This is a genomic window from Micromonospora sp. NPDC127501, assembly GCF_040302185.1.
In the GTDB taxonomy this organism is placed as follows: Bacteria; Actinomycetota; Actinomycetes; order Mycobacteriales; family Micromonosporaceae; genus Micromonospora.
In genome coordinates, this window is the sequence record NZ_JBEORJ010000012.1 from 113,472 (window position 1) to 227,162 (window position 113,691).

Below are 113,691 nucleotides of genomic sequence, written 5' to 3' on the forward strand. Positions count from 1 at the left end.
AACCGCGATCCGAAGGAGGTCAGGGCCGGCGGGGATGGCCCTTGAGGTGCCGGCCCAGCTCGCGGGCGATCTCCCGGTTGGCGTCACGCTCGGCCAGCGTCTGCCGCTTGTCGTAGGAGCGCTTGCCCTTGGCGAGAGCCAACTCGACCTTGGCGTAGCCGTTCTCGAAGTACATCGACAGCGGGACCATGGTCACCCCACCCTCGCGGACCTTGTCCAGGATCCGGTCGATCTCGGCGCGGTGCAGCAGCAGCTTGCGGTTGCGCCGTGGGGCGTGGTTGGTCCACGTGCCGTAGGTGTACTCGGCGATGTGCAGGCCGTACAACACGATCTCGCCGTCGCGCTCGTGCGCGAACGCGTCCACCAGCGAGGCCCGCCCCTCGCGCAGCGACTTCACCTCGGTGCCGACCAGCACGATGCCCGCCTCGTACGTGCGCAGCACGGTGTACTCGTGCCGGGCCTTCTTGTTCGAGGCGATCAACCGGCGTTCGGGCTGCTTGGAGGGGCTCACCCCGCGACGATATCCGGCCGCTGCCTCAGCCGGTCGTCCGGCGTTCGGCGAGCAGTCGCCCGGTCAGCTCCCGCACCGACTCGGCGAACTCATCCTGCGACTCACACGGCCAGTGCCCCAAGATCGGTGGGGGAACGCTGTCGCTGGGTGCCGGCACCACGTCCTGCGGGTCGACCAACCGGCGATCCACCATCGCCGCCGGCCCGGTCAGCGTCTCCGCCTCCCCGGGCCGGTGGGAGGCGAAGATCCAGCCGCCGATCGGGTCGGTGTCGCGCCACAGGTTGATCCAGCGCCAGCCGACCCGATCGCCGATCTCCCGCAGCGCCGGCTCGTCGGCGTACGCGGGGAACAGCCGGGAGTACAGCCGGCCCAGCGGTGACCCGTAGGTCAGCAGGGCGACCCGCTCGGTGATCCGGGTGGGCAGTTGCAGGACCGTGGCGGCGAGCAGCACCGAGCCATGGCTGTGCCCGGCCAGCAGCACACCCTGCCCCTGTTCCACCAGGTAGGTGATCCGCTTGGCCAACTCCGGCACGGCCCGCTCGGCGTAACAGGGCGGCGCGAACGGGTGCGCCGCCCGGGGCCAGAAGGTGCCCAGATCCCAGAGCACCCCCACGTACCGACGGAACTGCGCCGTCCGGTAGGCGAAGATGCCGCCCACCACCAGGCCGAGCAGGATCGCGGCGATCACGTAGCTACCCGAACCGATCAGGAAGTTGACCATGCCCTCCGGGACGCCGACGTAGCGCTGCGCCACGTCGCCGGGCGGGAGCTGGAGCAGGCCCAGCACGCTGGTGGCCAGACCGAGCGCCGCCAGGGCGGCGTACACCACGGAGAGCGGTTCCAACCGCTCGGTGAAGCGGGCCCGGGCCACCGCCTGCTCGACCCGCCGCAGCCGGGCCGCCGCCCGCGGCGGCGCGTCCGGGAAATCGGCGGCCACGATCGCCCGCGCGGCCCGCCGGCGCCCGCGCCGGGTCATCCTGGTGACCAGGCCGGCCACCAGCAGCGCGGTCACCACGGCCAGGAAGAACCCGAAGATCGCCCACTTGTACGCCAGGGGAGGGCTGGTCTCCAGACCATCCGCGGTCGTCCCCTCGCGATCGAGCAGGTCCGCCACCCGGTAGACCAACTCGGCGGAGAACGCCACGGCGAGCCCGGCCGAGATCGTGATGAAGACCGGCGCTCCCAGCGCGCGTATCGGTGACCTCCGCTGGCCGCCACCCCGCCGCCAGATCACCAGCGCGGCGAGCACGGCCACCAGCATCTCCTGGCTGACGAACAGCCAGGCCACGATCGCGCCGTAACCGGGCAGCGCACCGTCCTGCGGCCACGGCGCCGGGCTGATGACGATGTGCACGATCACCAACATCGTCACGCCGCAGGCGATGGTGCGCAGCCCGCGAAACACGCCGTCCACCCGGGGCGACGGGTCGGTGCGGTCGATGCTCGGCACCACGGTGACCAGGACCAGGCAGGCCAGCAGTACCGCCCCGGTGGCCGTCAGCAGGATCACCATCACCCGCGAGGAGTGTTGGCTGGCTCGCGCGGCCAACAGGCTTCCGCTCAGCGTGGCGAACGCCGCCGCGACGTGGACCGAGCGCAGCCGACCCACCAACGGCTCGCCGTCCCACTGGCCGACGGCGCTCAACTGGTGTTTCGACGTCGGCGTCGTCGGCGTCCGGAACGCGTCGAACGAATGGCCCGGGCGGGCGCCCAGCCACCAGACGAGCCCGATGGCGGCGACCGGCACGAGCGCCAGCACACCCAGGCGTAGCCCGATCGGACGCCCGCCGAGCCAGGACAGCCAGCTCCGGCCGGCCAGGCAGGACGGGGTGCCCATGCAGCGCCACGCGATCAGGTCCAGCGCCACCCCGACGATGGAGAGCACGTAGAGCACGGTGAGGGTGAGGGCTAGCACCCGGCACAGCGCCATGAAGCCGCGCGTCGAGACGGTGTTCGCCGGGCGCATCCAGAGCGCCACGTTGCAGAGCATGAACGGCAGCAGGAAGACCAGCGACAGCGTCCGCACTGCCGTGCCGGACGGCAGGTCACTCCAGCGGTACGCCTCCAGCGTCACCCCGTCGGTGCCGGTGGAGTCCGGATAGCCGGGGCGCGGCCGGTAGAACCCGCCGCTGCGGTCCCCGGCGACCTGGTGCACGTGCGGCCGGTCCAACACCTGGTCCGCGCCCGCGCCGGAGACACCGTGCACCCGCAGCTCCACGATCCCGCCCGACGTCGTCGGTCCGGTCGGTGTCGCGTCCGCCATGGGCCCCCCGAGGTGTGCGCGGCAACCGGGCGGGTCGTCGATGTCCGGCCACCCGCACGGCTCCCCGGCTTACCCGTCTGCGGGGCGGTCAACCGTGGGCCGGGCCCAGGCGATGGTGCGGTCGACCCTCGACAGGTGATTTCATGGCGCCATGGCGAACCCGGTGATCCTGACCGTCGACGACGACCCCGTGGTGTCCCGGGCGGTGGCCCGGGACATCCGGCGCCGCTACGGCGACCGCTACCGGGTGTTGCGGGCGTCCTCCGGGCCGGAGGCGTTGGACGCGCTGCGCGAGGTCAAGCTGCGCGGCGAACAGGTGGCGCTGCTGCTGGCCGACCACCGGATGCCGGAGATGACCGGTGTCGAGTTCCTGGAAGCGGCCATGGACATCTTCCCGGCGGCTCGCCGGGTGCTGCTCACCGCGTACGCGGACACCGACGCCGCGATCGAGGCCATCAACGTGGTCGACCTGGACCACTACCTGCTCAAGCCCTGGCACCCGCCGGAGGAGAAGCTGTACCCGGTGGTCGACGGGCTGCTGGAGGCGTGGGCGGTCACCCCGGACGCGGCCAGCGCGGAGATCCGGGTCGTCGGGCACCGCTGGTCGGCCCCGTCGTTCAAGGTCCGCGACTTCCTGGCCCGCAACCTGGTGCCGTACCGGTGGCTGTTGTCCGACGATCCGGAGGGCGTCCGGTTGCTCGACGCGGCCGGGGCCACCGAGGCGGACGTACCCCTGGTGGTGACGCCGGAGGGCAAGGCATTGGTCGCCCCGAGCGAGGCCGAGTTGGCCGCGCTGGCCGGGTTGACGGTGGTGCCGGCGTGTGACTTCTACGACCTGGTGGTGATCGGCGGCGGCCCCGCCGGTCTCGGTTCGGCGGTGTACGGCGCGTCGGAGGGGCTGCGCACCGTCCTCGTGGAGCGACGGGCGACCGGCGGTCAGGCCGGGCAGAGCAGCCGCATCGAGAACTACCTGGGCTTCCCGGACGGTGTCTCCGGCGCGCAGTTGACCGACCGGGCCCGGCGGCAGGCGGTCAAGTTCGGCGCGGAACTGCTCAGCGCCCGGGAGGTGGTCGGTCTCAGCGAGGCCGGCGGTGCCCGACTGCTGCGCTTCGGCGACGGCACCGAGATCGCCGCGCACACCGTGGTGCTGGCCACCGGCGTGTCGTACCGGGTGCTCGACGCCCCGGGGCTGGCCGACTTCACCGGGCGGGGGGTGTTCTACGGCGCCGCCGCCACCGAGGCGCCGAGCTGCGTCGAGCAGGACGTCTACATCGTCGGCGGGGCGAACTCCGCCGGCCAGGCGGCGGTCCACTTCTCCCGGTACGCGTCGAGGGTGCACCTGCTCATCCGTGGTGCGGACCTGACCGCCTCGATGTCGCGTTACCTGATCGACCAGTTGGAACGGATCGACCGGATCACCGTGCACCCGCACACCGCCGTGATCGGCGCGGCGGGGGAGGACCACCTGGAACGGCTCACCCTCTGTGACACCCGCACCGGGGAGGCCCGCTCCGTCGACACCTCCTGGCTGTTCATCTTCATCGGCGCGGAGCCCCGCACCGACTGGCTGGACGGGGTGCTGGTCCGCGACGACCGTGGTTTCATCGTGACCGGCCCGGATCTGCTCGCCGGGGGGCGGCGGCCGGCCGGCTGGTCGCTGTCGCGCGACCCGTACCACCTGGAGACCAGCGTGCCGGGTGTGTTCGCCGCCGGGGACGTGCGGGCCGAGTCGGTCAAGCGGGTCGCCTCGGCCGTCGGCGAGGGTGCGATGGCGGTGTCGCTGGTGCACCGCTACCTGGAGGCCCAATGAGCCGGTTCTGCGAGCCCAGTCGCGAGCGAAGGAGTCCCTGTGACCACCGAGTCTGACCGGCTGACACCGGCGCAGTTGCGCACTCTGTTCCTGTTCGAGGCGCTCGACGACGGGCAACTCGACTGGCTGGCCGAGCACGGCCGGGTCGAGCAGCGCGCCGGCGGCACCCTCGTGTACGGCGAGGGTGAGCCCGCGACCTGCTTCTTCGTGCTGGTGCGCGGGGCGGTGGCGTTGAGTCGCCTGGTGCGCGGCGACGACGTCGAGGTCAGCCGGACCGACCAGCGCGGGGTGTACGGCGGGGCCACTCAGGCGTACCTGGGTGACCAGGTCGACCAGATCTACCGCAACAGCCTGCGGGCGGTGACCGACGCGGAGTTCTTCGTGCTGCCGGCGGAGGACTTCGCGTACGCCCTGCGGTCCTGGTTCCCGATGCCCATGCACCTGTTGGAGGGTCTGTTCTTCGGAATGCGGGACAGTCAGGCCATCGTCGGTGAGCGGGAGCGGTTGCTGGCCCTCGGTTCGCTCTCGGCGGGGTTGACCCACGAGCTGAACAATCCGGCCGGGGCGGCGGTGCGGGCCACGTCGGTTCTGCGGGACCGGGTCGCCGGGATGCGGCACAAGCTCGCCATGATCGCCGACGGACGGCTCGACGGAAGCGCCCTGCACGGCCTCGTCGCGTTGCAGGAGGAGGCGGTCGCCCGGGTGGCCACCGCGCCGAAGCTGACCCCGATGGCCACCGCCGACGCCGAGGACACCCTCACCGACTGGTTGGAGGACCATGGCGTCGGCGGCGCCTGGGACCTGGCGCCGATCCTGGTCGGCGGTGGGCTCGACGCGGCCTGGCTGGCACAGGTCAAGGCCGCGGTCGGCGCCGCGGACCTGGAGGCGGCGGTGCGTTGGCTCACCTACACCGTCGACACCGAGCTGCTGATGCGCGAGATCGGCGACGCGGTCACCCGGATCTCCGGGCTCGTGGACGCCGCCAAGCAGTACTCGCAACTGGACCGCGCGCCGCACCGGGTGGTGGACGTGCACGACCTGCTCGACGCCACGCTGGTGATGTTCAAGGGCAAGATCCCCGCCGAGGTCAAGCTGGTCCGCGAGTACGACCGGGACCTCCCACCGGTCCCGGCGTACGCGGCCGAGCTGAACCAGGTGTGGACCAACCTGATCGACAACGCGTTGGGCGCGATGGGGGAGAAGGGTGTGCTGACCGTCCGCACCGGACGGGTCGACGACCAACTGGCGGTGGAGATCACCGACACCGGGCCGGGCATCCCGCCGGAGGTGCGTCCGCGCATCTTCGAGCCGTTCTTCACCACCAAGCCGGTCGGCGCGGGCACCGGCCTGGGGCTGGACATCTCGTACCGGATCGTGGTGCACAAACACCACGGCGACATCCGGGTGGAGACCGAGCCGGGACGCACCACCTTCCGGGTCCTGCTGCCGATCATCGAGGGCGCGCCGGACGTGCCCCACGACCCGCCGACCACCTAGCGGCGGCACGCGGTCCCGGGCACGATCAGGCGGCGCCCGGATCAAGAAAGTCCCCCCGCGCCGCAAGATCGTGCTCGATCCAGGAAGTAGTGGCCTCGGCGGTCGTTGATGCCACTACAACAAGGATCGAGCGCGATCTTGCGCTCGTTGGGAGCTGCTGGGGCAGCGGGGGGTTCGGGCGAGGCGGTGGGGCGCGCGGAGGCCGGTCGGTCAGGCGAGGCGGTGGGTCAGGCGGGGCGGCCGGGGGTGAGGAAGTCGGCGAGGACGCGCGTGTGGGTGTCGAACGCCAACTCGACCGGGTCGATGAGCACCAGCCACTCGGTCGCCTCCTCGGTCGGCGCCGACGGTGGCAGGTCCTCGGCCGCCCGCTCGGGCAGCACTCCGAAGACCATCATCGTGCCGCCCGCCGGTGCGCCGTGCACCGCGAACAGGCGGGCGTCCTCGGCCGACGCGATCAGGCCGGTCTCCTCCCGCAGCTCACGCACGAGTGCGTCGGACCACTCCTCGCCGTACTCGATGAAGCCGCCGGGCAGCGCGAGCAGGCCGCGGGCCGGCTCGATGTCCCGGCGGACCACCACCACACCCAGGCCCTCGGCCGTGCGGACCGGCAGCACCGCGACCGCCACCGGCAGCGGGTTGCGCCAGACGGTCTCGCCGCAGACCGCGCAGACTCGCGGCCATCCGGCGGCCGGCGGGTAGGCGGCGCCGCAGTAGGAGCAGTGCGAGTACGGCGTGCCGGTCATGCCGCAGCACGTTACTCCGATCTCCACCCAGGCTGCCGCGCCGCCGCCTCGCCCCGGCTCAGGCTGCCGGCTCGCCCGTGTAGAAGGCGGTGGTGCGTTCGGCGGCGGCCTTCGCCTCGTCGGCGTCGGTGCCGGCGGCGATGCTCGCTTCGCACCACAGCTGGCTGCTCAACTCAATGGCCCGTCGTCCCTCGGCGGAGGCGGTCCACTCGGCACCCTGCTCGGGGGTGATTCCGCTGCCGTCGCCGGCCAGGTGCGAGGCGAGGCCGAGCAGCCCGAGGTCCCAGCCGACGCCGACCGCGCCCGGCCCGAACTGGGCCCACCGGTCCTGGTCGACGTGCGCGATGTGGTCCAGGTCGAGGCGGGCCCGCTCGTCGCCGACCGGGGTGACCCGCACCTCGATCCAGCTCACCTCGCCGCCCATTTCCCAGGTGGCGGTGAAGCGGTGCGGCGGCTCGCAGCTCTCGACGGTGCCGTGGGCGTTGCCCTGGAGCTGGTACGTGCCGCCCAGCCGCAGGTCGCCGGAGATCGGCAGGAACCAGCGCGGGATGCGCTCGGCGCTGGTGCAGGCGTCCCACAGATCCTCGGCCGTCGCCTGGTAGGTCTGGCTGATCGTGGTGACCCGCGCCTCACCGGCTTCCAGGGTGCGGCTGCCGACCTTCCGCTGGACGGCGTTGATCTGCTCGGTGGCGTCGAACATCAGGTGTTCCTCTCGTCGGGTGGGTCGGCGGGCCCGCGCAGCCGACGCTCGCGTCGGCCCCGGGCCAGCTCGGTGGCGAGTGCCGCCAGGGGTGGGGTCCAGAACCGGCGGAAGTGCTCCAGCCAGCCGTCGACCTCGCGCAGTGGGCGTGGGTCGACCGCGTAGAGCCGCCGGGTGCCCTCCGGCCGCACGGTGGCGAAGCCGTTGTCGCGCAACACCTTGAGGTGCTGGGACACGGCAGGCTGGGAGATGCCGAACTCCTCGCGGATGACCGCGCTGACCGCACCGGCGGTCTGCTCGCCACCGGCGAGCAGTTCCAGGATGCGGCGCCGGACCGGATCGCCCAGCACGTCGAAGGCGTGCACGACGACAGTTGTATCACTGGCGGCTTATTTAAGCCAAGTCTGATACTCCGACGAGCTTGTCCAGCCGGATCGGCAGCTCCCGGACCCGTACGCCGGTCGCGTGGTGCACCGCGTTGGCGACCGCCGCCGCGGCGCCGACGATGCCGATCTCGCCGAGGCCCTTCACGCCGGCCGGGTTCAGCTCGTCGTCCCGCTCGTCCAACCAGTACGCCTCGATGGACTCCACGTCCGCACAGCCGGTGATGTGGTAGGTGGCCAGGTCGTGGTTGACCCAGTCGCCGTACCGCTCGTCGAGCAGGCCCTCCTCGTGCAGCGCCATCGACAGTCCCATCGTCATGCCGCCGATGAGCTGGCTGCGCGCCGTCGTCGGGTTCACCACCCGCCCCGCCGCGAACACCCCGAGCATCCGGTTCAGCCGTACCTCGCCGGTGTCCGCGTCGACCCGTACCTCGACGAAGTGCGCCCCGTACGCGTACCGGGGCAGCGCGGGCTGCCCGCCCACCTCCTCGGTGGTGTCCGCCTCGGCGGTCACCTCGCCGGTCGGCGGCCCGTCGTCGCGCACCTTCTCGCGCAGCGCCTGCGCGGCGCGTATCACCGCCCAGCTCCAGCTGGCGGTCCCCATCGAGCCACCGGCCAGCGCCGCCGTCGGCAGCGCGCTGTCCCCGATGCGGATCTCCACCCGCTCCGGCGGCACTCCGAGCGCGTCGGCGGCCACCTGCCAGATCGCCGTCCGGGCGCCGGTGCCGATGTCGGTGGCGTTGATCTGGACCAGGAAGCTCCCGTCGGGTCGGGCGGTGGCCGTCGCCGAGGAAGGCCGGGCCCGGGCCGGGTAGCTCGAACCGGCCACCCCGGTCCCGATCAGCCAGCGTCCGTCACGTCGGGACCGGGGCGACGGGTCACGGCCGGCCCAGCCGAACCGCTGTGCGCCCTCGCGCAGGCAGGCCACCAGGTTGCGACTGGTGAACGGGCGTCCCTGGTCGGGGTCGACATCGGTGTCGTTGCGGATGCGCAGCTCCACCGGGTCCATGCCGACGGCGGTGGCCAGCTCGTCCACCGCGGACTCCAGGGCGTACGCGCCGGGGCACTCGCCGGGGGCGCGCATCCAGAACGGCGTGGGCACGTCGAGGCGGACCAGCCGGTGTGTGGTGCGGCGGTGGGGTGCGGCGTACATGCTGCGGGTGTAGACGGCGGTCTGCTCGGCGAACTCCCGGATGGTCGAGGTCTGGCTGATCGCGTCGTGGCAGATGGCGGTGAGCCGGCCGTCGGTGTCGGCGGCGAGGCGGACCCGCTGGATGGTGGGGGTGCGGTAGCCGACCGGCCCGAACAGTTGCTGGCGGGTCAGCGCCAGTTTGACGGGGCGGTCCACGTGCCGAGCGGCGAGGGCGGCCAGCACTACCGACGCCTTGGCGTACCCCTTGCTGCCGAAGCCGCCCCCGACGTGCTCGGCGACGACGCGGATCGACTCCGGCGGCAGCTCGAACAGCTCGGCCAGTGTGGCGCGCACCGGCGTCGCGCCCTGGGTGGAGTCGTGCACCAGGAGCCGCCCGTCGTGCCACTGTGCGGTGGTGGCGTGCGGTTCCATCGGGTTGTTGTGGTACGCCGGCGTGCGGTAGGTGACGTCCACCCGCACCGGGGCGGCCGCGTACCCGGCGTCGAAGTCGCCCTCGGCGGTGTCCGTCGGGTAGCTGGGGTTGACCTGGTCCGGCTTGTACAGGCCGGGGTGGTCGTCGGTGAGTACGGTGCTGTGCGGGCCGGTGTCGTAGTCGATGCGGACCAGACGGGCGCCCTCGCGCGCCGCCTCCAGGCTGGTGGCCACCACCACGGCGACGTACTGCCCCCGGTAGTGCACAGTCGGCTCCTGCAACAGCCGCAGCTCCGGCTGCGGGCCGGGCGCCATCCGGGGCGCGTTGCCGTGGTGCACCACGGCCAGCACACCGGGCGAGGCCAGCGCCTCCGTCGTGTCGATCCGGGTGATCCGGCCCCGCACCACCGCCGACGGTACCGCCCAGCCGTAGCTGACGCCGTCCACCGGGTACTCCACCGCGTACCGGGCCGTGCCGGTGACCTTCGCCGGGCCCTCCAGCCGGGGGTACGCCCGCCCGACCGCCCCGGTGCTCACGACGACGCCAGTTCGGTGAGCGCCCGCACGGTGATGGCCCGGGTCAGCGGCAGCTTGAAGCCGTTGTGCCGCAACGGGCGCGCCTCGGCCAGCTCCGCGTCGGCGGCCTGGGCGGCCAACTCGGGGCTGAACGGACGACCGCGCAGCTCGTCCTCGGCCCGGTACGCCCGCCACGGCCGGTGCGCCACCGCCCCGTACGCCAGCCGCACGTCGCGAACCACGTCCCCGTCGAGGTCCAGCACCGCGGCCACCGAGCCGACGGCGAAGGCGAACGAGGCCCGGTCGCGCACCTTGAGGTACGTCGAGCGGCGCGCGGCCGGCAGGGGCGGCAGCCGTACGGCGGTGATCAGCGCGCCCCGGGCCACTGTGGTCTCCCGTTCCGGGTGGGTGCCGGGGGAGCGGTAGAAGTCGGCGATCGGGATGTCGCGGGGGCCGCCGGCCTCGTGCACCTCCACCACCGTGTCGAGGGCGGCCAGCGCGACGGCCAGGTCGGACGGGTGGGTGGCCACGCACTGCTCGGACCAGTCCAGCACCGCCAGGTCGCGGTTCTGTCCGTGCAGAGCGGCGCAACCGCTGCCCGGCTCCCGTTTGTTGCACGCCTTGCCGGTGTCCTGGAAGTAGACGCAGCGGGTGCGCTGCAACAGGTTGCCGCCGGTGGTGGCCATGTTGCGCAGCTGTCCGGAGGCGGCGGCGAGCAGGGCGCGGGCCAGCACCGGGTAGTCGCGGCGTACCACCGGGTGGGCCGCGAGGTCGCTGTTGCGGACTGTCGCGCCGATCCGCAGCCCACCGTCGGGCAGCCCCTCGACGGTGTCGAGGGGAAGCCGGGTCACGTCCACCAGCACGTCGGGGCGTTGCACCCCGAGCTTCATGAGGTCCACCAGGTTGGTTCCCCCGCCCAGGTAGGCGGCCTGCGGTTCGGCCGCCAGCACGGCGACCGCCTCGGCCACGTCGGCGGGCCGGTGGTAGCGGAACGCCTTCACGAGGACGCCGCCGTCTCGCGCACGGCCGCGACGATGTGCGGGTACGCGGCGCAGCGGCACAGGTTGCCGGCCATCCGCTCGCGGATTTCCGCGTCGGTCAGCTCGGCGGGCGTGTTCAGGTCGTCGGTGACAGCGCTGGGCCACCCCCGGGAGACCTCGTCGAGCATGCCGCGGGCGGAGCAGAGCTGCCCGGGGGTGCAGTAGCCGCACTGGAACGCGTCGTGCGCGATGAAGGCGGTCTGCAACGGGGACAGCCCGTCCGGACCGGCCAGCCCTTCGACGGTCACCACCGAGCGGCCGTCCACGGTGACCGCGAAGACCAGGCAGCTCTTCACCCGGCGGCCGTCGAGCAGCACCGTGCAGGAGCCGCACTGGCCGTGGTCGCAGCCCTTCTTCGCCCCGGTCAGGTCGAGGTGCTCGCGCAGCGTGTCGAGCAGGGTGGTGCGGTTGTCCAGGGTCACCTCACGGGACGCGCCGTTGACCTCGACCGTCACCCGGGACGAGTGGCGCTCGTCGATCGTCGTCGCGTTCTCCGGTCCGCCCTGCACCGGCCCAGACTAGCTTTGTCGGTATATCTCAGGGCGAATAACGCAAAGTGCTTCGTACGGGAGGTGACGACGGTGACCGCCGGACTGCTGCTGGCCGCCGGCGCCGGACGGCGCTACGGCCGACCGAAGGCGCTGGTCGAGCTGGACGGCGAGCCGCTGGTGCGGCGCGCGATCCGGCTGCTCGGCGACGGCGGCTGCGCGCCGGTGCACGTGGTGCTCGGCGCGGGCGCCGACGAGGTGCCCGACCTGCCCGGCGCGGTGCCGGTCCGGCACGATCGCTGGTCCGACGGGCTGGGCTCGTCGCTGCTGCGGGGCCTGGCCTCGCTGCCGGCCGCCGTGCCGGCCGCCGTCGTGGTCCTCGTCGACCAGCCGCTGCTGAGCCCGGTCGCGGTGCGCCGGGTGCGCACGGCGTACGCCGACGGCGCGGTCGTCGCGGTCGCCACCTACGCCGGCCGGCCCGGGCACCCGATCCTGCTGACTCGACGTAGCTGGCCGCTGCTGAGCGGGTACGCCCTCGGCGACCGGGGCGCTCGCGACCTGCTGCGCGACCGGCCGGACCTGGTGGTCGAGGTGCCCTGTGACGACGTCGGGTCCCCTGCCGACGTGGACACCCCGGCCGACCTGCTCCGACTCCGCCCGCTCAGCGGCGGGTCAGCCAGCGCGGCAGCCCCTCGCTGGTCACCGCGTGATAGCTGATCATGACGATGACGCCGATCAGGCCCAGCAGTGGGCTGACGAACCAGCCGAGCAGACCGCTGAGCCCGTACAGGATCAGGCCGGTGACCGGGCGCAGCCGCTGCGTACGCACGTAGTCGGGGCTGACCCGACGCTCCAGCAGCGCCGGGTGGCGGTGCAGGTAGCCGAAGAACACCAGCCAGGGGGCCGACATCAGGGCCGCGGCCAGCGCGTACAGGGCGACGGCCGCGCGTTGGTCGTCGGTGTCGCCGTGGGTGAACGCGGACGCCAGCACAGCGGTGGGGAAGGGGATGATCACCGCGCCGAAGAGCACACCGAGGTTGATCCAGCTCAGCGTGAGCGTGGTGCCGCGGATCAGCCGCAGCAGCGCGTGGTGGTTGAGCCAGAGCACCCCGACGTAGACGAAGGACACCACGAAGGCCAGGTAGGAGGCGCCCTCGCCGAGCAGGCCGGTCAGCAACTCGCCCTCGTGGTACTCGGGCACCCGCAGCTCGATGACCAGCAGCGTGATGACGATGGCGAAGACACCGTCGCTGAAGGCCGTCATCCGGTCGGTGGCGGACACCCGCCCCCTGGGGGCGGGCTGCTCGACCTCGTCGGGTGCTGCGGACATTGCCGCAGGCTAGCCACTCGGCAACGCGGTCGGTGGCGGTTTCGTCCGATCGGAACGGGAACGGCCGCCCGGGGCCGAAGCCCCGGGCGGCCGCTCGCACCCGCCGGTGTTCAGGCCACCGGCGTCGCCGTGCCGGTGGTGCGGGCGTTCCGCTGGTGGGCGCGGATCAACTCGGCGTAGCGCAGACCGCTCGCCTTCACCGTCCGGCGCTGGGTGGCGTAGTCGACGTGCACCAGCCCGAAGCGCTTGTCGTAGCCGTACGCCCACTCGAAGTTGTCCAGCAGCGACCAGACGAAGTAGCCGTCCAGGGGAACCCCTCGCGCCACCGCCGACGCGCACGCGGCCAGGTGCTGCTCCAGGTGGTCGGTGCGTTCCTTGTCCTCCACCGTGCCGTCCGCGGTGACCTCGTCCGGCCACGCCGAGCCACTCTCGGTGACGATGATCCGGCCCGGCCGGTACTCCTCGTGCACGTCGACGAGCAGCCGCTCCAGTCCCGCCGGGTACATCTCCCAGCCCATCGCGGTCTCCACCGAGCCGGGCACCGGCACCTGCCGGGCGTACGGGGCCGGGCCGGTCGGGTCGTCGACCACCAACTGACGGAAGTAGTAGTTCACCCCGAGGAAGTCCGTCGGCGTGGCGATCACCGCCAGGTCGTCGCCGCGTACCGGCGGCTCGACCCCGTAGGTGGCGATCATGTCGGCGGGGTAGCCGCGCCCGTGGATCGGGTCCAGCCACCACCTGTTGACGTGCCCGTCGGCCCGGCGGGCCGCCGCGACGTCCTCGGGTCGGTCGGTCGCCGCCTCGATCGGGCTGAGGTTCACCACCAGACCCACAGACGCCGGCCGGGTGGCGTGGGCGCGGATCGCCTGGGTGGCCAGGCCGTGCCCGAGCAGCACGTGGTGCGAGGCGTGCACCGCCCGGGTGAGGTCACGCTCGCCGGGGGCCATGTTGCCCTCCAGGTGCCCGATCCAGCACACGCAGAGCGGCTCGTTGACAGTGCACCAGTCGGCCACCCGGTCACCGAGGCGGGCGGCGACCACCGCCGCGTAGTCGGCGAACGCCTCGGCCGTGGCGCGCTCCGGCCAACCGCCCCGGTCCTGCAGGACCTGCGGCAGGTCCCAGTGGTAGAGCGTGACGAACGGCCGGATCCCGTCGGTGAGCAACGTGTCGACGAGCCGGTCGTAGAAGTCCAGCCCGGCGGTGTTGACCCGCCCGACGCCGTCGGGCATGACCCGGGGCCAGGCCACCGAGAAACGGTACGCGTCCACGCCGAGTCGGCGCAGCAGCGCCAGGTCCTCCGGCCACCGGTGGTAGTGGTCGCACGCCACCGCACCGGTGTCGCCGTTGTCGACCTTGCCGGGGGTCGCCGAGAAGGTGTCCCAGATGGACGGCGCCCGGCCGTCGACGTCGACGGCCCCCTCGATCTGGTACGCCGCCGTGGCGACACCCCAGAGGAAGTCGGGTGGCAGCTTGGACAGGTCGGGCACGGGTCGGTTCTCCTCTGGGGTTGGATGACTCACTTGACCGCGCCGGCGGTGAGGCCGGCGACGAAGTAGCGCTGCAGGGCCAGGAACCCGACGACGACCGGGATGCTGACCACCAGCGAGGCGGCCATGATCTGGTTCCAGTAGACGTTGAACTGGGTGGAGTAACCCTGCAGGCCGACGGCCAGGGTGCGGCTGCCCTCGTCGGTCATCACCGACGCGAAGAGCACCTCACCCCACGCGGTCATGAACGCGTACACGGTGACCGCGACGACGCCGGGCACGGCGGCCGGCAGGATGACCTGGAACAGGGTGCGCAGCGGACCGGCGCCGTCGACCTGCGCCGCCTCGTCCAGACCCCGGGGGATCGAGTCGAAGTAGCCGACCAGCATCCAGATCGAGAACGGCAGCGAGAAGGTCAGGTACGTGATGACCAGGCCGGTACGGCTGGCGTACAGCTCGATGCCGGTGGCGTTGCCCAGGTTGACGTAGATGAGGAACAGCGGCAGCAGGAACAGGATGCCGGGGAACATCTGCGTGGACAGCACCGTCACCGAGAAGACACCCCGACCGCGGAACCGGTACCGGCTCACCGCGAACGCGGCGAAGATGGCCACCGCCACCGAGCAGACCGCCGCGATGCTCGACACCACCAGGCTGTTCACCAGGTACCGGGCCAGCGGCACGGTGCTCCACATGTCGACGAACGGTTGCAGGGTGGGCCGGCTGGGCCACCAGGTGAAGCCGTTCTGCACGTCCTGCAACGGCTTCGCCGCCGAGGTGACCATCACGTAGAGCGGGATGACGACGAAGAGGGTGAGCAGGGTCAGCACGATGCGCCGGCCCCAGCGCTCACCGGCGGTCTCACGCATGGTCGTCCCTCCGACGGTTGGTGATCAGCAGGTACGCGGCCGAGACGACCAGCAGGAACAGCAGCAGCGCCACCGACATCGCCGACCCGGAGCCGAAGTCCCAGGTCTTGAAGGAGCTGCGGTAGATGTGGATGGAGATCAGGTCGGCCTGCTCCGGCGCGGAGCCGCCGAACAGTACGAACGGGGTGTTGAAGTCGTTGAACGTCCACAGGAACAGCACCAGCAGCAGCACCAGGTTGACCGGCCGCAGCATCGGCAGGGTGACCGAGCGCAGCCGGCGCCAGAACCCGGCGCCATCGATGGCGGCGGCCTCGTACAGCTCGCCGGGCACGTTCTGCAACCCGGCCATCAGGCACAGGAACGCGAACGGCCAGTTGCGCCAGACCGACACGACCAGCAGCGACCAGAAGCTGTTGTCGCCGATCAACCAGAACGGCCGTTCGTTCATCAGCCCGAGCTGGTCCACGAGCACGTGGTTGACCAGGCCGGTGTCGCGTTGCAGCAGGAAGCTCCAGGTGATCACGGCGGCATAGACCGGCAGCGCGTACGGGGTGAGGAACAGCGCCCGCAGGATCGCCCGTCCACGGAACGGCCGTTGCAGGACGACCGCCGCCGAGATGCCGAGCAGCCAGGCGAACCCGACCGAGAGCAGGCTGTAGGCCAGGGTGATCCAGAACGAGTGCAGCAGTTCCTTGCCGGCGGCGCTGTTCAGGTCGAGCGTCGCCCGGTAGTTCTCCAGCCCGATGAAGGGCGCGGTGGACCAGTCGCGGATGTGGAACTGGGTCAGCTCCAGCAGGCTCATCCAGACCCCGACGACCATGGGGATCACGTGGATGGCGAGTTCCAGCACGACGGCCGGTGCGAGCAGCAGGTACGGCAGGAGCGAGCGGCGGGGGCCGCGGGGCCGGCGGGCCGGCCCCCGGGCCGGCGACCCGGCCCGGGGTTCGCGCCGGTCGGCGTCCGGCGCGGTGGTGCTGGTTGCCATCGGGGTCCTCTCGGAGGCGGTGGCCGTGGCCGGGCTCAGCGCCCGACCACGGCCACCGGTGACGCCTGGGTCAGCGCATCTTCTGCTGCGCGTCGGTCAGCTTGGCCTTCACCGACTCCTCGGTGACCGGCTTGCCGCTGGCCGCGTCGGCGAACAACTCCTTCATCGCGGTGCCGACCAGCGTCTCGAAGGTGCTCTCATCGGGCACCTGCGGCAGCGGGGCCGCGGTGGTGACCAGGGTCTCCTGGATGGTCTTCTGCTCCGTGGCACTGAACGCCGGGTCGGAGGCGGCGGTCTTGACCGCCGGCAGCGAGCCGTACGTCTTGTTGAGGATCGTCTGCTCCTCGTCGCTGGTCATGAACTTGACGAAGCTCAGCGCACCGTCCTTGTTCTTGGTGTGCTTGAAGACCGCCATGTTGATCCCGGCGACCATGCTGTTGACCTTCTTGCCGCCGGCCGGCGGGCTGGCCAGGAACGGCACCGGGGCCACCCCGTACGCGTCGGCGGGCATGTTCTGCGTCTTCAGGTTCGACCCGGCGGACTGCCACAGCAGCATGGCGGCCTTGCCGTTGGCGAAGTCGGAGACCGACTGGTTCTGCGCGTACTCGGCGTTGCTCGGGTTGGTGATCTTGTCGGCGGCCATGAAGTCGATGTACCGCTTGATCGCCGAGACGTTCTGCGGGGTGTCGAAGGTCGGCTTGCCGGCCGAGTCGAACCACTCGCCGCCGTACTGCTGGCTGAAGGTGAAGGCGTGGTGGGCGTTCTCCGACGGGTTGGCACCCTCGATCGCCAGGCCCCACTTGCCGCCGGTGCTCAGCTTCTTGCCGTACTCGGCGAGCTGTTCCCAGGTGGTCGGCGGTGCGGTGATGCCGGCGTCGGCGAACGACTTCTTGTTGTAGTACAGGCTGTACGCCATGCTGTAGAGCGGCACGGCGGCCGGCGGCTTGCCGGGCGCGCCGGCGGCGGCGAGCGCGGCGGGCACGATCCGGTCCTTGCCGCCGACGGCCTGTAGGGCGGCGTCGTCGAACTCGACCAGCGCGCCGGTGGCCTGCAACGACGCCGACCAGGTGTTGCCGATGTTGACCACGTCCGGGCCCTTGCCGGAGGCGGCGGCGGCCAGCAGGCGGTTGAGCAGATCCGACCAGGGGACCACCTCGACGGTGACCTTGATCCCGGTCTGCTTCTCGAACTTGTCCAACTCCGGCTGGAGGATGGTCTTGTCGGCCTCCAGGCTGGGGCCCTGGTTGCTGGCCCAGTAGGTGAGCGTCTTGGGCGATGCGGCGGAGTCGTCGCCGGAGCCTCCGCAGGCGGTCAGCGAGGCGGCCGCCAGTACGGCGGCGGTGAATATCCCGAGGTGTCGTCTCGACACGGGTCAGCCCTTCCGGTGCGTGGTGGGGGTCCGCCGACCTTCGTCACCGATAGGGGTCGGGCGACGGGGGCCGGCTGCGGACAGGGTTCGGGGGTGCGCCGTCGGGGTCCGTCGGCGTTTCCCGGGAGTTACATCACGGCTTAATTTATGTCGTCATTAAAGTTGCTGGTCGGTGGGTCGTCAAGCACGAGGCGGTTACAGTCGCCTCGAACGGCCGACGGGAACGAGGTGACGAGTGGAGCTGGCGCGAGCCACCAACCGCAGCGTGCGGTTGCGCAACCGGTCCGCCCTGCTGACCAAGCTCTTCCTGGACGGCCCGCTCACCCGGCAGGACCTGGTGCGCAGCACCGGGCTGAGCCAGCCCGCGGTCAGCAACGTGGTGGCCGACATGATCGACGAAGGGCTGGTGGTCGAGGCCGGCGCCGCCGAGTCCGACGGCGGCCGGCCCAGCATGCTGCTGCGGATCGCGCCCCGCTTCGCCTTCCTGATCGGCGTGGACGTCGGCGAGACCCGGGTCCGGGTGGAGCTGTTCGACTTCGCGATGACTCTGCTGGCCAGCGTCGAGTACCCGCTCGACCCGGCCCGCACCGAGCCCGACCTGGTGGCCGGGCACGTGCTGGCCGGCATCGAGGCGGTCACCGGCCAGGCCGGGGTGGCCCCCGGTGACGTGCTCGGCGTCGGCATCGGCGTCTCCGGCGTGGTCGAGCAGGGCACCGAGGCCGTCGTGCACGCCCAGGCTCTCGGCTGGGACCGGGTGCCGCTGGAGCGTCTGATCGGCGCCGGCACCGACCTGCCACTGCACATCGACAACGGCGCGAAGACCCTCGGCCAGGCCGAGATGTGGTTCGGCGCCGGCCGGGGCGCCCGGCACGCCGTCTTCGCGTTGGTCGGCTCCGGGGTGGGCGCGTCGGTGGTGACCAACGGCGCCACCTACCGGGGCGCGTCCAGCAGTGCGGGGGAGTGGGGGCACACCACCCTGGTGTACGGCGGCCGGGTCTGCCGGTGCGGCGCGCGCGGGTGCCTGGAGGCGTACGTGGGGGCGGAGGCGATCATCGACCGCTACCGGGAGGCGCGCCGGGGTCGACCGGTGCCGGGCGAGGACGAGGAGTCCCAGATCGCCGCGCTGGTCGCCGCCGCCGAGACCTCGGCCACCGCCCGACGCGTGCTGGAGGACACCGCCGGCTACCTCGGCGCCGGGGTGGCCAACCTGATCAACCTGTTCAACCCGGAGCGCGTGGTGCTCGGCGGCTGGGCGGCGATGGCCCTCGGTGACCTGCTGCCGGCCGTGCGGGAGGCCGCCGGTCGGCAGGCGCTGCGCCAGCCGTACGAGCAGGCGTCGATCGAGCTGTGCCGGCTCGGGGTGGACGCGGTCGCGCTGGGCGCGGCCACCCTCCCGATCGCCCGCTTCCTCACCGAGGGTGGCGTCCGCCGCTGACGGAGCACGACTCCGCAGGCCGACGGCAAATTACCCAAAAAGAATCCTCGGGATAAATAACGAAGTTATAGATCGATGTCTTGACGCCGCCGCAACCTCGCCGCAACACTCCTACGAGAGCGCTCTCCTCCCCGCGGCACCGCGTCGGCGGCACCATCCACGGCGTCACGGGCGAGTCCGATCCCATCCGTGCGGCAACCCGTAACCCCCTACCGACAGGCGATGTCATGACATCTCGTGCTACATCCGTACGCCCGCGTCGCCGGGCCGTGCGGCACCTGCTCGTCGGGCTCACCGTGGCCCTGGTCGCGGCGCTCACGCCGACCGGAATCACCGCACCCGCGCACGCCGCCCCCGTCCTGCTGTCCCAGGGCCGATCGACCACCGCCTCATCCACCGAGAACGCCGGCACCCCGGCTGCCGCAGCTGTCGACGGCAACACCGGCACCCGTTGGTCCAGCGCGTTCAGCGACGCACAGTGGCTCCAGGTCGACCTGGGCGCCCGCGCCACCATCACCCAGGTCACCCTGATCTGGGAGGCCGCCTACGGCCGGGCCTTCCAGCTGCAGACCTCCGACAACGGGTCCACCTGGACCACGATCTACTCGACCACCACCGGCACCGGAGGGACACAGAACCTCACCGTCTCCGGCGCCGGCCGCTACGTCCGCATGAACGGCACCGCCCGGGGCACCGGCTACGGGTACTCGCTCTGGGAGTTCCAGGTCTACGGCGAGAGCGGCGGCACCAACGAGCCCCCGGTGACGCCCACCGACCCGCGCAACCCGAACCTCGGGCCGAACACGTTCGTCTTCGACCCGAGCACGCCGACGTCGACCATCCAGAGTCGACTGAACACCATCTTCACCCAGCAGGAGACCAACCAGTTCGGCCCGCAGCGCTACGCGGTGCTGTTCAAGCCCGGTACCTACACCGCCGACGTCAACCTCGGCTTCTTCACCCAGGTCGCCGGCCTCGGCATGAGCCCGGACGACGTCAACCTCAACGGCCACGTGCGTGCCGAGGCGTTCTGGTTCGGCGGCAACGCCACCCAGAACTTCTGGCGGGCCGCCGAGAACCTGTCGGTCACCCTGCCCGCCGGGCAGACCGTGGAGCGCTGGGCGGTGTCCCAGGCGGCACCGTACCGGCGGATGCACCTGCGCGGCGCGCAGAACCAGATCCAGCTCTGGAACGGCGGCGACGGCTGGTCCAGCGGTGGCCTGATGGCCGACACCCGCATCGACGGCCTGGTCGTCTCCGGCTCGCAGCAGCAGTGGTACTCCCGCAACAGCGAGTTCGGCAACGGCTGGACCGGCTCGGTGTGGAACATGGTCTTCCAGGGCGTCAACGGCGCACCCGCGCCGAGCTTCCCCAACCCGTCGCACACCGTCATCCCGCAGACCCCGCAGGTACGGGAGAAGCCGTTCCTCTACGTCGACGGCACCGGTGAGTACCGGGTCTTCGTGCCGGCGCTGCGTACCAACTCGACCGGAACCAGCTGGTACAACAAGACCCCGGCCGGCTCGTCCATCTCGCTGTCGCAGTTCTACGTGGTCCAGCCCGGCACCAGCGCCGCCACCATCAACGCGGCCCTCGCCCAGGGGCGGCACCTGCTCTTCACCCCCGGCGTGCACCGCGTCACCGAGCCGATCCAGGTCAACCGGGCCGACACTGTCGTCCTCGGTCTGGGCCTGGCCACCATCCAGGCCGACAACGGCGCGGTGGGCATGCGGGTGGCCGATGTGGACGGTGTGAAGGTGGCCGGCATCATGTTCGAGGCCGGCACGACGAACTCGCCGGTGCTGATGGAGGTCGGGCCGTCCGGCTCGTCCGCGAGTCACGCCACGAACCCGACCTCGTTGCACGACGTGTTCTTCCGCATCGGTGGACCGCACGTCGGCAAGGCCACCAACACGCTGACTGTCAACAGCGACAACGTGATCGGCGACCACATGTGGCTGTGGCGGGCTGACCACGCCGCCAGCGGCGTACCGACCGGGTGGACGCTGAACACCGCCGACACCGGGCTCACCGTCAACGGCGACAACGTCACCATGTACGGCCTCTTCGTCGAGCACTACCAGAAGTACCAGACCATCTGGAACGGCAACGGTGGCCGCACGTACTTCTACCAGAACGAGCTGCCGTACGACCCGCCCAACCAGGCGGCCTGGATGAACGGGTCGACCCGGGGCTACGCCGCGTACAAGGTGGCCGATTCGGTGACCAGCCACCAGGCGTTCGGGCTGGGCAGCTACAGCTACTTCAACGTCAATCCCGCCGTCGTGGAGGAGCGGGCCTTCGAGGTGCCCAACAACCCGAACGTGCGCTTCACCAACATGGTCACTGTCTCGCTCGGCGGCGTCGGCACCATCAACCGGGTGATCAACAACGCCGGTGGCACCGCGAACGCGGCCAACCAGCAGGTGTACCTGACCACCTACCCCTGACCGGGGCGCCCGCGCCGGCCCGGTCCTGTGTGACCGGGCCGGCCGGGTAGCACCCAGGGCCGTTGCCGGCCCGGTCCCGCCGAGACCGGGCCGGCTCGGTCGTGCCGGCTCAGCCGGCCAGCACCTCGGCCGCCGCCCGCTCACCGGCGCGCACCGCGCCCTCCAGGTAGCCACTCCAGCGGGTGGCCGCCTCGGTGCCCCCCCAGTACACCCGCCCCACCGGCGTCCGCAGGTGCGGGCCGTACGTCCGTCGCAAGCATGACTACCGGCCCCGGTCGCGGCGCACAGCGGGGCCGGGTCGGAGGCCGAGAATTTCCCGCCGGCCTGTCGATCTGGGCGGCGGCCGATCGTGTGGAGGATGAGAGGTCGGCGACGGGCCGGCCGCCCGTGAGGAGGAACCATGACGCTCTACCTGCTCAGCATCCACCAGCCGCAGGGTGAGCTGCCGCCGGAGCCGGAGTTCCTGGCCGGGGTGATGCGCCAACTCGGGGAGATGCGCGACGAGCTGGCGACCACCGGATCGTGGGTCTTCGGTCAGGGACTGCACGGCCCGGAGACCGCCACCGTGCTGCGCGCCCGCGACGGCGACGTCCTGGTCACCGACGGCCCGTTCGTCGAGGGCAAGGAGTACCTGGGCGGCATCACCATCATCGACGTGCCGGACCTGGACGCCGCCCTGCACTGGGGTCGCCGTTACGCGCTGGCCACCACCCTGCCGATCGAGGTGCGCCCCTTCCAGGGCGGGGCCGGCGACTGACAGTGCCGGACGTGGAGGCGGTGTTCCGCGCGGAGTACGGCCGCGCGGTCGCCGTCCTGGTTCGCCTCCTCGGCGACATCGACCTCGCCGAGGAGGCCGTCCAGGACGCTTTCGTCGTCGCTGTGGCGCGCTGGCCAACGACCGGCCCGCCGCCCAGTCCGGCCGGCTGGATCATCACCACGGCCCGGAACCGGGCCATCGACCGGCTGCGTCGCGACGCGACCCGGGTCGACCGGCACGCCCAGGCGGCCCTCTTGTTCGCCGCCGACAGTCCCGTCGAGGAGGGACCGGTGCACGACGACCGACTACGGCTGATCTTCACCTGCTGCCATCCGGCGCTCGCCCCGAGCACCCGGGTCGCACTCACCCTGCGGCTACTCGGCGGACTGAGCACCGCCGAGATCGCCCGAGCCTTCCTGGTGCCGGAGCCGACCATGGCGCAGCGGCTGGTCCGCGCCAAGTCGAAGATCCGAAACGCTCGGATCCCGTACCGCGTGCCGCGCGACGCCGACCTGCCCGACCGGTTGCACGCGGTTCTCGCGGTGCTCTATCTGATCTTCAACGAGGGGTACACGGCCAGCACCGGGCGACAGTTGGTCCGCGCCGAGCTGTGCGTCGAGGCGATCCGGCTGACCCGGCTGCTGGTCGAGCTGATGCCGGACGAGCCGGAGGCGCTCGGTCTGCTCGCGTTGATGCTGCTCACCGAGTCCCGCCGCGACGCGCGGACCAACGCCGAGGGTGAGCTGGTGGCGCTGCCGAGCCAGGACCGGGCCCGGTGGGACGCCGGGCTGATCACCGAGGGGCAGGCGCTGGTGCGCCGCTGCCTGCGCCGCGACCGGCCCGGCCCGTACCAGATCCAGGCCGCGATCGCCGCCGTGCACAGCGCCGCGCGGCGCGCCGACGACACCGACTGGGCGCAGATCCTTCAGCTGTACGACCAGCTGACGGTCGTCGCCCCCAGCCCGGTGGTGGCCCTGAACCGGGCCGTCGCGCTCGCCGAACTGTCCGGACCGGCGGTGGCGCTGACCGAGGTGGACCGCCTCGACCTGGTCGGCTACCACGTCTACCACGTGGTCCGCGCCGACCTGCTGGCTCGGCTCGGCCGGGGCGGGGAGGCCGTCGAGGCGTACCGGACGGCTGTCGCCCTGACGGACAACGCGGCCGAACGGGCCTTCCTCACCGCCCGCGCGACGGCCCTGGCGACGCCCTGAGGGCGCGTTTGCCGCAGGGGCGGCCGGGAACCCGAGGCACCGCCGCAGCAGGGGATGGGGAGGGGCCATGGCGTACCGACCGACCGCCGTCGACACCGTGCCCGACCTGTCCACCCTCACGCTCGGGGTGGAGGAGGAGTACCTGCTGCTCGACCCGGGCAGCGGCCGGAACCTGCCGGTCGCCGACCAGGTACTCGCCGCGCTGCGCGGCACCGCCCGGGACCAGAGCCGCCAGGAGTTCCGGCACAGCATGGTGGAGATGGTCACCCCGGTCTGCGCCGATCTCACCGAACTGCGCGCGCACCTGGTGGCGTTGCGCCGCTCCGCCGCGGAGGCCGCCACGGCGGCCGGGGCCCGGCTGGTGGCGGTCGGCGCCACCCCGGTGGCCGAACCGCACCGGACGGTCCCCGACGAACCGCGCTACCACGCGATGTCGCGCCGGTACGGGCCGGTGGCCCACGACCCGGCGGTGTGCGGCTGCCACGTGCACGTCGGACTGCCCGACCGGGAACTGGCCGTGCAGGTCTGCAACCACCTGCGGGTGTGGCTGCCGGTCGTGCAGGCGATCACCACCAACTCGCCGCTGCACGACGGGTACGACACCGGGCACGCCAGCTGGCGCTCGATGCAGTTGGAACGTTGGCCCAGCATCGGACCGACGCCGTACTTCGACTCCGCGGCCGACTACGACCGCACGGTCGACCAGCTGATCGCCGCCGGCATCATGCTCGACGCGGCGATGGTCTACTGGTACGCCCGGCCGTCGTCGACGTACCCGACGGTGGAGGTGCGGGTCGGTGACGTCTGCACCGAGGTGGACGACGCGGTGCTGGTCGCCGCGCTGGTCCGGTCCCTCGTGGCCACCCTCGCCGACGACGTACGCGCCGGGGTGAGCGCCCCGGACGTCCGGGACTGCCTGGTCGCCGCGGCGCACTGGCGGGCCGCCCACGACGGTCTCGACGGCGAGCTGATCGACCTGCGTGCCGGTGGCACCCGGCCCGCCTGGGCGCTCGTCGACGAGCTGATGGCGGTGATCGCCCCGGCCCTGCTGCGCCACGGCGACCTCGGGTACGTGTTGGCGCAGCTCGCCCGGCTGCGCCGCGACGGCACCGGCGCGATGCGGCAGCGGCAGGTGCTGGAACGCGCCGGGGACCTGCACGCGGTCCTCGACGACCTGATCGCCCGCACGGCCGCCGGCTGACCGGGCGTCGCATCGGACCGGGGGCTCAACGGATGTCGTGGGTCTGGAGCCACAGCTCCAGCAGGCCGAGCTGCCATAGTTTGTTGCTGCCGGCCGCGGCCTCCGCCCGGTCCGGCTCGGAGAGCAGGTGGGCCACGTACTCCGGGCGGAACAGCCCTCGCTCGCGCGCGGCCGGCGCCTGCAACGCCTCGGCCACCAGCTCGCGCACCGGGCCGTCCACCTTGCGCAGCGCCGGCACCGGGAAGTAGCCCTTGGGTCGGTCGATCACCTCGGCGGGCAGCACCTCACGGGCGACCTCCTTGAGCACGCCCTTACCGCCCTGGGCGACCTTGTGCTCCGGCGGGCAGTGCGCGGCCAGGGTGACCAGGTCCTGGTCGAGGAAGGGCGTCCGCACCTCCAGACCCCACGCCATGCTCATGCTGTCCACCCGCTTGACCGGGTCGTCGGGAAGCATCAGGTGGGTGTCCAGGCGCAGCACGGCGTCCAGCGCGGTCTGCGCCCCGGGCGCGGCGAGGTGCCCGGTGAGCAGGTCCCGGCTGGCGTCGTGCTCCAGCGCGTAGGCCGGGCCGACGATGCGGCGCAGCTCGTCGTGGCCGCGGTCGAAGAACGCGGCGGCGAACGTCTCGGCGGCACCGTGCCGGGGCGCTTCGACCAGCGGCTGGTGGTAGCCGTAGCCGGCGAACACCTCGTCGGCGCCCTGACCCGACTGGGCCACCTTCACGTGTTGCGCCACCTGCTCGGAGAGCAGGTGGAAGGCGACCACGTCGTGGCTGCCCATCGGCTCGGTCATCGCCAGCACGGCCCGTCGGACGGCGGGCACCAGGTCGTCGTCGGCCAGTCGGATCCGATGGTGGTCGGTGTCGTACGCGCGGGCCACCAGGTCCGAGTAGTGGAACTCGTCGCCGGACTCGCCGTCGCGGCTGTCGAAGCCGATGCTGAACGTACGCAGGTGTTGCTGGCCGGCCTCGGCGAGCAGCGCCACGATGAGGCTGGAGTCCAGTCCGCCGGAGAGCAGCACCCCCACCGGCACGTCGGCGACCAGTCGTCGGCGTACCGCCGCGCGCAGCGCGTCGCCGATCGCGGCCCGCCAGTCGGCGGCGTCCATCCCCGCGTCGGCGGGCTCCCGCACGTAGTCGGGTCGCCAGTAGACCTCCTCGCGGCTGCGCCCGTCCGCCTCGACCACCCGCAGGGTGGCCGGCGGTAGCTTGCGCACGCCGCGCAGCACGGTGCGCGGCGCGGGCACGATGGAGTGCCAGGACAGGTAGTGGTGCAGCGCCACCGGGTCGATGCCGGTGTCGACGTCGCCGGCCCGCAGCAACGCGGGTAGGGTCGAGGCGAACCGCAGCCGTCCCGGTGTCTCGGCGAGGTAGAGCGGTTTGATGCCGAGCCGGTCGCGGGCCAGGATCAGCCGCCGCCGCACCCGGTCGACCAGCCCGATCGCGAACATGCCGACCAGGTGGTCGACGAAACGTTCACCCCAGTGGGCGTACGCCACCAGGATCACTTCAGTGTCGCTGGTGGAGTGGAAGGCGTACCCGGCGCGGCGCAACTCCTCGCGCAGCTCAGGGTAGTTGTAGATGCAGCCGTTGAAGACCAGTGCCAGGCCCAGGTCGTCGCGGACCATCGGCTGCCCGCCGGCGTCGGACAGGTCGATGATGGTCAGCCGGCGGTGTCCGAGGGTCACCCAGCCGTCGGCGAACAGACCCTCGTCGTCCGGGCCGCGTGAGCGCATCGCCTCGGTCATCCGGGTGACCGCCGCCGCGTCGGGCGAGCGCCCGTCGAATCGCGCCTCCCCGCTGATCCCGCACATCAGCCGGGCCTCCCGTCACCTCGCCCCCGACCGGTGCCGGCCGGTCCCGCCGACCGGACGGGGGCGCTGGCTACCCGTGCGCGCGGCGGGCAAACCCGTCAACCGCGCAGGGTGCGCAGGATGCGGGCCAGCTCGGCGCGGTCGGTGTCGTTGAGGTGGCCGAAAAACCGGTCGGCCTCGGCCCGGCGCGCGGCCCGGATGGCGGTGCTGACGCGCTCGCCCTCGTCGGTGAGCGCGACCAGGGTCGCCCGACGGTCGGCCGGGTCGGGTCGGCGCTCGACCAGCCCACGGGTCTGGAGGTCGTCGACGACCTCGGTCGCCGAGCGGGGCGCGATGCGCAGGTGCTCGGCGAGGGTGCCGGGGCGTACCTCGCCGTGCCGGGCCAGTACGCCGAGGGCCCGGGACTGGCTGGGGGTGACGTCCCAGGGCGCCAGTGAGTCCCGGGTCTGCCGGCGCAGACGGGACGCCACCGCCCAGAACGTCTCCGCCAGGCTCTCGTCGTCGGCGCTGTCGACGGTGTGCTCGGTCACCGGAATACGGTAGCAGGATATGTGGTTGCTCCCTCATGATGAGGTAACCTCAGCAATATCGCCGACGAAGGGTAGAGCCCCCTTGGAACCCACCCCGATGGGCCGCGACCGCGGCCACCGCACCCTCAGCGCCGAAGAGAAGACGCAGGCCCGACAGGTGTCCCTGCGCCGCATCGGCCGCCTGTTCACCCCCCACCGGCCCGCGCTGGCCGCCGTCACGGCGATCATCGTGGTCTCCTCGATCATCGCGATGGCCACCCCGTTCCTGCTGCGTGCCGTGATCGACCAGGCCCTGCCGCAGGGCGACGTGACGCTGCTGGTCTGGCTGGTCCTCGGCATGGTCGCCGTCGCGGCGGTCACCTCCGCCCTCGGCGTCGTGCAGACCTGGATCTCCACCCAGGTCGGCCAGCGGGTCATGCACCGGCTGCGCACCGACGTCTTCAGCCACCTCCAGCGCCAGTCGCTCGGCTTCTTCACCCGCACCCGCACCGGCGAGGTGCAGTCCCGGATCACCAACGACATCGGCGGCATGCAGTCGGTGGTCACCTCCACTGCCACCGCCGTCGCCGCCAACCTCACCACCGTGGTCGCCACCGCCGTCGCCATGGTCGCGCTCTCCTGGCAGCTCTCCCTGGTCTCGCTCGTGGTGCTGCCGCCAGCCATCTGGCTGACCCGTCGGGTCGCCCGGATGCGCCGCGAGATCACCGCCCAACGGCAACGCGAACTCGCCGACCTCAACGTCACAGTCGAGGAGGGGCTCTCGATCAGCGGCGTGCAACTGGCCAAGACCCTCGGCACCGGCCCCGCGCTGGTCGACCGGTTCACCGCCTCGTCGGCTCGCCTGGTCGACCTGGAACTGCGCAGCGAGTTGGCCGGTCGCTGGCGGATGGCCTCGATGAGCATCATCTTCGCCGCCGTACCGGCGGTCATCTACCTCGCCGCGGGCCTGCCTGGCACCGCGGGCACGCTGAGCATCGGCACCCTGGTGGCGTTCACCGCCCTGCAGGGCGGCCTGTTCCGACCGCTGATGGGTCTGCTCAACGTGGGCGTCTCGCTCACCGCGTCGCTGGCGCTCTTCGCCCGGATCTTCGAATACCTGGACCTGCCCGTCGACGTGGCCGACCCCACCGATCCGGTCCGCCTCGACCCCGCCCGGGTACGCGGCCACCTGCGCCTGGAGGACGTCACCTTCGGCTACCCGGGCAGCGACACCGCCGCCCTCGCCGGGATCACCCTGGACGTGCCCGCCGGCACCAGCCTCGCCCTGGTCGGTGAGACCGGCTCCGGCAAGAGCACCCTCGCCGGACTGGTCAGCCGACTGCACGACCCGACCGCCGGCCGGGTCACCATCGACGGCGTCGACCTGCGCGACCTGCGACTGGCCGACCTGGCCGCGATAGTCGGCGTGGTCAGCCAGGAGACGTACCTGCTGCACACCACCGTCCGGGAGAACCTGCGCTACGCCCGGCCGGCGGCCACCGACGCCGAGATCGAGGACGCCGCCCGCGCCGCCCAGATCCACGACCTGATCGTCGGGCTGCCCGACGGGTACGACACAGTGGTCGGCTCACGCGGGCACCGGTTCTCCGGCGGTGAGAAGCAGCGCCTCGCCATCGCCCGGACCCTGCTGCGTGACCCGCGCATCCTGGTCCTCGACGAGGCCACCAGCGCTCTGGACACCGAGACCGAACGCGCCGTGCAGCGGGCCTTCGACGTGCTCGCCCAGGGGCGCACCACGATCACCATCGCGCACCGGCTCTCCACGGTCCGCGACGCCGACCAGATCGCGGTGCTCGACCACGGTCGGATCGTCGAGGCCGGCACCCACGCCAGCCTGCTGGACCGCAACGGCCGCTACGCCACGCTGGCGGGCTGAAGGCCGGATCACAACCGTCTCGAAACAGTCTCGGAACTGTCTCGTTATGGTGCGGTCAGGTGGCGGTAGACGGTGGCCCGCGAAACACCCAGCGCGGCGGCGATGGCGTCCACGGAGTGGGTGCCCGCCGCGTGCATGCGGCGGGCCGCCTCGACCTGCTCCCGGCCCAGCGCTGGCGGCCGTCCCGGCCGCCGACGTCGGCTCGTCGCCCCGCCGGCCGCGCCCGCTGGCGTCGCGGGGGTCGCGCTGCGCGGGTTCGCGTCCGCGTGCGGCCCGGCGGCGGCGTCCGTGTGGGGCCCGGCCGGGGCGGCGTACGTGTGTGGCCCGCCTTCGGCGCCTGCGTGTGGCCCGCCTGCGGCGTCTGCGTGGGGCCCGGCCGAGGCGTCCGTGCGCGACCCGACCGCGGACCCCACGGCTGGGTCGGCCGCGGTGTCCGCGGGATGCGGGGCCAGCAGTCGGCGTGCGCCGTCGAGCATGTCGGCGCGCAGCACCTCGTCGGGCACATCGGTGAAGAAGACGACCGGATCGCTGCACGCGCCCACCGCCTGGACCGCGAGGACCCGCTCGCGGCGCCCCGCGTTCGGCCCGGCGATGAGGTCGTTGGCCCGCATCGCGACCTCCATCAGGCGGTGGTACGTGTCGCCCCGACCGATCAGCGCGATGTCGTGGAAGAGCATGCCGAGCGGCCGGCGGTGGGCGAGCATGACGTCCAGCCAGCCCTCCAGCACCGTCCACCGGGCCCGCTCGGTGGGCTGTGTCTGAGCCGAGTCGAGCAGCGCCTCCAGATCCGCCACCAACGGCTCGACCAGGGCTGCGAGCAGATGCTCCTTGGCCGGAAAGTGGTACAGGATCGCGGTCTTGGTGAGCCGCAGCCGCTCGCCGATCTGGCGCAGCGAGGTGCGCTGGTAGCCGTGTTCGGCGAACAGGTCGAGCGCGGCGCGCAGGATCCGGGTGCGGGTGTCGTCCGCGGGATCGGCGGTCATGCCGGCCAGCCTAGCGACGCCCTGACCGGTGGGCACGATCACCGTTGATTCCACTGACCGTCGGTCAGTACAGTGGTGACGGTCGACGCAGCCAACGGCAGGAGGGGCCATGCCCGTCATCTCGATCGACAACCTGGTCAAGACGTTCGGCGCCATCCGGGCACTCGACGGGCTGGACCTGCACGTCGAGCAGGGGGAGGTGCACGGCTTCCTCGGGCCCAACGGCTCCGGAAAGTCCACCACCATCCGGATCCTGCTCGGGCTGCTCCGCCGCGACTCCGGCGACGCCCAGGTGCTCGGCGCCGACCCGTGGCGCGACGCAGTCCGCCTGCACCGCCGGCTGGCGTACGTGCCGGGCGACGTCAGCCTCTGGCCCAACCTCACCGGCGGGGAAGCCATCGACCTGCTCGGTCAACTGCGCGGCGGCCTCGACCGGCGTCGCCGCGACGAGCTGCTGCACCGCTTCGACCTGGACCCGACCCGCCGTTGCCGCACCTACTCCAAGGGCAACCGGCAAAAGGTCGCCATCGTCGCCGCCTTCTCCTCCCCGGTGGAGCTGTACGTGCTCGACGAGCCGACCTCCGGCCTCGACCCCCTCATGGAGGCGGTGTTCCAGGACGAGGTCCGGCGGGTCAAGCAGGCCGGCGCCACAGTGCTGCTCTCCAGCCACGTGCTCGCCGAGGTCGAGGCGCTCTGCGACCGGGTCAGCATCATCCGCGAGGGCCGCACCGTCGAATCCGGCACCCTCACCGAGCTGCGCCACCTCACCCGTACGGCGGTGACCGTCGAGACCGCCCGCCCGGTCACCGGCCTGGACGCCCTGCCCGGCGTGCACGACGTGCACGAGGTCGACGGCCGTACCCACCTGGAGGTCGAGCCCGCCCACCTCGACGAGCTGCTCGGCCAACTCATCCGCTTCGGCGTCCGCGCGCTGACCAGCACGCCACCCACCCTGGAGCAGCTCTTCCTACGCCACTACGGCGACGACCCCGCCGCCGCTGCATCTGGCGCTCCCGCCGCTGCTGCATCTGGCGCTCCCGCCGCTGCTGCACCGGGCGCTCCCGCCGCCGCTTCGGGCGCTTCCGCCGCCGGTTCCTCGGACGCCGACGCGCAGATCGACGCCCCGCAGGGCGGTGCCCGGTGAGCGCCCTCACCGGCACGACCCGCCTGGCCCGGCTCGTGCTGCGCCGCGACCGGATCCGCCTCGCCATCTGGATCCTCGGCACACCCCTGCTCGGCTACGCCCTCGCCGGCAGCGTCGCCGGCATCTACCCGGACCAGGAGGCCCGGCTGGGCTACGCCACCACCTCGGCATCCAGCCTGGTCGCCCGCGCCTTCAACGGGCCCATCCACGGCACCGACCTCGGTGCCGTGGTCGTCGCCGAGACGTACGTGACGCTGGCTCTGATCGTCGCGCTGCTGAGCACCTTCGCGGTGACCCGGCACACCCGCCAGAACGAGGAGACCGGCCGGGCCGAACTGCTCGGCGCCAACGTGGTCGGCCGGTACGCGCCGCTCACCGCCGCGCTGTTCGTCATCGTCGCGGCGAACACAGTGGCCGCCGCGCTGCTCGCGGTCGCGCTGGCCGGCGCCGGTCTGCCGCTCGCCGGCTCCGTCGCGGCAGCGGCCGCGATCGGTGGCGTCGGGGTCGCCTTCACCGCGATCGCCGCGGTCACCGCCCAGCTCTCCGTCACCTCGCGCGGCGCCAACGCGCTCGCCGCCGCCACCGTCGGGCTCGCCTTCGTGCTGCGCGCCGCCGGAGACGTCCTCGGCGAACAGAGCGCCGACGGCACCCGCGTGCGCAGCGCCTGGCCGTCGTGGATCTCCCCGCTCGGCTGGGGCAACCAGGTACGAGCCTTCGACGGCGAACGCTGGTGGGTGCTCGCCCTGCCCGTCGCGCTGCTGCTCGCCGGGGTGGCGCTGGCGTACGCCCTCGCCGAGCGACGCGACCAGGGCGCCGGGCTGATCGCCCCCCGACGCGGCCCCTCGACCGGCGCGCCACGGCTGCTCAGCCCCACCGGGCTGGCCTGGCGGATGCAGCGCGGCACGCTGCTCGGCTGGGCGGTCGGGGTGGCCGTGCTCGGCTTCTCCATGGGCATCGCCGGCGACGAGTTCAACGACATGATCGACGCGAATCCGGCCGCCGCCGAAGCGATCAACGCGATGGGTGGCGGAGCCGACCTGATCAACGCGTACCTGGCCGCGATGCTCGGCCTCTTCGCCCTGACCATCGGCGCGTACGTCGTGCAGGCCCTGCTCCGCGTACGCGGCGACGAAGCCGACGGGGTGCTGGAGGCCGCCCTCGCCACGGCGGTCAGCCGTACCCGCTGGCTCGGCACCCAGGTGCTCGCCGCGACACTCGGCGCGGTCACCCTGCTGCTCGTCGCCGGCGTGACCACCGGCCTCGGCTACGGCATCGTCACCGGAGACCCGCTCGGCCAGGCCGTCGAGCTGGGCGGTGCCGCACTGCTGCGCCTGCCCGCCCTGCTCGTGATCGCCGGGGTGGTGACCGCGATCTTCGGGCTGCTGCCCCGCTGGTCGGTGGTGCTGTCCTGGACGGCGCTGCTGGTCTTCCTGCTGCTCGGGCAGCTCGGCGCGGTGCTGGAGCTGCCGCAGGCCGCGCTCAACGTCTCGCCGTACACCCATGTGCCGGCCGTGCCCGCTGTCGACCCGGCGGCGCTTCCCCTGTTGGTGCTGGCGGCGGTGGCCGCGCTGCTCCTCACGGCGGGCGTGGCCGCCTTCCGCATGCGCGACGTCCCATCGTGACGTGTTCCCTTGATCGTTCGCAGCTGAGCCACTCGACGCGCCGACGCCAGCCCCGCTGAACTGTCACCAATCGGTGGCGCTAGCAAAGACCTGGGCGCGGCTGGTTGTTGTCCACAGAGGGGTGTGTGACGTAGTTGCGATCGCTTGGGGTGGGACGTCACGGTTCGTGGTGTGAACTCGGTGCTTCGGGAGTTGGTGGAGCGTGGTGGTGGGCTGCTGACGCTTGGGGCGGCCGGGTAGGTCGTCGCTGCGACCTGAGCTGATCATGGCCCTATGATCGTCCGCTGCGGCACCGGGCTGGCCCCGGACGACCAGCGCGGATGAAGGGGTTGGCTGATGGCGAAGCACGACAGGGAATCAATGGCAAATCGCTTCGACGCGGCCTGGAAGGCGCTCGAATCGGAACTGAAGCATCGTTGGAGGGAGCGGACCGGAGGCGGCTCCAGGCAGCAGCAGACGGCATTCGGCATGCTGACCTGGGCTCGGGACCAGAAGCTGCTCACCACCGATCAGGAGCGGTTCCTGGACCGCTGCCGCAGCGTCCGCAACGCCTACGCGCACGTGTCGTTCGAGGGCTACTCGGGGCCGATCGCGTCCCCACCACGAGAGATCGTCGAGCGTCTGGAGAAGATCCTGGGCGGCCTGCAGCATCCGCGGACGGTCGGGGATATCGCCACCAAGGCCAGCACCTGTCTCTCGACCACGCCACTGCGCGAGGCGCTGCAGACGATGCACCGGGGCGACTTCTCCCAGCTGCCCTACCGGGATGAGCGGCGCGGCTGGCTCCTCGTGACCAGGGAACAGGTCGGCCGATGGGCAGAGGCCAAGGCTGAAGCCGACGGAATGGTGCTGCTCGATCTGAGCGCAGCGGTGTCGGAACTCGCGGATCACCCAGAGGTCGGTCCGGTGCGGCCGACTCAACTCGATCCCTCGGCCACCCTCGCGAGCGCCGTGGCCGCGCTCGAGTCGGCTCTGCACCGGCCGGACGACGCCGACGGCGGTTACCCGCTGGTACTGGTGACGGATAAGGCCAACAGGGCACCGGTGCAGGTGCTCGCCGTGGACGATCTTCCGCGGGCGTATCGCGAACTTGGTCGCTGACCCATTACGAGCCTGACCGATGGGGAGCGCCGGGCGACGGCCCCCTGGTCACCTGGCCCTAGGATCTCTGGCATGCAGGAGGGCCGGTGGACGACGATCACCCCGTCGCAGTTCGCGCAAGAGTGGGAGGCGCTGGCCCACGTCCAGGCTCTGCTACCGGACACCGAGCCCTACCGCGCCTGGTCGAACTTCACCTCACCGCCCAGACCAGGCACCCCTACGAGGTTGACCTGCTGGTCGCGTCCCCGGGCGGGCTCTGCCTCATTGAGATCAAGAGCCTGAACGGCCGGCTGATCTCCAGCGGCTCCAACTGGAGCGGAGGACCCGGCCCTGCTGCCCAAACTGGACGGTGCGGTGGTGCGGGTGGGCGACAACAAGTGGATCGCCCTATCGGACGCCTGGGTGGTCAACGCCCACCGCAGCGTACTGGCCTGAGCAACCGAGTCGGCCTCGCCGGCCGGGCCGGTAGGTGAAGTGGCCGGCCGACCGGTCAGTTTCTGATGGCCGTCTCCCGCCTGCCCAATCCGATCCGGTCTCGTAGACGGGACCGCATCGTCCATACCCGACGGTAACTCATCCGAAGTCCTTGATGTCGCTTCGTGAGACTCCGTACGGTGAGCCTCCACCCGCCGCAAAGTGAGCGTGGCTCGACCGTCAGCGCGGATGCGGCATGGATCGGCAGAAGATTCAGTCTCAGCCCCTCGGCCACCACGGGTGGCCCGTGTGCGATGGGAGTTCGTCAATGGAATGTGTCCTGCCGCTGATCTATTTCGTCGGCCTCTTCATCGGCATGATCTTCGTGCGAGCCAGGGCGGGTCTCGGGCAGGGCCGGATCAAGGTCATTGGTGACGGCGGAGTCGGTCTGGAATGGTTCGTCGGGTCCCTGCTGACTCTGATGTTCTGGCCGGTCAGCCTGGTTGTCTGGCTTGCCCGGGGCCGCCCGGAGCCACCGATTGTCTTCAACGACAAGGCGAGGGAGCGGCGTCGGCGCGCCGCCGGGATGTGAGAGGACCCGGGTATGTCGAATCACCGCGGCCATCCGGGCAAACTGCCGCCTGGCACTGCCGCCATGCTGGCGGACTTCGCCCGCTACGAGTGGTACGGCGAGCGCAGCGGCATCGGGTCCGAACAGGCGTGGGGGTTGCTGTTGAAGCTGCTGCCGCTGAGCCAGTCCGACCCGGCCGGTCTGACTGCCGCGCTCGCCCAGGAGGTGACCCCGCTGGGTGGCTGGTCGGCGTACGGGGCGAGCCGGGCGGTGGCCGAGCTGCTCGGCCTCGGCTTCGAGGGTGACGACGCAAAGGTCGTGCTGGACGGTGGAATCCGTTTCCTGCGCCAGAACGGCGTCCCGCCGCTGCGGGTGCGTGGTTACGAGTGGAACCGGTGGGTCGACACCGGCGGCGATGTCAACAACTGGCTTCCGACGATCCCGCCGCCGCCGCCGGAGCGGTCCGGGCTGCGTGAGCTGGCACCGGGCGAGGTTCGCCACGTCGCCACGCTGACCGCCGACCGCGATTCGAACACCGTCCACGTGTGTCGGGACGACTCAGGGGCTTACCTCGCTCTGATCGACGCGCGGTACAGCGACGAGGAGCCGACCCGCTCCCGCAGCCAGTGGAAGCACGCCGCCTCGCTCTACGAGGTCTTCATCAATGTCGGCCTGGCGCTGCAGTCACCGCCCCACTGGGCGAGCGCAGAGCTGGAGCAGTACATCCCGCTTCCCCGACCGAGTATCTGACGACGGAGGAACCATGACTAGCTATGACCCGAACTGCGACAACTGCATGAAGTGCGGAACCTGCCGGGGCACCGGTGTCGTGCGGCGTACGCGCATGGACCGCGGCAACGCTTACTACGTCGACGAAACCTGCCCGACCTGCCGCGGAGTCGGGGGCAAGCCCGCCGCCGGCAACCACAACCACCGCTGACGGTATAGGACTGTGGATCAGCAGGCAGAGGTGCGAATCGCTGGATCGCTCCCGCTTGCGGTGGCGATGGACGCGTTGCGGGCCGAGCGGACCGTGTTCCACTCGGAGGCGGACTTTCAGCACGCCTTCGCCTGGGCGGTGCACTGCCTGGACAACGAGATGCAGGTGCGGCTCGAAGTCCGGCAGGAGGAGAGGGCGTACCTGGATCTGCTCTGCGATGGCCCGAATGGCCGGACGGCGATCGAGTTCAAGTACTTCACCGCGCTCTGGGACGGCGTTGACCCTCGCACCGGCGAAGAGTTCCGGCTGCGCCACCACGGCGCCCCGGACCTGGCCCGGCTGGGATTCGTGGTCGACGTCGCCCGGCTGGAACGATTCTGCCATCCCGGCCCCGCCCCGATGAACGGTCTGGCCGTTCTGCTCACCAACGACCGTGGGATGTGGAGCCCACCGGCCGGCTCTCGGCCGACGCGGGACGGCGAGTTCCGCCTGCACGAGGGACGCAGGCTTCGCGGCAGGCTTCGCTGGGGAACCGAGGGCAGCTACTTCGCGGCGAATCAGCGCGACCTGCTCGGTGACTACCCGCTGATCTGGCGGGACTTCGCCCGCCTGGACGGCCGCAACGGCGAGTTCCGCTGGCTGGCGGTGCAGGTCGACCAGGTGCAGCCCACGGCGGCGGAGGTGGTAGGTGCGTGATGCCGCATCGGAACGGGTTCACGGCCTCCTGCCGCGCCATTGCGTTTCCCGCGGGGCTGATCTCACCAAACGCGGTTCTGGAGTTTACGACGGACGATCTCGCCCATGCCCTGTTCACCACGGGTAGGGCGCCAGGCGACGAGGTGCGCCACGGGTAGGCATCCATGTGGGAGTTCGTCCACCGCATCTCGCCCATCCCTGCCACCGCCTCTCCCGACGGGACGCTGGTCGGGCCCGACTGGACGGATGCCATCTCCTCAACGACTGGCGCTCCTGACCCTGACTTGATCGGTTGGCCTGCCCCGACCCGGCGTCGCACTCCGCTCGGTCAGCGGGTTGGCGCGGGGTGGAGGCCGGGAGCTGAACGAAGATCCGGACGTCTGGCTGTCGCGTTGCCTGCTGCAGGACGCGATCGCCGTGCTTGAACTCGACCGGGTGCTGGACGCATCGCCGGAGGAGTTGGACGGGTATCGCCTCGGGCTGAGGACTGCCCGGCAGAACCGGCTGGAACTCATCTCCCGGTGTACCGAGCGCCGGGTGGCCCGCATGGACGTGGCCGCGGGCAGAGTCAACGCCAAGGTGCTGCTGAATCCGATGGACTCCCGGCTGTGGTGAAGTCGAGCAACCATGTCTCGATCGCCATCGTCGAGTTCCACGGGCGGCTCGGGACCGAGGGCGCTCGCCAGTCATCGGAGGCGAGACGATGGACGGACGCGGCCAAGGAGGCGAGGGACAAGACGCTCGAGACGGGAGCAGGCGGCGTTGGTGCCGCCAGGCGCCTCGGCGACGAGACCCTCGGCCGGGCCAAATGGGCGACGGCAAGCTCTCCAGCCGGATCGCCGAGCGAACGCTCCGCCGGCGCGGGAACAACGAGGAACGCGACGAGAAAGACTGAGTGAGCGTGACAGAGGCCGGCTCATCTTGCCGGCCTGCCCGCACTAGCCGACCGGAGCAGGATACAACCGGCTCGTAGATCGATTGACGAAACGGATGCTATTGGCCGACCGCTCACGAATACTGAGCAGGTTTGCCCAGCTCCGAAGGCCCCTGACCTGGCCAGCTCGGACAGATCAGGGGCATCTATGGCTCGGCGGTTACTCAGGAACAAGTTCCCCATTGACAGTTGTGGCCCGAGGGCTTCCGCCTGAGCCCTTCAGCCTCCTTGCACCACGCGCACTTCGGTTTGCCTGCCTTGACGCATGCACAGCCCACGTTTGCCTCCTGTCTCACTTCGCGGGCGCTTCACCCGCGCCAGTTCTTCTCGAACACCAGCCGCCACGCCTGCTTCGTGTCGGCGGTCGAATCGTTCCAGGCTGGTATCTCGCCGCCGGCGGCTGCGGTCAGAAAACTCCCTGGCTGCCGCAGTGCGTCGTGCCATTTCGCCACCTGCCTCGTCAAGCCGTGGTGGCACAGGGGATGCCACGCCCACAGCCAGTCGATCATGTCGTCAGCCTGCTGCAATCGCCTGTCCGGCGAGGCGACGCCGAAGCGGCTCACGAACTCCTCGAACGCCCCCGGATCCCGGAGTTGCGCCGTGAAGGCACCGGCCTGCGAGCCGACGGTGAACGCCGTGCGCTCTGCCAGCCTGGCACGGTTCACCGGGGTGTCCGGAACGCCACCGCGCGACAGCAGACCGAGGCAGTAATCCGGGTACAGCGGCGGGATCGTGCGTGGGCGATGCTTGAGCACCTGGCCGTTGACCAAATCGGTCAGCGCATCGGCGGCGGTCACATCATCGACGTGGATCCGCACGCCCATCCGGTCCAGCTCGAACGCCCCGCCACCCGGCGTCACCTCGGTGTACGCGCCGGGAACCTCCGCAATATCGGTCGCCCGCACGAGGGTGCGGCCGCCCCTGCGCATCACCAGCACGCGTCGGTCGGTCAGCACGACGGTGTCGTCGTGCGAGCGCTCGTCCAAGGCGATTCCTAGCACCTGCTCATCCGGCAGCAAAGCACCTCGGATCCCGGTCTGTCCTTTTGCCACCGCCTGCCGTGAGCGACTCCCTCGAGTGAACAAGACGTTCGAGAAGCGCGTGTCGAGTGGCTCGTCGAGATGGAAGAATCGCACGTCTCTCCTCAACTGTCGTGAATTTGCCCTCGCGAGAACGTGTGGCCCTGCCCGGCCCGCGGCGGATGTCATCCCACCGCGCCGTTTTCAGCAGACCTTCTCGAACACGCTCTCAGCGGAGACGGCGCCCAGGGGTGCGAGTGATGGATGGTCGTTCAGAGGGCGGCGAGCCCTTATCTGCCGTCACAGAATACTGATCGACAATAGGCACCCTACCGTCCCTTCGGGTGACATCCTTCGGCTGGATGCGTGGAGCTCCTCAATGGTTGGGCCAGAGGCTGGCGAACTGGTGCCGACCGATGACAACCCCCGGTGTCTCCTCAGCAGCCCAGCTTCGCCTGCCTGCCCTCGACGCGTCACGCTTCAGTACCGGTCGGCTCCGGTGAGAAGTTGCTCAAGGCGGTCGGCGGTCGAGGTCACGAGCGCCAGTGGCCGTTCGAACTCGTTGATGTTCAGGTTGAGCAGCGGCACGGCGTGGCGGAACGTCACCATGTCGCCCAGGACGGACATCCCACCGCAGACCGTGTTTCCAATCTCGCGCAGTGCCTGCACCACGTTGACCGAGTGCAGCTCCCCGAAGGACGACTCGATCTGCACCCACTCCTCGGACCCGTCCGCCAGGGTGACATGCCAGAGCAGCACTACCTGCGAACGGAGGTTCCCGGTCTCGAAGACGAGCTTGATCAGGTCCTGCTGCTCATCGGAAATCTTGTAGTTCGACCGTACGTAGGATTTGAGGTCGGCCCAAGTCGCCATGTTGACCCTCCTATGCCGTTTCTTGGTCGGAGAAGGCGCTCATGCGTCAGAAGTAATTGCTCGGTCGCGCTGGCCTTCTGCCCATCATCCGGGGCAAAAGTGAGTGCACTCTACTCACAGGGAAACCGCAACCCCTGATCCGCGCGCTATGCAAGATCTGTCAATTCGACGATGACTTTCGGACGAAATTGCGTTGGAGCTTCGGGTGGCTCAATCGGCCGCTCGGTTGCCGTCGTCCGGACATTGCGGCCGTCCATCCCCATTGTGGCCGGAGTGGCCGCGGTCGCGGGGCCGACCCGAGGTCAGCCGTTCGTAGAACGCGCGGCAGCGATTCTTCCAGTCCAATTCCGCCTCGCTCGTCAGGCAGCGCGTGAGCAGGGAACACACACCGTCGACCACCTCGGGATCGGTGATGTGCTGCTCGTACGTCTCGAGGGTTTCGGCCAGCCGACGGCGGGCACCGGACTCGACGAGTTCGAGCGTAGCCATCGCGCGGACGGCGGCGGGCAGATCGATGTCGACCAGCGCCGGGATGAGGCGTCTGGCGACGCCGACGTCAGCGGCCCGGTTTGCCACCGAGATGCAGTGCGCGAAGAACTCCGGATCGGCGGGCCGGGGTACGTAGAGCTGCGGTAGCAGCTCGATCGCGAGTCGCTGTACGCCCTGCTCCATGCTGGACATCAGCGCGATGATGATCTCCTCGTCTGCGGCACGGTGCGCGGCGAGCACGCGAATCGCCTGCTTACGGGCGATCTTGTTCTCGAACTCGTCGACCGCGATTTCAGCGCCGACCAGTAGTTCCGACCGGCTGAGCCGAGTGGGCTCATTGAACAGCCGGGCCACCGCAGCCCGCTTGTTGCGCTCCTCCATCTGGCGTAGGGCCAGTTCCGTCAGTCTGGACAGCTGACTCTTGAAGCGGTCCTTGAAGCCTCCGTACGAGAACGGGATGATGGTCAGCCGTCGCTCTGACTCCACCTCGCTGAGGATGTCGACAAGCTTCTGCTTGTCGGGGTCGAGGATTCCGGCGGCCTCTCTGGTGAGAGTCTTGTACACCTGGTAGGTCCGATCGAGGCAGAAGACCAGGGTCGGCTTCCCGATGGCCAGCGCCTCCCGCAGCTCCGTCCTCCAAGTGATCTCCCCGTACGCCTCGACGATGACGAACACGCACACATGTGCGTGCTGCACTGTGTCGCGCGAGTTGGTCTCCCAGCTCGCCTGCGCATGGTTGACGTGCAAGATGTCCCCGGACAGGTAGTGCCAGACCTCCGCGTCAAAGCCGTTGGCGACGTGGATGAAGTCCTCGCGGTAGCGCTCTGTGTCGTGGGCGCCGCACAACATGATCCGTAGCATCAGTCCACCGCCCGGTACCAGAGCGACCGGATGTCGACGTGTGGTTCATCGTCCGGCGGGCCGACGAGGAACAGCGCGTGTACGGGCGGGTCGCAGTCGAGTTGGACTGGTACGGACACCTCGTCGCGGCTCTTGCCGGTCATCAGCCGCAGGCCGGGTCGGGGGAGGGCCAGTGTCAACCGGGCACTCCAGGGACCCCAGGCCAGTCGTATCTGATGTGTCCGGCCGACGGTTGCCGGCGTCGGCCGCAGGTGTATCGCCACCAGGCCGCTGTACCCGGCTGGCCAAGTGTGCACGTGAAGCCCACTGACCTCGTCGGTGCGCCACGGATCCCAGTGGCCCCGACTGCCGGACAGGACAGCGGCTTCGATCCAGCCCCGGGCCGAGTAGACACGGTCGAGCACCGAAGCCAGGTGTAGCGGGATCGGTGCGCCGTTCTCGTAACGGCTGAGGCTGGACTTGCTCACGTGGGCCGCCTCCGCCATATCCCGGAGGCTCCGCCGTCCCCGGAACCGCTTCAATGCGGCACCGATCTCGTGGTCTGAGGCGAGGAGTCGATCGTCCATGAAGTCGCTGTCCCATCTTTGTCCCGTGCCGGTGACGTGGCTGTCGCTAACGGGCGAGGCTGACCACATCGGTTCCGGGTGGTGCCGACCGCCCATCCTGGGCCGGTGGACCGATATCGACTAGTCATGAGATGGAGAAGCTGATGCCCCGATCGCCGGAGAACAAGGAAAGCCCCAACGCGAGTGAGACCAAGCCCCGCAAGGAGGTGTCGGACCGCACCAAGTCAGCCCTGGGCAGCGCGGCCATCAAGGGCGCGCAGGGCTCGAAGTAAACGGCGGTACCGGTGGCGTGTCCCAGCACGCCGGGACAGGCCACCGGTGCTCAACCGGCCGTACCATGTCCTTCACAGAAAGGCACTGATCTTGGGGCTGTTCTCCTCGACGACACCGCTCACCTCGAAGTACGCGGACGCCCTGAGCCCGTACTTTGAACCGGACGAGGTCGGCAAGCGGGCGTACCGGACCGGATGCGAGAAGCTCGCCGCGGGGCAGGGCGCCATCGATGCGAGCTTGCGCAGTGGGGAGGATCTGCTGACCATCGTTCCCGGCTTCCTCAATGGCGGGTTCGAACGGTTGGCGGTGCTCACATCGCAACGGGTCATGGAATTCAAGCGGAAGCTCGAACGCGAGATCGCCGTCTCGGAGGTCGCCGAGGTGGAGCGAATGGTTCACGTGAGCGGAACGTTCATGGTGCTCATCATCAGCAAGAAGGCGCTTCCCTACGCGCCGATGAGGAACTCGAACAGCGCCGCGGGGATGAAGTTCCACGAGAACTCCCTTCTGCTCTACATGTCCACACCGGACTTGGCGCAGCACTTCGCGTCGCTTCTGGACGGAGCTCGAGGACGCTGAGGTGGCTGGCCGATGGCCTGCCCATCGGCCAGCGCAGCGGCGGTAGTGGCAGCGCGGGTCGCGCAGAGTGACCGGATCACGAGAGGCGACCGTCGGCTTGTGGCTGATCGGCGGCGTGGGAATGCAAAGTCTTGTCAACTTCATGACGCCCTGTCAATGGCATGTACCGGACAGTGCCTCTGCCGATCGTTCATTGCCCCGGACGGTTCGTGTGAAGGTATACGCCTGTTCGTACCAGACCCCGCAGCGGTGCGGACCCGCTCCACACCCAGGGCGGATACGATCAGCACCTACCTCGGTACGGTATGCAGCATGTCTTCGCCCACCCCTGCGCCGTTGCTCTGGGACTACATCGACATCCCGGAGCGCACGAGCACGAGCGATTTCGTGCTCTAGCTCGCCGACAGTGTCGCCGACGTCGATTCCACCCTCCGCACCTCGCCGCAGTGCGTCTCGGCCTCGATCGCTCTGACCGGCCGGGCGAAGACGAGACTTTCCGATCTGCGGGATGACGCGACGTCTGTCATCCATCCCGGAGGCACGGTGGTTGCCAGGGAAATGACGGTGCGCTGCGGTGGTGGACCTGGGCTGGCTTCCGTGCCAATGCCACGTTGATCGCCACGCTCAGCGAGCTCGCCGACCCGACCCAACGATATGACGACGCGTCGATCCGGCTGCGGGCGGACCTGGACCGTCGGACGGTACGGGCGGCAATGAGAGATGCGGTGGAGCAGGATCTGTCTACCGGACGTCACCGACAAGGAACTTGCCGGTCTCAAATTCAGCGCTGCCCCTGCCGGAGCGCCTCGCTGTCGCTACTCTTGCCGCCCGATTGGCGAATGTCCCCGCGGCACGGGCGGTGCTCGTCGAACCCGCCCGAGTGACGTATCTCCCCGCTACCTGACCCCGGAACGCCGCAAGAGCCCCCCGCACCGAACCACCCACCATAAAGTGATCATGAAGGGGGTGAATCAGGGGCCGAGCGAGTCTGTTGGGGTGGGATGGAGGGAGAGGGAGTCGGGTCGGCGGGGTGGTCGCGGTGGTGGCTGAGGAGTTCGTTGATCCAGCGTGCGGCGTCCTGCTGGGCGGTGAGCATGTGGTCGCGGGCGCCGGTGATGTCCTGCTCAGCTGTCTCATCGACGTGTTCGTTCAGGATCGCCGTCCACCGACGGCTCAGCTCCTCGGCGTACCGGGCCTTTCGGATCTGCTCGTCGAACTGGTATTCCAGCTTGACCAGGCGGTCGACGTGCGGCTGGAGCGCGGGCAGGATCCGCTCGTCGAGTCGTACGGCGGCGTCGGGGCGGCAGGTGAGCGTGACGTCGCCCCGTTGGTAGTGCCACACGGGATCCTCGGCGAGCGCCCGCTGCAACGCGACCTCCAGGTCTCCGGCCCGGTGCGGGGGCAGGTCCCGGGCCGCGTCGGCGGCCAGCCGGGTCAACCGCTGGATCGCGTTCGGTTGGAAGTACTGCACGTACCAGCTCAGCACCTCGGACCGCAGGCTCGCCGGTGACGACCAGGCGAACGTGGCGCGGAGGTAGAACGAGTACACGTATCCGCGTGCCGGGACCGCGATCAGCCGGGGTGCGTCGCGTTGTTCGACGAGTGGACCGGACGGCGACGGCGCGGCAGCGGAGCCGACGGGCGCCTCGTCCTGGAGCGCGGCGACCAGCCGATCCCAGCTACGCGCCCACCACCGCCAGCCGCGTACACCGGCGTCGCGGGCGACGGTCAACCCTCGTACGCCGCGGTGCCGCCACTGGTCCGCGGGCCTCGGCCTCCCGTCGGGGGCGTCCGTCATGGCACCCCTCCACGGTCACGGATCCGCGCTTCACGCTAACAACCGGTGACCGATTTGCCCGCCGCCACGCCGTTACCGAGCAGACGGCATGTCGACGCAAACCAGACTGATGATCATCCGGGGTTAACCGAGCATTGTGGAGCAGTTGGGGTACCGAGGGGTGTTCTCGTCGACCGGCAGCGGTGAGACTGGGTTCGGTCCGACAGTCACGCGGATCGATGGATCGGATGGTCTGGAGGCAGCCTGTGTCCACCCTCGTGTCCCCGCCGGTCACGCTCGGCGCGATCCGCCGGCGTACCACCACCCTCGCCCTGCTCCTCGCCATGGTCGCCGCCGCGCTGGTCGGCCCGTCCGTGGTCTCCCCTCGGTTGACCGACCCGGCCTCGGCGGCGGTCTACAGCTCCTGCACCATGAGCCGCTGCGCGGACGCCCGCACCGCCCGTTCGGGCTGGTCCGCCAAGGGGTTCCCGACCAGTCGAGGCTGGTACTCCTGGAGCGGCGGGAAGTCCAACTTCGCCGGCGGCCAGTTCTACAACTACGAGGGTCAACTGCCCACCAACGCCACCTACTACGAGTACGACGTCTACCCGCGCACCCAGGGCGCCGCCCGGGACGCGTACCGGATCGTGGTGAACCGCAGCACCGGGGTCACCTGGTTCTCGCCCAACCACTACACCGACTTCTACCGACTCTGACCGACCTGGGGGCCGGCCGGCCTCGGTCGGCCGGCCCCGCTGCGCGTCGTCCCGGTCGGATGTCGCCCCGTCGGATGTCGTACCGGTCAGATCAGGAGGAACGTGATGGTCGACGAGCACGCGGGTCGGCTGCCCGATTGGCTGATCGTCTGCCACGACGGCGGCCTCGACGTGCCCGGCGCGGTGGTGTTGGCCGGAGCGACGACGCGAACCAGGGCCGGGCTCTTCGCCGCGCTCGCCGACGCGCTGGCCCTGCCGGCGTACCTGGGGGAGACCTGGGACGCCCTCTCCGACGTGCTCCGGGACCGGCTCGACGCCGGTCCGCTCACCCTGCTGATCACCGACGCCGGCCAGTTGCTCGTCGACGAGCCGTCCGATCAGCACGGTCTGCTGCTCGCCGTGCTCGGCGACCTCGCCACCAGCGCCCCGCACCCGCTGCGTGTCGTCCTTAACGAGACCCCGCCGTCCTGACCGGTGGGTAGAGCCCCTCCGTCGCGGCGGGGACGGCATCTCACCGCGGGTGACGGCCGCCGGGGGGCGGTTTCTTCGATGAGCGACATACCTCAGAGGTATGAATATGACTCTGAGGTATGTCGCACGTGACACGCCTCCCGCGCCGGGCGGCGCCTCCCTCCCGGACGCGAGGTTGGTGGCCCGGCGGTACGGGTCGGGTCGGCGACACCCGCACCGCCGGGTCATCCAGGTCAGTGCGTCGCGGGCGGGATGCTCTGCTCGTACTGGAAGACGTTGTGCGGATCGTACTTGGCCTTGATCTTGCGCAGCCGGGGGAAGTTGTGCCCCCAGTAGGCCTTCTCCCACTCGGCCATGCCGATGTTCGGCACGTTGACGTAGGCGCCGTCCACGTAGGGCCGCAGGGCCTGGCTGAACTCGGCGATCCAGGTCTGGGCGATCGGGGTGACGGCGTCGTCGCTGTCGGGTTCGCCGCGGGTGCCCCAGCCGACGCCGGGTTCGGAGTAGAACAGCGCGTCGCGGTGCGGGAAGGCCGTGCCACCGAACGGCTCCTGCCGTTGTGCCCCCCGGCCGAAGGCCTGGGTGAAGAAGTTGCTGTCGGGTGAGGGTGCCTTCTCCATGAACGCCTGGATCACGCTGACCGCCTTCTCCGGGAACGGCTCGCGGGTGAACTGGGAGAAGAACTTCCACTTCGCCGGCTCCTCCTCGTTCGGGATCTGGAAGCCGGCGTAGACGTCGCCCCAGCCGCCGATCTGCACGGTGACAGTGGGGCTGCCAATCGACAGGATCGGCGCCAGCAGCTCCCTGGCCTCCGCCTCGGACCCCTCTGCGAGGACCGCGAACAGCAGGATCTCGTCCGGGTGGACCTCCACCTGTGTGCCGAGGCGCGGGTCGGTGAAGGGTGCGACGCGCTGCCAGGCGTCGAAGACCTCGTGCAGGTCGCCGAGACCGGGCCAGGTCACCTGCAGGTAGGCGACGCTGGTGAGCGGAGCGACCTTGTAGGTCAGGGAGGTGACGATCCCGAAGTTGCCGTTGCCCGCTCCGCGCAGCGCCCAGAGCAGGTCCGAGTAGTTCCACGGGTCCACCTCGAGCACCTTCGCCCCGTCGGCGCCCGCCGCCACGACGATCTCCGCGCCGATCAGGTTGTCGCAGGCCATCCCGAGGTAGCGGGTGAGGAAGCCGAAGCCGCCGCCGAGGGTGGCCCCGGAGAGGCCCACTGTCCCCTCGGTGCCGGTCGTCGCCGCGAGGTCGTGCTCCCCGAGGGCGGTCACGGCCTCCGACTGGTTGAGCCCCGCGCCGACCTTCGCCGTGCGGGTGGCGGTGTCGATATGGACGTCCTTCAGCTCGCTGACGTCGATCACGATGCCGTTGTCGACGTTCGACCAGCCTTCCAGGTTGTGCCGGCCACTGCGTACCCGCAGCGCGACGTTGTGCTGCCGCGCCCAGGTGAGCGCGTTGACCACGTCCTGGGTCTCCTGAGCGAAGACGATGACCAGCGGATAGTGCACGAACAGCTCGTCCCAGCCGAGGCTGGCCTCCGCGTAGTCGGGGCTCTGCGGGCGGACGATCCGGCCGGTCAGCTGTGCCGGCGGAAACCCGTGTCGGAGGGCCACCTGGGACCGTCGGCCGCGACGGCCGAGCTGCCGGCGATCACGCTCGGGATGGCGACCGCTCCGGCGCCGACGGCCGTCGCCCTGAGCAGATCACGACGGGAAAGGTCGCGCATGGTCCGAATCCTCTCGATTGGTGACACGCCCGAAAAGCGAACCGAGAGGGGCATTTCCTTTCATCTGGCGCGAAACCAACCGTAATGCCCGAGGCTTCCTGGCAGATCTGAGAACTTGTCACGGAACCCGGTCGGGTGATCCGGGGACGGGGTCAGTTCGGGGCGGGCTGGTCCAGGATGGCGCTGAACCGCTCCTCGGCAAGGTCCAGCTGGCCGAAGATGTGCCGCTTCACCGCGGGCGACAACGGGGTGTCCGGCCGGCCGATCAGGTCCCGGAACAGCGGCACCAGCGGCCGGTACTTCCGGGCCGACGAGATCACCTTCGGCCCGACGGTGTGGATCACGCCCACCCCGTTGTCGGTGAAGTCCGACACCTTGATCACCCGAGCCCAGGGCTCCCGGTCCAGACTGACCGCCAGATGCTCCCGGTACTGCGCGTTGCGGTCCCGCTCGGGGTCGTACACCGGATTGGTGACCGCGGCGACCAGGGTGGCCACCCGTGGCCCGAACCGCGCGGCGAGCGCGGCCAGCGCGGCCCCGGTCGGGTCGGTGCCCGGGTCGCCGTCGGCAAGCTCGACCGGGTGGTCCTCCACCGCGTCGTGCAGCAGACCGGCGACGACCACGTCCACGTCCCGCACCTGGTAGTGGTGCATCAGCCTGATCGCCACCCGCAGCAGGTGGTTCAGGTACGGCTCGCGGACGCGTCGATCGTCGCGGTGCAGTTCGGCGGCGAGGTCGAGCGCGGCGGTCAACCGCGCCCGGGCGGCGTCGTCGAACTGCTGGACCTCCAACCGGAAACGTTCCAGCAGGCCCGGTTCGCCGTGGATCTCGGTGATCGCGTGCATCGGCATGCTGCCCAGGTGCGGCGGGAAGTCCATGCGTCACTTATAGCCGATCTTCACCACATCGATGAGCCCGTACGTCGCCGACCCGACCGCGAGTCGCGGGTGCACCGAGCCGTCAGATCGGCAGCCGGTCGGCGCCGGCGAGCGAACCCACCAGGAGGGGGACCAGCGGCGCCGGCAGCACGGGGTCGCGGCGCAGGGTGGGCGTCCAGCCCGCGTCCGCGGCCAGGTCGGGGTCATGGGTCGCGTTGTACGCCGCCAGCAGGTCGACCGGTCGGGCCGCGCCGCCGCCCTGGCGGACCCAGGAGCCTCGCTCGGTCAACGCGGTGCCGCCCCAGTCGTAGAGCAGGTCCGCCGGGTCGACCGCCGCGTCCACTGTGAAGAAGTTGTTCTGCGCGTAGATCGCCGACTGGACACCGACGCCGAGCGCGTACTGGAAGTCGTCCCCACCGAGTCGGTAGTGGTTGTTGTAGACGTCGACCTGACCGAAACGCACCCGGGGCAGCCGTTGCAGCACGTCGTCGAAGAGGTTGTGGTGCAGGGTGACCCTCAGTCGGCCCACGTCCGGGCCGACGGTGTTGGACGAGCCGATCAACAGCAGCTTGTCCCGTCCGGTGAAGCGGTTCCACGAGGCGGTGACCAGGCTGGCGGTGTGTGTGACGTCCAGCGACCCGTCGTGCACCTGGTACGGCCGACCGAAGTACACCGGCTGGGCGCTGTCCGGGTTGTCGCCGTCGGTGAAGGTGTTGTGGTCGACCCAGACGTTCTCGCTGCGGCGTACCGAGATCTGGTCGTACTGGCTGTTCCAGTTGCCCGCCTCGCCGTCGGTCGGCGACCAGGCGGGGAAGCAGTCCCGGGCGTCGACGAGGGTCAGATTGCGGACGATGACGTTCGACGCCCGGTCGATCATGAGGGTGAGGCCGGTCAGTCGAGCGCCGCGCAGCCCGACGATCGTGGTGTTCCGCCCGACGTTGATCTGGGTCTGCCGGGTCTGGTTGGCCACCGAGCGCACCCGAGCCTCCTCCAGCGGCCCGCTCGGTGGCACCCGTCCCCACACCGCCGGGTCGTACGCGGCCAGGTAGGCGTCCAACCGGTAGGCCGGATCGGCCAGGTCGGCGCAGCTCAGCGGCGTGCCGCCGGGTCCTTCGAAGCCATCGATGACGCCGTCGACGTAGATGAGCTTCGGGGTGGCGTCGGCGGCGTTCCCGGCGTTGTCCCCACCCAGCGCGGCGACCAGCTCCGCCCGGTCGTGGACCACCCGGGTCCGCTCGGGGGTGGCCACCGAGCCGCCGGTGGTGCCGGGGCCGTCGGCCGCCCAACCGTCCTGCTCGGGCAGCGTCTGCCGACCGAGGTGGTCGGCCAACCAGGAGAGCCGGTCGGCGGACGGGACGTCCGGACGGGCAGCGGCGGCGGCCGGGGCGGCGCCGAGAAGAAGGGCGACCACTGTGGCGCCGCCGAGGATCCTGCGCATCGACTCACTCCATTCGTTGGTGGTGGAGGTCCGTCCCAGGTGGTGTCTGTCGCTATCCGGCCAGCTCGGCGCGGTAGGCGGCGGACGCCCACGGCACCCCCAGTTCGCTCGGCAGCGCCCCCCGCTCGGCCGACCGGCGCAACACGTCGACGACGCCCCGCAGGTGGCGCACCCGCTCCCCGCCCTCGCCGAGGGTGGTCACCAGCTCGCCGTCGAGCAGCCGGGGCTCCGGCGCGGGTCGCAACGCGTCCAGCAGCGCGGTGAACGGCGCGGTACGGGCCAGCGGCGCGATCAGTGGCACGCCCGCCGGGTCGACCCGGTGGGCGAGCAGGTTCTCCAACAGCCCCAGCCGCCCCGGCACCCGGCGGGTCACCACGTCCCCGGGCAGGCGCAACCGGTCGGTCGGGTACTCCAGCACCGCCTGCCCCGTCGTACCGGTCACCACCACCTCGCCCGCCACGAACTCCTCGGCGGCCAGGGTCACCGCCACCAGCACCGGTGGCCCGGCGCGGAACCGGACCCGCAGCACGGCGGTGTCCTCCACCTCGATCGGCCGGACCCGGTAGCGCTCCACCTCGATCGCGACCGGCCACGGCGTCGCCCCGGCGAGCGCCTCGGCGATCGCCAGGCACTGCATCACCGCGTGCGCGAGCGGGTTGGCGAGCGCGCCGTCCAGCACCGGTCGGCCGTCCACGCTCCGTCGACCGGCCCAGGGGGAGCGGGCGTAGTAGGCGTCCGGCCGTTGCCAGGCGGCGATGGTGGAGATGCCGGTGACCGTGCCCAGCCGGCCGGCGGCCAGCGCGTCGGTCAGCGCGGTGAGGGCCGCCGAGCCGAGCGCCTGGAAGCCGACCTGAGCCACCCGGCCGGCAGCGGTGAGGGCCCAGGTCAGCTCCTCGTGCTCCGCCAACGACAGCACCGGCGGCTTCTCCAGCAGCAGGTCCGCGCCGGTGGCCAGGGCGTCGCGGGCGATCGCCAGGTGGGTGTGCGGCGGCGTGCAGATCACCACCACCTCCGGGCGGGTGGCGGCGAGCATCGCCCGGTGGTCGGTGAACACCGCCACCCCGGGCGGCACCGGGGCGGCCGGGTCGTCCTCCACCGGCCGGACGTCGACCAGGGCGACCAACCGCAGCCGACCGGCGGCGTGCAGGGGTGCGATCACCCGCCGGTGCCAGCGACCGTGCCCGTTCGCCCCGATCACCGCCACCCGGGGCGGCGGGGTTGTCCCGCTCACCGCCGACCGGTCCGGGTCGACCCGGTCACCGGGCACCGACCAGGGTGGCCTCGACGCCGTGCCGCTGCAACGCGGTGAGCCAGGCGATCACGTCGGCGCGGACCTCGTCGTCCTCGGCCACCTCCACCGGGATGACGTCGCGCAGCGCGAAGACCGCGTCGACAGCGCCCGCCGGGGTCTGCGCGCCGGCGTCCAGCGCGGCCCGGATCGGCCCGGCCAGCGGGTCCTGGAGCGGCAACGGCCGGCCGTCGTCGGCGTACCCCAGCGCGAAGCGCAACCAGGACGCCACGACCAGCGCGCCCCAGCGCGCGGACCGCCCGGTCGCGCGCAGGTCGGCGATGGTGTGCAGGACGCGCTGCGGCAGCTTCTGGGAGCCGTCGATCGCCACCTGGAGGGTGCGGTGGTGGATCGCCGGGTTACCGAAGCGGGCGAGGGCCTGCTCGCCGTAGTCGACCACCCGCACCCCGTCCGGTGGGGTGAAGCTGGCCGCCACGTCCTCGGCGATCAGCCGGCGCAGCACCTCACGCAGGTGCGGGATCTCCAGCGCGTCGGCGATCGTCTCCCGACCGGCCAGGGCTCCGAGGTACGCGATGGCGGAGTGCACCCCGTTGAGGGCGCGCAGCTTCAACCGCTCCCACGGCCCGGCGTCGTCGGTGAGCACCGCACCGGCGAACTCCCAGCCGGGCCGACCGCCGGGGAAGTCGTCCTCGATCACCCACTGCGCGTACGGCTCGGCGGCCACCGCGGCCAGGTCGGTCACGCCGAGCGCCCGCCGGGCCGCCTCGATGGTCTCCGGGGTGCTGGCCGGCACGATCCGGTCCACCATGGTGCCCGGGCAGGTGACGTTGCCGGCCACCCACTCGACCAGCCCGGTGGGCACCGCGTCGGCCCGGCTGACCGCCTGGTCGAGCATGCCGCGCAGTCGTCGACCGTTGGCCGGCAGGTTGTCGCAGCTCACCAGGGCCACCGGCCCGGCGTCCGCGGCGGCCCGGGCGGCCAGCCCGCGCAGCAGCAGCCCCGGCACCGTGGTCGGCGGTCCGCCGCCGGCCAGGTCCGCGGCGAGCGCCGAGTCCGGGGACAGTCGGCCGGTCACCGGGTCGAGTTGGTACGCCTTCTCGGTGACGGTCAGGGTCACCACGCGGACCGCCGGGTCGGCGAGCAGCGCCACCACGGCGTCCGGGTCGCTGGGCGCGTGCCGGACACCGCTCAGGGCGCCCACCACCCGGGTGGAGCTGCCGGCCGCGGAGAGGGCGCTGACGCTGAAGAGGTTGTCCTGCGCGGCGATCGCCTCGACCACGGCGGTGCTGCGCGGGGCTACGGCCACGATTCCCCAGTCACCGCCGGCCGCGCCGACCGCCGCCTCGGTGAAGACGGCCTGGTGGGCCCGGTGGAACGCGCCCAACCCCAGGTGTACGACGCCGGTCGGCACGGTGCCCGGCCGGATCAGCGGGCGGGCCTCGGCGGGCAGCCGGCGCAGCATGCCCAGGCCGAGCCGGGAGCCGACGGTCACCGCCATGCCGGACCGTCCGGGAAGCGGAACTCGGCGATCGACGCGGGCTTCATGGTGGCGCTGTAACCGGGCCGTTCGGGTAGCAGGTAGCGGCCACCGCGGGTCCGCACCGGATCGACGAAGTGTTCGTGCAGATGGTCGACGTACTCGATCATTCGACCGTCCAGACCGGTGCCCACCCGCAGGTAGTCGAAGATCGCCAGGTGCTGGACGTACTCGCAGAGGCCCACGCCGCCGGCGTGCGGGCAGACCGGCACGTCGAACTTCGCCGCCAGCAGCAGCTCGGCCAGGACCTCGTTGACGCCGCCGACCCGGCAGGCGTCGACCTGCATCACCCCGATCGCCTCGGCCTGAAGCAGCTGTTTGAAGATCACTCGGTTGGCGGCCACCTCCCCGGTGGCCACCCGGCAGCGGCCGGCGGTCAACTCGGTCACCGCGCGGGCGATCCGGGCGTGCCCGAGGATGTCGTCGGCGTGAGTGGGCTCCTCGATCCAGTACGGGTCCACCTCGGCCAGCGCCGCCATCGCGGCGATCGCCTCGTCGACGTCCCAGACCTGGTTGGCGTCCATCATCAACAGCGCGTCCGGGCCGATCTCCTCCCGGATGATCCGGGCCCGCCGCAGATCGTCGGCGAGCGGGCCGCCGACCTTCATCTTCATCGCCCGCCACCCGTCGGCGTACGCCTGTCGGGTCAGCGCCCGCACCTTGTCGTCGGGGTAGCCGAGCCACCCGACCGAGGTGGTGTACGACGGGAAGCCGTCACGGTCGAGGGTGGCCAACCGGTCAGCCAGCCCGTCGCGCCCCTTGTCGAGGATGGCGGCCGCCTCGTCCGGAGTGAGCGCGTCGGTGATGTGCCGGAAGTCGACGCTGGCCACGAGATCGTCGGTGGGCAGGTCGGCGAGGAAGCGCCACATCGGCTTGCCGGCCAGTGTGGCCCGCAGGTCCCACACCGCGTTGACCAGCGCGCCGGTCGCCATGTGGATGACGCCCTTCTCCGGGCCCAGCCAGCGCAGCTGCACGTCGGCGCTGAGCGAGCGCCAGAACGCGACCGGTTCGGCCGTGATCTCCTCGATGGTGCGCCCCTGGACGTGGTGGGCCAGGGCGCGCACCGCCGCGCAGGTGATCTCGTTGCCCCGGCCGTTGGTGAAGGTGAACCCGGCGCCGGTCGGGCCGGCGTCGGTGCCCAGCTCCACGTACGTCGCCGAGTAGTCACCCCGGTTGATCGCGTCGGAGCCGTCGCCCCGGGCGGCGGTGGGGAACCGCACGTCGTGCACCTCGACGGAGGTGATGGTGACGGTCATTGAGCCTGTCCTCCGAAGTTGAAGACCCGCTTGGGCAGCCGGTACGCCAGGTCGACGATGGTCTCGGCGGCCTCGTCCATCGGCAGCCGGTGCTCGGCGACGAGCCGGGCCAGGAAGCCGGCGTCCACCCTGCGGGCCACGTCGTGGCGTACCGGGATGGAGCAGAACGCCCGAGTGTCGTCGACGAAACCGGTGGTGTTGTAGAAGCCGGCGCTCTCGGTCACCGCCTCCCGGAAGCGGCGCAGCACCTCCGGGGAGTCCAGGAACCACCAGGGCGCGCCGAGCAGCAGTGCGGCGTACCCGCCCGCGAGGGGTGCCAGCTCGCGGGTGAAGGTGTCCTCGTCGAGGGTGTAGAGCACCAGTCGCAGCCGGGGGTCGTTGCCGTAGCGCTCCAGCAGCGGGGCGAGCGCGTGCACGTACTCGGTGGCCTGCGGGATGTCGCCGCCGACGTCGCGGCCGTGCCGGGCGTGCAACCACCGGTTGTGGTTGCGCACCGCGCCGGGGTGCAGCTGCATGACCAGGCCGTCGTCGAGCGACATCCGGGCGAACTCCACGAGCATGTGCGCCCGGAACGCCTCCGCGTCGGCGGCGTCGGCCTCGCCGCGCCGGCCCCGGTCGTAGAGCCGCTCGGCCTCGGCCGGGGTCAGGTCCAGGGTGCGCGCGGTGGGGTGGCCGTGGTCGGAGGAGGTGGCGCCGGCGGCGATGAACGCGGCGCGTCGGGCCCGCAGCGCGGCCAGATAGCCGGCGTACGTGCCGGTGTCCTCACCGGCCCGGTCGCCGAGACGGTCCACGTTGGTCGACCAGCCCTCGAACTCCATGTCCACCACGTCGTCCGGGCGGAACGTGGTGACCACCCGGCCGCCCGGCCCACCCCACCCGTCGGCGGCGAGCTTGGCGTGCTGCGCGAGGTCGTCCAGCGGCGACTCGGTGGTGGCGAGGACCTCGATGTTGAAGCGCTCGAACAGCGCCCGGGGCCGGAAGTCCGGCTCGGCGAGCCGGGCCGCGATCTCGTCGTAGAGGGCGTCGGCGGTGCTCGGGCGAAGCGGCGTGTGCACCCCGAACACGGTGCGGAAGGTCTGCTCCAGCCAGAGTCGCGACGGGGTGCCCCGGAACAGGTGCCAGTGCGCGGCGAAGCGTCGCCAGATCACCCGCCCGTCGGTCTCCACCGGGCTGCCGTCGCGGGTGGGCACCCCCAGGTCCGCCGGGGGTACGCCCTGACTGAGCAGCATCCGGGTCAGGTAGTGGTCGGGCACGATGAGCAGCTGCGCCGGGTCCGGGAAGGGTCGGTCCTCGGCGAGCAGGGCCGGGTCGACGTGCCCGTGCGGCGAGATGATGGGTTGCTCCGCCGCCAGGGCGTACAGCTCCCGGGCCAGCGCGCGCTGGCCCGGCTCGGGCGGCAGGAGCAGGTCGGTGTGGTCGAACGTGGGCACGGAGTGGGGCTCCTCGTCTCCTGTGTCAGCGGGGGGTGAGCAGGTCGGCGACGCGGACGGGTTGGCCGGTCTCGAAGGACCGGTTGGCGGCCAGACCGGTGAGCAGGGCCAACGCGCCGTCGTCGGCGGTCGCGGCGCGGCCCAACGGGTCGGGTTGACCGCCGAGGAGGACCCCTGTCATCCGGGCGTCCGCGCCGCCGTGCCCGTGCCGACTGCGACCCTCCACCGGGATCTGCCGGGGCGGGGCCCAGAACGGGCGCAGGGTAAGCGTCGCGTCACCGCCCTCGGCCGGCGCCTCGGCACCGTGCAGGGCGGCGCCCTTGACCGCGCCGGCGGTGCCCCGGTCGACGAAGTCGTTCTCGGCCACGTCCAGCTCCAGTCGGCCCCGGCTGCCGTTGACCATCACCCGGTAGCCCTCCCAGGGCGCGTACGCGGTGAGGTGGTAGGTCATGGTGGCGCCGGTGGAGTAGCGGGCCAGCACCGCCATGTCGTCCTCGATGCTCACCCCGGGCGCGAAGACGTTGCGGTCGCGCTGGTAGCCGTCCTCGGCTTCGGCGTCGAGGTACAGCTCGCGCAACCGGGGGTGCGCGTCCAGCCGCAGCGCGAACGGGTCGTCGGCGGCGGCGGGGGAGCCGTGCGCCCGGTCGTAGTCGCGGGCGTAGCCGTGCCGGCGACCGTCCTCGCCGTAGAAGAAGAGTCGGCCGGCCGCGTACACCTCGACGGGCGTGGCGGCCAGCCACCAGTTGACCAGGTCGAAGTGGTGGCTGGCCTTGTGCACCATCAGCCCGCCGGAGGTGGCCTTGTCGCGGTGCCAGCGGCGAAAGTAGTCGGCGCCGTGGCGGACGTCGAGCAACCACTCGAAGTGCACCGAGCCGATCTCGCCGACCGCGCCCTCGGCGAGCAGCCGGCGAACCTGTTCGTGCAGCGGGTTGTAGCGGTAGTTGAAGGCGACGGTCACCCGCCCACCGGTCTCGGTGACCGTGTCCAGGATCCGCCGGCAGCGGGCCACGTCCACTGTCATCGGTTTCTCGGTGACGACCTCCCGGCCGGCGCGCAGCGCGGCGACCACGTACTCGTCGTGGGTCACGTCCACACTCGTGACCAGGACCACGTCGACGCGCTCCTTGTCGAGCATGACCGCGAAGTCACCGGCCGGGTACGTGGGCACCGGGCGGTGACCCAGCTCGCCCAGCCAGCGGTTGTGTGCGTCCATCCGGGCCTGGTTGACGTCGGCGAAGGCGACCAGCTCGGTGGTGTCGGCGTGGTCGAGCACCAGCGCCCGGACGAACATCTCGGCCCGCGCGCCGGTGCCCACGACGGCGTACCGGACTCGCCCGGCGGCTCTCGGTGACATGCGGTCGCCTCCCGTGGTGCTGCAAAGGTTTGCAATGAAGTAATCACGATCGATCCGTTCGCGTCAACGACGACGGCGGGATCGGCGTTATTTGTCAATGTTTGGGGGGTGGATGGTGACCAAGGGGAGCGTGGATGCAACGAAGCCGTAATCATTGACCGTTGACACTGGCGCAACCGTTTGCATTAATGGGCGACACCTGCGTGACCGCCACCACATCGGACGAAGGGGCCGCCGTGCCAGTCACCATCCGGGACGTCGCCCGGGCGTCCGGTGTGCACATCTCCACCGTGTCCCGCACCTTCTCCGCGCCACACCTGGTCAACCCGGAGACCCGGGTCCGGGTGCTGGCCTGCGCGGAGGACCTGGGCTATCGGCCGAACCGCGCCGCCCGGGCCCTGATCACCGGGCGGACCCACAACATCGGGCTGATCATCGCGGACATCGCGAACCCGTTCTTTCCGCCGCTGATCAAGGCGGCGGAGAGTCAGGCCCGGCACCGCGACTACCACGTCTTCGTGGCCGACACCAACGAGGACCCGACCGCCGAGGAAGAACTGGTCCACGCGCTGGCCAAGCAGGTGGACGGGGTGCTGCTGTGCAGCCCTCGGATGAGCAACAGCCTGATCGAGCAGCTCAGCCGCGAGGTGCCACTGGTCGTGGTGAACCGCCAGGTGACCGGCCTGCCCTGCGTGCTGATGGACGTCGGGCAGGGCGCCCGCTCGGCGATCGAGCACCTGGTCGGCCTGGGACACCGCAGCATCGCGCTGCTCGGCGGCCCGCGCAGCTCGTGGACCAACCGGGAGATGCGCCGTGCCGCCGGCGCGGCCGCCCGAGCCGGTGGCGCGGAGCTGACCATGCTCGGCCCCAACGCGCCCACCGAGGTCGGCGGCTCCGCCGTCGCCGAGCAGGTGCGACGCAGTGGCGTGTCGGCAGTGCTCGCCTACAACGACCTGATGGCGATCGGCCTGATCGAAGGGCTGGACGCGCTCGGGGTCCGGGTGCCGCAGGAGGTGAGCGTCGTCGGGGTCGACGACATCACCCTGAGCCGGCTGACCCGCCCCAAACTGACGACGGTGGCCACACCCACCGGGGCCGCCGGCCGGACGGCCGTCGACATGCTGCTGCAACAGGACATCGAGTCACCGCGCGGTGCGCGGGGGTCCGGTGCCGGCACGGCGCTCGGCGTCCGTCGTACCACCGCACAGGTAATGCTCCAGACCGACCTGGTCATCCGCGACTCGACCGGCCCGGGCCCGTACGCCCGACCGGCACGTCCCCTGGCCGCACCACGTGGCCCGGGCCCGCATTGCCCTGCGGACCCGGGCATCCCGACTGCGGCCACCGGTGACGCCGTCGCCTCCTAATGCCGAGGAGTGAGCGCACATGCACCCCGCAACGCCCCCCACCACTGACGCGCCCGTCGGGCGCGCCCACCGTACCCCGCTGCCCCGGCGGCGCCTGCTGCGTGGCCTGCTCGCCGTGACGGTCGCCGCACCACTGATGTTCGGTGCTGCCGCCTGCGGAGACGACAGCGGCGGCGCCGCCGACCCGAACGCGCCGGTGAAGCTCTCCGTCTTCTGGTGGGGCGGCGACGCCCGGGCCAAGCTGACCGAGGACGCCCTGGCTCTCTACACCAGGAAGCACCCGAACGTGACCTTCGAGAAGACCTGGCAGGCCAACCAGGGCTACTTCGACAAGCTGGCCACGCTCACCGCCGGCGGCAATCCGCCGGACCTGTTCCAGATCGACGACAACTACCTCGCCGAGTACGCGGCCCGTAACACCACGCTCGACCTGACCTCGTACCAGAAGTCCGGGAAGCTGGACACCTCCAAGTTCCCTGAGAGCCTCTGGCAGTACGGCGTGGTCGACGGCAAGCTCGCCGGTCTGGCCGCCGGGGAGAACACCCAGGGCCTGGTCTACAACAAGAGCCTGTTGACCAAGCACAACCTGCCCGAGCCGACCACCGGGATGACCTGGGAGGAGCACATCGCCTGGGCCGAGCAGGTCACCGCCAAGACCAAGGTGCCCGGCACCCAGGACCCGAGCGCCGACTACAAGGCGTTCTGGGTCTGGCTGCGCCAACAGGGCAAGGACCTCTACAAGGGCAAGGAGCTGGGCTTCACCGCCGAGGACGTGACCAAGTGGTTCGACCTGTGGAAGGGCGCCCGGGACCGCAAGGCCACCCCGAGCGCCGACGTCATCCACGAGGGCAACTCCAGCGACGTCACCAAGCAGCTGGTGGTCACCGGCAAGTCGGCGACCTCCTGGGTCTGGGCCAACCAGATGCCGGACCTGAAGAAGAACACCAAGGACGAGCTGGGCGTGATCGCGTACCCCGGTGATCCGAGCGCGCAGTGGGCCCGTGCCTCGATGTACTGGTCGGTGTTCAAGGGCAGCAAGAACAAGGACGTCGCGGTCGACGTGATCAACTTCCTGAACAACGACCAGGAGGCGGTCAAGCTGCTCGGCACCGACCGCGGTCTGCCGTCCAACCTGGACCTGCGCCGCGTGGTCAGCGACGACACCACCGACCCGGCCATGAAGCAGTCCATCGCCGTCGAGGCGGAGCTGACCCAGAAGTTCGGCAAGTCACCGCAGGTGCCGATCAAGGGCCACAGCAAGGTGAAGTCCGAGCTGATCAAGGCCGCCGAGAACGCGCAGTACGGCCGGGCCACCCCCGCCGAGGCCGCCGCCCAGTTCATCGAGGCGTGCAAGTCCGCCATCGCCTGACGCCGTCAAGGCGAGGAGAGGAGCTGTTCGTGGCGTTGACCACGGCACCCGACCCGACCCGACGCGGCCCCGGATCCGACCGGGCCCACGCTGACAGGCGTGGGCCCGGACGCTTCCGGCACAGCGAAGGTCTGGCGGGGTACGTCTTCCTGTCGCCGTGGCTCATCGGCCTGATGGGTGTCACGGCAATCCCCATGCTGCTGTCGCTCTACCTGAGCTTCACCAACTACGACATCCTCACCCCGTTCTCCGAGGTGGAGTGGGTGGGGCTGGCCAACTACGAACGCATGTTCACCGCCGACCCGTCGTACTGGCACGCGGTGCGGGTCACACTGACCTTCGCGCTGATCGCCGTACCGCTGAAGCTGGCCGCGGCGCTCGGCGTGGCGCTGCTGCTCAACCGCGCCTGGCGCGGCGTCGGGCTGTTCCGCGGGTTGTTCTATCTGCCGTCGCTGCTCGGCGGCAGCGTCGCGCTGGCCATCGTCTGGGTGAACATGTTCAACCGCGACGGCGCGTTCAACTCGCTGCTGAGCCTCTTCGGCATCACCGGCAAACCGTGGGTGAACGACCCCGACTGGGCCCTCGAAACACTGATGGTGCTGGCCATCTGGCAGTTCGGCGCACCGATGGTGATCTTCCTGGCCGGGCTCAAGCAGGTGCCCACCGAGCTGTACGAGGCCGCGTCGGTCGACGGGGCCGGCCGGTTCCGTCAGTTCCGCAACGTCACCCTGCCGATGCTCTCCCCGGTCATCTTCTTCAACCTGGTACTGGAGACCATCAACGGCTTCCAGGGCTTCACCGCCGCGTTCGTGCTCAGCAACGGCACCGGCGGCCCGGTCGACTCCACCCTGATGTACACGCTGAACCTCTACATCACCGGCTTCACCGACCTCAACATGGGCTACGCCTCGGCGATGGCCTGGGTGTTCCTGCTCGCCATCGCGGTCATCACCGCGATCTTCTTCAGCACCGGACGGTTCTGGGTGCACTACTCCGACGGGGAGGACCGGTGATGGTGACGGTGACCCCGACGACCGCAGCGCCGCCGACCGCGCGCCGACGACCCGGCGGACGGCCCGTGCTGCGGCTGGTGATCCTGGTGGCGATCGTCGTCGTCGTGCTCTACCCGCTGATCTGGATGGTGGGCACCTCGCTGAAGTCCCAGGAGGAGATCGTCAACAACGTCGGGCTGCTGCCCGAGCGTTTCACCCCGGGCAACTACACCACCGGGTGGTCCAACTTCGACGTCAGCTTCGGCCGGTTCTTCCTCAACAGCGCCATGGTCAGCCTGCTCACCGTCATCGGCAACGGGCTCTCCTGCCTGCTGGCCGCGTACGCCTTCGCCCGGCTGCGGTTCCGGCTGCGCGGCATGTGGTTCGCCGTCATGATCGGCACACTGCTGCTGCCCCAGCACGTGCTGATCGTTCCGCAGTACATCCTGTTCCGCACGCTCGGGCTGGTCGGCGGTGACTGGCCCTACCTGCCGCTGCTCATCCCGCAGTTCCTGGCCACCGAGGCGTTCTTCGTCTTCCTCATGGTGCAGTTCATGCGGGGCGTCCCCCGGGAGCTGGACGAGGCGGCCCGCATCGACGGCGCCGGCCCGTTCGGCATCTTCCGGCACATCATCCTGCCGTTGAGCCGCCCGGCGCTGGTCACCACGGCGATCTTCTCGTTCATCTGGACCTGGAACGACTTCTTCCGCCAACTGGTCTTCCTGTCCCAACTGGAGGACTACACCGTTCCGGTCGCGCTGACCCTGTTCATCGACTCGACCAGCCAGAGCGCGGTCGGCCCGATGTTCGCCATGTCGGTGCTGTCGCTGCTGCCGGTCTTCCTGTTCTTCGTCGCGTTCCAGCGGATGCTCGTCGAGGGGATCAACACCAGTGGTATCAAGGGCTGAACCCGCCGACACCGGCGGGCGGCGGGACTGGCGCGACGTCGCCCGCGACGCCGCCGACCTGGCACTGCTGGGCATCCTGTTGACCCTCGCGGCGATGCCCCTGCTCACCGCCGCCGCGGCCGCGGGCACGGCCAGCGCGGCGGTGCACGACTGGACGCGTACCGGCAGTTGGCCGTCGGCGCGCACGACACTGCGCCGGTTCGGCCGTGCGGTGCTGCCCGGTGTGCCGGTCAGCCTGCTCGCGCTCGCCGGCGCCGCGCTGCTCGTCGCCGACCTGGCGGCGCTGGCCACCGGCCGGGTGCCGGGCGGCCCGGCTGCGCTGCTCGTGACGGCGCTGATCGCGGCCGGCCTGGCCGGCTACGCCGGGCTGGTCGTCGTCGAGGTGGGCGGCAACGAGGGCGGGCAGTGGCGGGCCTCGGCCCGTGCCGCCGCCCGCGCCTGCCTCGACGCGCCCACCCGTTGGGCGGCGCTCACCGGGGTCGTCGCGCTGGCCGGGCTGCTCACCGTCCTGGTCACCCCGGTCGCGGTGCCGATCCTCGCCGGCTACACAGTGGCCGCCCTGCACGCCGTCACCGTCCGCCGGCCGGCCCCGGTCGCCGTCGCCGGCCGCCGGGAGATGCCGTGAGCGGGGAGCCGGTGCGGCTGACGGCCGGGGCCACGGAGGTGGCCGAGTACGTGCTCGACCCGGCGCTGGACGCGCGACACGGGCCCCGACCGTACCTGCACCCGGTACGCACGCTCGGCGGAACTGTGGTCACCGACGCGCTTCCCGCCGACCACGTGTGGCACCTCGGCGCGTCCCTCGCGGTGCAGGACGTCGACGGCAGCAACCTCTGGGGCGGGCGTACGTACGTCCGCGACGTCGGCTACACCTGGCGGGACGACCACGGCGTCATCGCGCACACCGGCGAGGTCGAACGGTCCCCGGGCCGGTACGCGCACGATCTCCAGTGGCGCGACCGGGCCGGCGGAGTGCTGCTGACCGAGCGAAGGTGGCTCGCCGCGTCGGTGGTCGCGCCGGACGCCTGGCGGCTCGATGTGGAGTCCGTTCTCGTCGCCCCGGACGACCGGGAGATCCGGCTGGGCAGCCCGGCCACCAACGGCCGCCCGGGCGGGGCCGGCTACGGCGGGTTCTTCTGGCGGGCCGCCGCCGACGGCGAACCGGCCGTGTTCACCGCCGACGCGGCCGGAGAGGAGACGGTCAACGGCAGCGCGGCGCCGTGGCTCGCGCTGACCGGCGTCGGGTCGGGCGGCGGGGCGTACACCCTGGTCTTCGCGGGCCTCGGCCACCACGACCGGTGGTTCGTGCGGACCGGGATGTATCCGGGGGTCTGTGTGGCGTTCGCGTTCGACCGCCCGGCGGTGGTGCCGGTCGGTGGGAGCCGGCACGGCCGGTACCTGGTGTGGGTGGCCGACGGGACCCTCGACCGGGATGGTGTCGCCGCCCTGGTCGCGACGGTGCCGTGAAGCCACGTGGGCCCGGTGGTCAGCCGGATCGGTCGGTCAGCTCACGGATGGCCACCTGGTACGCGGCCTGGGTGTGGTACGGCCAGTGCCCTTCGATCGGTGGCGGTACGGTGTCCGCCGGGTCGATGGTCAGGCTGCGGGGGTCACGCAGTCGGATGTCGACACCGCCAGGCGGGGTGGCGCCGGGCGGTGGGCCGTCCGGGCCGGCAGGGAAGATCGGCCCGCCGATCGGGTCGGTGTCGCGCCACAGGTTGCGCCACCGCCACCCGATCCGCCCGCCCACGTCGCGCAGCGTCCGTGGCCCGAGGTACGCCGGGTAGAGCCGCGCGTAGGTGCGTTGCAGCGGTGAGCCGTAGGTCAACAGCGAGACCCGGGCCAGCACCGACGGCGGTAGTTGCAGAATGGTGGCCACGGCGAGCACCGAGCCGTGGCTGTGCCCGGAGATGACCACCGGTCCCCGCGCGGTCAACCCGGTGACCCGTTTGGCCAGCTCCGGGACGGCGCGGGCCGCGTAGCAGGGCGGCGCGAACGGGTGGACCGTGCGGGGCCAGAACGTGCCAAGGTCCCACAGCACCGCCACCACCCGCCGGGTCTGGGCCGACCGGTACGCGCGGAAACCGAGGATCATGAGGCAGATCACCAGCAGGCTGATCACCCAGACACCGGCGTCGGTGACGTAGGCGGCGAGCGCGGCGGCCGCGCCACCGTGCCCGCCGAGGCGGTCCGCGAGCTGGGTGGGACCGATCCCGATCACGTCGAAGGCGACGGTGACCAGACCGAGCGACGCGATCGCCAGGAACGCGATCAGCACCGGGCCCAGCTCCTCGGTGATCCGGGACCGGGCGATGGTCTCCCGGACCAGGCGCAGCCGGTGCGCGTCCTGCGCCGGCACGTCGGGGTAGTCCCGTTCGATGATCCGCGCCGCCAGTCTCCGTCGCCGCCGGCGGGTCAGCAGGAGGGTGGCCGAGGTCACCGCCGCGCCGATCAGCAGCGCGGCGAGCCCGGCGAGCGCCGCCCACCAGTAGGCCACCGGCGGTTCCAGCGGGCCGACGATCGGCGGGTTGGGCCGGATCGGATCGGGGATGTCGCCGTGGTCGAGGACGTCCGCGACGCGGTAGACCAGTGTCGCGGTGAAGGCGGCGCCGACGCTCACCGCCGCCGCCGCCATGATCGGGGTGCCGAGCCCGCGCAGGAAGGGACGCTCGTCGCCGCGGGCGGCGCGCTGGCGGGTGTACGTGACGACGGTGAGCACGACGAGCAGGACGCCCTGCGTGGCGACCACCCCGGCGGCGGCGCCCTCGTACCCGGGCAGCTTGCCCAAGCCGGCCGGTGCCGGGTCCGCGAGTGTGGCGGTGCCGAGGCAGCACACGGTCACCACGACGGTGACCGCCCAGAGGGGGCGCAGGAACCGTCGGGCCGCCGCCGGGCTGGCCGGCACGGGCAGGGCGAGCAGGACCACCTCGACCACGAGCAGCCCGACGGCGATCCCGAACAGGAGGCCGTGACCGGGCGCGCCCACCCCACCCGGTGAGATGCCGGCGAGCAGTGCGACGTTCAGCGTCCCGACGCCGAGCACCACGTGCAGCTGGCGCAGCCAACCGGTGGTCTGCTCGTCCTGCCAGAAGTCGGCGTCGGTGAGGCTGGCGGTCCGGTCGCCGGGCCGGTGTTGCGCCGACGACGGGCCGAACCCCTCGAAGGCCCGTGCCGACCGGGTGCCGATGGCCCAGACGACCCGCAGCGCCAGCAGCGGAACGATCGACAGCAGGGCCAGCCGGGGCCCGGTCGGGAGGGTGTGCAGCCAGGCCAGGTAGGGGCGGCTGGCCCGGCACCCGGGGTACGGCACGCACTGCCAGCCGACCAGGTCCAGGGTGACGCCCACCGCCGCCAGCATGAACGTGGCCGTCAGGGTGCCGGCGAGCAACCGGCACAGCGCGCCGAGCAGCCCCCACCGGTCGCGCCCCGGTGGCCGGAGCCAGATCGCCAGGTTGCTCAGCATGAAGGGCAGTAGCAGCAACATCGAGGCCGTCCGGACCGCCGCGCCGGCGGTCAACGAACCCCAGCGGTACGCCTCGACGGCAACGTCGTCGGTGGCGCCGCCGGCGGTGCCGCTGCCCGGCCGGGGCCGGAAGAAGCCGGCGTGCGTGTCTCCGGCGACCCGGACCACCATCGGGTGGTCGAGGATGCGTTCGGCGGTGACTCCGGAGATGCCGTGTACTCGCAGCTCGACGGCGTCGCGCCCCGGCGTCCTGTCCACGCCGTCAGGGTCACAGACAATCCACCCGGGCGCTGCCGATCCCGCAAACGTCAACGGGCGGGGAGGGCTGCGGTGACGCGGACGGCCTTGACGATCGCCGGGATGGAGCCGATCAACAGCACCAGCCCCCAGATGATCGCGATGATCGCGAACACCAGCGCCGCCACGTCGTCGACGATGCTGACCAGGATCACCGGCACCAGGTTGTGCAGGAACTCCAGCACGACAGTGCACAGCAGGGTGGTGAGGATCAGCAGGACGAGGCCCTTGTTCTGCAGGAAGCGCGGCTGGGCCAGCACCAGCATCCCGGCCCACACCAGCTTGAGCAGCAGCACCAACCCGAGCAGCACCGCCGCCTCGCCGACCGGAAAGAACCCCCACAGCGCCAGGTACGCCAGGGTGCCGAACGGGACGGCCAGGAACAGCGACACCATGATGGACAGCTCGACGAACGCGACGACCAGCGCGACCAGCGCGACGATGATCAGGATGATCGAGAAGATCAGGCTGGCGACGCCCTGCACCCGACCCTGGACACGCTCGGGCAGCAGCAGGCCCAGGCAGAACAGCCCGGTGCTCCAGACCGCCACCGCGTCGATCAACGCCAGGTAGCCGGTGCCCCGGCCGGACGGTTCGCTGACACCGGACACGTCGTCGATCTCCACGTCCAGTGCGCCGGCGCTGTCCGCGAGGGCCGCACCGGCGTCGGCGCCGCCGAGCAGCATCCCGGCACCGAGTTCCACCCCGATCGCCAGGACGATGGCGAGCATGGCCAGCAGCAGGAACGGCTTGCGGAGATCACCCACGGCGGTACCTTCCTCTCAGTCCAGGTCGGGTCAGGAGGTGGCCACGGCGACCGTGCAACCGCCCAGGCCGGGACAGACCAGGCCCACCTCGGTGGCCTGATCGACGGCGATCTTCGCCACCGCACCGGTGCCGTCCGCCGCCGGCTCGACCTCGTCGCGGATGGTGAGGTCGGCGTCGCCGGGTGCCGGGGCGACGACAGTGAACCGCGCCGCGCTGCGCAGCACCAGGGTGCGCAGCCCGCCCGGGTCCGCGACCCGCACCACGCAGCTGCCGGTGAACTCCAACCGGCCCACCGCGTCGGCGCAGTCGGCGCTGACCGTCGCCGGATCCACAGCGGAACGCTCGCCGCCCAGCGCGCCCAACCGGTCGACGAACCCGTGCCGGGCCCCCGGATCACCCCGGTCGTCACGGCCCGCGCCGACCGCGACCACGAACAGCGCCACCAGCAGGACGGCGAGCAACCCCAGCAGCGCCTTCTGCCGACCACTCATCGCGCCACGGCCTGCGCCACGATCTCGGTGAACCGGATCTCGTCGACGCCCGCGAAGTAGCGGTTCGTGCCCTGCGTCTTGCCGACCACCAGCAGCGTGACCTGGTGCGGGCCCTTGGTGAGCCGGACCGTGCCGACGTCCAGGAACTCCGTCTTCCGCACCGTCGGCGTGAAGCCGAGGAACGTGCCGCCGACCTGGTTGCCGTCGATGGCGAAGACGGTGTTGGCGTAGTCGAAGGAGGTGGTGCGCACCGCGGCGAAACGCCAGGTGCCGTCGGCCGGGATCTGCACCGTCACGGTGACCTTGTCGCCGATGGCCAGCCCCTGGAAGAACAACTGCTTGTCGCCGGACCAGGTCACCCCGCAACAGTTGGGTTGGGCCTCCACCTTCGCCCCGCTCTTCTTCGGGGAGTCCACCACCGCGCCCGGCACCAGGCTCTCCGCCTCGACGGTGACCACCCGCGGCTCGCCCGGTGCCGGCTCGCCGTCGCGGGTCAGCAACACCACCCCCACGGCGACCACCACCAGCACCAACGCCGCGGCGGCGGCGATCCACAACCACGGGGTACGCCGTGGCGGCGCGACCGCCCGCACCTCGTACGTGACCCGGCCGCTGGAGCGGGAGCTCTCCTCCGGCGCGGTGTTCGCCGAGTACGCGAACCCGGTCATGTCGTAGCGGCGGGCCGGGGTGCCGGCCGGCACGGCGAGCTTGACCAGGAACGACACCGAGCCCTGGCCGGGTACCACCCGTTGGGGTTCGGCGACGGTGAACCACGCCCGCTGGGAGCCGTCACCGGGTGCCACGTCGAACACCACGGTGTCTGGCGCGTTGCCCGGGTTGGAGACGGTGAAGGTCAGCTCGCCGCTGTTGCGCGGGTCGAGGGTGAACTGCTCGGCGGCGGCGACGACCGCCCACTCGGTGGTCATGACGACTCCTCTTCCAGGACGATCTCGACAGTGGCCGAGGCGGGTTTCTCCGCCTCGACGATGCGGGTGATCACGGCGAGCTGACCGGCGGCGGCGACCGGCACCCGCACCACGACGTGGAAGGCCCGCTCGGCGGGCTCGTCGATGACGAAGCCCGACATCCCGGTGGCCAGTTCCAGGGCTCGGCGCATTCCGTAGGGGGTGCCGCGCCAGCGGGCCAGCAGGGCGGCGTTGGCCACCAGGTCACGCAGCCGACCCACCGGCAGCGGCAGCGGGGTGTCCGGCCGGGGCGAGGCCACCACGTGGTCCATGGCCACCCAGCGGGTCAACCGCACGACCAGCCCGTCCGGTGCCCGGTACGGGTCGAACAGCGCGTCCACCTCGGCGAGGATCGCCTCGTCCGGGGCGTGCAGCCCCTCCATCACGTCCAGCAGCGCCCAGAGCACGCTGCGCGGCACGCAGGCCCGCTGGTAGGCGGCGGGCAGCAGCCGTTCAATCGCCGAGCGTCGCATCCTGGCGCACCACCTCGATGTCGTGCTCGCCGGAGCAGAGCAGCCAGGTATCGGGAACGGTCACCACGTCGGCGGTGGCCTGGTTGGCGCTGGGCGTCCAGGTGACGGCGTCGGCGCTGCGGTGCACGCCGCGTTCGCCGCCGGCCAGGATCAACCGCTCCGCCGCGCTGGTGCCGCCGGCTGTCGCGCCGGCGGCCGTCGGGCCGCTCACCGCGATGGCGTCGACCGGCACGAACCGGGTCCGGTCCCGCAACGGCAACCCGCAGTTCACCGACACCGCCTGCCACTGCGGCTGGGCGGCCAGGGTGTCCAGCCGCAGCACCCCGCCGCTCTGCGTGGCCGCCACCGCCTGCTGACCGGTGAACGCGAGGTCCCGGCAGGTGCCGCCGAGCCACCCGGCCTGCATCGACTGCCACTTCACGTCGGACTCGAACAGCCGGGTGCGGTGGCAGCCCTGGCCGGGCTTCTTCGGATCCGGTTCGCCGGCGCCGCTCCACAGCAGGGTTGCCGGGCCGTCGTACTGCACGGCGAGGACCCGGTTGTCCACGTTGGCCAGACCGACGTGGCTGAAGCTGCCGGGTCGGCCGCCGCTGGTCGACAGGTACACCCCGAAGCTGGCCTGCGCGGCCACCGCCACCCCCGGCGCGCCCCGCTCGGAGACGAACGTGCGGACCGCGTAGAAGCCCCGGTCGGCGTCCGACGGGTCGACCAGGATCTGCAACGGCACCGCCCCGGGCAGCAGCGACACCTCGTACAGGCCGGTGTCGGTGGCCACCAGCAGCGCGCCCGCGCCGTCGCGGTCCAGCCAGGCCACGTCGGAGATCCGCGAGTCCAGGTCGGTGAGCAGTGACCACGTCTCGCCCAGGTCGGTGCTCAGGTGCACCCGGGAGCCGCCCGAGGCGCGCAGCGTCACCACGGCCACCGAGCCGGGACGCGCCACGATGCCCGGTCGTACCGGCGCGGGCGCGGGCGCCACCCGCAGCACCGTCTCGTCGTCGAAGCGACCGGCCGGTTCCCAACCCGCGCCGCCGTTGCTGGAGCGGAACAACACCGAGCCTCGCCCGGCATACCAGGTGCGCGGCTGGTACTGGTCCACGGCGAGGGCGCGGACCTCGGCGTCGGGGGCCTCGTCGACCACGAACCGCACCGACTCGACGTAACGCACCCCCGGCTCGGCGTGCTCCAGCAGCCGGTACACGTTGGACGCTCGCAGTGGCTCCCCGAACGGCCAGCCGGTCGGGTTGAGCGCCGTGGGCAGCGGACTCAACGTCTGGTGCAGCCGGTCGTGGATGCGCCGTCGGACCGCGTCCACGTCCTCCTCGCGGCGGACCACCACCCGGGCCCGCACGGACACCGCCTTGAACCGCGCCCAGGTGGCCCGGGAGCGGATGCCGACCATCCGGCGCTCCTCCAGGTCCGCCTCGACCCGGTGGCGCGCCTCGGGCACCTCGTGCTCGCGCAGCACCGCAACCGGCAGCCGACCGCCCGGTCGGGCCGCCTCCGGCACGTACGGCACCAGCACCACCTCGACCTCGCCCGGCCGGGCGAAGCTGTACACCGCCGCGCGGGTGAACGCCCGCGCCCGCGCCACCGCACCGGAGCTGGTCGCGAGGACCTCGAAGTCGCGGGCGGTGACCGCCCGCTGCTGGGCGAAGAACTCGTACGGGCCGCGCAGCAGCACCGACTCCAGCGCCTCCATCTCCCGGCCTCCCGCCGCCGGGGCGGGGTTGTCCACGCGTACCCCGGGTAGTGGATCGCGCAGGCTGGTCAGCGTGCCCGCCGCCACGTTGCCGGTGGGTCCGCCACCGGCGCGGTACCAGAGCCGGATCTGCCGTCCGGCCGGCGGCACCGCCGCGACGGTCACCGGCGGTACGGTGCTCGTCGGCGCGGCCGCGTCGTCCGTGGCCTCGCCGTGCGGGGTCCCCCCGGCGGGGGGCCGCAGGTCGAGGGCCGGGGCGAAGATGACAGTGCCGGAGCAGCGGTCGACCAGGTACGCCTTGGCCTGCGGACCGAGCCCGGCGAAGCTGTCCACCGGCTGCCAGATCTCGAACGTGCGACCGTCGTGCTCGCGGGCCGCCGCGCCCAGTTCGACAGTGCCGGCCGGCACCTCCACCCCGAGCAGCAGGTCCAGCGCCTCGGCGGTGTGTGTCAGCGGCGCGTGCGCCGCGCGCAGCACCTGCCCCGGCTGGCCGGTGCCCACCCCGAGCAACTCCGCCTCGACCGGTTCGCAGTGGTGCATCCGTACCGTCACCGACGTCTCGTCAGCGGGCAACAGCGTCGGCTCGGTGGTGACGAACACGACCGGCCGAGGGTCCGCGCCCCGGGCCGCGGCGACCCGCAGCCCGGCCGGGATCCGGACCGCGCCGCGGTCGGTGCCGGTACGGGTGAACCGGACGTCCGCCCAGGCCGCGGTCGGCGCGTGCCGGGTGACCCCGAGCAGGTTCAGAAACGAGACGTACGCCTTCTCCGGCAACTGGTTCAACCGGTAGATCATCACCTCGGTGAGGTGTGCGAACGTCTCCACCAGCGCCATGCCGGGGTCGTGCGCGGACAGGTCGGTCCACGCCGGGCAGGACTGGCGGATCCGTTCCCGGGCCTCGGTGACCAGGTCGAGGAAGCCGCGATCGTCCAGGTGCGGCACGGGCAGCGTCATGACCCTCCTCCCTGGGCGGGCTCGTCGACCGGGAGCAGGTCCACGGAGAAGACCAGTTGCCCGGGGGTCAGGCTGGCCCGCACCCGGTAGTCCAACCGGATCACCAACCGCCACGCGTCGTCCGGGTCCGGCCCGGCGTCCACGTCGATCACCTCGACCCGGGGCTCCCAACGGGCGATGGCCTGCCGGACGTAGTGGATGGCCAGACCAGCCGTGGTGTCGTCGTTGGGCGCGAAGACCAACCGGTGCAGCCGGGAGCCGTACCCGGGTCGCATCAGCCGCTCGCCCGGCGTGGTCGACAGGAGCAGGAACAGCGCCTGCCGTACGCTCTCGTCGCCCTCGGTCATCGCCAGGCCGCCGGCGGCGGTGAGGGCCAACCCGCCGGTGCGGCCGGCGTCGAAGCCGGCGCCGACGAAGCGGAAGGCCCTCATCGGTCCGCCCCCAGGAACTGCTGGCGGGCGTCGCGCACCGTGTGCCTGACCAGCCCCGGCGGTGTGCCGTTGGTGAACCCCTCCAGGTGCGACAGCACCACCCGGTGCCCGTCGACGCGGACCCAGTCGCTGTAGCCGACCCGGACGGTCAGCGTCGTCGTGCACGGCTTGATGGTCGGGCCGTAGTTCGGGCAGGCGACGATGGTGCGTCCCTCCGGGTCGTCGTCGACGAGCACGGGCACACCGGTGACGGTCACCCACTGCCGCGAGGGTCGGTTCTCGACCCGGCCGTCGTGATCGCAGGTGATCACGGAGTCACGGTGGATCCAGCGCATCAGCCGCCTCCTTCGTGGTGGGCGCGGGCGAGCGAACGGGCCTGCTCCGCCGCGGTGGTCGGGTCCTCGGTCGAGTCGGCGTGCAGGAAGTCCACGCTGCGGGCACGCACCACCATGGCCCGGCCGGGTGCGGAGATCACCAGGTCGGACGCCGCGTGCAGGGTGACCAGGTCGGGGGTCAGCTCCAGGAAGCTGCCGCCCTCGGTGCCCAGCCGTAGGCTGCGCCGCACGTCGTCGACGACGATCGACTGCCCGCCGGCGGTGCGCATCGTCCAGCGGCGGGCCTTTCCGTCGTCGATGCCCGCGTCGTACGGCTCGACGGCGCCGAACAGCGAACCGAGCACGATGCCCGAGGCCGGCTCGCCGCCGGGCAGCACCACCAGCACGGTGTCACCCGGATCGGGCAGCGCCACCAGACCCTTGCCCGGCCCGGCCCCGGGGCAGAGCACGGCGAGCCAGCCGGCGTCCAGGTCCCCGTACGCCGGCAGGGTCAACCGGACCCGGCCCAGCCCGTCCGGGTCGGCGACGTCGGTGACGCTGCCGAGGGTGACCACCGCCCCGCCGGTCGGGGTCACCGGGGTGGCCGGTGGCACCGTGGAGAAACGGGTCAGGTGCCCGTTGCCGTCCACGGTGTGCACCACCTCGGTCAGCACGTACGTTCCGGCGATCGGGTCGGGCACCCCGCCGAGGTCGACGCGGCGGCCCGGCCGTAGCGCCGGATCGCCCTCGGCCACCCCCTCGGCGGTGGCCAGCGCCGCCGCCCGGGTGTCCAGCCGGGCCTGGGCCAGCGCCGCCAACTCGTCGTCGCTGCGGCCGGGCTGGTCCACGGCGGTGCGAACGCCGTCGGCACCCACGTCGGCCGGGTCCGGGCGGTCGTCGGCGGATCGGCCGCAGCGCGCCTCGTCGACCTGCTGGCTGATCACCTCGGCCCGCTGCGGGTGCCAGCCCAGGGCCGCGCTGGCACCGCTGGCCTGGTCGGTGTTGGTGGACAGCCGCAGGGTGTGCACCCCCGCGCCGAGCGTCAACGCGACCGGCTCCCCGTAGCCGGCGAGGGTGACCAGCCGGACGCCGTCACCGTCGGCGGCCAGGTGCAGCCCGGCCCGGCCGGCCACCTCGCGCAGCAGCTCCAGATCGCTGTGCCGGTGCTGGAGCAGCCGCTCCAACCGGGGGCCGTCGACCTCGGCGGTCACCGTCAGCCCCACCGCGCCGCACATCTCCCGGGCCAGCTCGACGGCGGTCACCGAGGTGAAGACCCGCAACCCCTGCCGCTTGCGCAGCCGGTGCAGCGGGTCGTACGCCCGCAGCCGCAACACGGCCGCCCCGTCGGCGGCGTACTCCACCTCCACGCAGGTGACCTCACCGGTGAACAGGGCGTCCGCGTGGTCGGCGAGCCGTACCTCCAGGGCCGTGCCGGGGCGTACCGCCGGATCGAACGCCCCGGTCCCGGCGGTGGTGGCGAGCACCAACTCGGCCTGGGTGGGCTGGTTGAGCCGGGCCGCCACCCGCAGTGAGCGGACCCGCTGACGAGCCGCGCCGACCAGCTCGACACCGTCGAGCAGGACGATCAACGCCCGGGGCGCGAGGCTGGTCATGGCGTACCCCCGGGACTGCCGGACGCGCTCGGAGCCGCGGCGGTCGGGCCGGTGGCCGCGTCCCACGGCGCGCCGGCGACCGAGGCGCCCAGGCACGACGCTCCGGCGGCCACCGCACCCGCCACCGTCCGCGCCAACCCGCTCACCGAACCGGTGCCGGCGCTCGGTGGGACGGCGAGGGTGGTGCCGGCCGGCACGGCGAGGGGATCGGTGATCCGGTTGTGTTCGGCCAGCAGCCGCCAGCGCAGCGGCGAGCCCAGCGCGTCGTTGGCCAGCAGGTCGAAACGCACACCGGAGCGACCCGGTTCGGCAGCGCCGTCACCGGCGGCGATCACCGCGCTGCCCGGCGCGGCGGTCGGGGTGCTCGCGGCGGCCAACTCCTCGGCGAAGCCGGCCTCGGCCTGATCGGCCGTCTCGGCGGCTCGGACCAGCTTCAGCCGCAGCCAGGACCGCCGCGGCGACCCGGTGCCGGTGAACGCGTCGAACCGTTCCGCGACCGCGATGATCACACCCGGCACGTTCCAGGTCTTGCCCCAGACCAACCGGACCAACGGCGGTCGCAGCCAACCATGCTCGGCCGTGGAATTCTCCGCCAGCATCCACAGCGGACGGGTGAGCACCCGGACGTCGGCCGGACGCAGTTGCGCCTCCACGAAGTCGACGTCGAAGAGCAGGTCCAACACCAGCTCGGTACGGCCCCCGCCGGTGAAGACCAGCGGATCGTCGGCCAGACCGGACCCGGTGAGCTGCCCACCGCCGGCACCCCGCTGCCGTACGCCGGCGAGCCGGGTCACCTGGACGGTTTCCGGGTTGAGCAGGCAGTCCACCCGAACGCCTGAGGAGTCGATGAGGAAGGCGACGCGTTCCATCAGTCACCCGCCTGTTCCCGGTCGAGTCGGATCAGCTGGGCGGTGTCCACCGCCGCGCCGGCGACGGACCACAGTGCGGTGTCGTCGGGCAGTGCCGGCCACGGGTCGACGCTCCGCACCGCCGCGCTGGGCGGCGGCCCGTCGATGCCCGTCGCCCGTCCGCCGTCGCCCGTTCCCGTCCCGCCGTCGCCCGTTCCCGTCCCGGCATCGCGCAGCGCGGCCGGGTGCCCGTGTGGTGCCGGTTCGCCGGGCAGGGCCAGCCAGGGTCCACCGTCCACGAGACGATCCAGGTCGTCGCGCGCAGAGGCCGACGGGTTCCCGGCGCTCGTCGCCGTCGAGCCGGTCCAGGATGCGTCGATCCCGCCCGGGTTCGGCCGGTTCGGAAGGCGGTGCACGACCACCGCGTCCACCGGTGGCGTCCGGCTCGCGCTCGGTGCATCTCCACGCAGGTGCCCGCTCTGGTCCTCCCTGGGCGAGGGTTGACCGTCCGAGTCGCCCCGGAACCCGTCGCGATCACCCGAGAGCCGATCGGCCGTGGGTCGTACGGGGGACGAGCCGGTGGAACGGCCGTGGTCGACCTCGCCGGACCACCGTGCGTCCAGGGGCGGGTGTGCGGTGGTTCGGGTTGCTTCGGCCTCCGCCCGGCGCGGGCGGCCGCTCGGCGAACTGCCCGGCCCGAAGACCATGGAACGGACCGGCTGCCGGGGTCCATCCGCCCGGGGCGACCCGCTCGCGTCGAGGGCCGTGGTGTCGGAGGCCGTGGTGTCGAGGGCTGTGGTGTCGCCCCGGGCCGCCCGGCGTACCGGCGGCACCGCCGCGCCCGGTCCCGCCGGCCAGGTCGAACCGGTTGGCGGGGTCGAGGGGTCCGGCCAGGTGGATCCGGCCGGCCGGGTTGTGCCGTCCGAGCTCGACGAAGGTGTCCGGTCGCCGGATGGGCCGGCAGCACCGTCGCCCGTACCGTCGGGGTCAAAGGCCCGTGACGAACGGCCGGACCTGCCGGTTCGGCCCTCGGCCCGCGACCTCGTCGGCCTCTTGTCTCCGTTCGCACCGGGACCGCCCACGTCCCCCTCGTTGCCGATCCTGCCGGTCCTGCCGAGCCCGCCGATCCTGCCGGACCCGCCGGACCTGGAGTTCGCGACCGGGGGCGCACTGTCGGCGTCGACCCGACCGGTCGATTCGCCCTGCCCGCCGCTGCGGGCCCCGGCCTGGGCGTTGCCGGCCGGGGACGGGTCGAGGTCCAGGTCGTGCAGCAGGCCGGGCGCGTGGGCGGCGACCAGGTCCAGCCAGTGCCGCGGCGGTTCCCCGAAACGGCGTGGTGTCGCCGCGGGTGTCTGCGACGGCGGCGGAGGGTGGCCGGCGGGCTCGACGCGCCCGGCGAGGCGCTGCACCGCCCCGGCCGCCAAGCGCAGCCGGCCGGCCAGCCAGCTACGCGGGCGTCGGCGCGGTGGCACCGCCGGTCTCCAGCTCCAGGCCCTCGTAGCGCAGGGTCAGCGAGGCGATGGCGATCTCGTGGCTGAGGGTGTTGAGGTGTGCCCCCCGCCACCGGGTCGGCCAGGCGTCGATCAGATTCCAGCGCAGCACCTCGGCCGTACCGACCGAGTCGAGAAGCACCACCGAGACGTTGCGCCGGTTGAGGGTGCCCTGGGCGGTGGCGTTCACCCAGTCCCACAACTCGCGGGAGGCGGTGAGGCCGAAGTGCAGCGTGACCGGCTCGTACTCGGCCTGACCGGGCACCATCCGCATCCGACCCAGGCCGTGCTCCCGGTACGGCTGCCCGGGGATGTTCACCTCCAACCCGGTCATCTCCGTGAAGTGGCCGTTGGTGACGCCGTTGATGAGCAGTCGGAAGTTGTACGCCCGGTACGGGTCGACCGGGGCCCCGGGTTGCGGGGTGGCGGTGGTGGGCATGTCAGCCTCCGATCGTCTCGGTCTCGGTGCCGCCGGCCCACTGGCTCAGCTTGAACACCACGAATTCGGCGGGCTTGACGACCGCGATGCCGATGTGGGCGATCACCATGCCCGCGTCGCGGACGTCCGGCGGGTTGGTCTCCTCGTCGCACTTGACGAAGAACGCCTCCTCCGGGCTGCGCCCCAGCAGCGCGCCGTCGCGCCACACCCGGGTGAGGAACGCCCCGATGTCGCGTCGGATCGAACGCCAGAGGGTGAAGTCGTTGGGCTCGAACACCATCCACCGGGTGCCGTTGGCGATGGCCTGCTCGATGGCGATGCTGAGGCGTCGGACGTTGAGGTAGCGCCACTCGCTGGCCTCGGCGGCGAGCGTACGGGCGCCCCAGACGCGGATGCCCTCGCCGGCGAAGTAGCGGATCACGTTGACGCCCTTGGGGTTCAGCACGTCGTGTTCCGGTCGGGTGACCAGGTAGCCCAGGTCGACGGCGCCGCGCACCGGCTCGTTGGCCGGTGCCTTGTGCACCCCCCGCAGGGCGTCGGTGCGAGCCCAGATGCCGGCCAGGTGCCCGCTCGGCGGGGTGAGTTCCAACTCCCCGCTGATCGGGTCGCGCACCCGTAGCCAGGGGTAGTAGAACGCGCCGAACTCGGACTGTCGCGGCCGGTAGGCGGCCCCCTCGTGGCCGCCGGAGCCGCCCGGCTGGGCCGGACCGCCGCCGGGACCGCCGGCCGCGCCACCGCCGGTACCCTCGGCGGGCTTGGGGGGTTTGCCGGAGGACGGCGTGGCGACCCGGGTCAACGCGGAGATGTCGTCGATGTCCGGCGCCGGGTCGCAGATCGCGACCATGGTGCGGGTGCGCTCGGCCATGCTGAGCAGCGCCTCGTGGGACACCACGTCGTGGAAACCTGGCGCGGCGATGATGGAGATCTCGTCGACGGCCTCCAGCAGTTGCAGACCGCCACGCCGCTGCCCGGAGCCGGTGATCGCGCCGCCCTCGCCGACGTTCACCACCCAGCAGCGGGCACCCCCGTTGTCGAGGAAGCCGAAGACCGCCCGGGCCAACGGGGTGCTCTCCACCCGCTCCCCACCGGCGAAGAGCCGCAGGAACTCCGTCCAGTTGTTGACCGGCACCGCCTTGCCCAGGTGGGCGGAGCGGTCCGGGGCGACGCCGACGAAGGCGGCGATGCTGGTGCTCGCCGGCCCGATCGGTCGGGCGCCGCTGGGGACCTCCTCGACATAGATGCCGGGGGAGAAGTAACTGGGCATCGGTCCTCCTGTGCCTGTGGGTGTCAGTGGGTCGGTGGCGCGCAGACGATGACGATGTCGTCCTCGGCGGGGTCGACGTCGGCGGTGAGGACGAGCCCGCGTCCGGTCAGCCGCAGCCGGACCGGGCCCGGGTGCTCGGGGTCGTGCGGGACGCCGACGATCAGGAACCGACCCTCGGTGTCGGTGCGGGTGGCGGACCCGGTGCCGGGCAGCTCGACCCGCATCGCGGCCAGTGGCTGCTCCTGGGGGCCGACCACCCGCCCACTGAGGCTGCGTACGTCGAGTTGCCGCAACCGCAGCGGTTGCAGCACCGGCGGCGCGGCTGGAGTCGGATGGTCCACCTGCGCCGCAACGTCGATCAGCAGCGCCGGTCGGGGCGCCGTACCGAACGCCGCCCACAGTGGTGGATCACCGGCCTCCAGTACGACCGGGTAGCTGCCGTCGCTGGTCGCGGCGGTGAGCACCCGGTCCAGCCGGGGCAACCCGGCCGGACCGGTGACGCAGAGCAGGTGGCGGACCGTGAACCGGTACGGTTCGCGGACCGCGCCGCTGGAGCGGGTCTGCCGGGCCGGGCGCAGCTCCATCGGCCAGAGGGTGAGCCCTTCGGCGTCGTCGTCGCACGCGCGGGGCGGGCCGACCGGGACCGGTTCCCCCGCCGCGCTGGTCACCCAGGCGACCAGCTCGGCGGTGGCGGTCTCGATCGGTCCGCGCCCGTGGGTGGTCATCGCGGCGGCGTCCCCTGGATCCGGTACGCGATGGCCTCGTTCCACACGTGCGGGTAGACGCCGATCTCGAAGTACCGGGTGAAGCGGTTGATCGGCGCGTTGGTGTGGTCGTGGTAGAGCAGCCACACCGGCGCGATGGTGAACAGGACGTAGTTGGCAAGGACGAGGGGGATGTAGAGCGGCCCGAGCAGGCGACCCTGGAAGATGTGCACGTCCTCGTGCCGCTGGATGCCGGGGCTGGAGCCGGCGCAGACGGTGCCGATGGTGGTGGCGTAGCGAGGCGAGACCCCCTCCACCACACATACCCGACCGCTGTTCAGTGACGTTGGCCGGTCCAGTGAGTGCCCGAAGACCAGGTGCACGGTCAGGTAGATGGCGCCGACAACGGTGTTGAGCAGGCTCCAGGTGTGGTCGACGACGAAGAGGAAGATGCCGCGGGCGTCCGAGGCGTACACCCCGGCGGAGGCGACCGACCAGCCGAAGACCGCGCCGACCACCAGGCCCACGACGGCGCCGATCAGCAGCCCGATCGAGCCACCGGCGAGGAAGCCGAGCAGGGCGGCGAAGCCGACCTGGATGGCTGCGCTGAGAATTCCGAAGACCATGACGACACCCCTCAGACCCAGGAACGGAAGACTCGGGGCTCGCGACCGCTCGCGACCTGGGTCGGCGTCGCCTGTCGGTTGCCGGGCGGGAACTGGTTGACGCCGAGCGCGGCGGAGAAGATGACCAGCGCGTTGAAGAACGCGATGACCCACTTCTCGCCGCCGGCGTCGTCGGCGAACGCCGCTGTCACGTAGGACAGCAGCAGCGCGATGGCGATGGCGATCCACTTGCGGAGCTTGTCGCCGCTCGGGCCGATCAGCCCGCCGATGACGTTGGTGGCCAGCAGGGTGGCGGCGCTCGCGCCGGCGATGGTCCCCAGGGCTGCCCAGGTGAAGAGATCGTTCATGACGATCCCCCTTCTGCGATGGTGCGACCGGGATGTGGTGGTGGTGAGGTCCGGTGCCCCTGCGGGGAGCACCGGGGCCGGTCGCCATCGTTTCGGGGGCGGCCGGGGCCTGGCGTGGCCGGCTGAGCCGGCCACCGGATGGATCAGCCGGGCCCCGGGGCGCCGGCGGGCGGGCCCGGCGGCGGGGTCGGACCGGGCGCAGCCGGCGCCGCGGGGTGACGGCGGCGAACCAGGAGTACGCCCACCGCGGCGAGCAGCAGCAGGAGGAGGACACCGCCGACGACCAGCAGCCAGGGGAATCCGCCGTCGTCCTCCTCGCCGGCGGCAACCGGGGAGGTGGACGCTCGCGGTGGCGCCTCGGCCACGGCCCGCAGCTCGGCTGGCTTCTCCTGGTTGGGATCGACCTTCCAACTGACCGAACGGCCGTTGACGGTGCCATTGCTGTCGATCACCCGGCCGGGAAATGTCACCGAGATCTCGAACGACATGAGCTTGAGGAACGCCTGTTGGTTCTGCGGATTCTGTTCCGCAACCTTTCCGCCATATTTCTTGGGATCGAGCGGCAGCGTGAAGCGGTACAGATCGCCGTCCCTGACCAGCTTTACGCTCTCGGTGTCGAAACCGGCCAGCGGCGCCTTGCGGTAACTGATCTGGGAGCCGTAGAAAGTGTCGTCCTGGTAGAGGGTCTCCTCGCCCGCCGGTAGGGCGGGGATGTTCTGCCGCAACTCCGCGAAGGCGACCGGGAGGTTCTTGTTGCGGCCGCTCAGCACGGACTTCTGGGCCGTCAGCAGGAGCTGCCCGTCGACCGTGTCGTCGGCGTTGACAGTCAACCCCATGTTGAGTTGCATGCAGCCGCTCAGCGCGGCGAGAAGAAGGAGGCACACCGCGACGCGGAGTGCCCTACCGCGGTTGACTCTCCTGTTCATGGGCTCAGTGTGTGTGATCGCTTTCACCATCAGCAGTCAGCGATCGGTCACAACGAAGTCGCCGATTGTACCGGCGCGCTGTCGCCTTTGATTGGTCCCCACGGCGACCCGAATGACTATTCTGGAGCTTTGGGGTCATGACGGTTCCTCGCCGGCCGTAGTCTGGTCGGATGAGAATTGTCGCGTGCGTCCTGCTGGTAGATCCCGACGGGCAGCTGCTGTTGCAACTGCGCGACGGCGACGCGACGCACCACCCGAACGTGTGGGGGCTGCCCGGCGGCCACGGCGAGCCGGGGGAGACGCCGGAGCAGACCGCCGAGCGGGAGTTGTTGGAGGAGACCGGCCTGCGGGCCGACGGGCCACTGCACCCGGTCGCCGTGCAGACGCTGCCCGAGCTGGCCCGGGTGAAGCACTACTTCCTCGGCAGCACCAGGGCCCGGCAGGATGACGTGGTGCTCGGCGAGGGCGCGGCGATGCTCTTCGTCCCCGGTGCCGAGGTGCTCGACGGTCGTCCCTGGACGCCGGGCACCGTGGAGGTGTTGACCGAGTTCCTCGCCTCGGCGGAGTACGCCGCCCTGGCCACCGGCCGGATCACCGGGCCGGCTCAGCCCGCCGGCGGACGCCAGTCCGCGTAGCGGGCCATGCTGCGCAGGGCGACCCGGCCCGGGGTGAGCCGCAACGCGATGGTCCGCATCGCGAAGGCAATCGGGTTGTGCAGCTGCTGTCCGAACCGCCCGGCGACGTAGGAGGCGCGGGCAACGGACTGACTGCGTGGTCGACGCTGCTCGTCGTACGCCGCCAGAGCGGCGGGCACTCCCTCGGCGCCGCCGGCGCAGACCGCACCGAGCACCACCGCGTCCTCGATCGCCTGCCCGGCGCCCTGCCCGAGGTTGGGTGTCATCGGATGAGCGGCATCGCCGAGCAGCGCCACCCGGCCCCGCACGTACGAGGGCAGCGGCTCGGCCAGGTAATGGATGTCGTTGCGCAGCACGACCTCGGGTGGGGTTGCCGCGAGAAGCGCCGGGATGGGGTCGTGCCAGTCGCCGAAGCGTTCCCGCACGGCCGCCAGCTCGTCGGGGGCGTGGCCGCCGGGCGGGGCGTTCAGCGCGCCGTACCAGTAGAGCTGGCCGTCGCCGATCGGCACCATGCCGAACTCGGCCCCCGGCCCCCAGGTGATCGCGGCCGGGAGCGGGTCGGGAAACGCGATGGCTGCCCGCCACGTCGTCGAACCGGCGTACACCGGGTCGGGGTGGTGCGGCCAGAGCTGGGCGCGGACCCGGCTGCGCAGGCCGTCGGCGCCGACCACCAGATCGGCGCTGAGGGTGTGCGAGCCGTCCGGCCCCTGATAGCGCACCTCGGCGCGGTCCGGGCCCGACTCGACGTGCTGCACTGTGGCGTTGGTGTGCAGGGACGAGGCCGGCAGGGCCTCGCGCAGGGTGCGGTGCAGCGTGGCCCGGTGCACGCCGAGCGCCGTGGTGCCCAGCTGCTTGATCATCTCCGAGGCGTCCACCCGGGACAACCACCGTCCGTGCCGGTCGCGGATTCCGCCGGGCGCTTCGCCGTGTCCACCCCGGCGCAGGGCCGGGCCGACGCCGAGGGCGTCCAGCGCGCGCACCGCGTTGATCATCAGGCTCAGGCCGGCTCCGACCTCGCGCATTTCGGGGGCGCGCTCCAGCACGGTGACCCGCCAGCCGTGCCGGTGCAGGGCGAGCGCCGCGCTCAACCCGCCGATGCCGGCGCCCACCACCACCGCGTGTGAGTCGACCATGTCGATCCTCCTTCTACATCTGTAGAAGAGTGATACTACCTGCGGACCACCGGAAGGGAGGAGTGCCATGACGGCGCGGGCGAACCGGATCGCGACGCTGACCGACGCGGCCATCGAACTGATCGCCGACGGTGGCATGCGAGCCCTGACCCACCGGGCGGTCGACGGCCGCGCCGGAATGCCGCCGGGCACCACCTCCGCGTACCTGCGGACCCGTCAGGCGCTGATCGAGGCGGTCGTCGGACGGCTCGCCGAGCGGGACCGGGCCGACCTGGCCGCGTACGACCTGCCGACCGGCCCGCCACCCCCGACCCCGGCCCCCCGGCTCGACAGCGGCGACCTCGACGCGCTCGCCGCCGGCGTCGCCGAGGTGCTCGACCGCTGGTTGAGCACCGGACGAAGCCGGAGCCTCGCCCGCTACGCCTGCCTGCTGGAGGCGGTGCACCGGCCCGAGCTGCGCGGCATCCTGGAACACGGCACCGGCCTACGGGTGCAGGCCCGGGACCTGCTGACCCGGGCCGGGGCCAACGACCCCGACCGGCAGGGCGACCAGTTCGTGGCGTTCGTGGACGGGCTGCTCTTCGACCGACTGGCCGGCGCGGGCGCGCTCAGCGCGCCACAGCCCGGTACGGTCGCCAGCCGGGCCGACCTGAGCGCCGCCGTCCGTACGCTGCTGCGCGCCCTCACCGGAAGCTGACCCGACCCCGCCGGTCGCCGAGCGGGTCGCCGGGCCTGGTGTGCGCGAGCCCGGCAGCGCGCGTACCCGACGGTGTGCGGGCCTGACGGTGTGCGGGCCTGGTGGTCCGTGGGCCTGACGGTGTGCGGGCCTGACGGCGCGCTGGCACTCGGGCGGTCGCGGGCAACCCGGTGATCAGCTCCGACGCGTGATGGGAGACGATCGCCTCGGGATGCCGTGGGCTGCCGACATGTGCCGTGGGCGGGCCCTTTGGAGCTGAATCGTTTACGACATCGAGCCTGATTCGTTTACGGCATCAGCTCCAAAGGGGGAGCGGACGGCGTGCTGCGGTGAGCCGGCGGCGTGATGTCGAACTTTGGCGGTGTGCCGTCGTGAGCTGGTGGTGTCTGTCGTGACCTGACAATGCCGTGCCGTGTCGGGTCGGGGTGGTCGGCCGGGGCGGCGGGCCGGCCGGCGTGGGTGGGAGAGGTTGGGCGATGGTGCGGTTCAGCGGCCTGCGGACGGCCGGCGGGCGGTTGCGGCACGGCTGGCGGCCGGTGCTGGAGGCGACCGTCGCGGCGACCGTGGCCTGGCTGCTGGCTACCCGGTTGCTCGGACACCCGCAGCCGTTCTTCGCGCCGGCCGCCGCGCTGATCGTCCTCGGGCAGGCCCGGGGGCAGCGCATCCGCCGGGCCGTCGAGGTGATCCTCGGGGTCGCCGCCGGGGTGCTCGTCGCGGACCTGGTGGTGCAGGCGCTCGGCCCGGGCAGCACCTGGACGGTGTTCACCGTCATCCTGCTCACCGTGCTCCTCGCGGTGGCCTTCGGCGCCACCGGCGTGACGCTGGTGCAGGCGGCGGTCTCCGCGCTCTACCTGGTGGTGGTCGCACCGCCGGACGGCTCGTTGGTGCCGTTCCGCTTCGTCGACGCGCTGGTCGGCGGCGCGGTCGCCCTCGCGGCCAGCCTGTTGGTCGACGCCCGGCGTCCGCTGGCACCGCTGGTCGCCGAGGTACGGCGGACCTTCGACGAGTTGGCCGGGCTGCTCGGCGGGATCGCCGAGGCGCTGGACGACCGCGACGAGCCGGCGGCGGTCGCCGCGCTGAGGCAGGCGCGGGGGATGGACGCCCGGGTGGACGGGCTGCGCGACGGTGTGCTGGCCGCCGGTGAGGCGCTGCGGCTCAACGTCCGTCGACGTCGGCACATCGGTCGGCTGCGCTCGGTGGACGAGTCGATCCGGCAGATCGACTACGCGGTCCGCAACGTCCGGGTGCTGGCCCGTGCGGGCGTGACCCTCAGCCGGCTGCACACCCCGGCCCCGCCCGAGCTGGGCGCCGCCCTGCGGTCACTGGCCGAGGCGGTCCGTCAGGCCGGTGCCGCCCTCGCCGCGGACCTGAACGGGCAGGAGGACACCGCCGACCGACACGCCACCCGGGCCGACGAGTCGGCGTTGGCCGCGGTGCACGCCGCTGGGCAGCTCTTCGGTCCCACGCAGACCCTCCCCCTCGCGATGATCATCGGTCAGGTCCGGGCAACGGCCATCGACCTGCTGCGCGGCGTCAACCCGGAGGACGACGTGGCCGTCCTCGCCCGCGTCGACGACGCCCTCGGCCTCCCGCCGGTCTGACGTCCGTACTGCTCAACGCTGGTTCCCTGCCCGTGGAGGATGGGCGGTGAGCCAGGCGACGGCGGAATCGCGGATCGGGGCGGGGATGTCGTGGCCGCCGGGGAACTCCTGGTAGGTCACGTCGTAGCCGAGATCGTGCAGGCGGGGGACGAGACGGCGGCTGCACACGTCGATGGGCAGCACCCGGTCGTCGACGCCGTGCGAGATGAAGATCCGTGGCCGGCCGTGGGTGACCGGTGGCGCGGCGAAACCGGGGGAGAAGGCCAGCACCGCGTCGACCAGATCCCCGTTCGCCAGGCCCAGCGACAACGCGTACGAGGCGCCGTCGGAGAAGCCGCCGACCGTCACGTCGGCCACCGGGTAGGTGTCGAAGACGGTCGCCAGCAGCCCGTCGATGCGCCCCACGTCCGCCCCGAAGCCGCCGGCGATCAGGTCCCAACTGGCCGCCGACGAGTCCGGGGCGACCAGCAGCAGATGCTGCGCGTCCGCGACCGGCAACAGCAGGTCCAGCCCCTGTCGCGCCGAACCGCCCGCACCGTGCAGGAGCAGCACCAACCGGTACGCCGAACCGTCGGTCGCGAGCTCCGGGGCGTACCCCAGGGCCAGCCGGTCACCGTCGGGGCCGGTCATCGGCACCAGCCCGGTGCGGCCCGACGCCACCGGCGGGTGGCGGCGGGCGGTCAACCGGCCGTCCCGGGGGCTCGGCGCCGGGTCCCAGTGCGACGGCGCGGAGTCGGACACGGGTCGGCGCTCCTCACGGTGGACGAAAGGTCCGACGCGGTTACCCGGCCCGTACGGGGTTAACCGTCAGCGCGCTCGACCGAGCGTCGACTCAGGCGCTGGCCCTCGCCACCAGGGCGGACGGGAAGAGGGTCACCGGGGCCGCCGGGCGCCCGTCCAGCAGGGCGGTGGCCGCGGCGACGGCGATCCGCCCCACCGGATGACTCGCCGTGGTCAGCGCCGGGGCGGTCATCCCGGCCAACGGAATGTCGTCGAAACCGGCCACCGCGACGTCCGCGGGCACCCGCGCACCGGCGTCCCGCAGGCCCGCGATCACCCCGAGCGCGGTGTCGTCGCTGATCGCGTAGATCGCGTCGATGTCCGGCCAGCGGCGCAGGGCCTCGCCGGCCGCCGTCCGGCCGCGCGCCGCCCTGAAGTCCCCGGGGAGTATCCGCTCCGGCAGACCGGCCTCGGCCATCAGTCGGCGGTACGTCTGCACCGGGCGTTGCGCGCAGGGCAGCCACCGGGGGCCGGTCACCATGGCGATCCGGCGGCGACCCGAGGCGTACAGGTGGCGCAGCACCGCTTCGGAGCCGGCGGCGTTGTCGACGTCGAACGACGGCACGGTCGCCGAGCCGACGCCGATCGAGACCACCCGACCGCGCAGCGACCGGGGCACCGAGGCCAGCAGGTCCTCGGTGGTGTTGACCAGGATCACCCCGCACACGCTGCGATCCCCGTCGAGTTGGTCGAGGCTGCGGGGGTCGCCGAACGGCAGCCAGTACAGCGCCACCCCGACACCGGCGGGCGTGCACACCCGGGCGGCCGCGCCGACCACCTGGTGCACGTACGGGTCGTCCAGCACCGCGGCGCTGGTGCCCAGAACGGCCACGACGAGGCGTACGCCGCCCCCGCCGCTGACCAGCGCCCGGGCGGCCGGGTTGGGCACGTAGCCGAGCTGGTCGACGGCTGCCGTGACCTGTTTCCGGGCGGCCGGCGAGGCGAACCCCGTGCCGGCGATCACCCGCGACGCCGTGGACCGGGACACCCCGGCGACCCGGGCCACGTCCTCGAGAGTGGCCGGTCGCTGTGCCGCTGTCGTCATCGTCGCCTCCTGCGGCGGCCCGTCCGGTCGGACCAACGCCTGCTCACATCATGCCCTGGCCGGAGCAGCAGCGGTAAGGGGCGGTTCCCGGTTGTGGTGGTAGCGCTCTCAGGTGTGCGATCGTGCCAGGAGATCACCCCGAGAAAGAGGACCTACCCTCGTGAGCGCCCCCACCAGTCAACCCGTAGCCCGGGACACCGCATCGCCGACCCTGCGGACGGTGCGGCTCGCCCGCAACGGCGTCGCCGTCACGTTCACCCTCAACGGGCTCGCCGTCGGCAGCTGGTTCTCCCGCGTCCCGGCGGTCCGGGAGGCGCTGGACCTTTCCGCCGGCCGACTCGGGCTGCTGCTGCTGGCGATGAGCGTCGGCGCGCTGCTGGCCATGCCCACCTCCGGCCTGCTCGCCCAGCGATTCGGTGCGGCCCGCACCGTCACGATGGCCACCGTGCTGGTCGCGGTCGGCCTGACCGTGGCGGGGCTGGGCGCCACGATGACCGGGTCGTTCGCCATCGTCGCCCTGGGACTGGTCGGCCTCGGCTACGGCTCCGGCGCCTGCGACGTGGCGATGAACGTCGAGGGCGCGGCGGTGGAACGGCGGCTGGGCCGTACGATCATGCCCCGGTTCCACGCCGGGTGGAGCCTCGGTTCGGTGGCCGGAGCGGCGCTCGGCGCCGGGGCGGCCCGGTTCGACGTGTCGGTCGGCGCGCATCTCGTCGCGGTGGCGGTGGTCGTGTTGACCGGCACCGCGCTCGCCGCCCGGACGTTCCTTCCCGTGGGCAGCGACCACACCGGCGACCCGGCGGACGCCACCCCGGCGGCCCGTCGCCGGGCGCAACTCGCCGCCTGGCGGGAGCCGCGCACCCTGCTGATCGGGCTGTTCGTGCTGGTGGCGGCGTTCACCGAGGGTGCCGCCAACGACTGGCTGGCCGTCGCGTTCATCGATGGGCGGGATTTGAGCGAGGCCGCCGGCGCGGCGGTCTTCGCGGTCTTCGTGGTGGGTATGACAGTCGGACGCACCGTCGGCACCATCGCGCTGGACCGGTGGGGTCGGGTACCGGTGCTCAGCGGCACCATCGGCCTCGCCGTGGTCGGCGCCGGCCTGGCCGTGCTGGCGGGCTCCGGGCCGGTGGCCGTCATCGGCGTCGCGCTGTGGGGCCTGGGCGCGTCGCTGGGCTTCCCGGTCGGGATGAGCGCGGCGGCCGACGACGAGGCGCACGCGGCGGTGCGGGTGAGCGTGGTCGCGGTGATCGGCTACACCGCGTTCCTCGGTGGCCCGCCGTTGCTGGGGCTGGTCGGCGACGAGGTCGGCACCCTACGCGCGCTGCTGGCGGTGCCGTTGCTGCTGCTGCCGACCCTGCTGCTGGTGCCGGTGCTGCGCCCCCAGCGCTCCGCTGAAACTGCTCCGTCGGTAGTTAAAAACTAACCCACTTCGCCGCCGGGCGGTATCGGGTGCGCGGCCGACTGCGCCGCGCACCCGCACTGGTTACGGTCGCCCGATGCCAACCGATGAGATCACCGCCGCCGCGGCGGGCACCTGGACCCTGGGCGACCGCACCGTGCACCGGATGGGCTTCGGCTCCATGCGGATCACCGCGAACCCCGACCCCGACCGGGCCGTCGCCCTGCTGCGCCGCGCCGTGGAGCTGGGCGTCAACCACATCGACACTGCCGCGTTCTACGTCTCGCCCGGTGGCACCCTGCGCGTCGGCACCGGCCCGGCCCGCTACGCCACCGAGCTGATCCGCGCGGCGCTCGCCCCGTACCCGGAGGACCTGGTGATCGCCACCAAGGTCGGTTTCGGGTACGACCCGGAGGCGGGCTTCACCGAGGCGTTCACCCCGGCGCAGTTGCGGGCCCAGGTGGAGGAGAACCTTCGCCGGCTCGGCCGCGACCAGCTCGACGTGGTGAACCTGCGCCTCGGCCGGGGGCCGGGTGCGGTGCCGGTGGCCGACCGGTTCGGCGCGCTCGCCGAGTTGCGGACCGCCGGGCTGATCCGGCACCTCGGGCTCTCCAACGTCCGGGCGGAACAGCTGGACGAGGTGGCGGGCATCGCTCCGGTGGTCTGCGTGCAGAACAACTACGGGGTGGACGCCTACCGGGAGCAGGACGCGCTCGTCCGGCTCTGCGGTGAGCGGGGCATCGCCTACGTGCCGTTCTTCGCGCTGGCCGGCACCAAGCGGGAGGCGGGCGCGAGCACCGCGCAGGGCGAGGCCGTGGAGGCGGTCGCCCGCGCCCACGGCGTCACCCCGCAGCAGGTACGCCTCGCCTGGACCCTGCATCAGGGCCCCCACGTGCTCGCCATCCCCGGCACCTCGGACCCGGAGCACCTGGCGCAGAACATCGCCGCCGGAGCCCTGCGCCTGACCCCGGAAGACCTGACCCGCCTCCAGTGATCGTCCACCCCGTCGCCGCTCAGGCCCGCACGACGTGCACCACGATCTCCTGACCGTCGCCCACCGTGCCGGAGAACCCCTCCGACAACGCGTCCACAACCGTCAACTGGAGCGCGAGGGTCTCGTGCGCGATGAGCTTCTGGTGTGTGGAGATCGCCGCCGCGACGTCCGCGGGGGCGGCGATCGACACCGTGATCCGGTCGGCGACCTCGAAGTCGGCGTCGCGGCGGGCCTGCTGGATGGTGCGTACGACGTCGCGTGCGACGCCCTCGGCTGCCAGTTCGGGGGTGATCTCGGTGTCCAACGCGATCGTCGCGCCGCGCTGGGACTCCACGACCCAACCGGTGCGCGGCACCTCCGTGATCAGGATGTCGTCCAGACCCACCTCGACCTGCGCACCGTCGACCGACAGTGGGTACGTCCCGTTCGCCCGGACGCCGTCGACCAGGTCTCGGGGGGCCACGGCGGCGATCGCCTTCGCGACGTGCTGGGTGCGGTTGCCGAACCGGCGGCCCAGGGTCCGGAAGTTCGCTTTGACCTGCACGTCGATGACCCCGCTCTGGGGATCGAGCGGCTGGAGGACCTTCACGTTCAACTCGTCGCCGATGTCGTCCAGCAACGCCTGCGGGAAAACGGTGCCGGCCGGCAGCCCCACGAGTGCCCGGCTCAGCGGCTGACGGATCCGCAGACTGCTCGCCTTGCGCGCGGATCGTCCCGCCTCAGCCAACGCCCGCGCCGTGGCCACCTGTGCCGACAACTCCGTGCTGATCAGCGCGGTGTCGGGTGTGGGCCAGGTCGCCAGGTGCACCGACTCCGGAGCCGACCCGGCACCGCGGCGGACAACCTGCTGCCACACCTCCTCCGTGACGAAGGGAATGAACGGTGCCAGTAGCCGCGTGAGGATGTCGAGGCACTCGTACAGGGTGGTGAGGGCGTCGGGGTCGCCCTCCCAGAAACGCTGCCGCGACCGCCGTACGTACCAGTTCGACAGGTCGTCGATGAAGTCGGCGAGCAGTCGGCCGGCGCGCGCCGTGTCGTAGTTCTGCATCCGTTCGTCGACGGCGGCCGCGAGGGCGTGGACCTCGCCGACGATCCACCGGTCCAACACCGGTCGCTGGGCGACCGGCTGCGCCAGATGCGGCGCCCACGTCGAGTTCGCCGCGTAGAGGGAGAAGAACGCCGCGGTGTTCCAGTAGGTCATCAACACCTTGCGGACGATCTCGTCGAGCGGGCCGGGCCCGATCCGGCGCGGCGACCAGGGCGAGCCGGAGCACGCCATGAACCAGCGCACCGCGTCGGCGCCGTGCGTGTCCATCAACGGGATCGGCAGCAGGATGTTGCCCAGGTGTTTGCTCATCTTGCGGCCGTCCTCGGCCAGGATGTGCCCGAGGCAGACGACGTTCTCGTACGGGGACCGGTCGAAGACCAGTGTGCCCACCGCCATCAGCGTGTAGAACCACCCCCGCGTCTGATCGATCGCCTCGCAGATGAACTGGGCCGGGTAGGTGCGCTCGAAGATCTCCTTGCTGCCCGGCACGTGGGGGTAGCCCAACGACGCGAACGGCATCGCCCCGGAGTCGTACCAGGCGTCGATCACCTCGGGGACGCGGGTGGCGATCTGGCCGCAGTCCGGGCAGGCGAAGGTGATCTCGTCGACGTACGGGCGGTGCGGATCCAGCTCGGACAGGTCGGCGCCGGCCAGTTCCCCGAGCTCCGTACGGGAACCAACCGCCGTCACGTGGTTGTCCGGGCATCGCCACAGCGGCAGCGGGGTTCCCCAGTACCGGGCGCGGGACACCGCCCAGTCGATGTTGTTCTTCAGCCAGTCGCCGTAGCGGCCGTGTTTGATGTGCTCCGGGAACCAGTTGGTGTTCTCGTTCTCCCGCGTCAGCTCGTCGCGGACCTCGGTCGTCCGGATGTACCAGGACGGCTGGGCGTAGTACATCAGCGGCGTGTGGCACCGCCAGCAGTGCGGGTAGGGGTGCTCGAACGGTTCGTGGCGGAACAACCGACCAGACTTCTTCAGGCGGTCGATGAGCAAGGCGTCGGCGTCCTTGAAGAACACCCCACCGACCAGGTCGATGCCGTCGTTGAACCGCCCGTTCGGAGCGACCGGGTTCACCAGCGGCAACCCGTACGCGCGGCAGACGGCGAGGTCGTCCGCGCCGAAGGCCGGCGCCTGGTGCACCAGGCCGGTGCCGTCCTCGGTCGTGACGTACTCCGCGAGGACCACCCGGTGCGCGTCCGGGATGTCCACCAGGTCGAACGGTCGCTCGTACCGCAAACCCTCCAGGGCCGACCCGGGTACGGTCGCCAGGATCTCCGCCTCGTCGCCGAGGACCCGCTGGGTCAGCGGTTCGGCGACGACGAACGTGCCCTCCCCGGTGCGGGCGAGGGCGTACGTCACGGTGGGATGGACGGCGACGGCGGTGTTGGACACCAGGGTCCACGGGGTGGTGGTCCAGACCAGCAGGTCGACGCCGCTGTGGCCGGCTACGTCCCCGCGCAACGGAAACCGCACGTACACGGAGGGGTCGGTAACGGTCTCGTACCCCTGGGCCACCTCGTGGTCGGACAGTGTCGTGCCGTCGCGGGTGCAGTACGGCGCGACCCGGAAGTCCTCCACCAGTCGCCCGCCGTCGTGGATCTGCTTCAGTGACCACCAGACGCTGTCCACGTACTCCGGGGACATGGTCTGGTACGGATGCTCCAGGTCGATCCAGTAACCCATGCGTTCGCTGAGCTGGACGAACTCGTCCACGTGCCGCAGCACCGAGGTGCGGCACAGGGCGTTGAACTCCGCGACGCCCATCTTCTCGATGTCGGGCTTGCCGCTGAGCCCCAGTTCCTTCTCCACCGCGAGCTCAACGGGCAGGCCGTGGCAGTCCCACCCGGCACGGCGCGGCACCGAGAAGCCCCGCATCGTCCGGTACCGGGGAAAGAGGTCCTTGAAGACCCTCGCCTCGATGTGGTGGGTGCCCGGTGTGCCGTTGGCGGTCGGCGGCCCCTCGTAGAACACCCACGGCGGACCGTCGGCCGTCTGCTCCAGACTCCGGTCGAACACGTTGTTGGCCTGCCACCACTCGATGACCGCACGGTCCATCCCACCAAGGTCGATCTTGGTGGGCAGTGGCACGAATGGTGACTTCAACGGACCGTCCGGCACCGACGTTCTCCCTACACTCCACGTCCGCTCGCGCGGGCATCAGCTCACTGCCCACGCGGGGACGAAGTGCCGGGCGTATGGCCAGGACTCCGCGGTACCACCCCGCTTGCGCCTCGATGGTGCAGGCGCCGCTCAATTTCGCGACGTGACGTGCCGCTACGTCCGGTTCTACTGGGGCGGCGGAGCTGCCCGTTCTTCCGGAGGCTCCCCGGTGATGGCCGGATCGGTGCCGATGCCGCCCAGCATAGCTGTCCGCGCGCGCAGCCAGTGGCCGGAGCGTCAGGCGTGCAGCCAGATGCGGAGTGGGCCGGTGGTGGTGAAGCCGGCGGAGAGCGCCGGCGTGAGGTCCGGGGTGGTTTCGTAGCCGACCAGCGGTGCGTTGGGCAGGGTGGCGCACACCGCGCGCCAGATGTCCCGGGAGTTGTCGGTGCGGGTGAACAGGTTGGAGACGCCGTACGGGCCGTCGCCGCTGAGCACCGCCCCACCGATGATCACACCCCGGTCGTCGCGGCGGGCGAGAACCCGTACCCGGGGGTCGGCCAGGAGCGCGGGGCGGAACAGCTCCGCACCGCCGTGGGCCGCCGCCCAGGCCGCCAGCTCGTCGGGTGTGGTGACCGGGGCCAGCGGTGTGTCGACAGGTGGTGCCGACGGCGGCCGGCGGATCCACTGGGCGTCGAAGAGCACCCGGAACCCGTACCCGGACAGGTCGAGGTCGGCGAAGCTGTCCTTCACCGACGCGCCGGGCCCCGTGTCGATCCGGGCCAGCAGGGCCTCGGCGTCGACGCCCGGCCGCAGGGTGACCGCGTCCGGGTACCAGGTTGGCGAACGGTGCGGGACCGACCAGGCGTCGGCGTCGGTACGGCCGGCCAACCCGTGGCTGCCGCAGACGATGTCGCACCATTCGGCGTTGTTGCGGGCCGCGGTCCGCACGTCCTCCAGCACGCCAGGCAGCCTAGCCAGCCGGGGCACTGGCTCAGGGGGCGTAGACCAGGTCCATCGTGTCGGTGTGCCCGGACCAGCGCAGGTCGAGGCGCCAGCAACCGGCCTGCGGCAGGTCGATGATCGACGGACCGGGGCCACCGGCGACCTCCCGGATCACCCGGGTGTCGGTGCCGTCCAGCCTCGCGGTGATCACCAGGGTTGCCGGTGCGGCCGGGTCGGGCGAGGTCGTGGCGGCGCGAGCCACCCAGAGGATCTTGTTGTTCGACCCGTCCGTTCGGACCTGCCGCAGGGGATGGGCGAACAGCACCGCCACGATGTCACCCTTCGCGCCGAAGACGTGCGGAACCCGCGCGTCCCCGCTGAACCCGGCGTCCGCCCAGTCGGGCAGGGACCCCGTCTCGACCCGCGCCGCGCAGGTGGTCGCGGTGCTCGCCGTGGTTGCCGCACCCGCCGTGGGTGCCGCGCCGCTGGTGGTGGTCGTGCACCCCGCCAGCAGGACCACCGAGGATGCCAGCATCAACCTGCCCCAGGAACCCATCTCGCCCCTTCCGGTACGCGCCGAGAACTCGTCGCACCTTTCCGACACCGCCCAGGCCCGCCGGGTTCCTGGTCCTGTGACCGGGAACGTCTACCGGGTTGGCGGCGACGCCGGAGGGGACAGACCCTCACGGGCGCATGTGAGGATGCCTACGTGGAACAGACACCGAGTCGGCGGGCAGCCTCGGACGTAACGAGGCTTGTGTGACGACCTGGCAGGGCCGAGACGGCTCGTAGACCGGGCTGACCGGCCAGGAACCAGTGCTGCCCGGCCGGCGTGGGTCAGGAATGGTCGCCGTTGGCGAGCGGTGCGCGGAGTTCCGGACGGCGCCGGGCGGCTGTTCACGCGTTCGTCCGACAAATTCGCTGTCCGTGGTCGCAGCGTAGTGGTACACAGCCGAGGTGCAGAACATCTTGGCTTTCCCCGAGGTCCTGCGGTTGATCGAAGACCGCTCAGCCGCGGTCCGCGCCGCGATCGCGTCCGCCCCCGACCTTGATGTCCAGGTCCCCACCTGTCCGGACTGGACGCTGCGCGACCTGGCGCAGCACCTCGGCGACGGCCGCCGCCGCCAGGCCGCCATCATCGCGGCGGGCCCGGGTGCTGAGCCCCCGGCGAGGACGGACCCGAAGGGCGCCCCGACAGCGCCCCGCGACCGCGAAGCCCTGGACGCCTGGCTGGCCGAGTCGACCGAGCTCATGCTCGACGCGATGCGCGCGGCCGGCCCGAACCGCGGCTGCTGGACCTGGTGGGGTCGCTCGCAGGCCCCGCAGACCAGCGGAGCCGTGGCCCGACACCAGATCCAGGAGTTGGCCGTCCACACCTACGACGCCCAACTCACCCAGGGGGCCGCACAGCCGCTGCCGACGGACGTCGCGGTCGAAGGCGTCGACGAGTTCCTGACGACCGTCGCGGCGACGACCGTCCCCTGGCCGTTCAACCCGGCGACCATCGACCTGCACACGACCGAGGGCCGCTCCTGGCGCCTGACCCTCGACGCCGACGGGGTCCGCTGCGACGACCTCGCCGCCGACGCGCAGCCGGGCGACATGGCGATGCGAGGCACAGCGAGCGACATGGTGCTCTACTTCTACGAGCGCGTCCCGCTCGACGACCTGGAGACCACCGGCGACATCCAGCCGATGGAGCAACTCGCAGACTGGGACCCGAACGCGTACTAGCCCAGTGAGCGCGCGATCTCGATCGCCTCGGCCCTGGTGAGGGTGCCCTCAAGCCGGTAGCTCACGTCGTTGTCCTGCCAGATCAGGGTCGAGCCGGCAAGTCGGGCGGTCTCCCGGCGGATCCCGCCTGCCCGGTCCACGTAGGACAACACGTGCGGGCCGTCGACCCAGACGGCGAAGTCGCCGTTGACCTGGACCCAGTTCGCGCCCGGCGGAGTCACCTCCTTGTGGAAGGCCAGGTCGAGGTGACCGTCGAACGCGTCGACGCGCAGCGCGCCCCCGTCGTAGAGCAGCGTCGCCACCCGGTACCGGCCCGTGGCGTCCGGGTCGGCGACCAGCACCTGCTCGGGCGTGCCCAGCATCGCCGGTAGGCGGATCGGAAACCGCACCGCCCGTTGGGCCTCGTCCAGGGCGACGGCCCGCTGCCCGGGCAACGGCGACGCGGTGCCGCCGGGCGGCGTCGGGGCGGGTGAGGTGGCGATGCTGACCCCGGCGAAGCGCAGCAGCCCCGTGACGACGTCGGCGATCGCGGCCCGCGTCGGCGGCAACACCGCCACCAGCAGGCCGACGAGCGCGACCACGGCGAGCGATCGCCACCGGCGCCGCCGGGGCGCGGGCGTGCCGAGTCGTACGCGGACGCGGGCGGTCACGTCGGGCGGATCGGGGGTGTCCAGCCAGGCGGACAGGTCGCGCAGTTCCCGTTCGAGGTCACCCATGCCGGACCTCCTCACGGTCGAGCAGGCCACGAAGCTTCGCCAGCGCCCGGGACGTCCGCGACTTCACCGTGCCCCGGGGCCAGCCCAGAGCCGCCACCGTCTCCTCCTCGGTGAGATCGAGGAAGAACCGGCAGACGATCACCTCGCGGTCCCGTACCGGCAGTTGTCGCAGGGCCCGCACCAGCGACGCTCGGCGCTCCCCGGCGAGGACCGCGCCGACCGCGTCGTCCTCGGCGACCTCGGACGTCGGGTCCGCTGCCGCCGCCCGTAGGACGAGCCCGTCGCGCCGGCCACGCGAGCGGTGCAGGTTACGGGTCTCGTTCGCGACGATCGCGAGCAGCCACGACCGGAAGGACGCGTCGCCCCGGTAACGGGACAGCTTCCGGTACGCCTTCACAAACGCCTCCTGGATGACGTCCTCGGAGTCCGAGCCCGCGCCGAGCAGCACCGCGGTCCGGTACGCGGACGCGGTGTGCCGGGTGACCAGGAGGTCGTACGCCTCCAGGTCGCCTGCCCGAGCGCGGGTGACGAGCGCCTCGTCGTCCAGGGGAGCCTCCGTTCGGATCACACTCATGACACCGCCCACCCGCTGCGGGTTCCACAGGGATTTCCCGACGCAGGTCAGCTCTCTCCCATCCGGCGTGCAGCGTATTGCCAGGAACCGGTGCTGCACTGGAGGGACGTCGAGGAGAGGGGCGGGCATGAGCTGGTTCAACCGCCGGTCACGGGGTGCCGAGGCGACCCCGACGAAGCTGGACCGGGAGGCGACCCGCGACGACCTCGCGGCGCTGGAGGCGTTCGTCGCCACCCGTCGCGGGGTGGAGTTCTACCTGGAACCGGAGACCACCGCGACCGACACCACGGTGGTGGCGATCGCCCACGACGGCGAGTGGATCCGCCGCCGTACCGGAACGCCCCGCGCGGCCGGGGCCATCGCCCGCAAGCACGCGGTGCCGCTGTACGAGGCGGCGCGCACCGGCTACCCGGAACGGATGCGGACCTGGAGCCGGGCCCACCCGGAACGCCACGCCCGCTGATCGGGGCGTCGACCGGTGTCGGTCGTCGCGCGTGGCGTGTTCGGTCCCGGGCATGTGTCGTTCGGCGCCTTTGGAGCTGAATCGTTGGCGATATCGCCGTACGGCCGGACCTGAAGCCGATGCGCGGACCGGGAGCCGAGGCGGCTGAATCGTCTACGACATCAGCTCCAAAGGGGCCGCGTGAACACTCCGCCCCCTGCCACGGGCCAGTCCGCAGGGCCGATCAACCAGTTCGCCCAGCCCGCCATTGCGGCGAGATGCATCCCCCGCGCGCCGATATTTCCGCAGGTCAATGTGGTGAGCGTGGTCGGGTGGGGGTGGGGTCCGCGTTGACCGGCGGCGCGGCGGTGTGGCAGCATTCGCGGCCTGACGGCAGTGAAGGAAGTCGGTGCGAATCCGACGCGGTCCCGCCACTGTCACCGGGGAGCGATCCCCCCTCGTGAGTCACGGCCGTGTGTCTGCGGTTGGAAGGCCGGGGGAGAGCGTCGATCCGGAAGCCAGGATACTTCGGCCGTCGGGACGTACCCCAGGGCGTGGACACCCGAGGAGGACCCGATGACGCACGGCGTCTCATTCATCGACGATTATCGTCGTATAGCGCTCCAGGCAGTGCATTCCAAGGACACCGGCCACCGGCACCGCTGAGCTGATCGCCCGGCGCTGACCGGCCCCGACGCCTGCATCGGTGCCCGGTTCGCTCGGGCCGTCGTACCGGCTGACGCCGTACCCACCCGCATCGCCCCGGTCGCCCCCGTGAGGGCCCAGGGCGTCATTTTCCGGAGCCTGCCGTGCGCATCCTGCTGCTGTCCACCGCCGACACCGACCTGCTGGCCGCCCGCGCCAGCGGCGCCGACTACCGGTTGGCCAACCCCGCCCGGGTCGCCGTCGAGGAGGTGCCCGCCCTGCTCGACGGGGTCGCCCTCGTCGTCGTACGCCTGCTCGGCGGTCGGCAGGCGTGGCCGGACGGCCTCGCCGCGGTGCTCGCCACCGGCGTGCCGACGGTCGTGCTCGGCGGCGAGGCGCTGCCCGACGCGGAGCTGATGGCCATCTCCACCGTGCCGTCCGGGGTCGTCACCCAGGCGCTGGCGTACCTGGTGGAAGGCGGCCCGGACAACCTCGGACAGTTGGCCCGGTTCCTCTGCGACACGGTGCTGCTCACCGGCGAGGGGTTCGCCGCACCCGCGCCCACCCCGGCGTACGGCGTGCACGGCGAACACCCCGCCGACCCGGACCGGCCCACAGTGGGAATCGTCTTCTACCGGGCGCACGCCCTCGCCGGCAACACCGACTTCGTCGACGTGCTCGCGGACGCGGTCCACAAAGCCGGAGCCAACCCGCTACCGATCTTCTGCGGCTCGCTGCGGGGGCTGACCGCGGGCGCCGGCCCGCTCGGGCTCTTCGCCCGCTGTGACGCGCTGCTGGTCACGGTGCTCGCGGCCGGCGGCGCGGTCGCCGCGGACGCCTCCGGTGGCGGCGACGAGGACGCCTGGGACGTCGGTGCCCTGGCCGCCCTGGACGTGCCGGTCATCCAGGCGCTCTGCCTCACCAGCACCCGCGCGCAGTGGGCCGACAGCGACGCCGGCCTGTCCCCACTGGACGCCGCCATGCAGGTGGCCATCCCCGAGTTCGACGGCCGGATCGTCACCGTGCCGTTCTCGTTCAAGCAGATCGACGCCGACGGGCTCTCGGTCTACGCCGCCGATCCCGAGCGGGCCGCCCGGGTCGCCGGGATCGCGGTGCGCCACGCCCGACTGCGGTACGTGCCGCACGCCGACAAGCGGGTCGCCGTCGTGCTCAGCTCGTACCCCACCAAGCACTCCCGGGTCGGCAACGCCGTCGGGTTGGACACCCCGGCCTCGGCGGTCCGGCTGTTCGCCGCGCTGACCGAGGCCGGCTACGACCTGGGTGACACGCCACCGCCCGACGACGGCGACGCGCTGATCCACGCGCTGATCGCCGCCGGTGGTCACGACGTGGAGTGGCTCACCCCGGACCAGTTGGCCGCCGCCGAGGCCCGGATTCCGGGACCGACGTACCGGCGCTGGTTCGACGAGGTCCCGGCCGAGCTGCGCGAGCGGATGCGGGAGCACTGGGGTGAGCCGCCGGGCGAGCTGTACACCGAGGGCGGCGACATCGTGCTCGCCGGGCTGCGCTTCGGCAACGTGGTGCTGCTGATCCAGCCGCCCCGCGGCTTCGGGGAGAACCCGATCGCCATCTACCACGACCCGGACCTGCCGCCCAGCCACCACTACCTGGCCGCGTACCGCTGGTTGACCGCGCCGGTCGCGGACGGCGGTTTCGGCGCGGACGCCGTGGTGCACCTCGGTAAGCACGGCACCCTGGAGTGGCTGCCCGGCAAGGGCCTCGGCCTGGCCGCCGACTGCGCACCCGACGCGGTCCTCGGCGACCTGCCGCTGGTGTACCCGTTCATCGTCAACGACCCCGGCGAGGGCACCCAGGCCAAGCGGCGGGCGCACGCCGTGGTCGTCGACCATCTGGTCCCGCCGATGGCCCGCGCCGAGACCTACGGCGACCTGGCCAAGCTGGAACAACTGCTCGACGAGTACGCGACAGTGCAGGCCCTCGACCCGGCCAAGGTGCCGACCGTGCGGGCCCAGATCTGGGACCTGGTGCGCGCCGCCGAGCTGCACCACGACCTGCACGCCGAGGCGATGCCCGACGCGGACGACTTCGACGACTTCGTGCTGCACCTCGACGGGTACCTGTGCGAGGTCAAGGACGTGCAGATCCGCGACGGGCTGCACATCCTCGCCGACGCGCCCACCGGCGAGCCCCGGGTCAACCTGGTCCTCGCGGTACTGCGCGCCCCGCAGATCTGGGGCGGCGCCCGGGCCCTGCCCGGCCTGCGACAGGCCCTGGCCGTCGCGTACTCCCTCGACGAGCAGGAGTTGCTCGCGTCGCCGGGACAGCGACTGGCGCTGCCTGCCGCGCTGACCGACGTGGTGGACGGGCCGGCCGGCACCGCCGCCGACGCGATCGACCTCATCGAGGCCCTCGCGCGGCGGCTGGTCGTGGGCATGGAGACCCTGGACTGGGCGGTGGACACGGTTGACGCCGTGGTGACGGAGGTGACCGGTCGGTCGATGCCGGACGTCGCCGCGGTGCTGCACTTCGCCGCCACCGAGCTGGTGCCCCGACTGGACCGCACCACGGACGAGCTGACCAACACCCTCGGGGCGCTGGACGGGAGGTTCGTGCCGCCCGGCCCTTCCGGCTCACCCACCCGGGGCCTGGTCAACGTGCTGCCCACCGGCCGCAACTTCTACTCCGTCGACCCGAAGGCCATCCCCAGCCGCAACGCCTGGGACGTCGGGGTGGCCCTCGCCGACTCGCTGCTGGCCCGGCACCTCGCCGACACCGGGACGTACCCCCGCTCGGTGGGGTTGACAGTGTGGGGCACCAGCGCGATGCGAACCCAGGGCGACGACATCGCCGAGGTGCTCGCGCTGCTGGGCTGCCGGCCGGTCTGGGACGACCGGTCCCGGCGGGTCACCGGCGTCGAGGTGGTGCCGACCGCCGAGCTGGGCCGCCCGCGTGTCGACGTCACAGTGCGCATCTCCGGGTTCTTCCGCGACGCGTTTCCGCACGTGGTGGCGCTGCTCGACGACGCCGTCCGGCGGGTCGCCGCCCTGGACGAGCCGGACGAGGAGAACTACCTGCGGGCGCACGTCGCCGTCGACCTCGCCGAGCACGGCGACGAGCGGCGGGCCACCGCCCGGATCTTCGGCTCCAAGCCCGGCGCCTACGGCGCTGGGCTGCTGCCCCTGATCGACGCCCGGACCTGGCGCAGCGACGCCGACCTGGCCGAGGTGTACGCGGTGTGGGGCGGCTACGCGTACGGCCGGGGCCTGGACGGGCGGGAGGCGCGCGCCGACATGGAGCGCTCGTTCGCCCGGATCGCGGTGGCGGTGAAGAACCAGGACACCCGCGAGCACGACATCGTCGACTCCGACGACTACTTCCAGTACCACGGCGGGATGGTGGCGATGGTCCGCCACCTCACCGGCACGTCACCGCAGGCGTACGTGGGTGACTCGGCGATGCCGCACGACGTGCGCACCCGCACGCTGGGCGAGGAGACCCGGCGGGTGTTCCGGGCCCGGGTGGTCAACCCGAAGTGGATCGCCGCGATGCGCCGGCACGGCTACAAGGGCGCGTTCGAGCTGGCGGCCACCGTGGACTACCTGTTCGGCTACGACGCCACCGCCGGTGTGGTCGACGACTGGATGTACGAGCACCTGGCCGCCGCGTACCTCTTCGACGAGACGACCCGGGAGTTCCTGGAGCAGTCCAACCCGTGGGCGTTGCGCGGCATCACCGAGCGGCTGTTGGAGGCCGCCGACCGGGGGCTGTGGGCCAAGCCGGAGCCGGCCACCCTCGACCGGCTGCGCGACACGTACCTGGCCAGCGAGGGCGACCTGGAGGACCGGGCATGACCGTGACCACGACCTATCCGTTCAGTGCGGTGCTCGGCATGGCCGACATGCGGCTGGCGTTGCTGCTCAACGCGGTCTCCCCGGCGATCGGCGGGGTGCTGGTCCGGGGTGAGAAGGGGACCGCCAAGTCCACCGCCGTGCGGGCCCTCGCCGCGCTGCTGCCCCCGGTGCGTCGGGTGGCCGGCTGCCGGTTCGGCTGTGACCCGGCCGAGCCCGACCCGGCCTGCCCGGACGGCCCGCACCCGGCCGACGCCGCCGCCGAGACCCGTCCGGCCCGCCTCGTCGAGCTGCCGGTGGGCGCCGCCGAGGACCGGGTGGTCGGCGCACTGGATCTGGAGAAGGCGATCGGCGAGGGCGTACGCGCCTTCGAGCCGGGCCTGCTCGCCGCCGCGCACCGGGGTGTGCTCTACGTCGACGAGGTCAACCTGCTGCACGACCACCTCGTCGACCTGCTGCTCGACGCGGCGGCGATGGGCCGCAGCCACGTCGAGCGGGAGGGCGTCTCGGTCAGCCACGCGGCCCGGTTCCTGCTGGTCGGCACGATGAACCCGGAGGAGGGGGAGCTGCGCCCACAGCTGCTCGACCGGTTCGGACTCACCGTGGAGGTGGGCGCCAGCCGGGACCCGGAGATCCGGGTCGAGGTGGTCCGCCGCCGGCTGGCCGCCGACGCGGACCCGGTCGGCTTCGCCGCCCGCTGGGCCGACGCCGACGCGGAGATCGCCGGCCAGGTGGCCGCCGCCCGCCGCCGACTTCCCGGGGTACGACTGCCGGACGCCGCGTTGCGGCAGATCGCCGAGGTGTGTGCGGCGTTCGACGTGGACGGGATGCGGGCCGACATCGTCACCGCCCGGACCGCCCTCGCCCACGCCGCCTGGCACGGCCGGGACCGGGTCACCATCGACGACGTCCGGGTGGCCGCCCGGCTGGCCCTGCCGCACCGCCGCCGCCGCGACCCGTTCGACACCCCCGGGCTGGACGAGAAGCGCCTCGACGAGGCGTTGCAGCGCGCCCAGGACGCCCACCCCGACGACCCGGACGACGCCGGCCCGGACGACCGTGGCCCGGACGGCGGCCCGCGGGGCGGTGGCCCGGCCGGTGGCGGCGGCGGCCCGAACGGGGGCGGCCCGAGCGGGGGCGGCCCGGCCGGTGGCGGCCCGAGTGGCGACGGTCCGCAGGGCGGCGACGACGGTGGCGACGGCGCCGACCACTGTGGACCCGGGTCGGCCGGGCACTCGGCGGCGCGGAACGACGCCGGCCCGGACGGGCGCACCGACGGCCCGGACGGCACCGACGGCTGGCCGCAGAGCCAGCCGGGCGACCGGGGCGACGACGACGGCCAGAACTCGCGCCCGCGCGGTGGCCGTCAGTCGGCAACCGGTGCCGACGACCCGACCGGCGGCGGGGAGTCCCAGCCGGTGGCCGTACCCCGGGGTGGACTGAAGGCGCGGGTGCTCACCGCGCCCGGCCTGGGTGACGGGGTGCCGGGCCGACGGTCGCGGGCCCGCACCGGGCGGGGCCGCACCACCGGCGCCCGGGTGCCGGCGGGTCGGGTCGGCGCACTGCACCTGCCGGCGACGATCCGCGCCGCCGCGCCGCACCAGGCGGCCCGTGGCCGGCTCACCGGTCCGCTGCGGCTGCGCAGGGACGACCTGCGCGAGGCGGTCCGTGAGGGGCGCGAGGGCAATCTGGTGCTGTTCGTGGTGGACGCGAGCGGCTCCATGGGTGCCCGGCAGCGGATGACCACAGTGAAGGACGCGGTGCTCGCCCTGCTCACCGACGCGTACCAGCGGCGGGACAAGGTCGCGGTGATCGCGTTCCGGGGTGCCGGCGCCCGGACCCTGCTGCCGGCGACCTCGTCGGTGCTGGCCGCCTCGACCCGGCTGGCCGAGCTGCCCACGGGCGGGCGTACGCCGCTGGCCGAGGGGCTGCTCGCCGCCGCGGAGCTGTTGCGGGTGGAGCGCCTGCGCGACCCGAAGCGCCGCCCACTGGTCCTCATCGTCACCGACGGCCGGGCCACCGCCGGCACCCGCCCGCTGGACCGGGCGGCAGCAGCCGCGAAGGTCCTGGCCGCCACCGGGGCGCCGTGCGTGGTCGTCGACTGCGAATCCGGCCCGGTCCGCCTGCACCTGGCCACCCGCCTGGCCACCCAGCTGAAGGCCCCCCGAACCCCCCTGGAAGCCCTCACCCACCCCCGCGATCTTGCACTTCCTGTCGCGGCATAACGGACCACACGCACATATGACCAACACAAACTGCAAGATCGCGGAAGAGGCGGGCGCAGGAGTGCCCGCGGGACGGGGGACGGGCTGATGCCGCAGGGACAACCGAGTTCGGTGCCCGCTGACGGGTTGACGACCCGGCAGCGGCGGCACCGGCCGCTGCTGATCGTCCACACCGGACAGATGAAGGGAAAGTCGACGGCGGCCTTCGGGTTGGCGTTGCGGGCCTGGACGGCCGGTCTGCCGGTCGGGGTGTTCCAGTTCGTCAAGAGCGCCAAGTGGCGGGTGGGGGAGGAGAACGCCTTCCGGGCGCTCGGCGAGGTGCACGAGCGCACCGGCCAGGGCGCGCCGGTGGCCTGGCACAAGATGGGCGAGGGCTGGTCCTGGATCCAGCGCGGCGGCGACGCCGACCACGCCGCCGACGCCCTGGAGGGCTGGCGGCAGATCCAGCGTGACCTGGCCGCTGAGCGCTACGGGCTGTACGTGCTGGACGAGTTCACCTACCCGATGAAGTGGGGCTGGGTGGACGTCGACGAGGTGGTCGCCACCCTGGCCGATCGCCCCGGCTTCCAACACGTCGTGATCACCGGTCGGGACGCCGACCCGCGCCTGGTCGCCGCCGCCGACCTGGTCGCCGAGCTGACCAAGGTCAAGCACCCGATGGACGCCGGCCAGAAGGGTCAGAAGGGCATCGAGTGGTGAGCGCGCACCAGTCGCTGCCCCGGGTGGTGGTCGCCGCGCCGGCCAGCGGACACGGCAAGACCACGGTGGCCACCGGGCTGCTCGCCGCACTGCGCCGACGGGGCCTCACGGTCAGCCCGCACAAGGTCGGCCCCGACTACATCGACCCCGGCTACCACGCCCTCGCCGCCGGGCGGCCCGGGCGCAACCTCGACCCGTTCCTGGTCGGGGCCGACCGGATCGCCGCCCTGCTGCGACACGGCGCGAGCGTCCCCACCCCCGCCGACATCGCCGTGGTGGAGGGCGTCATGGGCCTGCACGACGGTGCGGTGGGCCGCCGCGACTACGCCTCCACCGCGCACGTCGCCCGGCTGATCGAGGCACCCGTGCTGCTGGTGCTGGACACCACCGCGCAGGGCCGGTCGGCCGCCGCGCTCACCCTCGGCATGGCCGCGTTCGACCCGGCGGTACGGATCGGCGGGGTGATCCTCAACCGGGTCGGCTCACCGCGACACGAGACGCTGCTGCGCGACGCCCTCGCCGAGGTGGGCGTACCGGTGCTCGGGGCGGTCACCCGCGCCGCCGAGGTGGCCGCGCCGGCCCGGCACCTCGGACTGGTGCCGGTCGCCGAGCGGGCACCCGAATCAGTCGCGATCGTCACCGCGCTCGCCGAGCTGGTCGAGGCCACAGTGGACCTCGATGCCGTGCTCGCCCTGGCCCGGACCGCCCCGCCGCTGACCACCCCGGCGTGGGACCCGGTCGCCGCCGTCGGCGGGCCGGCCGGCGTCGAGCGACCACGGGTCGCCCTCGCCGGTGGTCCGGCCTTCACCTTCTCGTACGCGGAGACCGCCGAACTGCTCACCGCGGCCGGCGCGGACGTCGTCACCGTCGACCCGCTACGCGACCCGGCGCTGCCCACCGGCACCCGGGCGGTGGTGATCGGCGGCGGCTTCCCCGAGGCGTACGCCCAGACGCTGGCCGACAACAGCGGGCTCCGCGCCGAACTGGCCGACTTCGACGGGCCGATCGTGGCCGAGTGCGCAGGGCTGCTCTACCTCGGGCGGTCCCTGGACGGCGTACCGATGTGCGGCCGACTGGACCTGACCGCCCGGATGACCGACCGGCTCACCCTCGGCTACCGGGAGGCCCTCGCCGTCACCGACTCCCCGGTGGCGCGCGCCGGCGAGCCGGTACGCGGCCACGAGTTCCACCGCACCACCACCGACCCGGGGCACGGCGACGCGTCGGCGTGGCGCTGGAACGACACCGAGCACGGCTTCGTCGCCGGTCGGGTGCACGCGTCCTACCTGCACACCCACTGGGCCGGCCACCCGGACGCGGCCCGTCGACTGGTCGAGGCGTGCCGATGAGCACCGACGCCACGCTCACCGGGGTCGGCGTCGGCCCGGGCGACCCGGAACTGCTCACCGTCAAGGCGGTGCGGCTGCTGCGCGAGGCCGACCTGGTCTTCGTACCCGTGATGGCGGACCGGGCCACGCCCGCCGCGACCGCCGGTGCGACGCCGCCGGGTGCGGACACCGGGCGGGCCGAGGCGACAGTCCGCTCCCACGTCGCGGCGGAGCGGCTGCGCCGGCTGCCGTTCGCGCTGGACGACCGGGGTGGGGTCACCGCGCGCCGGGCGGCCGCCTGGGACGACGCCGCCCAGGTGGTGGTCGAGGCGATCGACGCGGGTGCGCGGTCCGTCGCGTTCGCCACCATCGGCGACCCCAACGTCTACTCCACCTTCGGCTACCTGGCCCAGAGCGTCCGCGCCCTACGCCCGGCCGTGCGGGTGGCGACAGTGCCCGGCGTCACCGCCATGCAGGAGCTGGCGGCGCGCAGCGGGACCCCGCTCTGCGAGGGACGCGAGCCGCTCACCCTGCTGCCGGCCACCGCCGGCCTGGCGCTCTTCGCCGACGCCCTCGCCGGGCCGGGCACCGTGGTCGCCTACAAGGGCTGGCGGCGGCACCCGGAGCTGCTCGCCGAGCTGCGCCGGCAGGGCCGCCTCGCCGACGCGGTGCTCGGACGCAGCCTGGGGCTGCCCGGTGAACGGATCGGGCCGGTCGACGACACCGAGCACGACCTGCCGTACCTGTCGACGCTGCTGGTTCCGGCCCGCCGCGAGCACCGAGGAGGAAAGCTGTGACCAGCGACGGCACCGTGTGGTTCGTCGGAGCCGGCCCCGGGGCGGCGGACCTGCTGACCCTGCGGGCCGCCCGGGTGATCGCCGAGGCGGACATCGTGATCTGGGCGGCCAGCCTGGTGCACGCCGACGTGCTCGACCACGCCCGCCCCGGCGCGGAGATCGTCGACTCGTCGCAGCTGCCCATCGAGGGTGTGCTGCCGCTCTACCAGCGTGCCGCCGAACAGGGGCTGAGAGTCGCCCGGATCCACTCCGGAGACCCGGCGCTGTGGGGCGCGGTGCAGGAGCAGCTGGAGCTGTGTCGGGAGCTCGGCCTGGCCGTCGAGATCGTGCCCGGGGTGTCGTCGTTCACCGCCGTCGCGGCGATCGTCGGGCGCGAGCTGACAGTGCCCGAGGTGGCCCAGTCGGTCATCCTCACCCGCCTCGAAGGCGGCAAGACCCCGATGCCGCCCGGCGAACGGCTCCGCGACTTCGCCCGGCACGGCACCACCATGGCGCTGTTCCTCTCCGCCGCCCGCTCCGGGCAGGTGCAGGCCGAGCTGCTGGCCGGCGGCTACCCGGAGGACACCCCGGCCGTGGTGGCGTACCAGGCGACCTGGCCCGACGAACTGGTGGTGCGCTGCACGGTCGGCACCCTCGAAGCGACGGTCAAGCAGCACAAGCTGTGGAAGCACACCCTCTTCCTGGTCGGGCCGGCCCTCGCCGCCGAGGGCACCCGCTCGCACCTCTACCACCCCGGGCACTTCCACACCTTCCGCCGGGCCGAGCCGGCCGCCCGCGCCGAGCTGCGCCGCCAGACCGGCGTCCGCACCGGGGGGACAGCCACACCGGGGCACACACCATGACGTACGCCGAGCCGCCGCTGCGCGAGCCGGACCTGCCGCGCACCGCGAAGGTCCGGCCCACCGCGCTGCGCACCGGCTGGACCACCGGCGCGTGCGCGACGGCGGCGGCGAAGGCCGCGGTCACCGCGCTGGTCACCGGCACCACCCAGCAGGAGGTGGAGATCGGGCTGCCCGCCGGACGTCGGGTGCGCTTCCCGGTGGAGCGCTGCGAGGTGACCGGCACCCCACCGGTCCGGGCCGAAGCGGTGGTGGTCAAGGACGCCGGGGACGATCCGGACGTCACCCACGGCGCCGAGCTGACCGCAACAGTGAACTGGACCGACGTACCCGGCCTGCGGCTGGCCGGTGGTGCCGGCGTCGGCACCGTCACCAAACCCGGCCTCGGGCTCGCGGTCGGCGGCCCGGCGATCAACGACACCCCCCGCCGGATGATCGGCGAGGCGGTGGCCGAGGTGGTCGACCTCGGCGAGGTCGGGGTCCGGGTGGTGATCAGCGTGCCCCGGGGCGAGATCATGGCCCGCAAGACCACCAACCGTCGGCTCGGCATCCTCGGCGGTATCTCGATCCTGGGCACCACCGGGATCGTCCGTCCCTTCTCCACCGCGTCGTGGCGCGCCAGCGTCGTGCAGGCCGTGCACGTGATGGCCGCCCAGGGCGAGCCGACAGTGGTGCTCTGCACCGGAGGGCGTACCGAGCGGGCCGCCCGCACGCTCCTGCCCGACCTGCCCGAGGTCTGCTTCGTCGAGGTCGGCGACTTCACCGGGGCCGCCGTGACCGCCGCCGTCGGTGACGCGATGACCGGGGTGGTCTTCGTCGGCATGGCCGGCAAGCTCGCCAAACTCGCGGCCGGCATCCTGATGACCCACTACACCCGCTCCAAGGTGGACCTCTCCCTGCTCGGCGCGGTAACCGCCGAGGCCGGAGGCGACCCGTCGCTCGTCGCCGCCGTGACCGAGGCGAACACCGGGCGGCACGCGTACGAGCTGTGGGAGGCCGCCGGGCTGCTCGGCCCGGCCGGGGACCTGCTCTGCCAGCGGGTCCGCCAGGTGTTGCGGCGTTTCGCCGGTCCGACGGTCACCGTGGACGTGGCGATGGTCGACTTCGCCGGAGCGCACGTCGTCGCCTCGTCCGGCCGGTGGCCCCGATGACGCGGACGGCGTCGGCGGCGCCAGCGACCGCCGTGACAGTGGTCGGCCTGGACGCGGCGGGCGCACCGCCGCACCCCGCACTCGCACCGGTGCTGGCCACCGCCGGACTGGTGGTCGGGGCCGCCCGGCACCTGGCCGCGGTGCCCGTACCGGCCGGCGCTGACACCATCAGCCTCGGACCGCTCGCCCCCGCCCTGCGCCGCCTCGCCGAGGCCGTCGACGCCGGGGTGCCGGCCGTGGTGCTGGCCAGCGGCGATCCCGGCCTGTTCGGCATCGTCCGGCGGCTGCGCGCGTCCGGGCTGCCGCTGCGGGTGGTGCCGGCGGTGTCCAGTGTGGCCGCCGCGTTCGCGCGCGCCGGACTGCCCTGGGACGGCGCCGCCGTGGTCACCGCGCACGGGCGTGATCCCCGAGCCGCAGTGAACGCCTGCCGGGCGCTGCCACTGGTCGCGGTGCTCACCGCGCCCGGCGCCGGCGCGGCCGAGTTGGGCGCCGGCCTGATCGGCTGGTCCCGCCGCCTGCTGGTCGCCGAGCACCTGGGCACCGCCGCCGAACGGATCCGCGCGGTGACCCCCGAACAGGCCGCCGCCGAGACCTGGGCCGACCCGCACGTCCTGCTCAGCCTCGCCGACGCCGTGCCCGCCGACGCCGTGCCCGCCAACGCCGTGCCCGCCGATGCTGCGCCCGAGAGGGGCGCGGCCGGCGGAATGCGCGCCGACAACCAGCCCGCCGCCGCGCCGGCCGGAGGCTGGGCGCTGCCGGAGGCCCGGTACGCCCACCGCGACTCCATGATCACGAAGTCGGAGGTGCGCGCCCTCGTCGTCGCCCGGCTGCGCCCCCGACTGGGCCGGCTGATCTGGGACGTCGGGGCGGGCAGCGGCTCGGTCGGCATCGAGTGCGCGCTGCTCGGCGCGGCCGTGCTCGCCGTCGAACAGGACCCCGAGGCCGGTGCCACCGTCCAGGCCAACGCCGCCGCCCACGCCGTGCACCTCCGGCTGGTCACCGGACGTGCCCCGGCGGCACTGGCCGACCTCCCCGAACCCGACGCGGTCTTCATCGGCGGTGGCGGCGTCGACGTCCTCACCGCCGTGGTGGCCCGCCGGCCCGAGCGGGTGGTGCTCACCCTGGCCGCACTGGACCGGGTCGCACCGGCCGTGGGTCTGCTGCGCGCCGCCGGCTACACGGTCGAGGGCAGCCAGCTCTCCGCCGCCCGCCTCGCCGACCTGCCCGGCGGGTCGATCCGCCTCGCGGCCACCAACCCGGTGGTCGTCCTCACCGGGGAGCGCCAGTGACCGACCAGAACCCGCCCGCCCGGATCGGCCTGGTGGCGGCCACCGCCGCCGGCCGCCGGCACGCCGACACAGTGACCGCCGCCTGGCCGCACGCCCGGCTGGTCGAGGCGGAGACCGTCGCCGACGCGCTGCGGACCGCCTGGGCCGGCTGTGACGCGGTCATCGCGTTCCTGGCCACCGGGGCGGTGGTGCGGATCGTCGCGCCGCTGCTCGACGACAAGCGCACCGACCCGGCGGTGGTGGTCGTCGACGAGGCGGCCCGGCACGCCGTGGCGCTGCTCGGTGGGCACGCCGGTGGGGGCAACGCGCTCGCCGAGCAGGTCGCCGCCCTGCTGGACGCTCAACCGGTGATCACCACCGCCACCGACGCTGTCGACCTGCCGGGGCTGGACACCCTCGGCTGGCCGGTCCAGGGCGCGGTCGCCGCAGTGTCCCGGGCCATCCTGGACGGCGAGCCGGTCCGGCTGATCGCCGACGCCGACTGGCCGCTGCCCGCCCTGCCCCCGAATGTGCGCGCCGCCGACGAGGACCCGACCGACGACGGGTACCGGCTGCTGATCACCGACCGGGTCGTGTCACCCGACGAGCGGACCGCCGTGCTGCGGCCGCCGTCGTTGGTCGCCGGGGTGGGCGCGAGTCGAGGCGTACCCGCCGCCGAGGTGGCGGAACTGCTGCACCGGGTGCTGGCCGAGGCCGGCCTCGACCCGGCGAGCCTGCGCTGCGTGGCCACCGCCGACATCAAGGCCGACGAGGCGGGCATCCGCAGCACCGTCGACGCGCTCGGCGTACGCCTGGTGACCTGGCCGGCGACGCGGCTGGCGGCGGTCGACGTGCCGCACCCCAGCGAGGTGGTCCGCGCCGCTGTCGGCACGCCGAGCGTGGCGGAGGCCGCGGCCCTGCTCGGCCCGGACGGCCGGTCCGACGACGCGACGCTGCTGGTGGGCAAGACCGCGACGGCGATGGCCACCGTGGCGGTGGCCCGGCACGCGCCACGCGGCCGGCTCGCCGTCGTCGGCCTCGGGCCGGGCGCCGCCGACCTGCGCACCCCCCGCGCGGTGGCCGAGCTACGTCGCGCCGCCGTGGTGGTCGGCCTCGACCAGTACCTGGAGCAGGTCCGCGACGTGCTCCGCCCCGGCACCCGGGTGCTCTCCAGCGGGCTGGGCGCGGAGGAGGCGCGGGCGCGCGCCGCCGTCGCCGAGGCCGCCGCCGGCCGGGCGGTCGCGCTGATCGGCTCCGGCGACGCCGGGGTGTACGCGATGGCCAGCCCCGCCCTGGAGTACGCCGACGAGCGCATCGACGTGGTGGGCGTGCCCGGTGTCACCGCCGCGCTCGCTGCCGGGGCGCTGCTCGGCGCGCCGCTCGGCCACGACCACGCCTACCTGAGCCTGTCCGATCTGCACACCCCGTGGGAGGTCATCGAGCGGCGGGTGACCGCCGCCGCCGAGGGTGACTTCGTGACGCTGTTCTACAACCCGCGCAGCCGGGCCCGCGACTGGCAGCTCGGCAAGGCGCTCGGCATCCTCGCCGCGCACCGGTCACCGGACACCCCGGTGGGCGTGGTGCGCAACGCCAGCCGCCCCGGCGAACGGGTGCACCTCGCCACAGTGGCCACGCTCGACCCGGCCATCGTCGACATGTACAGCGTCGTGGTCGTCGGCAGCAGCGACACGCGGCTGGTCGCCGGCCGGATGGTCACACCCCGGGGGTACCGGTGGCGTTCGTGACGATCGACGCCTGCCAGGGCTGCGGCGCCTGCCTGCTCACCTGCCCCACGCACGCGATCCGACCGGTCGCCGGTGGCCTCACGGTCCGCGCCGACCGGTGCACCGGCTGCCTGGAGTGCCTGGAGATCTGTCCGGTCGACGCGATCCGCGTCGTCGAGCCCGACCCCTGTGAAGGAGCCCGATGAGCCGGGTGGTGCACCCCATCGAGGCCGAGTCGTACCGCATCCTGCGCGAGCGCGTCGACCTGTCGCACCTGCCGCCGCTGAGCCGCGCGGTGACCGAGCGGGTGGTGCACGCCAGCGCCGACCTCGCGTACGTCGACGAGCTGGTCTGCGACGAGGCCGCCCTGGAATCGGGGCTGGCGGCGCTGCGCGCCGGCGCGCCCGTGGTCACCGACGTGGCGATGGTCGCCGCCGGCATCACCCGGGCCGGCCTGGAGCTGGTCTGCCCGGTCGCCGAGCCGGCCGCCGCCGCGCTGGGCCGCTCGGCCGGGATCACCCGCTCGGCGGCGGCCGTCCGGATCGCCCTGGAGCGGGTCGGGACCGGAGCGATCTGGGTGGTCGGCTGCGCGCCCACCGCGCTCGTCGAACTGCTCAGCCTGGACGCCGCACCGGCGCTCGTCGTCGGCCTGCCGGTCGGCTTCGTGGGCGCCGCCGAGTCGAAGGCGGCGCTGCGGGCCAGCGGCCTGCCCGCCGTGTCCAACGTGGGGGAGAAGGGTGGCTCGGCGGTCGCCGCCGCCGCCCTCAACGCCCTGCTCTACGTCGAGGAGAAGTCATGACCGGGTTGGTCATCGTCGGACACGGTACGCGCAGCGCGGCCGGGGTCGAGCAGTTCGCCGCTCTCGTCGAGCGGGTCCGCGGTCGCGGTGACATCGGCGACGTCGAGGGCGGCTTCATCGAGCTGTCCCGCCCACCACTGACCGACGCCGTCGGCGCGCTCGTCGCCCGGGGGCACCGGGCCCTCGTCGCGCTGCCGCTGGTGCTCACCGGCGCCGGTCACGGCAAGGGCGACATCCCCGCCGCGATGGCCCGGGAGCAGCAGCGTCACCCCGGGCTGAGCTACCGCTACGGCCGCCCGCTCGGCCCCCACCCGCTGCTGCACGACGCCCTCGAACAGCGCATCGACGCCGCACTGGCTGGTGCCGACCGGGCCGGCACGTGGGTGGCGTTGATCGGGCGGGGGTCCACCGACCCGGACGCCAACGCGGAGGTCGCCAAGGTCGCCCGGCTGCTCTGGGAGGGACGCGGCTACGCGGGCGTGGAGCCGGGGTTCATCTCCCTGGCGTCTCCGTCGGTGCCGGCCGTGCTGGAGCGCCTGCGCCGCCTCGGCGCACGGCGGATCGTGGTGGCGCCGTACTTCCTGTTCGCCGGGGTGCTGCCGGACCGGATCGTCGCCCAGTCGGCGGAGTTCGCCGCCGCCCACCCCGACCTGGACGTCCGGGTCGCCGAGGTGATCGGCGACTGTGACGCCCTCGCCGACCTTGTCGGAGAGCGGTACGCCGAGGCGCTGGGCGGGGACATCCGGATGAACTGCGACACCTGCGCCTACCGGGTGTTGATGCCCGGCTTCGCGGACAAGGTGGGTCGCCCGCAACGCCCGCACGACCACCCGGACGACCCGGTCGGCCACCACCACCACGACGGGCACGACCACCACCACGGGCACGCACACCACGACCACGACCACGGCTCGGTCGCGGTGGTCGGTGGCGGGCCGGGGCCCGACGACCTGATCACGGTACGTGGCAAGGCGCTGCTCGACGCGGCGGACGTCGTGGTGGTCGACCGACTCGCCCCGCAGGGGCTGCTCGCCGGGCTGCGCCCCGACGTGCTGGTGGTCGACGCCGCGAAGGTGCCCCGTGGCCCGTCGATGGCCCAGGAGGCGATCAACGAGGCGCTGGTGTCGCATGCCCGCGCCGGTCGTCGGGTGGTCCGGCTCAAGGGTGGTGACCCGTACGTCTTCGGGCGCGGCCACGAGGAGGTGCAGGCCTGCGTGGCGGCCGGCGTGCCGGTGACGGTGGTCCCCGGGGTGAGCAGCGCGATCGCCGCGCCGGCCCTCGCCGGCGTGCCGGTGACCCACCGGGGCGTGGCGCACGACGTCACCGTGGTCTCCGGGCACCTGCCGCCCGGGCACCCGGACTCGCTGGTCGACTGGGCGGCGCTGGCCCGGGCCCGGGGCACTGTCGTGCTGCTGATGGCCGTCGACACCATCGCCAAGATCGCGACCGTGCTGATCGAGCACGGCCGTGCCCCGGAGACCCCGGTGCTGGCCGTGCAGGACGCCGGGCTGCCCGACCAGCGATCGGTGCGCGCCCGGCTCGACGAGATCGGCGCAGCCGCCGGCCGGGAGGGCGTCGGCCCGCCCGCCGTCTTCGTCCTCGGCCCGGTGGTAGCTCTCACCACCACCGGGCCGACGGGATGACGACTACTCGCTGCGGGCGGTCTCCGGCCCGGTGATGCGTTCCAGCAGCGGCAGGGTGGAGGCGATGACGCCGAGGCAGGCTGCCAACCCGAGCACGACGATCACGTAGAAGCCCGGCTGCGGCGCGACGAGGGTGTAGTCCATCTGCGCCCGTAGGAACAGGTGGGCGGCGAGCAGGCCCATGCCGATGGCGACGGCGGCGACGGCGAGCATCGGCACGGCGCTCTCCAGCGCCACCACCCGACGCACGACCCGCACCGGAGCGCCGCTGAGCCGCAGCAGGCTGAACGGGCGTCGGCGTTCGGTGAGACCGCCGATGACGCTGACCGCGAGGCTGCACCCACCGAGCGCGAGGCTGGCGACGATGATGACGTTGGCCAGTTGTTCCCAGCCGCGCAGCGTGTTGGCGAACTCCGACTCGAAGTCACCGGGCACGTTCGGTGCCACTTGGAAGGCCGGGAAGGCGGCCTCGAGGGCGGTGCGCGTGCGTTCGACGGCGGCTGCCGATCCGTCCGTGTCGACGACGATCGACATCACCGGCAGCCGTGGGAGATCGTCGAGCGAAACCGACGCGGAGGGCCAGACCCTGGCGGAGGACGCCGACTCCCGGAAGGGGACGAGGCCCGTCGCCACCTCCGCGACGGTGGCGCCCTCGGCGCACCGCCCGTACGCGCTCGGGATGTCCGTGCACGCGATCAGGCCGGGCTCGCTGGCACTCATCCAATCCGGATTCTCGCGAACCGCGGTCGCGGACCGCACACCGGTGACCGAGCGCAGTTCGGTGAAGAGCGTGTCGGGCGCCGCCGGCGCGTCCTCGGGAAGGTAGAGAGACACCTGTCCCGCCTCGGTCGACCCGACCGGGGCCGGGCCGCGGTTGGCGACGATCGTGGTGATCACACCCACGGCCACGCTCGTGACGAAGAGGGCGAGCATGATCCCGCTGATCGCCCGGAAGCCGGCCTTCGGGTTGTCGGCGAGGCGGCGCGCGGCGATGAGCGTGTCCGGGCGGTTGGCGTACCGGGCCAGGATGCGGGCGCCGACCATCGTCAACCACGGGCCGGCGAGGACGAGCCCGGCCATGATGAGCAGCAGGGCGGGCAGGAACACAGCGGTCTGGCCGTCGGACGTCGGAGGGCGGAAGCCGATGGCCAAGAACAGCACCGCAAGGCCGAGCAGGATCGGGATCAGCCGGTACGCGCTGGGCGCGCGGGGGGTGACCCTCCGTGTGACGCCCAGCGGCGAGATCCGCACGCGACGCAGCGAGACCTGGGCCGCCACCGCCGCCCCGGCCGGGACGCCGAGCGCAACGAGCAGCACGTCCAGCACGCCCAGCGACATGTCGCTGGGGAAGAACGGCATGCCGGTGAACGGGATGCCGGCCATCAGGCCGCGCAGCGCGTAGAACAGGGCGAAGCCGACAGCGGTGCCGACGACGGCCGCGACGGTCGCCTCCACGGCCGCGACCATCGAGATCTGCCTCGGTGTGGCGCCGACCAGGCGCATCGCGGCGAAGCGTTGCTCCCGGCGGGCGGCGCTGAGCCGGGTGGCGGTGCCGATGAAGATCAGCACCGGGAACAGCAACCCTCCGGCGATCACGCCCAGGATGAGGTTCATCGTGGTCTCGGGGAGCGCGGGGGTGTCGCCGACGCGGGTGAGTTTCGTGGCGGTGGGCAGCGCGGCCACCTCGTCGGGGGTGCGACCCATGATGACGAGCAGGGTGTCCGGTGAGGTCAGTGCGGCCGGGCCGACGGTGCCGACGGCGCGCCCCGGATAGCGCTCGCCGAGTTCGTCGGCCGGGTGAGCGGCCAGCAGGTCGCGCAGGGCGGGGGAGGCGTAGTACTCCCCGGGGCCGGGCGTGCTCGGGATGCCGGTCGGAGTGGGGGCGCTCGGCCCGGTGGCTGCGACGTCGATCCGGATGATCTGCTTGCCGTGGAAGTAGTCCTCCCGGGTCGACCACAGCAGGGGATCGGCGTCACCCGCCGTCGAGGCGTTGGGATACACCGATGCGTACCGGGTGAGCTGGGAGTTGACAGCGTTGACCCCGGCGAGGGTGGTCAGCAGCAGCCCGCTGCCGACCGCGACGGCGGCGGCGATGACGATCAGGCGGGTGAGCGCCTCACGGCCGCCGGCCACGGCGAGGCGGAGCCCGAAGCGGATCACGAGGCGATCCGGTCCGGCGCGTTCACGCGCCCGTCGCGGACCATGACCTCGCGGTCGGCGTACGCCGCGATCCTCGGCTCGTGGGTGACCAGGATGACGGTGGTGCCCTGCTCGCGGGCGGCGCCGACCAGCAGGTCCATCACCTGCTCGCCGGTGAGCGAGTCGAGCGCGCCGGTCGGCTCGTCGGCGAAGAGCACCTGCGGCTCGGCGACCAGGCCGCGAGCCAGGGCGACCCGTTGCGCCTGCCCGCCGGAGAGCTCACCCGAGCGCCGC

General features: G+C 72.2%; 104 protein-coding genes, 1 pseudogene and 1 riboswitch (1 of these 106 cut by a window edge). Of the genes and pseudogenes, 47 read left to right on the forward strand and 58 right to left on the reverse strand.

What is annotated here, in order from left to right:
* Positions 1-19 precede the first annotated feature (19 nt).
* Both smpB and ABTW72_RS25335 read right to left on the reverse strand, forming a co-directional pair.
* A complete protein-coding gene (gene smpB, locus ABTW72_RS25330; RefSeq protein ID WP_088948483.1) occupies positions 20-511 on the reverse strand; it encodes an SsrA-binding protein SmpB in 492 nt (163 codons plus the stop codon).
* 25 nt (positions 512-536) lie between these two features.
* Entirely contained in the window at positions 537-2,774 is a 2,238-nt protein-coding gene (locus ABTW72_RS25335; protein WP_350862440.1) for a hypothetical protein, read from the reverse strand.
* Between the two features lie 151 nt (positions 2,775-2,925).
* Between ABTW72_RS25335 and ABTW72_RS25340 the strand changes: the two genes are divergently transcribed.
* Complete coding sequence (locus ABTW72_RS25340; RefSeq protein WP_350862442.1) at positions 2,926-4,584, forward strand: NAD(P)/FAD-dependent oxidoreductase; 1,659 nt, start codon at positions 2,926-2,928, stop codon at positions 4,582-4,584.
* 39 nt (positions 4,585-4,623) lie between these two features.
* Complete coding sequence (locus ABTW72_RS25345; RefSeq protein ID WP_350862444.1) at positions 4,624-6,081, forward strand: ATP-binding protein; 1,458 nt, start codon at positions 4,624-4,626, stop codon at positions 6,079-6,081.
* A gap of 227 nt (positions 6,082-6,308) precedes the next feature.
* On the opposite strand, the gene ABTW72_RS25350 is transcribed toward ABTW72_RS25345, so the two are convergent.
* From ABTW72_RS25350 to ABTW72_RS25375, 6 genes are read right to left on the reverse strand one after another with little or no spacing between them, the layout of a single operon-like run.
* Positions 6,309-6,824 (reverse strand): NUDIX domain-containing protein, encoded by a 516-nt coding sequence (locus ABTW72_RS25350; protein WP_350862446.1) that lies wholly within the window; start codon positions 6,822-6,824, stop codon positions 6,309-6,311.
* 58 nt (positions 6,825-6,882) lie between these two features.
* The gene (locus tag ABTW72_RS25355; RefSeq protein ID WP_350862448.1) at positions 6,883-7,524 is read right to left on the reverse strand and encodes an SRPBCC family protein; all 642 of its coding nucleotides are present in this window, start codon (positions 7,522-7,524) and stop codon (positions 6,883-6,885) included.
* The gene (locus ABTW72_RS25360; RefSeq protein WP_091398629.1) at positions 7,524-7,889 is read right to left on the reverse strand and encodes an ArsR/SmtB family transcription factor; all 366 of its coding nucleotides are present in this window, start codon (positions 7,887-7,889) and stop codon (positions 7,524-7,526) included. Before ABTW72_RS25360 ends, ABTW72_RS25355 begins: the two co-directional genes overlap by 1 nt.
* Positions 7,890-7,917: 28 nt before the next feature.
* Positions 7,918-10,008, reverse strand: coding sequence for a xanthine dehydrogenase family protein molybdopterin-binding subunit (locus ABTW72_RS25365; protein ID WP_350862450.1), 2,091 nt, complete (start codon positions 10,006-10,008; stop codon positions 7,918-7,920).
* Positions 10,005-10,988, reverse strand: coding sequence for an FAD binding domain-containing protein (locus tag ABTW72_RS25370; protein WP_350862452.1), 984 nt, complete (start codon positions 10,986-10,988; stop codon positions 10,005-10,007). The genes ABTW72_RS25365 and ABTW72_RS25370 overlap by 4 nt, the downstream gene beginning before the upstream one ends.
* Positions 10,985-11,482, reverse strand: coding sequence for a 2Fe-2S iron-sulfur cluster-binding protein (locus ABTW72_RS25375; protein ID WP_350862696.1), 498 nt, complete (start codon positions 11,480-11,482; stop codon positions 10,985-10,987). Before ABTW72_RS25375 ends, ABTW72_RS25370 begins: the two co-directional genes overlap by 4 nt.
* Before the next feature lie 126 nt (positions 11,483-11,608).
* On the opposite strand from ABTW72_RS25375, the gene ABTW72_RS25380 reads away from it, so the two are divergent.
* The gene (locus tag ABTW72_RS25380; RefSeq protein ID WP_350862454.1) at positions 11,609-12,232 is read left to right on the forward strand and encodes a nucleotidyltransferase family protein; all 624 of its coding nucleotides are present in this window, start codon (positions 11,609-11,611) and stop codon (positions 12,230-12,232) included.
* Here the strand turns inward: ABTW72_RS25380 and ABTW72_RS25385 are convergent.
* The 5 genes from ABTW72_RS25385 to ABTW72_RS25405 all read right to left on the reverse strand — a co-directional run bounded on the left by ABTW72_RS25385 (position 12,177) and on the right by ABTW72_RS25405 (position 17,555).
* Positions 12,177-12,845, reverse strand: coding sequence for a TMEM175 family protein (locus ABTW72_RS25385; protein ID WP_350862456.1), 669 nt, complete (start codon positions 12,843-12,845; stop codon positions 12,177-12,179). The genes ABTW72_RS25380 and ABTW72_RS25385 overlap by 56 nt on opposite strands.
* A 110-nt stretch (positions 12,846-12,955) precedes the next feature.
* Positions 12,956-14,332: a GH1 family beta-glucosidase gene (locus tag ABTW72_RS25390; protein WP_350862458.1), complete on the reverse strand. Its 1,377-nt coding sequence runs from the start codon at positions 14,330-14,332 to the stop codon at positions 12,956-12,958.
* A 29-nt stretch (positions 14,333-14,361) separates the two neighbouring features.
* Positions 14,362-15,201: a carbohydrate ABC transporter permease gene (locus ABTW72_RS25395; protein ID WP_088989328.1), complete on the reverse strand. Its 840-nt coding sequence runs from the start codon at positions 15,199-15,201 to the stop codon at positions 14,362-14,364.
* Positions 15,194-16,186, reverse strand: a complete 993-nt coding sequence (locus tag ABTW72_RS25400; RefSeq protein ID WP_112673016.1) for a carbohydrate ABC transporter permease — start codon at positions 16,184-16,186, stop codon at positions 15,194-15,196. Before ABTW72_RS25400 ends, ABTW72_RS25395 begins: the two co-directional genes overlap by 8 nt.
* Positions 16,187-16,256: 70 nt before the next feature.
* Complete coding sequence (locus ABTW72_RS25405; RefSeq protein ID WP_350862460.1) at positions 16,257-17,555, reverse strand: ABC transporter substrate-binding protein; 1,299 nt, start codon at positions 17,553-17,555, stop codon at positions 16,257-16,259.
* A 235-nt stretch (positions 17,556-17,790) separates the two neighbouring features.
* On the opposite strand from ABTW72_RS25405, the gene ABTW72_RS25410 reads away from it, so the two are divergent.
* Complete coding sequence (locus ABTW72_RS25410) at positions 17,791-18,990, forward strand: ROK family transcriptional regulator (RefSeq protein WP_112640696.1); 1,200 nt, start codon at positions 17,791-17,793, stop codon at positions 18,988-18,990.
* Positions 18,991-19,217: 227 nt separating this feature from the next.
* Positions 19,218-21,440, forward strand: coding sequence for a pectate lyase-like domain-containing protein (locus ABTW72_RS25415; protein ID WP_350862462.1), 2,223 nt, complete (start codon positions 19,218-19,220; stop codon positions 21,438-21,440).
* Positions 21,441-21,549: 109 nt separating this feature from the next.
* Here ABTW72_RS25415 and ABTW72_RS25420 read toward each other — a convergent pair whose 3' ends face one another.
* Positions 21,550-21,696: an FAD-dependent oxidoreductase gene (locus tag ABTW72_RS25420; protein WP_350862464.1), complete on the reverse strand. Its 147-nt coding sequence runs from the start codon at positions 21,694-21,696 to the stop codon at positions 21,550-21,552.
* A 144-nt stretch (positions 21,697-21,840) separates the two neighbouring features.
* On the opposite strand from ABTW72_RS25420, the gene ABTW72_RS25425 reads away from it, so the two are divergent.
* The 3 genes from ABTW72_RS25425 (at position 21,841) to ABTW72_RS25435 (ending at position 24,609) form a co-directional block, all read left to right on the forward strand.
* Entirely contained in the window at positions 21,841-22,197 is a 357-nt protein-coding gene (locus tag ABTW72_RS25425) for a YciI family protein (RefSeq protein WP_350862466.1), read from the forward strand.
* 2 nt (positions 22,198-22,199) lie between these two features.
* Positions 22,200-23,408 carry an RNA polymerase sigma factor gene (locus ABTW72_RS25430; protein WP_350862467.1) on the forward strand — a complete coding sequence of 403 codons (1,209 nt, stop codon included), beginning with the start codon at positions 22,200-22,202 and terminating at the stop codon, positions 23,406-23,408.
* Positions 23,409-23,475: 67 nt separating this feature from the next.
* On the forward strand, positions 23,476-24,609 hold the full coding sequence (locus ABTW72_RS25435) for a carboxylate-amine ligase (protein ID WP_350862468.1): 1,134 nt from the start codon (positions 23,476-23,478) through the stop codon (positions 24,607-24,609).
* Positions 24,610-24,634: 25 nt separating this feature from the next.
* On the opposite strand, the gene ABTW72_RS25440 is transcribed toward ABTW72_RS25435, so the two are convergent.
* Both ABTW72_RS25440 and ABTW72_RS25445 read right to left on the reverse strand, forming a co-directional pair.
* Entirely contained in the window at positions 24,635-26,419 is a 1,785-nt protein-coding gene (locus ABTW72_RS25440) for an N-acetylglutaminylglutamine amidotransferase (protein ID WP_350862469.1), read from the reverse strand.
* Positions 26,420-26,517: 98 nt separating this feature from the next.
* A complete protein-coding gene (locus ABTW72_RS25445; protein ID WP_350862470.1) occupies positions 26,518-26,949 on the reverse strand; it encodes a MarR family winged helix-turn-helix transcriptional regulator in 432 nt (143 codons plus the stop codon).
* Positions 26,950-27,046: 97 nt separating this feature from the next.
* On the opposite strand from ABTW72_RS25445, the gene ABTW72_RS25450 reads away from it, so the two are divergent.
* Positions 27,047-28,825, forward strand: coding sequence for an ABC transporter ATP-binding protein (locus ABTW72_RS25450; RefSeq protein ID WP_350862471.1), 1,779 nt, complete (start codon positions 27,047-27,049; stop codon positions 28,823-28,825).
* Between the two features lie 44 nt (positions 28,826-28,869).
* Here ABTW72_RS25450 and ABTW72_RS25455 read toward each other — a convergent pair whose 3' ends face one another.
* Complete coding sequence (locus ABTW72_RS25455; RefSeq protein WP_350862472.1) at positions 28,870-29,808, reverse strand: TetR family transcriptional regulator; 939 nt, start codon at positions 29,806-29,808, stop codon at positions 28,870-28,872.
* Positions 29,809-29,917: 109 nt separating this feature from the next.
* On the opposite strand from ABTW72_RS25455, the pseudogene ABTW72_RS25460 reads away from it, so the two are divergent.
* The 9 genes and pseudogenes from ABTW72_RS25460 to ABTW72_RS25500 form a co-directional block, all read left to right on the forward strand.
* A pseudogene (locus ABTW72_RS25460) lies at positions 29,918-30,829 on the forward strand (ABC transporter ATP-binding protein); the annotation flags it as partial.
* A 119-nt stretch (positions 30,830-30,948) separates the two neighbouring features.
* Entirely contained in the window at positions 30,949-32,574 is a 1,626-nt protein-coding gene (locus tag ABTW72_RS25465; protein ID WP_350862473.1) for an ABC transporter permease, read from the forward strand.
* 336 nt (positions 32,575-32,910) lie between these two features.
* Positions 32,911-33,675 (forward strand): hypothetical protein, encoded by a 765-nt coding sequence (locus ABTW72_RS25470; protein ID WP_350862474.1) that lies wholly within the window; start codon positions 32,911-32,913, stop codon positions 33,673-33,675.
* A 122-nt stretch (positions 33,676-33,797) separates the two neighbouring features.
* Positions 33,798-34,148 carry a nuclease-related domain-containing protein gene (locus ABTW72_RS25475; protein ID WP_350862699.1) on the forward strand — a complete coding sequence of 117 codons (351 nt, stop codon included), beginning with the start codon at positions 33,798-33,800 and terminating at the stop codon, positions 34,146-34,148.
* Positions 34,149-34,345: 197 nt separating this feature from the next.
* Positions 34,346-34,681 carry a hypothetical protein gene (locus tag ABTW72_RS25480; RefSeq protein WP_350862475.1) on the forward strand — a complete coding sequence of 112 codons (336 nt, stop codon included), beginning with the start codon at positions 34,346-34,348 and terminating at the stop codon, positions 34,679-34,681.
* Positions 34,682-34,693: 12 nt separating this feature from the next.
* Positions 34,694-35,410, forward strand: a complete 717-nt coding sequence (locus tag ABTW72_RS25485; protein ID WP_350862476.1) for a hypothetical protein — start codon at positions 34,694-34,696, stop codon at positions 35,408-35,410.
* A gap of 13 nt (positions 35,411-35,423) precedes the next feature.
* Positions 35,424-35,600, forward strand: a complete 177-nt coding sequence (locus ABTW72_RS25490; RefSeq protein WP_350862477.1) for a hypothetical protein — start codon at positions 35,424-35,426, stop codon at positions 35,598-35,600.
* A gap of 30 nt (positions 35,601-35,630) precedes the next feature.
* Positions 35,631-36,296 (forward strand): hypothetical protein, encoded by a 666-nt coding sequence (locus tag ABTW72_RS25495; RefSeq protein WP_350862479.1) that lies wholly within the window; start codon positions 35,631-35,633, stop codon positions 36,294-36,296.
* Between the two features lie 336 nt (positions 36,297-36,632).
* A complete protein-coding gene (locus ABTW72_RS25500; RefSeq protein ID WP_350862481.1) occupies positions 36,633-36,911 on the forward strand; it encodes a hypothetical protein in 279 nt (92 codons plus the stop codon).
* 627 nt (positions 36,912-37,538) lie between these two features.
* Here the strand turns inward: ABTW72_RS25500 and ABTW72_RS25505 are convergent.
* The 4 genes from ABTW72_RS25505 to ABTW72_RS25520 form a co-directional block, all read right to left on the reverse strand.
* Positions 37,539-38,366 (reverse strand): hypothetical protein, encoded by an 828-nt coding sequence (locus tag ABTW72_RS25505; RefSeq protein ID WP_350862483.1) that lies wholly within the window; start codon positions 38,364-38,366, stop codon positions 37,539-37,541.
* A gap of 363 nt (positions 38,367-38,729) precedes the next feature.
* Positions 38,730-39,122 (reverse strand): hypothetical protein, encoded by a 393-nt coding sequence (locus ABTW72_RS25510; RefSeq protein ID WP_350862485.1) that lies wholly within the window; start codon positions 39,120-39,122, stop codon positions 38,730-38,732.
* Positions 39,123-39,332: 210 nt separating this feature from the next.
* Positions 39,333-40,457 carry a hypothetical protein gene (locus ABTW72_RS25515; protein WP_350862487.1) on the reverse strand — a complete coding sequence of 375 codons (1,125 nt, stop codon included), beginning with the start codon at positions 40,455-40,457 and terminating at the stop codon, positions 39,333-39,335.
* Between the two features lie 14 nt (positions 40,458-40,471).
* Positions 40,472-41,134 (reverse strand): helix-turn-helix domain-containing protein, encoded by a 663-nt coding sequence (locus ABTW72_RS25520; protein ID WP_350862489.1) that lies wholly within the window; start codon positions 41,132-41,134, stop codon positions 40,472-40,474.
* Between the two features lie 47 nt (positions 41,135-41,181).
* Between ABTW72_RS25520 and ABTW72_RS25525 the strand changes: the two genes are divergently transcribed.
* Positions 41,182-41,310 (forward strand): hypothetical protein, encoded by a 129-nt coding sequence (locus ABTW72_RS25525; RefSeq protein WP_350862490.1) that lies wholly within the window; start codon positions 41,182-41,184, stop codon positions 41,308-41,310.
* A gap of 91 nt (positions 41,311-41,401) precedes the next feature.
* The gene (locus tag ABTW72_RS25530) at positions 41,402-41,890 is read left to right on the forward strand and encodes a hypothetical protein (protein WP_350862492.1); all 489 of its coding nucleotides are present in this window, start codon (positions 41,402-41,404) and stop codon (positions 41,888-41,890) included.
* 955 nt (positions 41,891-42,845) lie between these two features.
* On the opposite strand, the gene ABTW72_RS25535 is transcribed toward ABTW72_RS25530, so the two are convergent.
* Entirely contained in the window at positions 42,846-43,688 is an 843-nt protein-coding gene (locus ABTW72_RS25535) for a hypothetical protein (RefSeq protein ID WP_350862494.1), read from the reverse strand.
* Between the two features lie 245 nt (positions 43,689-43,933).
* Between ABTW72_RS25535 and ABTW72_RS25540 the strand changes: the two genes are divergently transcribed.
* A complete protein-coding gene (locus ABTW72_RS25540; protein ID WP_350862496.1) occupies positions 43,934-44,383 on the forward strand; it encodes a ribonuclease domain-containing protein in 450 nt (149 codons plus the stop codon).
* Positions 44,384-44,488: 105 nt separating this feature from the next.
* Positions 44,489-44,854 carry a barstar family protein gene (locus ABTW72_RS25545; RefSeq protein WP_350862498.1) on the forward strand — a complete coding sequence of 122 codons (366 nt, stop codon included), beginning with the start codon at positions 44,489-44,491 and terminating at the stop codon, positions 44,852-44,854.
* A gap of 233 nt (positions 44,855-45,087) precedes the next feature.
* Here ABTW72_RS25545 and ABTW72_RS25550 read toward each other — a convergent pair whose 3' ends face one another.
* From ABTW72_RS25550 to ABTW72_RS25590, 9 genes are all read right to left on the reverse strand, one after another.
* Positions 45,088-46,467 carry an FAD-binding oxidoreductase gene (locus ABTW72_RS25550; protein WP_350862500.1) on the reverse strand — a complete coding sequence of 460 codons (1,380 nt, stop codon included), beginning with the start codon at positions 46,465-46,467 and terminating at the stop codon, positions 45,088-45,090.
* Positions 46,431-46,634, reverse strand: a complete 204-nt coding sequence (locus ABTW72_RS25555) for a twin-arginine translocation signal domain-containing protein (protein WP_350862502.1) — start codon at positions 46,632-46,634, stop codon at positions 46,431-46,433. Before ABTW72_RS25555 ends, ABTW72_RS25550 begins: the two co-directional genes overlap by 37 nt.
* A 98-nt stretch (positions 46,635-46,732) precedes the next feature.
* Complete coding sequence (locus ABTW72_RS25560; RefSeq protein WP_350862504.1) at positions 46,733-47,458, reverse strand: HD domain-containing protein; 726 nt, start codon at positions 47,456-47,458, stop codon at positions 46,733-46,735.
* Positions 47,459-47,540: 82 nt separating this feature from the next.
* A complete protein-coding gene (locus ABTW72_RS25565) occupies positions 47,541-48,896 on the reverse strand; it encodes a pectate lyase family protein (protein WP_350862506.1) in 1,356 nt (451 codons plus the stop codon).
* Between the two features lie 52 nt (positions 48,897-48,948).
* Positions 48,949-50,163: a Gfo/Idh/MocA family protein gene (locus ABTW72_RS25570; RefSeq protein ID WP_350862508.1), complete on the reverse strand. Its 1,215-nt coding sequence runs from the start codon at positions 50,161-50,163 to the stop codon at positions 48,949-48,951.
* Positions 50,153-51,643: a mannitol dehydrogenase family protein gene (locus ABTW72_RS25575; RefSeq protein WP_350862510.1), complete on the reverse strand. Its 1,491-nt coding sequence runs from the start codon at positions 51,641-51,643 to the stop codon at positions 50,153-50,155. The genes ABTW72_RS25570 and ABTW72_RS25575 overlap by 11 nt, the downstream gene beginning before the upstream one ends.
* Positions 51,634-52,938 carry an enolase C-terminal domain-like protein gene (locus ABTW72_RS25580; RefSeq protein ID WP_350862512.1) on the reverse strand — a complete coding sequence of 435 codons (1,305 nt, stop codon included), beginning with the start codon at positions 52,936-52,938 and terminating at the stop codon, positions 51,634-51,636. The genes ABTW72_RS25575 and ABTW72_RS25580 overlap by 10 nt, the downstream gene beginning before the upstream one ends.
* Entirely contained in the window at positions 52,935-54,368 is a 1,434-nt protein-coding gene (gene uxaC, locus ABTW72_RS25585) for a glucuronate isomerase (RefSeq protein WP_350862514.1), read from the reverse strand. Before uxaC ends, ABTW72_RS25580 begins: the two co-directional genes overlap by 4 nt.
* Before the next feature lie 25 nt (positions 54,369-54,393).
* A complete protein-coding gene (locus ABTW72_RS25590) occupies positions 54,394-55,722 on the reverse strand; it encodes a Gfo/Idh/MocA family protein (protein WP_350862516.1) in 1,329 nt (442 codons plus the stop codon).
* A gap of 236 nt (positions 55,723-55,958) precedes the next feature.
* On the opposite strand from ABTW72_RS25590, the gene ABTW72_RS25595 reads away from it, so the two are divergent.
* The 6 genes from ABTW72_RS25595 to ABTW72_RS25620 are packed head-to-tail and all read left to right on the forward strand — an operon-like array spanning position 55,959 to position 61,825.
* Complete coding sequence (locus ABTW72_RS25595) at positions 55,959-57,089, forward strand: LacI family DNA-binding transcriptional regulator (protein ID WP_238688794.1); 1,131 nt, start codon at positions 55,959-55,961, stop codon at positions 57,087-57,089.
* A 19-nt stretch (positions 57,090-57,108) separates the two neighbouring features.
* Positions 57,109-58,458 (forward strand): ABC transporter substrate-binding protein, encoded by a 1,350-nt coding sequence (locus ABTW72_RS25600; protein WP_350862518.1) that lies wholly within the window; start codon positions 57,109-57,111, stop codon positions 58,456-58,458.
* 29 nt (positions 58,459-58,487) lie between these two features.
* A complete protein-coding gene (locus ABTW72_RS25605) occupies positions 58,488-59,471 on the forward strand; it encodes a carbohydrate ABC transporter permease (RefSeq protein ID WP_350862520.1) in 984 nt (327 codons plus the stop codon).
* Entirely contained in the window at positions 59,471-60,358 is an 888-nt protein-coding gene (locus ABTW72_RS25610) for a carbohydrate ABC transporter permease (protein ID WP_350862522.1), read from the forward strand. The genes ABTW72_RS25605 and ABTW72_RS25610 overlap by 1 nt, the downstream gene beginning before the upstream one ends.
* Positions 60,342-60,983 (forward strand): hypothetical protein, encoded by a 642-nt coding sequence (locus ABTW72_RS25615; RefSeq protein ID WP_350862524.1) that lies wholly within the window; start codon positions 60,342-60,344, stop codon positions 60,981-60,983. The genes ABTW72_RS25610 and ABTW72_RS25615 overlap by 17 nt, the downstream gene beginning before the upstream one ends.
* Positions 60,980-61,825, forward strand: a complete 846-nt coding sequence (locus ABTW72_RS25620) for a DUF6807 domain-containing protein (protein WP_350862526.1) — start codon at positions 60,980-60,982, stop codon at positions 61,823-61,825. Before ABTW72_RS25615 ends, ABTW72_RS25620 begins: the two co-directional genes overlap by 4 nt.
* Positions 61,826-61,844: 19 nt before the next feature.
* Here the strand turns inward: ABTW72_RS25620 and ABTW72_RS25625 are convergent, their stop codons facing one another.
* From ABTW72_RS25625 to ABTW72_RS25705, 17 genes are all read right to left on the reverse strand, one after another.
* Positions 61,845-64,079 carry a hypothetical protein gene (locus tag ABTW72_RS25625; RefSeq protein ID WP_350862528.1) on the reverse strand — a complete coding sequence of 745 codons (2,235 nt, stop codon included), beginning with the start codon at positions 64,077-64,079 and terminating at the stop codon, positions 61,845-61,847.
* Between the two features lie 50 nt (positions 64,080-64,129).
* Entirely contained in the window at positions 64,130-64,885 is a 756-nt protein-coding gene (locus ABTW72_RS25630; protein WP_350862530.1) for a hypothetical protein, read from the reverse strand.
* A 30-nt stretch (positions 64,886-64,915) separates the two neighbouring features.
* Positions 64,916-65,377 (reverse strand): hypothetical protein, encoded by a 462-nt coding sequence (locus tag ABTW72_RS25635; protein ID WP_350862532.1) that lies wholly within the window; start codon positions 65,375-65,377, stop codon positions 64,916-64,918.
* Positions 65,374-66,303: a carbohydrate-binding protein gene (locus ABTW72_RS25640; RefSeq protein ID WP_350862533.1), complete on the reverse strand. Its 930-nt coding sequence runs from the start codon at positions 66,301-66,303 to the stop codon at positions 65,374-65,376. The genes ABTW72_RS25635 and ABTW72_RS25640 overlap by 4 nt, the downstream gene beginning before the upstream one ends.
* Positions 66,300-66,815 carry a phage tail protein gene (locus tag ABTW72_RS25645; RefSeq protein WP_350862535.1) on the reverse strand — a complete coding sequence of 172 codons (516 nt, stop codon included), beginning with the start codon at positions 66,813-66,815 and terminating at the stop codon, positions 66,300-66,302. Before ABTW72_RS25645 ends, ABTW72_RS25640 begins: the two co-directional genes overlap by 4 nt.
* Complete coding sequence (locus tag ABTW72_RS25650) at positions 66,796-69,468, reverse strand: putative baseplate assembly protein (protein ID WP_350862537.1); 2,673 nt, start codon at positions 69,466-69,468, stop codon at positions 66,796-66,798. The genes ABTW72_RS25645 and ABTW72_RS25650 overlap by 20 nt, the downstream gene beginning before the upstream one ends.
* Positions 69,465-69,899, reverse strand: a complete 435-nt coding sequence (locus tag ABTW72_RS25655; RefSeq protein WP_350862539.1) for a GPW/gp25 family protein — start codon at positions 69,897-69,899, stop codon at positions 69,465-69,467. The genes ABTW72_RS25650 and ABTW72_RS25655 overlap by 4 nt, the downstream gene beginning before the upstream one ends.
* Entirely contained in the window at positions 69,896-70,234 is a 339-nt protein-coding gene (locus ABTW72_RS25660) for a hypothetical protein (protein ID WP_350862541.1), read from the reverse strand. The genes ABTW72_RS25655 and ABTW72_RS25660 overlap by 4 nt, the downstream gene beginning before the upstream one ends.
* A complete protein-coding gene (locus ABTW72_RS25665; RefSeq protein ID WP_350862543.1) occupies positions 70,234-71,826 on the reverse strand; it encodes a contractile injection system protein, VgrG/Pvc8 family in 1,593 nt (530 codons plus the stop codon). Before ABTW72_RS25665 ends, ABTW72_RS25660 begins: the two co-directional genes overlap by 1 nt.
* Entirely contained in the window at positions 71,823-72,695 is an 873-nt protein-coding gene (locus ABTW72_RS25670; RefSeq protein WP_350862545.1) for a CIS tube protein, read from the reverse strand. The genes ABTW72_RS25665 and ABTW72_RS25670 overlap by 4 nt, the downstream gene beginning before the upstream one ends.
* Complete coding sequence (locus tag ABTW72_RS25675) at positions 72,695-72,973, reverse strand: hypothetical protein (protein WP_350862547.1); 279 nt, start codon at positions 72,971-72,973, stop codon at positions 72,695-72,697. Before ABTW72_RS25675 ends, ABTW72_RS25670 begins: the two co-directional genes overlap by 1 nt.
* Before the next feature lie 1,147 nt (positions 72,974-74,120).
* Entirely contained in the window at positions 74,121-74,603 is a 483-nt protein-coding gene (locus ABTW72_RS25680) for a phage tail protein (RefSeq protein ID WP_030327509.1), read from the reverse strand.
* Position 74,604: 1 nt separating this feature from the next.
* Positions 74,605-75,867, reverse strand: coding sequence for a phage tail sheath family protein (locus ABTW72_RS25685; protein ID WP_124815285.1), 1,263 nt, complete (start codon positions 75,865-75,867; stop codon positions 74,605-74,607).
* 23 nt (positions 75,868-75,890) lie between these two features.
* Positions 75,891-76,592 carry a carboxypeptidase-like regulatory domain-containing protein gene (locus ABTW72_RS25690; RefSeq protein ID WP_350862550.1) on the reverse strand — a complete coding sequence of 234 codons (702 nt, stop codon included), beginning with the start codon at positions 76,590-76,592 and terminating at the stop codon, positions 75,891-75,893.
* Positions 76,589-77,197: a glycine zipper family protein gene (locus tag ABTW72_RS25695; protein WP_350862553.1), complete on the reverse strand. Its 609-nt coding sequence runs from the start codon at positions 77,195-77,197 to the stop codon at positions 76,589-76,591. Before ABTW72_RS25695 ends, ABTW72_RS25690 begins: the two co-directional genes overlap by 4 nt.
* Positions 77,198-77,208: 11 nt before the next feature.
* On the reverse strand, positions 77,209-77,544 hold the full coding sequence (locus ABTW72_RS25700) for a hypothetical protein (protein ID WP_030327513.1): 336 nt from the start codon (positions 77,542-77,544) through the stop codon (positions 77,209-77,211).
* A gap of 143 nt (positions 77,545-77,687) precedes the next feature.
* The gene (locus ABTW72_RS25705; protein ID WP_350862556.1) at positions 77,688-78,470 is read right to left on the reverse strand and encodes an LppM family (lipo)protein; all 783 of its coding nucleotides are present in this window, start codon (positions 78,468-78,470) and stop codon (positions 77,688-77,690) included.
* 170 nt (positions 78,471-78,640) lie between these two features.
* On the opposite strand from ABTW72_RS25705, the gene ABTW72_RS25710 reads away from it, so the two are divergent.
* On the forward strand, positions 78,641-79,105 hold the full coding sequence (locus tag ABTW72_RS25710) for an NUDIX hydrolase (RefSeq protein WP_350862558.1): 465 nt from the start codon (positions 78,641-78,643) through the stop codon (positions 79,103-79,105).
* On the opposite strand, the gene ABTW72_RS25715 is transcribed toward ABTW72_RS25710, so the two are convergent.
* Positions 79,075-80,238 carry an FAD-dependent oxidoreductase gene (locus tag ABTW72_RS25715; protein WP_350862561.1) on the reverse strand — a complete coding sequence of 388 codons (1,164 nt, stop codon included), beginning with the start codon at positions 80,236-80,238 and terminating at the stop codon, positions 79,075-79,077. The two genes, ABTW72_RS25710 and ABTW72_RS25715, sit on opposite strands and share 31 nt — an antisense overlap.
* A gap of 67 nt (positions 80,239-80,305) precedes the next feature.
* Between ABTW72_RS25715 and ABTW72_RS25720 the strand changes: the two genes are divergently transcribed.
* Positions 80,306-80,935: a TetR/AcrR family transcriptional regulator gene (locus ABTW72_RS25720; protein WP_350862564.1), complete on the forward strand. Its 630-nt coding sequence runs from the start codon at positions 80,306-80,308 to the stop codon at positions 80,933-80,935.
* A gap of 476 nt (positions 80,936-81,411) precedes the next feature.
* Positions 81,412-82,536, forward strand: a complete 1,125-nt coding sequence (locus tag ABTW72_RS25725; RefSeq protein WP_350862567.1) for an FUSC family protein — start codon at positions 81,412-81,414, stop codon at positions 82,534-82,536.
* Positions 82,537-82,548: 12 nt separating this feature from the next.
* On the opposite strand, the gene ABTW72_RS25730 is transcribed toward ABTW72_RS25725, so the two are convergent.
* Together ABTW72_RS25730 and ABTW72_RS25735 are read right to left on the reverse strand one after the other, a co-directional pair.
* On the reverse strand, positions 82,549-83,277 hold the full coding sequence (locus ABTW72_RS25730) for an alpha/beta hydrolase (protein WP_350862570.1): 729 nt from the start codon (positions 83,275-83,277) through the stop codon (positions 82,549-82,551).
* Between the two features lie 91 nt (positions 83,278-83,368).
* On the reverse strand, positions 83,369-84,361 hold the full coding sequence (locus tag ABTW72_RS25735; RefSeq protein ID WP_350862573.1) for a LacI family DNA-binding transcriptional regulator: 993 nt from the start codon (positions 84,359-84,361) through the stop codon (positions 83,369-83,371).
* A gap of 160 nt (positions 84,362-84,521) precedes the next feature.
* Between ABTW72_RS25735 and ABTW72_RS25740 the strand changes: the two genes are divergently transcribed.
* On the forward strand, positions 84,522-85,784 hold the full coding sequence (locus ABTW72_RS25740) for an MFS transporter (RefSeq protein WP_502892245.1): 1,263 nt from the start codon (positions 84,522-84,524) through the stop codon (positions 85,782-85,784).
* A 73-nt stretch (positions 85,785-85,857) separates the two neighbouring features.
* Positions 85,858-86,754, forward strand: a complete 897-nt coding sequence (locus ABTW72_RS25745) for an aldo/keto reductase (RefSeq protein WP_350862575.1) — start codon at positions 85,858-85,860, stop codon at positions 86,752-86,754.
* Positions 86,755-86,773: 19 nt separating this feature from the next.
* Here the strand turns inward: ABTW72_RS25745 and ileS are convergent, their stop codons facing one another.
* The 3 genes from ileS to ABTW72_RS25760 all read right to left on the reverse strand — a co-directional run bounded on the left by ileS (position 86,774) and on the right by ABTW72_RS25760 (position 91,379).
* Entirely contained in the window at positions 86,774-89,920 is a 3,147-nt protein-coding gene (ileS, locus tag ABTW72_RS25750; protein ID WP_350862578.1) for an isoleucine--tRNA ligase, read from the reverse strand.
* A 279-nt stretch (positions 89,921-90,199) separates the two neighbouring features.
* Entirely contained in the window at positions 90,200-90,862 is a 663-nt protein-coding gene (locus tag ABTW72_RS25755) for a hypothetical protein (RefSeq protein WP_350862581.1), read from the reverse strand.
* 31 nt (positions 90,863-90,893) lie between these two features.
* Positions 90,894-91,379, reverse strand: coding sequence for a hypothetical protein (locus ABTW72_RS25760; protein WP_350862584.1), 486 nt, complete (start codon positions 91,377-91,379; stop codon positions 90,894-90,896).
* A 422-nt stretch (positions 91,380-91,801) separates the two neighbouring features.
* Here ABTW72_RS25760 and ABTW72_RS25765 point away from each other — a divergent pair, with 422 nt between their 5' ends.
* A complete protein-coding gene (locus tag ABTW72_RS25765) occupies positions 91,802-92,578 on the forward strand; it encodes a maleylpyruvate isomerase N-terminal domain-containing protein (protein WP_350862586.1) in 777 nt (258 codons plus the stop codon).
* Here the strand turns inward: ABTW72_RS25765 and ABTW72_RS25770 are convergent.
* Complete coding sequence (locus ABTW72_RS25770; RefSeq protein WP_350862589.1) at positions 92,575-93,294, reverse strand: hypothetical protein; 720 nt, start codon at positions 93,292-93,294, stop codon at positions 92,575-92,577. The two genes, ABTW72_RS25765 and ABTW72_RS25770, sit on opposite strands and share 4 nt — an antisense overlap.
* A complete protein-coding gene (locus tag ABTW72_RS25775; protein ID WP_350862592.1) occupies positions 93,287-93,868 on the reverse strand; it encodes an RNA polymerase sigma factor in 582 nt (193 codons plus the stop codon). Before ABTW72_RS25775 ends, ABTW72_RS25770 begins: the two co-directional genes overlap by 8 nt.
* A gap of 127 nt (positions 93,869-93,995) precedes the next feature.
* Here ABTW72_RS25775 and ABTW72_RS25780 point away from each other — a divergent pair, with 127 nt between their 5' ends.
* The 13 genes from ABTW72_RS25780 to cobA all read left to right on the forward strand — a co-directional run bounded on the left by ABTW72_RS25780 (position 93,996) and on the right by cobA (position 111,258).
* Entirely contained in the window at positions 93,996-94,331 is a 336-nt protein-coding gene (locus ABTW72_RS25780; protein WP_112588084.1) for a hypothetical protein, read from the forward strand.
* 353 nt (positions 94,332-94,684) lie between these two features.
* Positions 94,685-94,861, forward strand: a riboswitch (cobalamin riboswitch).
* A gap of 258 nt (positions 94,862-95,119) precedes the next feature.
* Positions 95,120-98,788, forward strand: a complete 3,669-nt coding sequence (gene cobN / locus ABTW72_RS25785) for a cobaltochelatase subunit CobN (RefSeq protein ID WP_350862595.1) — start codon at positions 95,120-95,122, stop codon at positions 98,786-98,788.
* Positions 98,785-101,010: a magnesium chelatase subunit D family protein gene (locus ABTW72_RS25790; protein WP_350862598.1), complete on the forward strand. Its 2,226-nt coding sequence runs from the start codon at positions 98,785-98,787 to the stop codon at positions 101,008-101,010. Before cobN ends, ABTW72_RS25790 begins: the two co-directional genes overlap by 4 nt.
* 87 nt (positions 101,011-101,097) lie before the next feature.
* Positions 101,098-101,709 carry a cob(I)yrinic acid a,c-diamide adenosyltransferase gene (gene cobO / locus ABTW72_RS25795; RefSeq protein ID WP_112673096.1) on the forward strand — a complete coding sequence of 204 codons (612 nt, stop codon included), beginning with the start codon at positions 101,098-101,100 and terminating at the stop codon, positions 101,707-101,709.
* Complete coding sequence (locus ABTW72_RS25800) at positions 101,703-103,058, forward strand: cobyrinic acid a,c-diamide synthase CobB (protein WP_350862601.1); 1,356 nt, start codon at positions 101,703-101,705, stop codon at positions 103,056-103,058. Before cobO ends, ABTW72_RS25800 begins: the two co-directional genes overlap by 7 nt.
* A complete protein-coding gene (gene cobI, locus ABTW72_RS25805; protein ID WP_350862604.1) occupies positions 103,055-103,834 on the forward strand; it encodes a precorrin-2 C(20)-methyltransferase in 780 nt (259 codons plus the stop codon). Before ABTW72_RS25800 ends, cobI begins: the two co-directional genes overlap by 4 nt.
* The gene (gene cobM, locus ABTW72_RS25810; RefSeq protein ID WP_350862607.1) at positions 103,831-104,676 is read left to right on the forward strand and encodes a precorrin-4 C(11)-methyltransferase; all 846 of its coding nucleotides are present in this window, start codon (positions 103,831-103,833) and stop codon (positions 104,674-104,676) included. The genes cobI and cobM overlap by 4 nt, the downstream gene beginning before the upstream one ends.
* Positions 104,673-105,824 (forward strand): cobalt-precorrin-5B (C(1))-methyltransferase, encoded by a 1,152-nt coding sequence (locus ABTW72_RS25815; protein WP_350862610.1) that lies wholly within the window; start codon positions 104,673-104,675, stop codon positions 105,822-105,824. Before cobM ends, ABTW72_RS25815 begins: the two co-directional genes overlap by 4 nt.
* Positions 105,821-107,113, forward strand: a complete 1,293-nt coding sequence (gene cbiE / locus ABTW72_RS25820; protein WP_350862613.1) for a precorrin-6y C5,15-methyltransferase (decarboxylating) subunit CbiE — start codon at positions 105,821-105,823, stop codon at positions 107,111-107,113. Before ABTW72_RS25815 ends, cbiE begins: the two co-directional genes overlap by 4 nt.
* A complete protein-coding gene (gene cobJ / locus ABTW72_RS25825) occupies positions 107,110-108,837 on the forward strand; it encodes a precorrin-3B C(17)-methyltransferase (protein ID WP_350862616.1) in 1,728 nt (575 codons plus the stop codon). Before cbiE ends, cobJ begins: the two co-directional genes overlap by 4 nt.
* On the forward strand, positions 108,825-109,022 hold the full coding sequence (locus ABTW72_RS25830; protein WP_112601048.1) for a DUF362 domain-containing protein: 198 nt from the start codon (positions 108,825-108,827) through the stop codon (positions 109,020-109,022). The genes cobJ and ABTW72_RS25830 overlap by 13 nt, the downstream gene beginning before the upstream one ends.
* A complete protein-coding gene (locus tag ABTW72_RS25835; protein WP_350862619.1) occupies positions 109,019-109,615 on the forward strand; it encodes a precorrin-8X methylmutase in 597 nt (198 codons plus the stop codon). Before ABTW72_RS25830 ends, ABTW72_RS25835 begins: the two co-directional genes overlap by 4 nt.
* Positions 109,612-111,258 (forward strand): uroporphyrinogen-III C-methyltransferase, encoded by a 1,647-nt coding sequence (cobA, locus tag ABTW72_RS25840; RefSeq protein ID WP_350862622.1) that lies wholly within the window; start codon positions 109,612-109,614, stop codon positions 111,256-111,258. The genes ABTW72_RS25835 and cobA overlap by 4 nt, the downstream gene beginning before the upstream one ends.
* A gap of 3 nt (positions 111,259-111,261) precedes the next feature.
* Here cobA and ABTW72_RS25845 read toward each other — a convergent pair whose 3' ends face one another.
* Both ABTW72_RS25845 and ABTW72_RS25850 read right to left on the reverse strand, forming a co-directional pair.
* Positions 111,262-113,418, reverse strand: a complete 2,157-nt coding sequence (locus tag ABTW72_RS25845) for an ABC transporter permease (protein ID WP_350862625.1) — start codon at positions 113,416-113,418, stop codon at positions 111,262-111,264.
* Positions 113,415-113,691, reverse strand: the 3' end of a protein-coding gene (locus ABTW72_RS25850) for an ABC transporter ATP-binding protein (protein ID WP_350862628.1). 404 nt of this gene lie beyond the right edge of the window; 277 of the gene's 681 nt are visible here — the last part of the coding sequence; the start codon falls outside the window, past its right edge — the gene reads right to left on this strand; the stop codon is at positions 113,415-113,417. The genes ABTW72_RS25845 and ABTW72_RS25850 overlap by 4 nt, the downstream gene beginning before the upstream one ends.

What these genes read in the sequence shown, in the direction of transcription:
- ABTW72_RS25690 (WP_350862550.1), bottom strand. Translation starts at nt 76,592, where the DNA reads ATGACCACCCACGGGCGCGGACCGATCGAGACCGCCACCGCCGAGCTG.
- ABTW72_RS25680 (WP_030327509.1), bottom strand. Translation starts at nt 74,603, where the DNA reads ATGCCCACCACCGCCACCCCGCAACCCGGGGCCCCGGTCGACCCGTAC.
- ABTW72_RS25480 (WP_350862475.1), top strand. Translation starts at nt 34,346, where the DNA reads ATGGATCGGCAGAAGATTCAGTCTCAGCCCCTCGGCCACCACGGGTGG.
- ABTW72_RS25600 (WP_350862518.1), top strand. Translation starts at nt 57,109, where the DNA reads ATGCACCCCGCAACGCCCCCCACCACTGACGCGCCCGTCGGGCGCGCC.
- ABTW72_RS25770 (WP_350862589.1), bottom strand. Translation starts at nt 93,294, where the DNA reads ATGGGTGACCTCGAACGGGAACTGCGCGACCTGTCCGCCTGGCTGGAC.
- ABTW72_RS25440 (WP_350862469.1), bottom strand. Translation starts at nt 26,419, where the DNA reads ATGTGCGGGATCAGCGGGGAGGCGCGATTCGACGGGCGCTCGCCCGAC.
- ABTW72_RS25835 (WP_350862619.1), top strand. Translation starts at nt 109,019, where the DNA reads ATGAGCCGGGTGGTGCACCCCATCGAGGCCGAGTCGTACCGCATCCTG.
- ABTW72_RS25685 (WP_124815285.1), bottom strand. Translation starts at nt 75,867, where the DNA reads ATGCCCAGTTACTTCTCCCCCGGCATCTATGTCGAGGAGGTCCCCAGC.
- ABTW72_RS25520 (WP_350862489.1), bottom strand. Translation starts at nt 41,134, where the DNA reads ATGGGCGGTCGGCACCACCCGGAACCGATGTGGTCAGCCTCGCCCGTT.
- ABTW72_RS25470 (WP_350862474.1), top strand. Translation starts at nt 32,911, where the DNA reads ATGGCGAAGCACGACAGGGAATCAATGGCAAATCGCTTCGACGCGGCC.
- ABTW72_RS25485 (WP_350862476.1), top strand. Translation starts at nt 34,694, where the DNA reads ATGTCGAATCACCGCGGCCATCCGGGCAAACTGCCGCCTGGCACTGCC.
- cobA (WP_350862622.1), top strand. Translation starts at nt 109,612, where the DNA reads ATGACCGGGTTGGTCATCGTCGGACACGGTACGCGCAGCGCGGCCGGG.
- ABTW72_RS25610 (WP_350862522.1), top strand. Translation starts at nt 59,471, where the DNA reads ATGGTGACGGTGACCCCGACGACCGCAGCGCCGCCGACCGCGCGCCGA.
- ABTW72_RS25590 (WP_350862516.1), bottom strand. Translation starts at nt 55,722, where the DNA reads ATGTCACCGAGAGCCGCCGGGCGAGTCCGGTACGCCGTCGTGGGCACC.
- cbiE (WP_350862613.1), top strand. Translation starts at nt 105,821, where the DNA reads ATGACGCGGACGGCGTCGGCGGCGCCAGCGACCGCCGTGACAGTGGTC.
- ABTW72_RS25575 (WP_350862510.1), bottom strand. Translation starts at nt 51,643, where the DNA reads ATGGCGGTGACCGTCGGCTCCCGGCTCGGCCTGGGCATGCTGCGCCGG.
- cobO (WP_112673096.1), top strand. Translation starts at nt 101,098, where the DNA reads ATGCCGCAGGGACAACCGAGTTCGGTGCCCGCTGACGGGTTGACGACC.
- ABTW72_RS25340 (WP_350862442.1), top strand. Translation starts at nt 2,926, where the DNA reads ATGGCGAACCCGGTGATCCTGACCGTCGACGACGACCCCGTGGTGTCC.
- ABTW72_RS25450 (WP_350862471.1), top strand. Translation starts at nt 27,047, where the DNA reads ATGGGCCGCGACCGCGGCCACCGCACCCTCAGCGCCGAAGAGAAGACG.
- ABTW72_RS25635 (WP_350862532.1), bottom strand. Translation starts at nt 65,377, where the DNA reads ATGAGTGGTCGGCAGAAGGCGCTGCTGGGGTTGCTCGCCGTCCTGCTG.
- ABTW72_RS25350 (WP_350862446.1), bottom strand. Translation starts at nt 6,824, where the DNA reads ATGACCGGCACGCCGTACTCGCACTGCTCCTACTGCGGCGCCGCCTAC.
- ABTW72_RS25720 (WP_350862564.1), top strand. Translation starts at nt 80,306, where the DNA reads ATGACGGCGCGGGCGAACCGGATCGCGACGCTGACCGACGCGGCCATC.
- ABTW72_RS25385 (WP_350862456.1), bottom strand. Translation starts at nt 12,845, where the DNA reads ATGTCCGCAGCACCCGACGAGGTCGAGCAGCCCGCCCCCAGGGGGCGG.
- ABTW72_RS25700 (WP_030327513.1), bottom strand. Translation starts at nt 77,544, where the DNA reads ATGAACGATCTCTTCACCTGGGCAGCCCTGGGGACCATCGCCGGCGCG.
- ABTW72_RS25580 (WP_350862512.1), bottom strand. Translation starts at nt 52,938, where the DNA reads ATGACCGTCACCATCACCTCCGTCGAGGTGCACGACGTGCGGTTCCCC.
- ABTW72_RS25735 (WP_350862573.1), bottom strand. Translation starts at nt 84,361, where the DNA reads ATGACGACAGCGGCACAGCGACCGGCCACTCTCGAGGACGTGGCCCGG.
- ABTW72_RS25815 (WP_350862610.1), top strand. Translation starts at nt 104,673, where the DNA reads ATGACGTACGCCGAGCCGCCGCTGCGCGAGCCGGACCTGCCGCGCACC.
- ABTW72_RS25640 (WP_350862533.1), bottom strand. Translation starts at nt 66,303, where the DNA reads ATGACCACCGAGTGGGCGGTCGTCGCCGCCGCCGAGCAGTTCACCCTC.
- ABTW72_RS25560 (WP_350862504.1), bottom strand. Translation starts at nt 47,458, where the DNA reads ATGGACTTCCCGCCGCACCTGGGCAGCATGCCGATGCACGCGATCACC.
- ABTW72_RS25695 (WP_350862553.1), bottom strand. Translation starts at nt 77,197, where the DNA reads ATGGTCTTCGGAATTCTCAGCGCAGCCATCCAGGTCGGCTTCGCCGCC.
- ABTW72_RS25725 (WP_350862567.1), top strand. Translation starts at nt 81,412, where the DNA reads ATGGTGCGGTTCAGCGGCCTGCGGACGGCCGGCGGGCGGTTGCGGCAC.
- ABTW72_RS25780 (WP_112588084.1), top strand. Translation starts at nt 93,996, where the DNA reads ATGAGCTGGTTCAACCGCCGGTCACGGGGTGCCGAGGCGACCCCGACG.
- ABTW72_RS25545 (WP_350862498.1), top strand. Translation starts at nt 44,489, where the DNA reads ATGGTCGACGAGCACGCGGGTCGGCTGCCCGATTGGCTGATCGTCTGC.
- ABTW72_RS25400 (WP_112673016.1), bottom strand. Translation starts at nt 16,186, where the DNA reads ATGGCAACCAGCACCACCGCGCCGGACGCCGACCGGCGCGAACCCCGG.
- ABTW72_RS25745 (WP_350862575.1), top strand. Translation starts at nt 85,858, where the DNA reads ATGCCAACCGATGAGATCACCGCCGCCGCGGCGGGCACCTGGACCCTG.
- ABTW72_RS25715 (WP_350862561.1), bottom strand. Translation starts at nt 80,238, where the DNA reads ATGGTCGACTCACACGCGGTGGTGGTGGGCGCCGGCATCGGCGGGTTG.
- ABTW72_RS25775 (WP_350862592.1), bottom strand. Translation starts at nt 93,868, where the DNA reads ATGAGTGTGATCCGAACGGAGGCTCCCCTGGACGACGAGGCGCTCGTC.
- ABTW72_RS25425 (WP_350862466.1), top strand. Translation starts at nt 21,841, where the DNA reads ATGACGCTCTACCTGCTCAGCATCCACCAGCCGCAGGGTGAGCTGCCG.
- ABTW72_RS25355 (WP_350862448.1), bottom strand. Translation starts at nt 7,524, where the DNA reads ATGTTCGACGCCACCGAGCAGATCAACGCCGTCCAGCGGAAGGTCGGC.
- ABTW72_RS25415 (WP_350862462.1), top strand. Translation starts at nt 19,218, where the DNA reads ATGACATCTCGTGCTACATCCGTACGCCCGCGTCGCCGGGCCGTGCGG.
- ABTW72_RS25335 (WP_350862440.1), bottom strand. Translation starts at nt 2,774, where the DNA reads ATGGCGGACGCGACACCGACCGGACCGACGACGTCGGGCGGGATCGTG.
- ABTW72_RS25395 (WP_088989328.1), bottom strand. Translation starts at nt 15,201, where the DNA reads ATGCGTGAGACCGCCGGTGAGCGCTGGGGCCGGCGCATCGTGCTGACC.
- ABTW72_RS25790 (WP_350862598.1), top strand. Translation starts at nt 98,785, where the DNA reads ATGACCGTGACCACGACCTATCCGTTCAGTGCGGTGCTCGGCATGGCC.
- ABTW72_RS25650 (WP_350862537.1), bottom strand. Translation starts at nt 69,468, where the DNA reads ATGACGCTGCCCGTGCCGCACCTGGACGATCGCGGCTTCCTCGACCTG.
- ABTW72_RS25760 (WP_350862584.1), bottom strand. Translation starts at nt 91,379, where the DNA reads ATGCTGGCATCCTCGGTGGTCCTGCTGGCGGGGTGCACGACCACCACC.
- ABTW72_RS25565 (WP_350862506.1), bottom strand. Translation starts at nt 48,896, where the DNA reads ATGCGCAGGATCCTCGGCGGCGCCACAGTGGTCGCCCTTCTTCTCGGC.
- ABTW72_RS25705 (WP_350862556.1), bottom strand. Translation starts at nt 78,470, where the DNA reads ATGAACAGGAGAGTCAACCGCGGTAGGGCACTCCGCGTCGCGGTGTGC.
- ABTW72_RS25670 (WP_350862545.1), bottom strand. Translation starts at nt 72,695, where the DNA reads ATGGAACGCGTCGCCTTCCTCATCGACTCCTCAGGCGTTCGGGTGGAC.
- ABTW72_RS25490 (WP_350862477.1), top strand. Translation starts at nt 35,424, where the DNA reads ATGACTAGCTATGACCCGAACTGCGACAACTGCATGAAGTGCGGAACC.
- ABTW72_RS25555 (WP_350862502.1), bottom strand. Translation starts at nt 46,634, where the DNA reads ATGCCCCTCTCGGTTCGCTTTTCGGGCGTGTCACCAATCGAGAGGATT.
- ABTW72_RS25535 (WP_350862494.1), bottom strand. Translation starts at nt 43,688, where the DNA reads ATGACGGACGCCCCCGACGGGAGGCCGAGGCCCGCGGACCAGTGGCGG.
- ABTW72_RS25525 (WP_350862490.1), top strand. Translation starts at nt 41,182, where the DNA reads ATGCCCCGATCGCCGGAGAACAAGGAAAGCCCCAACGCGAGTGAGACC.
- ABTW72_RS25660 (WP_350862541.1), bottom strand. Translation starts at nt 70,234, where the DNA reads ATGCGCTGGATCCACCGTGACTCCGTGATCACCTGCGATCACGACGGC.
- ABTW72_RS25455 (WP_350862472.1), bottom strand. Translation starts at nt 29,808, where the DNA reads ATGACCGCCGATCCCGCGGACGACACCCGCACCCGGATCCTGCGCGCC.
- ABTW72_RS25645 (WP_350862535.1), bottom strand. Translation starts at nt 66,815, where the DNA reads ATGCGACGCTCGGCGATTGAACGGCTGCTGCCCGCCGCCTACCAGCGG.
- ABTW72_RS25655 (WP_350862539.1), bottom strand. Translation starts at nt 69,899, where the DNA reads ATGAGGGCCTTCCGCTTCGTCGGCGCCGGCTTCGACGCCGGCCGCACC.
- cobI (WP_350862604.1), top strand. Translation starts at nt 103,055, where the DNA reads ATGAGCACCGACGCCACGCTCACCGGGGTCGGCGTCGGCCCGGGCGAC.
- ABTW72_RS25435 (WP_350862468.1), top strand. Translation starts at nt 23,476, where the DNA reads ATGGCGTACCGACCGACCGCCGTCGACACCGTGCCCGACCTGTCCACC.
- ABTW72_RS25510 (WP_350862485.1), bottom strand. Translation starts at nt 39,122, where the DNA reads ATGGCGACTTGGGCCGACCTCAAATCCTACGTACGGTCGAACTACAAG.
- ABTW72_RS25665 (WP_350862543.1), bottom strand. Translation starts at nt 71,826, where the DNA reads ATGACCAGCCTCGCGCCCCGGGCGTTGATCGTCCTGCTCGACGGTGTC.
- ABTW72_RS25710 (WP_350862558.1), top strand. Translation starts at nt 78,641, where the DNA reads ATGAGAATTGTCGCGTGCGTCCTGCTGGTAGATCCCGACGGGCAGCTG.